This window comes from Streptomyces sp. NRRL WC-3605, from assembly GCF_001509795.1.
Taxonomy (GTDB): domain Bacteria; phylum Actinomycetota; class Actinomycetes; order Streptomycetales; family Streptomycetaceae; genus Streptomyces; species Streptomyces viridochromogenes.
The window spans coordinates 1-111,213 of record NZ_LLZN01000127.1; the positions used below are offsets into that span (position 1 = coordinate 1).

Sequence of the window (111,213 nt, forward strand, 5' to 3'; positions counted from 1 at the left end):
CCCCGGCCGGGCCCCCCCCGCCCGCCCGGCGGGGCTGGGCCGGGGCCGGGGACACGCCGGGGGGGCCCCCGGCCTTCTCGTCCGCGGCGGAGTTGCGGGCCGGCGGCGGGGCGGGCGGCGGGGCGGGCGGCTCCGAGCGCGCGGGTCCGGGCAGGGCGTCGTGATCGCCGAGGCGCTGCCGCAGGTCGGACGCCCGGCGCCGGGCGTCCCGGACCGTCAGCGGGAGCGGGGACCAGCCGGCCAGCCGGCCCAGGGCCACCACCGGCGGATACACCGGGGACATCGCCATGATCTCCGCCGGGTCGCCGAGGACCGGCGGGTCTCCCGGGGCGGGCAGCAGGACGACACGGTCCGCGTACTGCACGACGCGTTCCAGGCGGTGCTCGGCCATCAGCACCGTCGTGCCCAGGTCGTGGACGAGGCGCTGAAGGACGGCCAGGACCTCCTCGGCGGCGGCCGGGTCCAGCGCCGACGTCGGCTCGTCCAGCACCAGCACCCTCGGGTGGGGGGTCAGGACCGAGCCGATCGCGACGCGCTGCCGCTGCCCGCCGGACAGGGTGGCGATCGACCGGTCCCGCAGATCCGCCAGACCCAGCAGGTCCAGCGTCTCCTCGACCCGGCGCCGCATCACGTCCGGGGCCAGGCCCAGCGACTCCATGCCGTAGGCCAGCTCCTCCTCCACCGTGTCGGTCACGAAGTGGGAGAGCGGGTCCTGGCCCACCGTGCCCACCACGTCGGCGAGTTCACGCGGCTTGTGGGTACGGGTGTCCCGCCCGGCCACCGTGACCCGGCCGCGCAGGGTGCCGCCCGTGAAGTGCGGCACGAGTCCGCTGACCGCGTTCAGCACGGTCGACTTGCCGACCCCCGACGGCCCGACGAGCAGCACCAGCTCCCCCTCGGGCACCACGAAGTCCACCCCGTCGACGGTGGGCGCGGCGGCCCCGTCGTAGGTCACGGAGACGTTCTCGAAGCGGATCACGACGGCTCCTCGCGGGCGACGGCACCGCGCGGCGCCGGCTTCCTCGGTGCGGGCTTCCTCGGTGCGGGGCCGACGAACGCCGGGAGCAGCCCGAGCAGGACGGCGGCCGCCGGCCACAGCGGAAGGGTGGGCGCGACCAGCGGCACCACACCCGGGTTCAGGGCCGCCGGCTCACGGCTCGCGGCCAGGGTCAGCAGGGCGGCGACCGCCGCGCCCGACCCGGCGACCAGCCACGCGCGCGGACCCCAGCGGTCGGGCCGGTAGCGGGTGCGCGGGGAGCGGCGCCCGCCCAGGCGCAGCCCCGCCAGCGCCGCCGCGAGACCGGCGAGCAGCACCGGCAGCCCGTAGGTGCCGCCCGCGGCGGTCAGCAGCCCGTACGTGCCCGCGCACACGCCCAGCAGTCCGCCCAGGGTGAGCGCGGCCGTCGTGCGACGGACCCGGTCCGGGACGTCGGCGGTCCGGCCGTAGCCGCGCGCGTCCATCGCGGCGGCCAGCGCGACCGAACGCTCCAGCGCGCCCTCCAGCACCGGCAGGCCGACCTGGACCAGGCCGCGCAACCCCCGGTCCGGCCGTCCGCGCAGCCGGCGGGCGGCCCGCAGGCGCTGCACGTCGGCGATCAGGTGAGGGGCGTACGTCAGGGCCACCACCACCGCGACACCCATCTCGTACAGGGCGCCCGGCAGGGACTTCAGCAGCCGGGCCGGGTTGGCGAGGGAGTTCGCCGCGCCCACGCAGATGAGGAGCGTGGCCAGCTTCAGACCCTCGTACAGCGCCCGCACGAGCGTCTCGGCGGTGACCCGGCCGCCCAGCCGGATGCCCTGCGCCCAGTCGGGCAGGGCCACCTCGGGCAGGGTGACGAGCACATGGGTGCCGGGGATGGGGGAGCCGAGGGCCACCGCGAAGAACAGCCGGATCACGAGGACGGCCAGGGCGAGCTTGACGAAGGCACCGTAGGAGCGGGCCCAGGGGGCGTCCGGGCGGCACGCCGCCACCACGTAGGCGGACGTCGCGGCGAGCAGGGCGAGCAGCAGCGGGTTGGTGGTGCGGGTCGCGGCGGTGCCGAGCGCCAGCGCCCAGACCCACCAGGCGCCGGGGTGGAGGGGGTCGCGAACGGGCCGCTCGGCGTCGGGCACGGCCGGGCCGGGGGCGATCGCTCCCTCCGGGCCGCCCCCGCTCCGTGTGCCGCCGCGCCCCCCTGCCATCAGCCGCGCCGCCGTCGTGCCTGCCAGACGGCCGCGCCCGCCAGGACCACGACGGCCGCGACACCGGCGACCAGACCGACCGAGGCACCGCCCTCCGCGTCGTCCTCCGGCTCGGTGGCCGCGGGCTTCTCGCCCTGGGCGACCTGCTCGCCGCAGCCCTTGCGCGGGTAGCCGTCGATCGCGCACAGCAGGGCGTTGGAGTCGTACCGCAGCGGACCGGCGACGGCCGCCAGAGCGTCCGCGGTCGTGGCGTCCGGGTCGACGCGAGCGCAGACGGTGCGCCGGGCCGGCGGCCTCTCGCCCGAGGGGGCGTCGGCGGCCGTGCCGAAGTCCAGCACCAGCGCGATCCGCTTCTTGCCGTCCCGCGCCGGTGTACGGGCACAGATCACGGAGAACTCGGCCGCGCCCCGGGGCCGCGTGGCGTCCTTCGAGTCCTCGCTCACGGCGAAGCGGAAGCCCTGCACATCGCCGTCGTCGGGACGGGACAGCGAGGGGCCCAGGGAGGCGTACGACCAGGAGCCGCCGTCGCGGTCCCAGAACGACCAGTAGCGGTACCCGGTGGCCTGGGCGGCCTGGGCCGCGCCGGCCGTCAGGACCAGCGCGGCCAGCAGAACCGCGAGGGCGCGCCGGATCACGCCCGGCCGCCCTTGTTGCGGTGGCTCAGCAGGAAGCCGATGCCGATGCCGACGACGAGGAAGACGCCGATGTACCACCAGACGCCGAACGGGCTGTCGTCGTCCTTGTCCTCCTGGGCGTCCGCGCTCTTCCCGGCCGCCTTCTGCGGCGCCGGGCCGGTCGCGTTCAGCTTCGCGACCAGGTCGGTGCCGCCGAAGTCGCGCGGGTCGGTGCCGGTGGCGTGCGCGGCGAAGATCAGCTGGGCGTAGGCGGCGGGGCCGTTCTGCGCGGCCCACTTCGCGGCGTTGCCCTCCAGCCAGCTCAGGGGCTTCGCGGCGGCGCCGGCCCCGCCCTGCGCGGCGAGCGCGACCACCGCGTCGGCCGTGTTGCCGTAGTCCGGCTGGTCGTCGGCGCCGGGCAGCGCGGAGACCAGGTGCCCGTCCTTGCCGAGCACCCGCGTCAGGTAGGCGGCGCCGTTGGCGGCGGCCTGCTCCGGGGAGCCGGCCTTCGCGCAGGTGGCGCCCGCCTTCTCGCCGGCGCTCGCGACGAGCCCCTTGCCGAGTGCGCCGATCACGCCGGCCGCGGTGGCGTCGGCGTTGGCGGCCAGCTCGCCCTTCTTGTCCGGCTGGTAGGCGAAGGCGCCCGCGTCGTCGCCCTCGCAGGGCAGGGCGAGGGAGAGCAGGGCGTCGTAGGGCGACTTGCCGTCCTTGGTGACCTCGGCCGGCTTCTCGCCCGCGGCGGCCAGTGCGCCGACGACGACCGACGTCGAGTTGGTGTCGCTGGCCCCGCCCGGGGTGTAGCCCCAGCCGCCGTCCTTGTTCTGGACGGACTTCAGCCAGGTCACGGCCTTGCCGGTGACGGTGTCGTGGCCGCCGAGCGCCGTCAGGGCCTGCACGGCGGCGGCGGTGCTGTTGCTGTCGACCATCACCTTGGCGTCGCACGCCTTGGCGGTGTCGGCGCGGTACGCGGCGAACGCGCCGTTCGCGCACTGCTGCCCGGTCAGCCAGTCCACGGCCGACGCGGCGGGCCGCACCTTCGCGGTGTGCTGGGCGAGCAGGGCGAGGGACTGCCGCCAGACCCCGTCGTACGTCGGGTCGGTGGTGCCGTACAGCCCCTTGGGGAGGGCCGCAGACGGCGACGGGGACGGTGAGTCGGCGGCCATGGCGGGCGCGGTCGCGCCGAGCACGACGGTGGCGGCCAGGGCCGCGGCGCTGCGGCGGACGTTCATGATCGGCGGGTGCCCTCTCCCTGTGGGGAGCCGGACAGCACGGGAGGACCCCCGGGCGGCTCGGCTCCGTATACCTCGACGGTGCCGTGCTCCGGCAGGCTGCCGGGACACGTGAGCCGGTCACGTCCGTCCAGGGCGGTCCGGCTCACCGGCCTCGGACCGTCCGCCACGGGGGCGGGGACGCGGGGACCGGTTCACGGTTGCGGGTCAGCGCCGGAATTGCACCGGCTTTCCCCTGAACGGGTGAGTGATGACGACCGGGACACTGTACCCGGCCGTAACCCGGGCTCTCCGGGGCACCTCGCACCGGGTACCGTCCTGCCGACGCGAGGGGGCAGGACGATGGGGCGACTGATCGGTTCGGGGCGGACCGCCGACGTGTACGAGGTCGACCGGCACTGGGTGCTGCGCCGGGACCGGGAGGGGTACGGCGACGCACTCGCCGAGGGCGAGGTGATGGCGCACGTGCGCGGCCACGGCTTCCCGGCGCCCCGCGTCCGCCTCGACGGCTCCTCGCGGACCGAGCTGGTGATGGAGCGCCTCACGGGGCCGACGATGCTGGGCGCGCTCGTGGCGGGCACCCTCGGCCCGGACGAGGCGGGTGCGGAACTCGCCCGTCTGCTGCGGCGGCTGCACGGCCTGCCCGGACGCCGCCCCGGGACCCGCGTCCTCCACCTGGACCTGCACCCCGACAACGTGATCCTCACCCCGGACGGGCCGTACGTCATCGACTGGAGCAACGCCCGTGACGGCGACCCCGGTCTCGACTGGGGCGCCTCCGCGGTGATCCTCGCCCAGGTCGCCGTCGGCGACGAGGTCCTGGCGGCGAGTGCCCACGCACTGCTCGCCGCCCTGCTGGCCGACCCCTCGGACCTCACCGACGCCGGGCTGTCCCAGGCCCTGCGCGAACGGGCGGCCAACCCGACGATGACCGAGCGGGAGACCGGCCTCCTGGGCGCCGCCGAGAAGCTGATCCGCACGTTCCTTCCCGGGTAGGTCAGACCGCCACGTACGCCACCGGCTCGCTCCCCGTCACCGCCTCCGCCCGCCCCAGCTTCACCAGGCGGCGCAGGTGGGCCTCCGCCTCCGCGACCGCGATGGTGCGGGAGCCCGGTGGGATCCGGACCCAGGGGCGGTTCCACTCCATGCGTTCGGCGAGCTGCCACGGGGTCAGCGGGGTGGTGAGCAGCGCCAGCAGACCCGTCAGCCGTGCCTCGTGGTGGTCGAGCAACTCCCGTACGCGCGCCGGGGCGTCGGTGAACGCGTGCTGGTGTGCCGGCAGGACCTCGGCGGGGCCGAGGGCGGCGACGCGTTCCAGTGAGGCCAGGTAGTCGCCGAGGGGGTCGGTGGCCGTGGTGTCGTCGGGGTCCTCGTACAGGCCGATGTGCGGGGTGATCCCGGGCAGCAGGTGGTCGCCGGAGAACAGCCGGCCGTGGCCCGGGAGTCCGGCCGGGTGGTCCTCCTCCAGGTGCAGGCAGACGTGGCCCGGGGTGTGGCCCGGCGTCCAGACCGCGCGCAGCCGGCGGCCCGGGAGGTCCAGCAGCTCGCCCGGGACGATCTCCCGGTCGGGGTCGGCGGGGGAGAAGCCCGGCAGGGAGCCGGGGCGGCGGGCGGCGCGCAGCGGGGCCACGTGCTCCTCGGGGGCGCCGGCCGCCGCGAGTTTGCCGGCCATGTACGCGAACCAGGTCTCGGGGCGTGTCGCCCGGGTGCGCCGGACGATCGCCGCGTCCGCCGCGTGCATCGCGATCCAGGCGCCGGACGCCTCACGCACCCGGCCGGACAGGCCGTGGTGGTCGGGGTGGTGGTGGGTGACGACCACGCCGACGACATCCGCGGGCGTGGTGCCGCAGGCCGCGAGGCCGTCGGTGAGGGTGTCCCAGGAGGCCGGGTCGTCCCAGCCGGTGTCGACGAGCACGGGGCCGCGGTCGGTGTCGACGACGTGCACGAGGGTGTGGCCGAGGGGGTTGTCCGGGATCGGGACCCGGAGGGACCGCACCCCGCCGCCGTGGTCGTACACCTGCGTCATGGGCTCCCCCATCGCCGCGACCGTCGCGCGGCACGGACCGGCCGCCCGGCCATAGTAACTAGAACGAGTTTCGATGGGAGCCCGAGTCATCCATCCGCCCGTCGGTCCGGTCGTGCACGGTCCGTGGACTCCTCTGGGTGGAACTGGTATCAGTTCCCCTGTATCTGATGGGTCGTCAGGGTGCCTGGCGCGTTCAGGGTGCGGCTCCGGGGAGGCAGTCGGTCATGACCGAACTCGTGGAACACGGACAGCTGTTCATCGGCGGGCAGTGGGCCGACCCCCTGGGCGGTGACGTCATCGAGGTGGTCTCACCGCACACCGAGGAGGTCATCGGCCGGGTGCCGCACGCCTCCCGGGCCGACGTGGACCGGGCCGTCGGCGCGGCCCGCCGGGCCTTCGACGAGGGGCCCTGGCCCCGCACGAGCCTGGACGAGCGCATCGAGGTCGTCGGCCGGATCAAGGACGGGATCGCCGCCCGGCACGAGGAGATCGCCCGCGTCATCTCCGCCCAGAACGGCTCCCCCTACTCCTGGAGCGTCCTCGCCCAGGCCCTCGGCGCGATGATGGTGTGGGACGCGGCGATCACCGTCGCGCGCGGCTTCCCCTACGAGGAGCCACGCGACGGCGTCCTCGGGCGGATCCTCGTGCGCCGCGAGCCGGTCGGCGTCGTGGCGGCCGTCGTCCCCTGGAACGTCCCGCAGTTCGTCGCCGCCGCCAAGCTCGCGCCCGCCCTGCTCGCCGGATGCACGGTCGTCCTCAAACCGTCCCCCGAGTCGCCGCTCGACGCCTACCTGCTCGCGGAGATCGCGGCCGAGGCCGGGCTGCCCGAGGGCGTGCTGTCGGTCCTGCCCGCCGACCGCGAGGTCAGCGAGTATCTGGTCGGGCACCCCGGCGTCGACAAGGTCTCCTTCACCGGATCCGTCGCCGCCGGCAAGCGCGTCATGGAGGTCGCCGCCCGCAACCTGACCCGCGTCACCCTCGAACTCGGCGGCAAGTCCGCGGCCGTGGTCCTGCCCGACGCGGACGTCGAGGCGACGGTGGCCGGCGTGGTCCCGGCGGCCTGGATGAACAACGGCCAGGCGTGCGTGGCCCAGACCCGCATCCTGCTCCCGCGCTCCCGCTACGACGAGTTCGCCGAGGCGTTCGCCGCCGCGGCCGGCGCCCTCCTGGTCGGCGACCCGCTGGACCCCGCCACCCAGGTCGGCCCGCTCGTGGCGCGGCGCCAGCAGCGGCGCAGCCTCGACTACATACGGATCGGGCAGGAGGAGGGCGCGAAGATCCTCACCGGCGGCGGACGCCCCGCCGGCCTGGAGAAGGGCTGGTACGTAGAGCCGACCCTCTTCGGTGACGTCGACAACGCGATGCGCGTCGCCCGCGAGGAGATCTTCGGCCCGGTCGTCTGCCTGCTGCCGTACGGCGACCAGGACGAGGCCGTGAGGATCGCCGACGACTCGGAGTACGGGCTGTCCGGCAGCGTGTGGACCGGCGACGTCGAGCGCGGCATCGAGGTCGCCCGGCGGGTCCGTACCGGGACCTACTCCGTCAACACCTTCAGCCTCGACATGCTCGGCCCCTTCGGCGGCTACAAGAACTCCGGGCTGGGACGGGAGTTCGGGCCCGAGGGCTTCGGCGAGTACTTCGAGCAGAAGATGATCCATCTGCCCGCCGGCTGGGAGGCGTGACGATGGGCGACCGCTGGCACGTCGAGGTCGACCGGTCGCTGTGCGTCGGCTCGGCCCAGTGCCTCCACCGCGCCCCCGGCGGCTTCCGCCTCGACCGCGCCCGCCAGTCCCATCCGGCCGACCCGGAGACCGACGCCGACGAGTCGGTCCTCGCGGCGGCCGAGAGCTGTCCCGTGGAGGCCATCGCGATCACCCTGCTGGGCACCGGGGAACCCGTCTTCCCGCCCGAGGAGTAACCCCTCAGCGGCGCCGCGGCTCCTCGGGGGCCGTCAGGTCGATCAGCCGGCAGACCGTCTCGATGTCGATCTTCACCTGGGCGATCGAGGCGCGCCCCGACAGCCAGGTGATCAGGGCCGAGTGCCAGGTGTGCTCGATGACGCGGACGGCGGACAGCTGCTGCGGCGTCGGGTCCTCCAGACCCATCGCGTCCAGGATGATCATCGTGGTCTGCCGGGAGACCTGGTCGACCTCCGGGGAGACGCTGCGGTCCGCGAACGTCAGCGCCCGCACCATCGCGTCCGCCAGATGCGGCTCGCGCTGCAGTGCGCGGAACGCCCGCATCAGGGTCTCCGCGACCCGCTCGGCCGCCGTCGCGCCCTGCGGCGGCTTCTTGCGCAGCGTGCCGTGCATGTGCTCCAACTGGGCCTGCATCGTGGCGACCAGCAGATGCACCTTGGACGGGAAGTAGCGGTACAGCGTGCCGAGCGCCACCTGGGAGGACTCCGCGACCTCGCGCATCTGCACGGCGTCGAAGCCGCCCCGGCTCGCGAGCTGCGCGCTGGCGTGCAGGATGCGTCGGCGGCGGGCCTCCTGCCGCTCGGTGAGAGGCGGTGAGGGAGGGCTCGCGCTACTGACTTCCGCAGGCATGGATCCCGTTCCGTGACAGTCGGTGAGGGTGGGTGACCGGACAGAGCATGCCAGGGGTCGGCCGTGGCGTGAATCACCTGATCCATCGCTCACAGCGGCGCTACCTGCCGGTAGATTCAGAGCCTCCTGAACGATCAAGTCTGAAACTTGTTCTAGATTAACGTCCCGGCGTAACCTCGCGGGACAGAGCAGGGAGAGAGGGGCCCGGAGTGACCGCTGAGGCCAGGGAGGCCGGGTCTCCGACGGACCTTGCCGCCGACGGCGGGCGACCGCTCGACATCGCGCTTCTCACCTACAAAGGGAACCCGTTCTGTGGCGGTCAGGGCGTCTACGTACGGCACCTCTCCCGCGAACTCGCCCGCCTCGGCCACCGCGTCGAGGTCATCGGCTCCCAGCCCTATCCGGTGCTCGACGAACACGAGGACTACGCGGGCCGCCTCACCCTCACCGAGCTGCCCAGCCTCGACCTGTACCGCCAGCCCGACCCCTTCCGCACCCCCGGGCGCGACGAGTACCGCGACTGGGTCGACGCGCTGGAAGTGGCGACCATGTGGACCGGCGGCTTCCCCGAGCCGCTGACGTTCTCGCTGCGCGCCCGCCGCCTGCTGCGCGCCCGCCGCGGCGACTTCGACGTCGTGCACGACAACCAGACCCTCGGCTACGGCCTCCTCGGCGACGTCGGCGCCCCCCTCGTCACCACCATCCACCACCCCATCACGGTGGACCGCCGGCTGGAGTTGGACGCCGCCACGACCTGGCAGCGGCGGATGTCGGTCCGCCGGTGGTACGCCTTCACCCGGATGCAGAAGCGGGTCGCGCGCCGCCTGCCGTCCGTCCTCACCGTCTCCGGCACCTCCCGGGGGGAGATCGTCGACGACCTCGGCGTACGGCGGGACCGCATCCACGTCGTCCACATCGGCGCCGACACCGACCTGTTCTCGCCGGATCCGTCGGTCCGGCGGGTGCCCGGCCGGATCGTGACGACGTCCAGCGCCGACGTGCCGCTGAAGGGCCTGGTGTTCCTCGTCGAGGCGCTCGCCAAGGTCCGCACCGAACACCCCGACGCCCATCTCGTCGTCGTCGGCAAGCGCCCCGAGGACGGCCCGGTCGCCCGCGCCGTCGAGCGCTACGGCCTCGAAGGCGCCGTCGACTTCGTCAAGGGCATCTCCGACGCCGAACTCGTCGACCTGGTCCGCTCGGCGGAGGTGGCCTGCGTGCCGTCGCTGTACGAGGGCTTCTCGCTGCCCGCCGCCGAGGCCATGGCCACCGGCACCCCCCTGGTCGCCACGACCGGCGGGGCGATCCCCGAGGTCGCCGGACGCGACGGCGAGACCTGCCTCGCGGTGCCGCCCGGCGACCCCGGTGCGCTGGCCGCCGGGCTGACCCGGCTGCTGGGCGACGCCGGCCTGCGCGACCGGCTCGGAGCGGCCGGACGCGAGCGGGTCCTCCAGCACTTCACCTGGGCCAAGGCCGCCGAGGGCACGGTGGCGCGGTACCGCGAGGCGATCGCCGCCGGCCGGCACCCCCGCGCCACGGCCGCGGACACCGCTCCGGCCACCCCCGTCCGCTCCACGACCCCACCCGTCACCGCCCCGGCCTCCCCCCTCGTCGAGGGCGCCGACACCGAAAGCAGGGCCACGTGCTGACCGTCGACTTCTCCCGGTTCCCGCTCGCCCCGGGCGACCGTGTCCTGGACCTCGGCTGCGGTGCCGGACGGCACGCGTTCGAGTGCTACCGGCGCGGAGCCCAGGTCGTCGCGCTGGACCAGAACGGCGAGGAGATCCGCGAGGTCGCGAAGTGGTTCGCGGCGATGAAGGAGGCCGGCGAGGCCCCCGAGGGCGCCACCGCCACCGCCATGGAGGGCGACGCGCTCGCGCTGCCCTTCCCGGACGAGTCCTTCGACGTCGTGATCATCTCCGAGGTCATGGAGCACATCCCCGACGACAAGGGCGTCCTCGCCGAGATGGTCCGGGTCCTCAAGCCCGGCGGCCGCATCGCCATCACCGTTCCGCGCTACGGCCCCGAGAAGGTCTGCTGGGCGCTGTCCGACGCCTACCACGAGGTCGAGGGCGGCCACATCCGCATCTACAAGGCGGACGAGCTGCTGGGGAAGATCCGCGAGGCGGGCCTGAGGCCGTACGGCACCCACCACGCGCACGCGCTGCACTCGCCGTACTGGTGGCTGAAGTGCGCGTTCGGCGTGGACAACGACAAGGCGCTGCCCGTGAAGGCGTACCACAAGCTCCTCGTCTGGGACATCATGAAGAAGCCGCTGGCCACCCGGGTCGCCGAACAGGCGCTGAACCCGCTGATCGGCAAGAGCTTCGTGGCGTACGCGACCAAGCCGCACCTGCCCCGGGTGGACGCGCGGTGACCACTCCCCGGACAGAACACCTCGTCCTGCCCGGGGTCCTCACCGCCGAGCAGGCCGCCGCGACCGTGGCCGGCATCCTCGCGGTGCAGCGGGAGGACGGGGCGATCCCGTGGTTCCGCGGACACCACCTCGACCCGTGGGACCACGTCGAGGCCGCCATGGCGCTGGACGCCGCCGGTGAACACACCGCCGCCGAGCGGGCGTACACCTGGCTGGCCACCCATCAGAACGACGACGGCTCCTGGTACGCCGCCTACCGCGACGGCGCCCACGACGACGTCACCGACACCGGGCGCGAGACCAACTTCGTCGCCTACATGGCGGTGGGCGTCTGGCACCACTACCTGTCCACGGGCGACGACACGTTCCTGGACCGCATGTGGCCCAGCGTGTACGCCGCGATCGAGTTCGTGCTGCGGCTCCAGCAGCCCGGCGGGCAGATCGGCTGGCGGCGCGACGACGACGGCACCCCCACCGTGGACGCCCTGCTCACCGGCTCCTCGTCGATCCACCACGCACTGCGGTGCGCGCTGGCCATCGCCGAGCAGCGCGAGGAGCCCCAGCCGGACTGGGAGCTCGCGGCGGGCGCGCTGCGCCACGCCATCCGCCGGCACCCCGAGCGGTTCCTCGACAAGGACCGCTACTCGATGGACTGGTACTACCCGGTGCTCGGCGGAGCGCTCACCGGCGCCGAGGCCGAGGCCCGGATGCGCGGGGGCTGGGGCCGGTTCGTCGTGCCCGGCCTCGGCGTGCGGTGCGTCGTGCCCAACCCGTGGGTCACCGGCGGCGAGTCCGCCGAACTCGCCCTCGCGCTGTGGGCGATGGGCGAGTCCGACCGCGCGCTGGAGATCCTCCAGTCCATCCAGCACCTGCGGGACGCCGAGAGCGGGCTGTACTGGACCGGGTACGTCTTCGAGGACGACGCCATCTGGCCGCGCGAACTCACCACGTGGACAGCGGGATCCGTCCTGCTGGCCGTCGCCGCGCTCGGCGGGCACGAGGCCACGTGCGCGGTGTTCGGCGGGGACCGCCTGCCGGCCGGACTGGACCCGGACTGCTGCGCCTGACGGCCGGGGCCGGGTGTCAGTGGCGGTGCACCCGGCCGGCGATGGCGTGGCCGACGAACAGGTAGACCACGGCGGCCAGGCCGTACCCGGCCACCACGCGGGCCCACTCCTCGTCGAAGGTGAACAGGTCGTGCGACCAGCCCGCCAGCCAGCGGGCGGCGTCGTGGACGAACTGCACGAAGTCGTTGCCGGGGTTGGCATCCAGCAGGTACATGAGGATCCACAGGCCCAGGATGAGGGCCATGACATCGGCGACGATCGCGATGACCGTGCCGGCCTGGTTGGCGCCGCGATATCTAGAGGACATGCTCCTCGCTTGACCCCGGAACCCGGCTTGAAACCCGCCCCGCACCTATGAGTTGAGCCCGGCCAGCACCCGCAGGCTGTGGGGGTCCGGGGCCAGCGCCAGCAGATCCGTCACCGGGCCCTCGCGCCACAACTCCAGTCGCTCCCTGATCCGTTCGCGCGGGCCGACCAGGGAGATCTCGTCGGCGAAGGCGTCCGGCACCGCCCGCACGGCCTCCTCCCGGCGCCCCTCCAGGAACAGCCGCTGGACGCGCCGGGCCTCCTCCTCGTACCCCATGCGCGCCATGAGGTCGGCGTGGAAGTTGCGGGCCGCGTGGCCCATGCCGCCGATGTAGAACCCCAGCATGGCCTTCACCGGGAGCAGCCCCTCGGCCACGTCGTCGCAGACCCGCACCTGGGCCAGGGGAGCGACCCGGAACCCGGGCGGGAGGTCGCGCACCGCGTCCCCGTACACCTCGGGCCGGCCAGGCGCCCAGTACAACGGCAGCCACCCGTCGGCCATGTGAACCGTCTGCGCCACGTTCTTCGGCCCCTCGGCGCCCAGCAGGACCGGCAGGTGGCGGCGGAGAGGATGGGTGATGGACTTCAGCGCCCTGCCGAGTCCGGTGGCGTCCGGCCCCCGGTACGGGTGCGCGTGGAACCGCCCGTCGAGCTCCACCGGAGCCTCGCGCCGCAGCACCTGCCGTACGACGTCGACGTACTCGCGGGTCGCGGTGAGCGGCGAGGCGGGGAACGGCCGCCCGTACCACCCTTCCACGACCTGCGGCCCCGACAGCCCGAGCCCCAGCAGCACCCGCCCGCCCGAGAGGTGGTCCAGGGTCAGGGCGTGCATGGCGGTGGCCGTGGGGGAGCGGGCGGCCATCTGCGCGACGGCGGTCCCCAGTCCGATCCTCGACGTGTGCGCGGCGATCCAGGTCAGGGGAGTGAAGGCGTCGGACCCCCAGGACTCCGCCGTCCACACCGTGGCGTACCCCAGCCGCTCGGCCTCCACGGCGAGCGGCACGTGGTCGGCGGAGGGGCCGCGGCCCCAGTATCCGAGAGCGAGCCCGAGTCGCATACCAGCCTCCTGACGCTCCGTCAGTCGAGACGGTGAGGGTACGGCAACGGCCCCCCGCCCGGAAGGGCGAGGGGCCGTCGTACGGCGTGGGGACTCAGCCGCGCTGGATGCCGCTCGTGTCCTGGAGGACACCGCGACGGCCGTCCTGCGTCTGCGCGACCAGGGCCGCGCCGCGCTGCTCGACGGCCAGGTACCAGGTGCCCGGCGCCAGTTCGGCGATCGGGTTGGGCGAGCCGTCCTCCGCGAAGAGGGGACGCGCCACCGGCACGGCGAACCAGAACGGGGAGAAGTCACCGGCCGGCGCGGGCGCGGGCGCCTGCGGCTGACCGCCCCCGAACGGCTGCTGCTGCCCCGGCGCACCCGGGTAGCCGTAACCGCCCTGCGGCTGCCCGCCGTAGGGCTGCGGCGCGGCCGGACGCGGCGCCGGCACGAGCGCGGCCTGCAACGCCGGCACGAGCGGCGTCGCGACGGCGGCGGCGGCGAGGATCAGGGCGGCGAGGAAGCCGAGGATGAAGCCGGCCGCCGCGCTCGCGCGGTCGTCGACGCCCACCAGGGACCAGAACAGGGCCCATGCGGTCAGGATGGCGAAGCCCGTGCCGACGGTGCCGAGGTCGAGACCGGCGACCTTGCGCGGCTGCGGCAGAAGGCGGTTCACGACGATCAGGGCGGCGCCGATGACCCCGCCCATGTACACGCCGAGTCCGAGGCCGAGGGAGTCCCACGCGTTCTGGTCCACGTCGAACCCGGAGACGGTGTAGAGGTCGAGGAACGACGCGATGAAGAGCAACACCGCTGCTCCGATCACCACGCCGTCGCCTCGAGTGAGGGAGCGGATATTCACTTCAGATCCTTCGTCAGTCGTCTCAACATCGGCATCGCTGGAGGCGTCGCTGTCACCATGTCGCCGTCTGGCCCCGGTGTGAAGCGTGGGGGTGGCCCCTCATCGTAAGGACGACCTTATCGTCCGTCCGACACGTCTGTCCGCCGGGATCCACCCGAAGACCACTACCCTCGCAGGAAACTCACGATTCCCTCAGAGATTCCCTGCGCCGCCTTCTGACGCCAGGCGCCGCTGGTGAGCAGTGCCGCGTCCTTGCTATCGCGCATGTTGCCGCACTCGATGAAGACCTTGGGAACCGTTGACAGATTGAGACCGCCCAGATCCTGACGCGTGACGAGACCGGTGCCGTCGCCCACATAGTCGGAGGCCGCGCTTCCGGTCACGCGGACGAACGCGCCCGCGACGCGCTCGCCGAGAGCCCGCGAAGGGGCCACGATCGGGCCGGTGTTCGCGTCGCCCTCGGCCACCTTGCCGGGCAGGATGACGTGGAAGCCGCGCTGTCCGGCGCCCGCGCCGTCCGCGTGGATCGAGACGACGGCGTCCGCGTGCGCCTTGTTGCCGATCCGGGCCCGCTCGTCCACGCACGGGCCCCACGGCCGGTCGCCGTCCTGCGTGAACTCCACGGTGGCGCCCTGCTTCTCCAGCAGCGCGCGCATCCGGCGGGCGACGTCGAGCGTGAACTCGGCCTCCCGGTAACCGGCGTTGGTGGACGTCCCCGTGGTGTCGCACTCCTTGCGGTTGGTGCCGATGTCCACCTGGCGGTTGATCTCGGCCGTGTGCCGGAAGTTGCCGGGGTTGTGGCCCGGGTCGACGACGACGACCTTGCCGGCGAGCGGTGCCGAGTCCGAGGCGGAGGGGGACGGGCTCGGCTTCTCGTCGTCGGTGGGGGGCGCCGCCGGGCGGGTGTTCGCCTGGGACGGCCGTACCGCCGCCTCGCCGGAGCCGCCTCCGTCGTCGCCCACCGTCGCGTACACCAGCCAGCCGAGCAGCGCCCCCGGGACGAGGGCGGCGGTGGCCACGGTCAGGGCGCGGCGACGGCCGCGGCGGGGCTGCGGAGGATCGAGGTCCGGACCTAGGTACGACACGGCTGCCACCTTACGGGCCGGTTCCGGGCCGTGCCCTCGCGGCACATCAGAGGCCGTCACCCGTCCGCCGCAGCACCCGCAGCGAGTCGGTGGCCGACACCTCCGTGAAGGCGCCGGAGGCGAGGGCCCGCAGGTAGACGCGGTACGGCGCCTGGCCGGTGAACTCGTCGACCGGGTCCGGGAACACGTCGTGGATGACGAGCAGACCGCCCTCGGCGACATGCGGAGCCCAGCCCTCGTAGTCGGCGTTGGCGTGCTCGTCGGTGTGACCGCCGTCGACGAAGACCAGCCCGAGAGGCGTGCCCCACACCTTCGCGACCTGCGGGGAGCGGCCCACCAGGGCGACCACGTGCTCCTCCAGACCCGCCCGGTGCAGGGTGCGGCGGAACGTCGGCAGCGTGTCCATCAGGCCCAGCTCGGGGTCGACGGTCTCCGGGTCGTGGTAGTCCCAGCCCGGCTGCTGTTCCTCGCTGCCGCGGTGGTGGTCGACCGTGAGGGCCGTCACCCCGGCCGCGCGGGCCGCGTCGGCGAGCAGGATCGTGGAGCGCCCGCAGTACGTGCCGACCTCCAGCAGGGGGAGCCCCAGCCGTCCGGCCTCCACGGCCGCCGCGTACAGGGCCAGGCCCTCACCCGTCGGCATGAAGCCCTTCGCGGCCTCGAAGGCGGCCAGGATGTCGGGCTCGGGGGCCGGGGCCATGGGGGTCCTCTCCGTCGTACGACCGTATGGGCGCCCATGGTGCACCACACCCCCCGTCACCTGGGCGACGGGGGGTGCGGGCGGGCCGGGGAGGCGGGTGTCAGGCGGTGACGGCCTCGCCCGGCAGCGCGAGGTCGACGTCCACCGCGCCGTCCTCGCCGGGATGCGTGGCCGCCGAGGCGAGCGGCGCGTGCCCCTCGGCGCGGGCGGCCAGGACGTAGGCGCCCTGGGCCGGGACCGCGAGGGCGTAGCTGCCGTCCTGGGCGGACAGGGTGGCGCCGGCCTGCCGGCCGCGGCGGTCGATCAGGGTGACCTTGGCGCGGGCCACCGGGGCGCCGGCGGCGTCCAGGACGCGCCCGCGGAAGCCGTGCAGGGCCTCCGCGGCGCGCTCCAGGTTGGCGTCCTCCTCGCTGCTGGCGCGCAGCTGCGGGTGGGCGGAGGGGCGCTGCCGGGGCAGGAGCAGGGCGAACGCGAGGCCGAGGACGACGGCGCCGGTCGCGATCAGGAAGGAGAGCCGGAAGCCGTGCATGGTGGGGATCGCGACCCCGCCGACGTCGTTCGCCGTGTTGGCCAGCACCATGCCGATGACGGCGCTGGACACGGACGTGCCGATGGACCGCATCAGGGTGTTCAGGCCGTTCGCCGCACCCGTCTCCGAGACCGGCACCGCGCCGACGATCAGAGCGGGCAGCGACGAGTACGCGAGGCCGATGCCCGCGCCGAGGACCACAGCGATCACCAGGCTCTGCCAGGCGGCGCTCATCAGGCCGAGGCCGGCGCCGTAGCCGATCGCGATGACGAGCATGCCGAGGATGAGGGTGGTCTTGGGGCCGTACCGCGCCGACAGCCGGGCGTAGACCGGGGCCGTCACCATCATGGTCAGGCCGAGCGGGGCGACGAGCAGGCCCGCGACGACCATCGACTGGCCGAGGCCGTAGCCGGTCGACGTCGGCAGCTGGAGCAGCTGGGGCAGGACCAGCGAGACGACGTAGAAGCTGACGCCGACCATGATCGACGCGAGGTTGGTGAACAGGACGGCCGGGCGGGCCGTGGTGCGCAGGTCGACCAGTGGCGCCTTGACGCGCAGCTCGTACACGCCCCACAGGAGGAGGACCGCCGCCGCGGCGCCGAACAGCCCGAGCGTCGTGCCGGACGTCCAGCCCCAGTCGCTGCCCTTGGTGATGGGCAGCAGGAACAGCACGAGACCCGCGGAGAGGCCCAGCGCCCCCGGGAGGTCGAAGGTGCCCTGCGCGCGGACCTCGGACTCCGGGACGACGAGGAGGGTCAGCGCGATGGAGAGGACGCCGAGGGCGGCGGCGCCGTAGAAGAGGGCGTGCCAGTTCGCGTGCTGGGCGACCAGGGCCGCGGCCGGCAGGGCGAGACCGCCGCCGACGCCGATCGAGGAGCTCATCAGGGCCATCGCCGAGCCGAGCCGCTCGCGAGGCAGCATGTCCCGCATCAGGCCGATGCCGAGCGGGATGGCGCCCATCGCGAAGCCCTGGAGGGTCCGGCCCACGATCATGGGGAGCAGGGCGCTGGTGACGGCGCTCAGCAGGGCGCCGGCCACCATCACGGAGAGGCTGGCCATGAGCATGCGCCGCTTGCCGAAGAGGTCGCCGAGGCGGCCCATGATGGGGGTGGCGACGGCGCCGGAGAGCAGGGTCGAGGTCAGAACCCAGGTGGCGTTGCTGGGCGTGGTGTCCAGCAGCTGCGGCAGGTCCTTGATGACCGGGACGAGCAGGGTCTGCATCACCGCGACCACGATGCCCGCGAAGGCCAGGACGGGGACCAGGGCCCCGGAGGTCGCTCTGCCGGCGGGCCGGTCGATGGTCGTTCGTGTCATGTGTACGTCGAACTCCGTCTGCCTGGGCAACTATTCCGATGCTTTGGCACACTAACGAAATCTTGACCTTCTCTTGGGGAAGGGGCCGCCGGGGAAGGAGGCCGCCGACGGAGGGCTGCGAAAATCCGTTCCGGCCGGGAGGCAACGGTTCCAGGGGCTCGTGGACTCCTTTGGACATCAAGGAGGTGCCCATGGGGGAACGCAAGGCGGTCCGGGACGCGGAGTTCCAGAGCTTCGTCACCAGCCGCTGGCCGCGCCTGCTGCGGACGGCTTTTCTCCTCACCGGTGAGCAGCACGCCGCGGAGGACCTGACGCAGACGACACTGGAACAGGCCTACGTGGCCTGGCGCAGGGTGGGGACGGCGGACGACCCGGAAGCCTACGTACGGCGCGTGATGATCAACGCGCACGCGCGAAGACACCGGCGGCGGCTCAGGGAGTTCCTGGCGCCGAAGGACGACTCCGGCCTGGCCCGCGAGGTGCCGGACACCGGCGACCGCATCGCCCAGGCCGACGACCGCGGCGCCCTGCTCGCGGCGCTGGCCCAGCTGCCGCCCCGGCAGCGGGAGGCCGTGGTGCTGCGCTACTGGGAGGACCTGACCGAGACGCAGACGGCCGAGGCGATGGGCTGTTCCGTCGGCGCCGTGAAGAGCAACGCGGCCAGGGGCATCGCGAAACTCCGCGCCCTGCCGGGACTGGCGGAGATGGTCACGCAGGGAGGGCGGAGCCGATGAGCGCGAAGCGGGAGACGAACCACCACATGTCGATCGACGGCCTGACCGTCCACGAGCCGGGGGACTCCGAGCGCACCCCCTCCGACATCGCGCTGCTGCTCGCCGACGCCACTGACGGCGTCGAGGTCGGTACGGCCCCGTACGCGGCGGTGCTGCGCGGCGGGCGCCGCCGCAAGGCCCGCCGCTGGGCCGCGGCGTCGGCGACCGCCCTGGCCCTGGTCGCCTCGGCCGGCACCCTCGCGGTGGCGGGGCTGCCCGCCGGGGACGGCTCCGGGGACACCTCGGTCGCCACGAACCCCGCGCCCCCGCCCACACCCCCTGGTCCGGACGTGCGCACGCCCTCGCGGACGCTGCTCGCGAGCGGCACCGACCACGGGCAGCGGTGGCGGGTCCTCGTAGACCTCTGGGACGCCCCGCGCACCGAGCGTCAGGCCGCCACCGAGCTCGCCGCGATGCGCTCCTTCGGGCAGCGGCCGGCGAACGTGGCCGACGCCGCCGACCTCGTCGGCAGGAGCACCTACTTCGTGCTGCGCGAGTACGGCGAGACGGACACGGCACGTGTCGTCAGCGAGGGCGCCTTCACGGACGAGCCGGGTTCGTCCGGCGGGGACATCGAGGCGGTGGCGCTGCCGCTGGTGCCTGGGGCGAAGGACGCCGAGGGCGCGGAACGGCTGGTCGTCGGGAGGGTCGCCCTGGACGCCCGGAAGGTCACCTGCACCTGGAAGGACGGGACGACGACGGAGGTGCCGTCGTTCTTCGAGGCGGCCGGCGGGGCCACCCCCACGAAGTCGGTCGACATGGGCGGCGAGAACCCGCTGATCCGGGTCGTGGACGGCTCACCGGATGCCTGGTTCGCCTGTGTGGCGCCCGAGGGCACGGCGTTCAAATCCGTGGCGGTCACCAAGTAGGGGCGTACGGCGGCGAGGGCGCGGCGGCGGGGGTCACAGCCACCCTTGCTGCCGTGCCTCCCGCAGTGCCTCCGTCCGGTTGCGGGTGCCGGTCTTGCCGATGGCGGAGGACAGGTAGTTGCGGACCGTCGACTCCGACAGATGCAGCCGGGCGGAGACGTCGGCGACCGTCGCGCCGTCCGAGGAGGCGTTCAGCACCTCGCGCTCCCGTGCGGTGAGCGGGTTGGGGCCGGCGCTGAGTGCGGCGGCGGCCAGGGCCGGATCGATCACCGTCTCACCGGTCAGCACCCGGCGGACGGCGACCGCCAGCTCCTCCACGGGGCCGTCCTTCACCAGGAAGCCGGCGGCACCGGCCTCCATGGCCCGCCGCAGATAGCCGGGACGGCCGAAGGTCGTCAGGATCAGCACCCGGCAGTCGGGCACCTGGTCGCGCAGCTCGGCGGCGGCGTCCAGGCCGCTCAGGCCCGGCAGCTCGATGTCGAGGAGGGCCACGTCGGGCCGGTGCGTGAGGGCGGCGTCCACGATGGCGTCACCGGCCGACACCTGCGCCACCACCTCGATGTCCGGCTCCATCCCGAGCAGTAAGGCGAGCGCCCCGCGCATCATGCCCTGATCCTCGGCGAGCAGCACCCGGATGTGTTTCCCGGGCCGGCGATCCGACGGCATCTCGTTCACGGGCCAAGCGTAGGGGGGCGGGGGGAGGAAGGCGCCGGTCGTGACGGGGGCGCGGTTTCAGCGCGCAGGCGGCCCGGCGGTGACGGGAACGGCTTCCGCGCCCGGGCCCACCGGCCGGACCACGTGCCCCGGTCCCTCCGTGACGTCCGCCGGGAGATCCGCCGTCACCGTGAAGCCGCCGCGTTCCGGGCCGGCCGTCAGGGTGCCTCCGGCGGTGGTCAGGCGCTCGGCGAGGCCTCGCAGGCCCGTGCCTCCCGTGGTCCGGGGACGGCCGGTGCCGGTGCCGCGGCCGTCGTCCGTCACCGTCAGCCGGGCGCGCTCGCCGTCACAGGTCACCGTGATCTCGCACCGGTTCGCGTCGCTGTGCCGGACCACGTTCGTGGCCGCCTCCCTTACCACCCAGCCCAGCAGGGCCTCCGTCTGCGGGGCGAGCGGCGGCCCCGAGCGGCGTACGACCGGTTCCACGCCGGCCGCCCGCAGGGCCGAGACCGCGCCGTCGATCTCCCGACTCAGACTGCCCTCCCGGTAGCCGGTCACGGCCTCGCGGATCTCCGTGAGCGCCTGCCGCCCGACCGACTCGATGTCGGCGAGCTGCGCCTGGGCCGCGTCCACGTCCCGGGTGGTCAGGCGCCGGGCCGCCTCCGCCTTCACCACGATCACCGACAGCGTGTGCCCGAGCAGGTCGTGCAGATCGCGGGAGAAGCGCAGCCGCTCCTGCTCGACGGCCCGGTGCGCCAGCTCCTCGCGGGCGGCCCGCAGCTGCCGTACCGCGTCCGAGAGCGACAGGATCGCCGCCGTCACCATCGTCGAGATCCAGGTCGCGTAGGCGATGCCGAGTCCGCCCCAGCCGTCGCGGGAGACGGCCACCGCACCGGCCAGCACGCCCAGGGCCGCCCCGGTCAGCCGCAGGTGCGGGAAGCGCACCGCCGCGCCGGTGGCCAGCCCGAGCAGAGGGAAGAACAGCAGCCAGGTGCCGCCGTAGGCCAGCGCCAGCGCACAGGTCACCCCGGTCATCAGGACCAGGGCCACCCTGGTCGAGGGTGCTTCCCGCGTCTCCTTCGCGAAAGAGCGGAACGCGACGTAGACGTAGAGCGAGTTGAAGGCCAGCAGCCCCAGCCCGCCGATCAAGGGGTCCGCCGTCTCACCGCGGAAGAGGTTGGACAGGGAGCCCAGGCCCAGGAGCAGCCAGGGCAGCAGGCTGTAGCCGTTCGGCGCGCGCGTCTCCTCCCGGGCGCCCGCGCACGAGGTCCCGTGGTGCTTGAACAACCAGGCCATCTCCGTGTCCCCTGCCGCCGACGTCCGATGTGCACGGTGCGATGTGCGATGTCATCGACGGTACGGACCCGGGCGGCGGTCCGGCCAGGGGCGGGTGTCCGTCGTCCGGCAGGACAAATGTCCTGGCCGACTCCTGACTGACACAGCGTCAGGAGTCTTCACAAGTGCCGGGGCCTCGGCTATACAGGGGGCGCCGCACTGGAACGCGTTCTAGAACCGGCTGGTTCCGCGGCCCCGTGACGACCTCGGTGCGGCCGACGGTGCGGACGGCCGTACCGAGGTCTCGACCCACCCCGCCCGACCCCGCACGGTCCCGCGCGCGGTCCGCCGCCCGAGCCGGCCGTCACTGTCAGGAGCCGTATGCCCATCGACGCAGCCAAGGCCCTCGCCGCCGGACCCCGGACCGGCGAGATCTCCTGGAACTCCAAGGACGTCCAGCTCTACCACCTCGGCATCGGCGCCGGCGTCCCCGCCACCGACCCCGGCGAACTGCGCTACACCCTGGAGTCGAGGCTGCACGTGCTGCCCAGCTTCGCCACCGTCGCCGGCTCCGGGGCACCCGGCGTCATCGGCGGACTGTCCATGCCCGGCATCGAGGTCGACCTCGCCCGCGTCCTGCACGGCGGCCAGCACCTCACCGTCCACCGCCCCCTCCCGGCCGAGGGCACGGCCACCGCCGTCCACCGGATCGCCGGTCTCTACGACAAGGGGAAGGCGGCCGTGCTCGTGCTGCGCACCGACGTCGAGGACGCCGACGGGCCGCTGTGGACCAACGACGCCGAGATCTTCATCCGCGGGGAGGGCGGCTTCGGCGGCGACCGCGGCCCCTCGAACCGTCCCGAACCCCCCACCGGGGAGCCGGACCGCGTCCTGGAACGGCCGCTCCGCGAGGACCAGGCGCTGCTCTACCGCCTCTCCGGCGACTGGAACCCGCTGCACGCCGACCCCGACTTCGCCAAGCGCGCCGGGTTCGACCGGCCCATCCTGCACGGGCTGTGCACCTACGGCGTCACGCTCAAGGCCGTCGTCGACACCCTGCTCGACGGCGACGTGACCCGCGTGCGCTCCTACCGCACCCGTTTCGCCGGGGTCGCCTACCCGGGCGAGACCCTGCACGTCCGCGCCTGGTCCGGGGAGGGCTCCGTGCGCGTCGCCGTGACCGCGGCCGACCGCGACGACGCACCCGTCCTCACCGACACGGTCGTGGACCACACCTGACCCGTCCCAGTCCCGCCAGCCCGCCCGAGGGGAGCCGCACCATGCGCGCAGCCGTCCTGCACGAGACCGGCCAGGACAAGCTCGAGGTCCTCGACGACGTCGAGGCGGTGGGCTTCGGCCCCGGCAAGGTGAGGGTCCGGGTCCGGGCCACCGGGCTGTGCCACTCCGACCTGTCCGCGATGTCCGGGGTGCTGCCCCAGCCCGCGCCCTTCGTCCCCGGACACGAGGGCGCCGGCGAGATCGTCGACGTCGGCGAGGGCGTCCGCGGCCTGAAGCCCGGCGACCGGGTCGTCCTGTGCTGGCTCCCCGCCTGCGGCGCCTGCCCGGCGTGCCGGCGCGGCCAGACCGAACTGTGCCTGGCCGGTTTCATGAACGCGGGCACCCCCAACTTCCGGCGCCCCGGCGGCGACGTCTTCGGCTTCGCCGGCACCGGCACCTTCGCCGAGGAGGTCGTCGTCGACGCCGGCTGCGCGGTGCCCATCCCCGACGACGTGCCCTTCGACATCGCCGCGCTGATCGGCTGCGGCGTCACCACCGGGCTCGGCGCCGCCCTCAACACGGCCGACCTGGAGGCCGGTTCGTCGGTCGCCGTCATCGGCTGCGGAGGCGTCGGTGTCTCCGTGATCCAGGGCGCGCGGCTGAAGGGCGCCGCCGAGATCGTCGCCGTGGACCCGGTCGCCGCACGCCGTGAGGCCGCGCTGCGGTTCGGGGCCACCCGGGCCGTCGCCCCGGACCAGCTGGCAGACGCCAAGCAGCAGATCACGGCGGGCGGCGAGGGCTTCGACCACGTCTTCGAGGTCGTCGGGAAGTCGGCCACGGCCCGCACGGCGTACGACGCGACCCGGCGCGGCGGCACCCTCGTGATCGTCGGCGCCGGGGCCATGGACGACGTCCTCCAGCTCAACATGTTCGAGCTGTTCTTCGACGAGAAGCGCATCCTGCCGTCCCTGTACGGCGGCGGTGACGTCCTGCGCTCCTACGAACGGGCCATCGCCCTGTGGCGGGCGGGCCGGATCGACCTCGCGGGTCTGATCACGCACCGGGTGCCGCTCTCCGAGGTCAACGAGGCCCTGGACCAGATGCGCACCGGCAGCGCGCTGCGCACCTGCATAGAGATCTGAACCGGCCGCGGAAGGGGTGCCGATGTCACTGCCACTGGAGGGGCGCACGGCGATCGTCACGGGTGCGGGGCGTGGCCTGGGCCGCGCCGAGGCACGGGAGTTGGCCCGGCTGGGCGCGGCCGTCGTCGTCAACGACCACGGGCAGCCCGGCCGGGACGGCACCGGCGCCGCGTCGGCCGGGCCCGCCGAGGAGGTCGCCGCCGGGATCCGCGCGGCGGGCGGCCGGGCCGTCGCCCACACCGGGGACGTCGCCGACTTCGCGCAGGCGGGCGGACTGGTCGCGACGGCGATCGCCGAGTTCGGGTCGCTGGACGTCCTCGTCAACAACGCGGGCATCCTGCGCGACCGCATGGTCTTCTCCATGGCGGAGGAGGAGTGGGACGCCGTGATCCGGGTCCACCTCAAGGGCCACTTCAACACGGTCCGCCATGCCGCCGCCCACTGGCGGGAGCGGGCCAAGGCGACCGGCGCCCCCGTGTACGGGCGGATCGTGAACACCTCCTCGGAGGCGTTCCTCGCCGGGTCCGCCGGCCAGCCCAACTACGCGGCGGCCAAGGGCGGGATCGTCGGGCTCACCACGTCCAGCGCGCTCGCGCTCCGCAAGTACGGCGTCACCGTCAACGCCATCTGCCCGCGCGCCCGCACCCGGATGACCGAGGACGTCTTCGCCGCGCTGGCCCCGCCCGACGACGTGCTCGACCCGCTCGCGCCCGAGCACGTCGCCCCGCTCGTCGGCTATCTGGCGTCCCCGTCCGCCGCCCATGTCACCGGGCAGCTCCTCGTCGTCCACGGCGGCATGGTGGCGGTCGTGGAACGGCCCAGGGTGGCGGCCACGTTCGAGAGCAAGCAGGAGACGTTCACCCACGACGAGCTGGACGCCCTGCTCACCGGGTGGTTCGCGGACCGGCCGCCCGGCGAGACGTTCGCGGCGGCCGAAGTGCTGGGCCTGCGGCGCGGTTAGCGGACTGTGCGGACAGGGGTACGGCCCCGACCCTCCGGGAGGATCGGGGCCGTACGCCGTGCCCGGTGCGGCCTCAGGCCGCCGTCCCGTTCTCCTCGGCCGGCTTGCGGTGACGGCCGCGGGGGGCCGTCTGGTACTCGCTCGCCGAGACGTCACTGGCCGAGACCGGGCCCCGGTGCCGGCCGTGACCGGCGGCCTCCTGGACCTCGGACGACGGCTCGGTCGTGATGGCGTTGCTCATCGGTAAGGTTCACCCCGTAAACATGATCTTTCCAACAGCCGGGTGAGTCTAACCAACCCCGTGAGGGCCGGATCCACGCGTCGCGCCGACCGGCACTAGTTCGTTACAAGACCGCCCAAGGGTGCTTGCTGCAACGGCACGGGACGCGTCACGACGGGACCCGGAGGCTCCGTTTCCCGGGCCGCCGACGGCGCCGGTTCCGGTTCCGTCCGCGCGTCCACGGGGGCGGCCGGCGCCTCCACGCGGGCCACCCCGCACGGGACGTCCGCGGTGGCGTACGGCAGCCGCAGCTCGCCCTCCCGTGTCCACACCCCGGCGCCCGCCAGCCAGCCCTCCGGCGCCGCGAAGTGACGGACCGTCCGCTCGGCGGGCCGCCACACCCCGACCCAGCCGCCGACCGGCCCGTCGACGCGCAGCGCCACCCCGCAGCTCTCCGGCGTCAGCACCTGGCCCGGCTGGATCGCGAACGGCGTGACCTCGTGGTCCGGCATCCGCAGCGACTCCGGGAAACGCACCGGCAGGGTGCTGCCGAGGACGCCCCAGCCCAGCCGCGGCCGCCCCGGCGACGGGGCGTCCGAGCGGATCAGCAGCAGCCCGCTGTCCGGGTCGGCGAGCAGGACCCGGTCGTCGCTGTCCGCCGTGATCTGCAGCAGCGGCGACACCTCGCCGTCCCGCCCCAGATCCACCACGACCGCCTTCGTCCGCCCGCCGGACTCCCGGTCGAGGGCCAGCATCCGCCCCTCCCGGTCCAGCCACACCCCGCCCGAGCAGCGCCCCGGGATCTGCGCGAGCCGCTCCGGCCCGAAGGCGCCGCCGGCCACCAGCCACACCGTGCTGGAGCGCCGCCCCACCGCCAGCGCGTACGCCCGCTCCCCGCCCGGCGCCGGGGGCAGCATCCGCAGCCGGGTCCCGTCGTCCGGGCACTCGACCGCGCCCAGCAGCAGCTCGCCGGTGCCGGGGCCGGTGGGGTACAGCAGGGAGAAGACATGGCGTCCGTCGGTCGGGCGGCGGACGAGGACCCGCCCGTCGCCCATCGGCTGCACCTGCGTGCCCGGCTCCTCCGGCTGGTGGCCGGGCAGGGGCACGGCGTAGGGCTCGGGGCCGTCCAGGGTCCAGCGCTCCGGGAACCAGCAGTCGCCGTCCAGCGCGAGGCGGGCGGCGTAGGAGCCGTCCGCGGTGATGATGCACTCCGTCCGAGGCGCGTCGCCGCTGTCGGACTCCGCCGCGGACTCGATCGCACAGGCCCTCATGGTCCGGTCACCTCCGGTCACGACGCTAGTTTTCGCCCGCACAGCCGAGGCACGAGCAGGTTCCGCTTCACACAAAGGGGTGGCACAGGAACGATTCGCCTGAGGAAACGGGGACCCGTGTGCTGGACGGCGCCGCACGCGGCGCGGGAGCACCCGGGCGACCGGCGGGAACGGCGGACGCGGACGCCGTACCGGCCGCCCCACAGCCGGTACGGCCCCCGACAACGGCCAGGTAGCCTGTCCCTCGTGCCCCGTCTGTCTGAAGTCATCGCCGCGCTGGAGACCCTGTGGCCCGCCGAGCGGGCCGAGTCCTGGGACGCGGTCGGCACCGTCGTGGGCGACCCCGGCCAGGAGGTCTCCCGGGTCCTGTTCGCCGTCGACCCGGTCCAGGAGATCGTGGACGAGGCGGTCGAACTCGGCGCCGACCTGCTGGTCACCCACCACCCGCTCTATCTGCGCGGGACGACGACCGTCGCGGCCTCCCACTTCAAGGGCCGCGTCGTGCACACCCTGATCAAGAACGACATCGCGCTGCACGTCGCGCACACCAACGCCGACACCGCCGACCCGGGCGTGAGCGACGCCCTCGCCGGCGCCCTGGACCTGCGCGTCGTCCGCCCCCTGGTGCCCGACCCGACGGACCCCGACGGCCGCCGGGGCCTCGGCCGCGTGTGCGAGCTGGACCAGCCGCTCACCGTGCGCGCCCTGGCCGCCCGTGCCGCCGAGCGGCTGCCCGCCACCGCGCAGGGCATCCGCGTCGCCGGCGACCCGGAGGCCGTCGTCCGCACGATCGCCGTCAGCGGCGGCTCCGGCGACAGCCTCTTCGACCAGGTGCGGGCCGCCGGGGTCGACGCCTTCCTCACGGCCGACCTGCGCCACCATCCGGTGTCCGAGGCGGTCGCCCACAGTCCTCTCGCGTTGCTCGACGCGGCGCACTGGGCCACCGAGTGGCCCTGGTGCGAGCTGGCAGCAGCCCAGCTCGACGAGATCTCCGACCGTCACGGATGGGACCTGCGCGTCCACGTCTCCGCGACGGTCACCGACCCCTGGACCGCCCACGCGGCGTCCACCACCACCGATTCCACGGGAGCCCCCAACTGAACGCCGCGCCCGCCGACCAGATCCGCCTCCTGGACGTCCAGGATCTCGACGTCCGCCTCCAGCAGCTCGCGCACAGGCGGAAGTCGCTTCCCGAGCACGCCGAGATCGAGTCCCTCAGCAAGGACCACACCCAGCTGCGCGACCTGCTCGTCGCCGCGCAGACCGAGGAGAGCGACTGCGCCCGCGAGCAGACCAAGGCCGAGCAGGACGTGGACCAGGTGCGCCAGCGCGCCGCCCGCGACCAGCAGCGCCTGGACTCCGGTGCCGTCACCTCCCCGAAGGACCTGGAGAACCTCCAGCGCGAGATCGTCTCCCTCGCCAAGCGCCAGGGCGACCTCGAGGACGTCGTCCTGGAGGTCATGGAGCGCCGCGAGTCCGCCCAGGAGCGCGTCGCCGAGCTGACCGAGCGCGTCGGCTCCGTGCAGGGCAAGGTCGACGACGCCGTCGCCCGCCGGGACGCCGCGTTCGAGGAGATCGACGCCGAGGTGGCCACGGTGACGAAGGAGCGCGAGGTCGTCGCCGCCGCCGTCCCGGCCGACCTGCTGAAGCTGTACGAGAAGCTGCGCGAGCAGCAGGGCGGCGTCGGCGCGGCCAAGCTGTACCAGCGCACCTGCCAGGGCTGCCGACAGGAGCTCGCCATCACCGAGCTCAACGAGATCCGCGCGGCCGCCCCCGACACCGTGGTGCGCTGCGAGAACTGCCGCCGCATCCTGGTCCGCACGGCCGAGTCCGGCCTCTAGGAGCCGGTGCCGTGCGGGAGTTCATCGTCGAGGCCGACGGCGGGTCACGGGGCAATCCGGGGCCCGCGGGCTACGGCGCGGTCGTGATCGACGCGGCCACGGGCCAGACCCTGGCCGAGCGGGCCGAGTACCTCGGCGTCGCCACCAACAACGTCGCCGAGTACCGGGGCCTCGTGGCCGGGCTGCGCGCCGCGCACGAACTGGACCCGTCGGCCACGGTGCACGTCCGCATGGACTCCAAGCTCGTCATCGAGCAGATGTCGGGCCGCTGGAAGATCAAGCACCCGGACATGAAGCCGCTGGCGTTCGAGGCGGCACGGATCTTCCCGCCCGCCCAGGTGACGTACGAGTGGATCCCGCGCGAGCGGAACAAGCACGCGGACCGCCTCGCCAACGAGGCCATGGACGCGGGCAGGCGCGGGGAGCGGTGGAGCCCGCAGGACTCCACGGCGGAGCTGGAGGCGGCCGACGCGAGGGCTGCCGCCGGTACGGCCTCCGGGGGAGCCGTGGATGCAGGTACGGCCTCCGGGGGTGCCCGGGATACCGATACGGCCTCCGGGGGTGCCCGGGATACCGATACGGCCTCCGGGGGTGCCCGGGACGCCGGTACGGCCGCGCCCCCCTCGGCCGGCTGGGCCCCCGCCGACATGGGCGCACCCGCCACCTTCGTCCTGCTGCGGCACGGCGAGACCCCCCTCACCCCGCAGAAGCGTTTCTCGGGCAGCGGCGGCACCGACCCGGCGCTGTCCGCCGCCGGCCGGGAGCAGGCCGAGCGCGTGGGCGCCGCCCTCGCCCGGCGCGGCACGATCCAGGCGGTCGTGGCCTCGCCGCTCGCCCGCACCCGGGAGACCGCCGCCATCGTCGCCGGCCGCCTCGGCCTGGACGTCACCGTCGAAGAGGACCTGCGCGAGACCGGCTTCGGCGCCTGGGAGGGCCTCACCTTCGGCGAGGTCCGCGAGCGGTACCCCGACGACCTGACCGCCTGGCTGGCCGACCCCGAGGCCCGCCCCACCGGCGGCGGCGAGAGCTTCGTGGCGACGGCGGAACGGGTCGCCGCCGCCCGAGACAAGCTGATCGCGGCCTACGCGGGCCGCACGGTCCTGCTCGTCACGCACGTCACGCCGATCAAGACGCTCGTCCGCCTGGCCCTGGGTGCGCCGCCGGAGTCCCTGTTCCGCATGGAGCTGTCGGCGGCCTCGCTGTCCGCGATCGCGTACTACGCGGACGGCAATGCGAGCGTGCGGCTCTTCAACGACACCTCACACCTGCGCGGCTGACCGGCCGAGACCAGCCGCCTCGCGGGCCAGCGCCTCCACCCGCCCCCAGTCCCGGGCCGCCACCGCGTCCGCCGGGAGCATCCAGCTGCCGCCCACACAGGCCACGTTGGGCAGGGCGAGGTAGTCCGGAGCCGACGCGGGACCGATGCCGCCCGTCGGGCAGAACCGCACCTGGGGCAGCGGCCCGTACAGCGACCTGAGGTACGCCGTGCCGCCCGCCGCCTCCGCCGGGAAGAACTTCAGCTCCCGCACCCCGCGCTCCAGCAGCGCCACCACCTCCGACGCCGTCGACACCCCCGGCAGATACGGCACCCCGGACGCCCGCATGGCGTCGAGCAGGGCGTCCGTCCAGCCGGGGCTGACCAGGAACCGCGCCCCCGCCTCCGCCGACCGCGTCACCTGCTCGGGCGTGAGCACGGTGCCGGCCCCGACCACGGCGTCCGGCACGGCGTCCGCGACGGCCCGGATCGCGTCGAGCGCGGCCGGGGTCCGCAGGGTCACCTCGATCGCGCGCAGCCCGCCGGCGACCAGCGCCCGGGCCAGCGGTACGGCGTCGGAGGGGTTGTCGACCACGACCACGGGGACGACGGGTGCGAGATCCAGGACCGATGTCATGGCGCACATCCTGCCGACGGGAAGCAGTCTGCGCAAAGCCCGTTGCATAGACTGCAATGCGACGGTGCGACATGCAGGTGCGCGCTAGTGAACCTCGTCCACGAGCACGTCCAGCGCCCACGGCTTTCCAGCCCCGGCCGGTGCCTCGGCCTCCACCTCGTACCCGAGGTCCCGCAGCGCCTCGACCAGCTCGGCCGGGCCCTTCGGCGCCGCCCCCTCCGTCAGCAGGCTCCGCACGATCCGGCCCTTCGTCGCCTTGTTGAAGTGGCTGACGACCTTCCGGGTCGGCGCGTGCAGCACCCGGACCGTCGCCGTCCGCCCGGCCACCTCGCCCTTCGGCTTCCACGCCGCCGCGTACGCAGCCGACCGCAGGTCCAGCACCAGCCCGTTCCCGGCGGCCTCCGGCAGCACCTCGGCCATCGGCGCCCGCCAGTGCCCCGCGAGCGCGCCCAGCCCGGGCAGCTTCACGCCCATCGAGCAGCGGTAGGAGGGAATGCGGTCGGTGACCCGCACAGCACCCCACAGCCCCGAGAACACCAGCAGCGACCGGGCCGCCCGCCGCTTCGCCGCCGCGTCCAGGGAGGCGAGGCCGAGCGCGTCGTAGAGCACCCCGGTGTAGATCTCCCCGGCCGGCCGGGCACCCGCCATGAGCAGACCGGCGTTCTTCGCGACCTCGCCGCGCAGCCCCTCGCTGAGCCCGAGCACGTCCCGCGCCTTGTCCTCGTCACCCGCGCACAGGTCGACCAGCTCGGTCAGCACGGCCTCCCGTGCCCCGGCCAGCCCCGGCAGGGACAGCGACTCCGGCTTCAGCGGCGCACCCCGGCCGGACGCGGCCTTGCCTTCGGACGGCGGCAGCAGGACAAGCACAGACACTCCTTCGATCGAACCCCGCTCAGGGTACGGCGTGCCCGCCGGGCCCCCTCGCCCTACGCTCGACTCATGCCCCGCCGCCACATCCGCGTGACCGGCGCCCCCGAGGCCCCCCTGCGCGCCGCCCTCACGGCGTTGCGCACCCGGCTCGACATCCCCGCGAGCTTCCCGCCCGAGGTCCTGGCCGAGGCCGAACGCGCCGCGAAGGCCCCCGTCCTCCCCGCACGCGACGCCACCGACGTCCCCTTCCTCACCATCGACCCGCCCGGCTCCACCGACCTCGACCAGGCCCTGCACCTGTCCCGGCGGGACACCGGCTACCGCGTCCGGTACGCCATCGCCGACGTCGCCGCCTTCGTCGTACCGTCGGGCGCGCTCGACCGGGAGGCGCACCGGCGGGTGACGACCCTCTACTTCCCCGACACCCGCGTCCCGCTGCACCCCGCCCAGCTCGGCGAGGACGCCGCGAGCCTGCTACCGGACCGGGACCGCCCCGCCGTCCTCTGGACGATCGACCTGGACGCGGAGGGCCGTACGGTCGCCGTCGACGTCCACCGCGCCCTGGTGCGCAGCCGGGCCCAGTTGGACTACGCGGGTGTGCAACGGCAGATCGACACGGGGACCGCCGAGGAACCCCTGGCCCTGCTCAAGGAGATCGGCGAACTGCGCGAGCGCCTGGAGCTGGAACGCGGCGGAATCTCCCTGAACGTCCCCGAACAGGAGATCGTCGAGCACGACCACACCTACGAGCTCGCCTACCGCGCACCCCACCCCGCCGACGCCTGGAACGCTCAGCTCTCCCTGCTCACCGGCATGGCCGCCGCGGAGCTGATGCTGGCCCACGGCACCGGCGTCCTGCGCACCCTGCCCACCGCCCCCGACGGCGCGGTGGGCCGGCTGCGCCGCACCGCCCGCGCCCTGCACATCGAGTGGCCGCACCACGTGTCGTACGCGGCGCTCGTCCGCTCGCTCGACCCGCACCGGCCGCACCACGCGGCCTTCCTCCAGGAGTGCACGACCCTGCTGCGCGGCGCCGGCTACACCCCGTTCCGCGACGGAGAGCTGCCCGCCCTCACCACCCATGCCGCGGTGGCCGCCCCCTACGCCCACTGCACGGCGCCCCTGCGCCGCCTGGTCGACCGCTACGCCTCGGAGATCTGCCTCGCGGCCACCGCGAGGGACCCCGTCCCCGACTGGGTCCTGGAGGCCCTCGACACCCTCCCCTCCCGTATGACCGAAGGCGCCCGGCGCGCGGGCACGGTCGAGCGGGAGTGCGTCGACCTGGTGGAGGCGGCACTGCTGAAGGACCGGGTGGGGGAGGAGTTCGACGCCTGCGTGATCGAGGTGGACGACCACCGCCCCACCACCGGCGTGGTCCAGCTCCACACCCCCGCGGTCATCGGCCGCGTCGACGGCCCATCCCCCCTCCCTCTCGGCGACCCTCTCCGCGTCCGCCTCACCCAGGCCGACCCGACGACGGCGAAGGTGCGCTTCGAGCCGGTGTGAGGCCGCTGACGAGCCCGGCGGCGTCCTCGGCGTACAGCCGGACCAGCCCCACCTCCCGCCGCCGCCCGAGGAGACCGGTGTGGACGACGGGCTCCGCGAGCTCCAGTGTCACGTTGGTCTGCGAGCCGACGGCCAGATTCAGCTCGCCCTCGGCGGCCGCGTGGGTGGTCCGCAGCTCACGCCGCACCCGCGCGACACGGTCCACCGGTATCCGCAGATCGACATGCCCGGCCTGCCGGACCCGCAGTACGCCGGGGAGGAGCACATGGGGCCGTACGACGGAAGCGGCATGCATCCCGAGCACGAGCACCAGCGTGTAGACGTCGACCGCGAACCACACCCCCCGCACGACCGGATGGCCGCGCAGCAGCACGGACATCATCACCGACTCGATCACGACCACGAACCCGAAGCCGAGCAGCATCACCCCCTGCCCCCGCGCGTAGGGGAACGCGACCCCGCCCCGCACCCCGTGCCGCCGACGGGCCACCCACAACCCGATGCTGACCAGCAGCCGCAGCTCATGCCGCATCAAGGCGGCGACGGCCCTCACCCCTGCTCCATGACCAGCGCCAGCGCACGACGGACAGCCTCGGCCTGGGCGGGCGGGAAATCGGCGTAGAAGGCCCGCAGAAAACCGTCGTCGGAGTCGATCTCGAGCGTCTCCGGCAGCACCCCACGGGGCAGACAGTCCACGAGGGCACGGGCCGCCTCGTCCACCCGGGGATCGGCCGGATCGGCGTCGGCGAGGTCGTCGAGCAGGGCGTAGGCGGCGAGGGCCCGCTCCTGCCCACCCGGCACGGCGAGCGCGTCGCCCAGCGCGGCCATGACGGCCTCGCCGGTCTCGTCCCCCGCCGCGGTCTCGATGAGAGCGAGCAGCTCACGGTCCTTGGCGGCCATCGGGGAGTCGGTGACCTGGGACATGTCCCGGAACAGCGCCGCCAGCCGGGGCGACACGGGCCCCTCGGCGGGCAGCCCGCCCTCCGTGTCCAGCAGGGCCTTCAGCCGCGCCCGCCGCTCCCGTATGGCGGCCTCCTGCCGGGCGAGGTCCGCGTCGAGCTCGCCCAGCACCTCGGCGAGGTCCTTCCCGGCATCCTCGGCCAGCACGTCCCGCACCTCCGCGAGCCCCAGCCCCAACTCCGTCAGCCGCCGGATCCGCGCCAGCACGACGGCGTGCCGCAGGGTGTAGTCCCGATACCCGTTGGCCAGCCGCTCCGGCTCGGGCAACAGCCCCTGATGGTGGTAGTGCCGCACGGCCCGCGTGGTGACGCCGACCGCGGCGGCGAGTTCTCCGATCCGCATGGGACCAGTAGAGACGTTGACGTCGCGGCAGGGTCAAGGGACGGCGGGGCGGGCGCTGTGCCACGATCGAGGGAACGGTTTCCGATCTCCCGGACAGGTGATCTTCCGATGTCCCAGTCTGACGGGCGACAGAAGGAGGGGCGTGACATGACCGCCATGGCCCACGAGCCGCTCACACAGGAAGACGTCCTGCTGGAGGGCTTTCTCGCCCTGGACACTCCGGAGGGTTTCCGGGCCGAGCTGGTCGAGGGGGAGATTGTTGTGACGCCGCCGCCGGACGGGGATCACGAGGACTGCATCGGGTTGATCGTGGAGCAGGTGATACTGCACTCCCGTACGAAGATGCAGTTCGCCGGGACCAAAGGGTTGGTGCTGCGGAGCGGAGAGGGTTCCCCGAGGGACCGGGTAATCCCCGACGCCACATTCGCCCCCAGGGAAAGGCGCCTGTACCGAGGTGCGGACCCATGGATGCCGGGCGACGGCGTGAGCATGGTGCTCGAGGTGACATCGACCAAACCCAGAGCCGATCGGGAAGCCAAGCGGCGCTCTTACGCCCGTGGCGGTATCCCGCTCTATCTGCTCGTCGATCGTGAAGCGGGCTCGATCACGCTGTTCAGCGATCCGGTGCAGGACGATTACCGAGGGCACTGCACCCGCCCGCTCGGCAAACCCCTCGCCCTCCCCGCCCCGTTTGCATTCGAACTGGAGACGACGGACCTGCTCTGACGCCGCACGGCGACGGCGGCCCCGACCGCCCGGTACCATAGTCGACACGGCAGACGAGCCGGGCGGGCGGCCGCGTGGAGTCCCTCAGGGGGCTTCCCGAGGAACGTCCGGGCTCCACAGGGCAGGGTGGTGGCTAACGGCCACCCGGGGTGACCCGCGGGACAGTGCCACAGAAAGCAGACCGCCCGGCACTCAGGTGCCGGGTAAGGGTGAAACGGTGGTGTAAGAGACCACCAGTGCCTGGGGTGACTCAGGCAGCTAGGTAAACCCCACCCGGAGCAAGGTCAAGAGGAGCGCTGTAAAAGGCGCTCTGCGCGGACGATCGAGGGCTGCCCGCCCGAGTCCGCGGGTAGACCGCACGAGGCCGGTGGCAACACCGGCCCTAGATGGATGGCCGTCGCCGACGGGCCCGCGAGGACCCGTCGGAACAGAACCCGGCGTACAGCCCGACTCGTCTGCCGCCCCCGTTCCCCGGGCTCAGCCGCCCAGCGCCGCGATCGTGTTCGGCTCCTTCTCCAGGAGGGCGGAGATTCCCGCCTGTTCGGCCAGGGCCCGGCGCCCGGGGTCGGCCTCGTCGCGCTCGGTCTCGTACTTCCGCCACTCGGCGGGCTGAAGGAACAGCATGTCCCCCGTGTCGGGGACGACCATGACGCCGCCGAACGCCGGGTCTCCCGCGAACCAGGCGCCGCTCGCGGCACCTTCGGGCCAGCGCCGGGTCAGGGAGGCGTTCAGCGCGCGCATCGTGTGGGCGCCGTGCCCGCCGCGGACCGGCAGCTTCAGCGTGTGGACCGTACCCAGCAGCAGCCAGTCGGAGCCGCGCCGGTCCACCCGGTCCCGGTACTCCAGGGGGTACGTCCGCAGCACCCGCTCGCAGACGTCGAGGCGCCGGCCGTGGCGGACCTGGAGGAGAAGGAGGAGCAGGATGAACAGGCCGGGCACGATCGGCAGGACCGTCAGGAACGTGTTCGGTACGCCCGCCCCGGTCAGGGCGAAGGGCAGTGCGATCAGGACCGAGCCCAGGGCGGCTCGAAGAAGCACGTGCCGGGATCGGGCCGATCTGTTGTGCGCGACGATCTCCGTCACCTCGGGCGTCCGGCGCGGCGGCTGTGGCATGGGGTGTCTCCTCGGGTGGGGGCAGCCGTCAGGGTAGGGCGGGTTCACCCTCGCGGGTGTCCCCGCGGGCGCCCGGGCCCCGCTTCGGCTAGGCAGGAGACGTGACCCGTCCCCTGGAGGTTGCCGTGGACGACCCCCGCCGTCTTCCCCTCGTCTACGTCCGCGGCTTCGCCGGAGGGACGTCCGGGATCGACAAGGCCGTCGGTGATCCCTTCTACGGGTTCAACGAGGGGTCCACCCATGTGCGGGTCGGCGCGCACGATCAGCCGTTGTTCCATCAGTTCGAGAGCCCTCTGCTGCGGCTCATCCGCGAGGAGGGGTACGAGCTGCTCGTCGAGGGGAGCCAGGAGACCTACCTCGACCAGCACACGCAGGTCCCCGCCAACTCCGTGTGGGTGCACCGCTTCTACGACCGGTCGTCCACCACCTGGGGCGGGCAGCCCGGCGAGTACCGGCTGGAGCGGGCCGCCGCCGATCTGCTCGACCTCGTCGACCGGCTGCGGGAGAAGACCGGCGCCCCCGCCGTCCACCTCGTGGCCCACTCCATGGGCGGGCTGATCTGCCGGTGCCTGCTGCAGAAGGTGCTGCCGGACCGCGGGCGCGACGCCGCCGAGTGCATCGGCAAACTCTTCACCTACGGCACCCCGCACGGCGGCATCTCCTTCGACGTCGGCGGTGGATGGCTGGAACGGATCCGCGACGCCGTCGGGATCCAGGGCGCCGACATCTTCGGGCCCCGGCGGATGTACGAGTATCTGACCCCGCAGGCCGAGTTCGACCCTGACGGCCCGCCCGAGGGGTGGGACGCCCGCCGGATGCCCCCGGAGCCCGGGGCGCTGCCACTGGAGCGGGTCTTCTGCCTCGTGGGCACCGACCCCGGCGACTACGACGTCGCCTTCGGGCTGTCCTCCGCCGCCGTCGGGCCGCACAGTGACGGGCTCGTGCAGATCGATCGGGCCTACGTGCCCGGCGCGCACCGGGCGTATGTGCACCGCAGCCACAGCGGGCGGTACGGGATGGTCAACTCGGAGGAGGGGTACCAGAACCTGCGGCGGTTCCTGTTCGGGGACACCCGGATCGAGGCGTCGCTGGTCGGGCACCGGCTGCCCGATGACGACGACCTCGTGTGGCAGGCCGAGACGCGGCTGTCGGTGCGCGGGCTGCCCGTCGTCATGCACGAGCGGCTGGCCGCCCATTGGTGCCCCGTCCAGCTCGACCCGCCCGCGGACGGCACGGAGGCCGCCGTCCCGCTCGCCACCACCTTCCTCAACAGCGGGCTGCGGCCGGCGGCCGGCGGGCCGATGAGGTTCATCCTCATGCTGCGGCTTCTCTCGCTGCGCGAGCACCGGGGCATCCTCAGCCTCGGTGACCACATCGAGCGCACCGCCGACTTCTCCGACACCCTCGTCATCGACGTGGGCACCCCGGACGCCGGGCCCGGTATCTGGGCCGCCTGGAACTCGGAGATCGAGGGCGCCATCCGCGACCACCAGGTCGCCGGTGCGCCACGGTCGGACGAGGACCCCGCCCCCGGGCGGTGGGTCGCGCACATCCCGTTGCCCGAGAGCGCCCTCCCGCTGGTCGGCCACGACGCCCGCATCCGGCTCGTCGCCACGCCGTGGAGCTGAGGGGCCCCGAGTTCAGCCCTCGAGTTCTTACGCCCCCGCCCCCAGCGACCGTTCCGTCACCCGCGCCACGTGGCGTGTGAAGACCTCCCGCGCGTCAGGGGTCAGAGTGCGCAGGGCCACCAGGGCCGTGATCACCACGTCGCACAGTTCGGACTGCACGTCGTCCCACGTGTGGGTGACGCCCTTGCGCGGGTTCTGGCCGGTCGCCCCGATGACGGCCTGGGCGACCTCGCCGACCTCCTCCGACAGCTTCAGCATCCGCAGGAGCAGGCCCTCCGTGCCGCCATGCGGTTGCCCGGCCTCCAGCCACGCCCACAGGGCGTCGACGTCGTTCCACAGGTCGGCGGTGGCCTCGTCAGTCGTCATGCGGGCAGCTTAGGCACCGCACCCGTGCGGTACCGGCGCCCGGTTCACTCCTCGAACAGCGTCTCCTGGTCCGCGAACTCGCCGTCCTTGTCCGGGCGGTCGAGGCGCCGGTTGCGGGCGCCCACCACCAGCGCGGTCGCCGCCGCCGTCACACCGAGGGCCGTCGGGACCATCCAGCCCCGGTCCAGGACGTGACCCAGCGCGTGGTCCAGGGAGAGCCGGCCGGGGCCCGTGATCGCGAGGCTGGTCGCGGCGAGGCCGAGGATGGCGGCGTGCTCGTAGCCGCCCTCCTGGTTGAAGAAGCCGTTCGGGGCGTGCACGGCCGCCGCGCCCGCCATACCGCCGGCGGCCGCCGCGCCCGCGGCGGGAGTCGCGAGGCCCAGCGCCAGCAGGGCGCCGCCGCCCGTCTCCGCCAGGCCCGACGCCGTCGCGCTGGCCTTGCCCGGCTTGTAGCCGATCGACTCCATGAACTGGCCGGTGCCCTCGATGCCGTGGCCGCCGAACCAGCCGAACAACTTCTGTGCTCCGTGCGCCATCAGGACGCCGCCGGCTCCCAGCCGGAGCAGGAGCAGACCCACGTCGTGTCGGTTGAAAGCAGTCACAGCGACTCCCGGAAACAGGTCGGCGGGGACAGGCCCGGCGGGGAGCTCCCGCCCTTCCACCGTGACACCGGGGGCCCCCGTCCGCCCCGCCGCGGCGCCGTTCGGGTGGCGGGCCGGTGGGGCCGGTGTGACGCTGCCGGTATGACCATTCAGACGTCCAAGCTCAGCGACCCCACGGTCCGTGCCTTCGTCACGGCGGTCAACGCCCATGACCGCGACGCCTTCATGGGCGTCCTCGCGCCGGGCGCGACCATGGCCGACGACGGCACCGACCGCGATCTGACCGACTGGGTGGACCGGGAGATCTTCTCGTCCAACGGGCACCTGGAGGTGGACAACGAGTCCAACCGGGGCCGCGACCTCATCGCCTCGTACCGCAACGACACGTATGGCGAGATGCGGACCCGCTGGCACTTCGAGGTCGAGGACGACGGCCGGATCTCCCGCTTCGAGACGGGTCAGGCCTGAGCGCCCTCGGCGTACGCACGACAGCCGTCCCACCCACCGGTGCGTCCCTCGCGGTCCCACGCGAGGTCCACCCCCACCCGGTGCGGTGGAACGGCTGCCGCGTCCCCCCTCGGTATGGCATGCGAACCCTGCTGCTCCGAATGTGAAGCTCTCGTGCAGAGTGATCTGAGCATAAGCCGCCTACCGGGGGCGATGTAGCGGAATCACAGATTCCAGTTGTGCACATCGTGAAGACGCGCGCACCCTCGGGATCGCCCCGGCCCGTCCCGGCTCCCCTCAGCCCCGCCCGACGTACGGCATCGCCGTCGCCAGCACCGTCGCGAACTGGACGTTCGCCGCCAGCGGCAGCTCCGCCATGTGCCGCACCGTGCGGGCCACGTCCGCAACGTCCATCACCGGCTCCGGCACCACCGAGCCGTCCGCCTGGAGCGCGCCCTGCCGCATACGGGCGGTCATGTCGGTCGCCGCGTTGCCGATGTCGATCTGCCCCACCGCGATGCCGTACGGCCGCCCGTCCAGCGACAGCGACTTCGTCAGCCCGGTCAGCGCGTGCTTCGTCGCCGTGTACGCCACCGAGTGCGGGCGGGGCGTGTGCGCCGAGATCGAGCCGTTGTTGATGATCCGGCCGCCCTGCGGATCCTGCTCCTTCATCTGCCGGTACGCCGCCTGCGCGCACAGGAACGCCCCGTTGAGGTTGGTGTCCACCACGTGCCGCCATGCGTCGTACGGCAGCTCCTCGACCGGCACCCCGCCGGGGCCGAACGTGCCGGCGTTGTTGAACAGCAGGTCCACCCGGCCGAACCGCTCCACCGTGGCCGCGAACAGCGCGGTGACGTCCTCCTGCCGCGCCACGTCCGTCCGTACGGCGAGCGAGGCGGCCTCCGGCGCCAGGTCCGCCGTCGCCTCCAGAGTCTCCACGCGCCGGCCGGCCAGCGCCACGGACCAGCCCGCGCGCAGCAGTTCCACGGCGACCGCGCGGCCGATGCCCGAGCCTGCACCGGTCACCACGGCGATCCTCGTCCCCGTCTGCTTGTCGTCCATGGAGCGGCAGCGTAGGGGACGGTCCGCCATTCGGAACCCGCCTGTCCGCCATCCGGGTGTTGTGTACGCGCCAAGCTCGTGTCGTCCCGGCCCGTCCCGGCGCCCCGTGCCTCCATCGGGCAGGGGAGGACCGGATGACCACCACGAACGACCTGACCCAGCACAGCCCCGAACTGCGCGCGGCGGCCCGGCACATCGGCCGCCGCCGCTTTCTGACCCTCACCGGCGCGGCCGCCGCGCTGGCCTTCTCCGTGCAGCTGCCCGCCCCGGTCGCCGCGAGCGCGGCCGCGCGCGGCGCCCGCCGGATCGCCGAGAACCCCTTCACCCTCGGCGTCGCCTCCGGCGACCCGCTGCCCGACTCCGTGGTCCTGTGGACCCGCCTCGCGCCCGTGCCGTTCCAGGCGGACGGCGGGATGACCGCGGAACCGGTCGCCGTGCGATGGGAGGTGGCACACGACGAGGCGTTCACACAGGTCGCCGCGAGCGGCGAGACCGTCGCCCACCCCGAGTACCACCACTCCGTCCACGTCGACGTCCCCGGCCTGGAGGCCGGCCGCGTCTACCACTACCGCTTCCGCACCGGCACCTGGATCAGCGAGACCGGTCGCACCCGCACCGCCCCGGCGGCCTCGGCGACGACCCCGCTGACCTTCGCCGCCGTCTCCTGCCAGGCGTACGCCGACGGCTACTACACGGCGTACCGGCATCTCGCGCAGGACGACGTGGACGTCGTGCTCCACCTGGGCGACTACCTGTACGAGTACGCCGTCAACTCCGTCGGCGGCTACCGCAACTACACCGACCGCACGCTGCCCGCCGTGTTCAACCGGGAGACCGTGACCCTGGAGGACTACCGGCTGCGCTACGCCCTGTTCAAGTCCGACCCGGACCTCAGGGCCGCGCACGCCGCGCACCCCTTCGTCGTCACCTGGGACGACCACGAGACCGAGAACAACTACGCCGGCGACACCCCGGAGAACAGCGTCCCGCCCGCCGAGTTCCTGCTGCGCCGGGCATCCGCCTACCGCGCCTACTGGGAGAACCAGCCGCTGCGCCTGCCGCAGCGGCCCACCGGCCCCGACATGCGGCTGTACCGGCGGCTGCACTGGGGCCGAATGGCCCAGCTCGACGTCCTCGACACCCGCCAGTACCGCTCCAACCAGGCGTACGGCGACGGCGCCCAGGTCCCCGGACCGGAGATCGACGACCCCGCGCGCACGATCACCGGCGCCACGCAGGAGCGGTGGCTGCTCGACGGCTGGCGCTCCTCCACCGCCCTGTGGAACGTCGTCCCGCAGCAGGTGACGTTCTCCCAGCGCAGGTTCGACCCGACCGAGCCGTCACGGGTGTCCATGGACGCCTGGGACGGCTACCGCGCCTCGCGGCGCCGGGTGCTGGACGGCGCGAAGGCCGCCGGCGTCGAGAACCTCATGGTGCTCACCGGGGACGTCCACGTCGGCTACGCCTTCGACATCAAGGACGACTTCGACGACGCCACGTCCGCCACCCTGGGCACGGAGATCGTGGCGACGTCGATCGCCAGCGGCCGGGACGGCACCGACAGGCCCGCCAACTGGGACACGTACATGAAGGCCAACCCGCACCTGCGGTTCTACAACGGCCGGCGCGGCTATGCGCGGGTGGCGCTGGGGGAGCGGCTGGCGCGGGCCGACTTCCGGACCGTGCCGTACGTGACCACGCCGGGGGCGCCGGTCACGACGGCCGCGTCCTTCGTCACCCAGGTCGGCGGCCAGGGGCTCACGCCGGCGTGAGCGCGGACGTCCGGTCCTCCTCGGGGGCCTCGCCCGGGTAGCGGACGCCCACGCGGTCCCGGATCGCGTCGAGCGTCCGCATCACGGCGAGGGTGCCCTCCAACGGGACCAGCGGGGACTCCGTCTCCCCGGCGCGCAGGGCCCGCATCACCTCGATCGCCTCGTGCCGCATGCTGGTGCGGGGCCCGTCCGCCGGGTCGGCCGTGAACTCCTCGGGGTCACGGCCGTCGCGGTGCAGCACGAACCGCTCCGGGTGGAAGAAGCCCTCCGGCACGTCGATACGGCCCGCGGAACCGGTCACGGACGCTACGGTCGGCGTACCGCCCGAGATCGAGCAGTGCAGGGAGGCGAGCGCGCCGCCGTCCCACGACAGCAGGGCGCCGGTCTGCAGGTCGACGCCCTCCGGGGACAGCGTCGCGCGGGCCGTCACGTCCGACGGCTCCCCGAGCAGCAGCTGTGCGAAGGCCACCGGGTACACGCCGAGGTCCAGCAGGGCGCCGCCGCCCTGCGCCGGGTCGCGCAGCCGGTGCGCGGGCGGGAAGGGACCGGCCAGCCCGAAGTCGGCCTGGACGTGCCGGACCTCGCCGATGGCCCCGTCGTCTACGAGGGCCTTGAGGCGCCGCACCAGCGGGTTGCAGTACATCCACATGGCCTCCATGAGGAAGCCGCCGTGCTTCCTGGCCAGCGCGACCAGTTCCCCGGCCTCGCGGACGTTCAGCGTGAACGGCTTCTCGCAGAGGACGTTGCGGCCGGCCTCCAGGCACAGCCCGGCGGCCTCGCGGTGCGCGGCGTGCGGGGTCGCGACGTAGACGACATCGATGTCCTCGTCCCGCGCGAGGGACGCCCAGTCGCCGTAGGCGCGCGGGATGCCGAACCGCTCGGCGAACGCGTCCGCCGAGGCCCGGGTCCGCGACGCGACCGCGACCACCTCGGCGTCCGGCAGATCCACCAGGTCCGCCGTGAAGGCGGCCGCGATCCCGCCGGTCGCCAGAATCCCCCACCGCACGCTCTGTTCCGCCACTGCGGCCCCGCCCCTCGCTCATGTCGCACTCGGCACTCTGTTCGAGCTGAGAGCATAGAGGGCGGATCACTCGGAGAGGGAGGGGCTCATGAGCGACGGTGGGGGACCGGCACGGGACACGGCACGGCCGCCGGCGCCGCCCGCGCGGCGACCGGCCGTCGCGGCACAGCGCCGCACCGGACTGCTCGTCACGTTCGTCCTGGGCGGGCTGACGGCGACGCCCCCGCTGGCGATGGACATGTACCTCCCCGCGCTGCCGGAGGTCACCCGCTCGCTGCACGCGCCCGCCGCCACCGTCCAGCTCACGCTCACCGCGTGCCTGGCCGGCATGGCGTTCGGGCAGCTGCTGGTCGGCCCGATGAGCGACCGCTGGGGCCGCCGGCGCCCGCTGCTCGCAGGGCTCGCCGTGTACGTCGTCGCCACCGCGCTCTGCGCGTTCGCGCCCACCGTCGAGGCGCTGATCGCCTGCCGGATCGCCCAGGGCCTCGCCGGGGCGGCGGGCATCGTCATCGCGCGGGCGGTCGTCCGCGACCTGCACGACGGCGTGGCCATGGCCCGCTTCTTCTCCACCCTCATGCTGATCTCCGGGGTCGCCCCGATCGTGGCCCCGCTCATCGGCGGGCAGATCCTGCGGGTGACGGACTGGCGGGGCGTGTTCGTCGTCCTGACCGTCGTCGGGGTGCTGCTGGGCGCCCTCGTTTTTCTCCGGCTCCCCGAGACCCTGCCCGAGCGGGACCGGCACGCCGGAGGCATGGGCGAGACCCTGCACGCGATGCGCGGGCTGCTCGCCGACCGCGCCTTCACCGGGTACGCGCTCACCGGCGGCTTCGCCTTCGCCGCGCTCTTCGCCTACATCTCCGCCTCGCCCTTCGTGATCCAGGAGATATACGGCGCCTCGCCCCAGACGTTCAGCCTGCTGTTCGGGCTCAACTCGGTCGGCCTGGTGATCGTCGGCCAGATCAACGGCAAGGTGCTGGTGGGCCGGGTCAGCCTGGACCGGGTGCTCGGCATCGGCCTCGTGGTCGTCGTCCTCGCCGCCACCGCGTTGCTGCTGATGTCCCTGGGCGTCTTCGGCGAGACCGGGCTCGCCCCCGTGGCCGCCGCGCTGTTCGTCCTGATGTCCGCGATGGGTGTCACGATGCCCAACACCCAGGCGCTCGCGCTGCAGCGCACCAGGCGCGCCGCCGGCTCCGCCTCCGCGCTCCTCGGCACCTCCTCCTTCCTCATCGGCGCGATCGCCTCGCCCCTGGTGGGCGTCGCCGGCGAGGACACCGCCGTCCCGATGGCCGTCGTCCAACTGGCCGCGGGCCTGGTGGCGCTCGCCTGCTTCATGGGAATGTGCCGTCCCTGGAGGACACCACCAGGTCCGGCCGCACGGGACGGGGCCACCCCCGCCTCCGGCACGGCCGCGAGCACGGGGGAGGACAGCTGAGCGCGCCGAGACTGCGCGGGGACGCACCGGAGAAGGCCGGACTCGACCCCGAGGAGATCCGCCTGCTCGTCGGCGAGGTCCGCGACCTCAGCACCGGCCCGCGCCCCTGGGCCGCCGGGACGGTGCTGGTCGTCGGGCGGGGCCCCTACCTGGCCGTCGAGGAGGCGGCCGGCTGGGCGGTGCGGTACGCGTCCTACGACGAGCGCACGGACTCCGGTGTCGAACTGCCCCCCGGGGCCCGCGTGCCGATGACCACCGCCACCCCGTTCGACCTGGCCTCCCTCACCAAGCTGTTCACCTCGGTGGCCGCCGTGCAGCAGATCGAGCGCGGCACGCTCGGCATCGACGCGCGCGTCGGGGCGTACCTGCCGGACTTCCGGGCCGCCGCACGGCACGACGTCACCGTGCGGCAGCTGCTCACCCACACCTCCGGGCTGCGCCCCGAACTGCCGCTGTACGACTGCGCGGACGACGCCGAGCGCCTGGACCGGCTGCGCGCCGAGGCGCCCATCGGGGTGCCCGGCACGTACTGCTACTCCGACCTGAACATGCTGCTGCTCCAACACGTCCTGGAACGCATCACGGGCCGCCCGCTGGACGTCCTGGTCCACGACGGCATCACCCGCCCCCTGGGGATGACCGCGACCCGGTTCGGCCCCTGCCCGGGCGCCGCCGCGACCGAGGACCAGCGGCGGCCCTGGGCGAAGGCCGACCGCGGGATGCTGCGGGGCGTCGTCCACGACGAGAACGCCTGGGCGCTGGGCGGGGTGGCCGGGCACGCCGGCCTGTTCTCCACGGGCCGCGACCTCGCCGTCCTCTGCCGCGCCCTGCTGTCCGGCGGCGCCTACGGGCCCGCCCGCATCCTCGGCCCGGACTTCGTGGAGCTGCTGCTGACGCCGCCCGGCCTGGGCTTCGCGGTCGACCAGCCGTGGTTCATGGGGGAGCTGGCGGGGCGGGGCGCGGCCGGCCACACCGGCTTCACGGGCACGTCGCTGGTGCTCGACCCGGCGCGGGACACCTTCCTGGTCCTGCTGGCGAACACCGTCCACCCGCGCCGCCGGCGCCCCGACAGCGGACCGAGGGCGGCGGCCGGGACCCGCGTGGCGCGGGCCCTGCGGGGGCGGTAGGGAGCCCGTCCGGGGCCTCGTAGAATCTCCGGGTGAACGCCCCAGCCCCGCCGTCCGCCGAGACCCTGCGCGCGGCCCTCGCCGCCCTGCTCGACGGGCTTCCGCCGCGCCGGGCCGCGCAGGCCGTCGAGCGGCTGATCGCCGCGTACCGGGGCGCCACCCCGACCGACAGCCCCATCCTGCGGGACCGCGCCGACGTGGCCGCCTACGCCGCGTACCGGATGCCCGCCACCTACGCGGCCGTCCGCTCCGCCCTGGAGGCGTTCGCGCGGACCGTGCCCGGCTGGGCGCCGGAGCGGCACATCGACGTCGGCGGCGGCACCGGCGCGGCGACCTGGGCGGTCGGCGCGACCTGGCCGGGCCGGCGCGAGGTCACGGTGCTGGACTGGGCCGAGCCCGCCCTGGCCGTCGGCCGGGAGATCGCCCAGGCCGACCCGGCGCTGCGCGAAGCCCGCTGGCAGCGCGCCCGGATCGGCGCGGGACTCACCCTCGACGCCGCCGACCTCGTCACCGTCTCCTACGTCCTCAACGAGCTCACCGCCGCCGACCGGGGCACCCTCGTGGACACCGTCGCGGACGCCGCGCAGACGGTCGTGATCGTCGAGCCCGGCACCCCGGACGGCTACGCCCGCGTCATCGAGGCCCGCGACCGGCTGATCGCCGCCGGGTTCCGCGTCGCCGCGCCCTGCCCGCACAGCGCCGCGTGCCCCATCGTGCCCGGCACGGACTGGTGCCACTTCTCGGCGCGGGTGAGCCGCTCCTCGCTGCACCGCCAGATCAAGGGCGGCTCCCTCGCCTACGAGGACGAGAAGTTCAGCTACGTCGCCGCCACCCGGCTGCCCGCCGGCCCGGCCCCCGCCCGGGTCGTGCGCAGGCCCCAGATCCGCAAGGGGCAGGTCCTGCTCGACCTGTGCGAGAGCGAGCCGGCGCTGCGCCGGGCCACGGTCACCAAGCGCCACGGCGACCTCTACCGTGCGGCCCGCGACACGGACTGGGGCGACGCCTGGCCGCCGGCCCCCGACGAGACGGCCTCCTGAGCCCTTCCCTCCGTCAGGTCTCCTCCGTCGGTTCTCCTCCGTCAATTCCCTTCCGTACGGGCCTCCTCGGCCCGCCGCTCCCGCAGCCGGCGCAACAGCTCCCGCTTCTGCGCCGCCGGGTCGGTCCCGCCGCCGACGCGGCCGTTCCGCGCGCCGCCGCGCAGCGCCGTACGGCCGAGGCGGCGACGGGTCCCGCCGACGCCCAGCATGTCTCCTGCTCCACCGCGGGTCATGTGAGGTTCCCTTCGTCCTGGCCGTCGAACCGAATGAGGAACGAGACGTATCGTCTCGCTTCCTGACCGCCTCAGGATCTGGCGAGACGCAGCGTCTTGTCAACTGATAAGTTCAGGCCATGCCAGCACGTGAAACCCCCCCGCCCGCGCCCAACGCCGGCCGCCGCAGCGAACGGTCCCGGCGGGCCATCTACGACGCCGCCCTCGCCCTGGTCGTGGAGGTCGGCTACCCCCGCACCACCATCGAGGGCATCGCCGCCCGCGCCGGCGTCGGCAAGCAGACGATCTACCGCTGGTGGCCCTCCAAGGCGGAGGTGCTGATGGAGGCGTTCCTCGACCTCGCCGAGCGCTCCGCGCGGGAGGCGGGGGAGCAGCCCTACACCTTCCCCGACACCGGCGACCTCGCCGCCGATCTGAAGGCCGTCCTGCGCGCCACCGTCGACGAGCTCCAGGACCCCCGCTTCGACGCACCCTCCCGAGCCCTCGCCGCCGAGGGCCTGGTCAACGAGGAGCTGGGCCGGCAGTACGTGGCCAAGCTGCTGGAACCCTCGCTCCAGCTCTACGTCGAGCGGCTGCGCTCCGCCCAGGACGCCGGCCAGGTGCGCCCCGACGTCGACCCGCGCATCGCGCTGGAGCTGTTCGTCTCCCCGCTGGCCCAGCGCTGGCTCCAGTACACCGGACCGATCTCCCACGACTACACGGACACCCTGGTCGAGTACGCGCTGTACGGCATCGCCCCCCGCCCGAAGGCGTGACGAAAAACGCGTCCGCGACCTCATTACCCCTGATCACGGCGTTGTGCGCGGCTCGCCCCACCTGGCCTTCTTGTCCGCTACGGCCCCCCGGGGCGCACGATGGTGGGACCATAGGGCATGCTGTTCCGCACGACGGCGAGGCAAGGGGATAGATGAGCGCGGAGTTGGGCGGCCGGTCCGGCCTTCGGGGCAAGATCTCCCAGTGGCTGCGAGGCCGCCCCTTGGAGGACACCGCCGGTGACGGCGGCCGGGAGGCCCTGCTGCTCGCCGCCGCCGAGGCGGGACTGCCCCTCGCGCCCGCCGCGCACCCGGCCGGATACCGCTGTTCCTGCGACCGCGTCGGCTGCCCCACCCCCGCCCGGCACCCGGTGTCGTTCGCCTGGCAGACGCAGTCCACCACCGACCGCGGTCAGATCGAGCGCTGGGCCCGCCACCACCCGCAGGCCAACTTCATCACCGCGACCGGCATGATCCACGACGTCCTCGACGTGCCCCTCGAACCCGGGCGCGAGGCGCTGGAGCGGCTGCTCGCCGCCGGCATCGAGGTCGGGCCGGTCGCCGAGAGCGACGACGGACGCCTGCTGTTCTTCACCCTCACCCGGGGCACCCCCGAGGACGAGGACGAGTGGTGGCCCTGCGAGCTGGACTGCCACCCCGAGACCATGGACGAGCACCCGGGACTGCGCTGGCACTGCCGCGGCTCCTACGTCCTGATGCCGCCCTCCCGGCTGCCCGGCGAGGGCCGGTCCGTTCACTGGGTGCGCGGCCCCGAGCACCCGCTGCCCGACCCGCTCAGCATCCTCGAGGTCCTCACCGACGCCTGCGCCCGCCATGTCGGCGAGGAGCCCGACCACGCCTCCGCGTCCTGGCCCCTGCGCCGCTGACCGCGCCGCGCGCTACTCGCCCTTCGCGGACGTCATGCCCTGGATACGGCCCAGGACGTCCACCTTGCCCGAGCCCTTCGGGACCAGCGCCACCTCGTTGGAGACGAACTCCAGCGTCAGCGACTGCTTGATCTCGCCCTCCGTCAGGGCCTGCACCGACTTGCCCGGCACCGGCACGGACGCGCCCGGCGCCGCGGTCTGCTTCTCGAAGTGCCGCGAGGCGAAGAACGCCAGCGCGCCGCCGTCGGCCGTCCGCAGCGCGAGCGGGGCGAAGTCGCCGCCGGTCATCGGCTCGTCGATGAACTGCCGGACCAGACCCGGGCGTTCGGCCTGCTTCTTGCGAGTCTGCCGCCACTTACTGGTCTGGCCGCCGGCCGCGAAGGCGTCCCCGCCGTCCTTGAGGTAGGACACGTACCGCTCGCTCAGATCCCCGGGCGGCACGGCCAGTTGACGCGAGTCCGCCGGGACGTCCTCGGCGTAGCCGTCCGCGTCCGTCTTGAACTCGGGCACGTCCGCCGGGGCCATCAGCGTCAGATACGCGGCCTTCCACGGCTTGTCCAGGTCGTGGCGGGTGAACACGAAGACCCAGCGCGCCCGGCCGCCCTTGTTCGCGGCCGCGTCGGCGACGAACCAGCGGGGCCAGCCCGCCTTCTTGGGAATGGCGAACTTGGTGTCCGACAGCTCCAGCGGGCTGTGCGCCGGGTTGCCGCCGGGGTTCGTCGCCCGGCCCGCCTTCAGCCGTGCCGCGTCGATCGCGCCCAGGGCGCCCGTGACCCGGCCGGCGTCCAGCGCGCTGTCGTAGGCCTTGTCCGCCGCGTTGTACGCGGTGGTGAACTCCTTCAGCGCCTTCGCGGCCTCCGCCCTGGTCGCCGAGGGAAGGACCTCCTTCTCCCCGTGGACCACCACACATCCGCTCGCCGTCAACGACAAAGCGGTCAAGGAGGCCGCAATCAGCGCGCTCCGGTCAAGCCTGCGGAGCCTTCGAGGGCCGCGATCCCTGCTCATCCGGTTCCTTCACCTTCCCCTTCCCGGAGGCGAACCCTACCGGGGCGAGGAACAGCGCGAGCGTCGGGATCAGGTACAGCAGCCACACCGTGACCTGGAGGACGGTCGGGTCGGGCTGGAAGTTGAACACGCCCTTCAGCAGGGTGCCGTACCAGCTGGCCGGATCGACGGTGTCACTGATGTCGAACGCCTTGTTCCCGAGCCCCGGCAGCCAGCGCGCCTCCTGCAGGTCGTGCAGGCCGTAGGCGAGCACGCCCGCGGCGACGACCACCAGCATGCCGCCGGTCCAGGTGAAGAACTTGGCGAGGTTGATGCGCAGGGCCCCGCGGTAGAACAGCCAGCCCAGCACGACGGCCGTGGCGATGCCGAGCGCGACTCCTACCAGCGGGCGCGGGGTGCCGTCCCCGGCCGCCCGCACCGACGCCCACACGAACAGGGCCGTCTCCAGGCCCTCCCGGCCGACGGCCAGGAACGCGGTGGCGACCAGGGCGCCCGTGCCCATCCGCAGGGCCGCGTCCAGCTTGCCGTGCAGCTCGCTGCGCAGATTCCGGGCGGTGCGCCGCATCCAGAAGACCATCCACGTCACCAGGCCGACCGCGAGGATCGACAGGGAGCCGCCGAGCGCCTCCTGCGCCTCGAACGTCAGCTCCTGCGAGCCGAACTCGAGCGCGCAGCCGAAGCCCAGCGCGAGGGCGACCGCGACGCCGATGCCGGCCCAGACCGGCCGCAGGGCGTCCCGGCGGCCGGTCTTCACCAGGTAGGCGATGAGGATGCAGACGACGAGGCTGGCCTCCAGCCCCTCGCGCAGACCGATCAGGTAGTTGGAGAACACGCCTCACGCCTCCTTGCCGAACAGCGTGCTGCCCCACCAGTCGTCCTTGTCGCGGACGCCCGGCGGGACGGCGAACAGCGCCGAACCCACATGCTGGATGTACTCGTTGAGCGCGTCCTTCGCCAGGTTGCGCTGGATCCGGATGAACCCGGTGCGCGGGTCGCGCTGGTAGGCGAGGAAGAACAGGCCCGCGTCCAGGCGGCCGAGGCCGTCGGTGCCGTCCGTGAAGGAGTAGCCGCGGCGCAGGATCGTCGCGCCGCCGTTGGAGTCGGGGTGCGCGAGCCGGACGTGCGCGTCGGGCATCATCGCCTTCAGGAACGGCTTGTCGCGCTCCTTCGCCCTGCCGACCGGCGCGCCCTCGCCCTTGCTGCGGCCGAAGATGTCCTCCTGCTCCTGCAGGGAGGTGCGGTCCCAGGTCTCGATGTGCATGCGGATGCGCCGGGCGACGAGGTAGGAGCCGCCGGCCATCCACTGCGGCCCGTCCTTCTCGCCGACCCACACGAACTCGTCCAGGCGGTCGGTCTCGGTCCCCGCGATGTTGCGGGTGCCGTCCTTGAAGCCGAACAGGTTGCGCGGGGTCTGCGCGTCGGGCGTCGTCGACGAGGTCTTGCCGAAGCCGAGCTGCGACCAGCGCACCACGACCTTGCCGAACCCGATGCGGGCCAGGTTGCGGATGGCGTGCACGGCGACCTGCGGGTCGTCGGCGCACGCCTGGACGCACAGGTCTCCACCGCTGCGGCCGCGGTCCAGGTTGTCGCCGGCGAACTGCGGCAGCTCGGTGAGGGCCTCCGGGCGCGCGTCCGCGATGCCGAACCGCTCCCCGAACTTGTCGAAGAACGACGGCCCGAAGCCGATCGTCAGGGTGAGCCGGGAGGGCTTCAGGCCCAGCGCCTCACCGGTGTCGTCCGGCGGGGCCTCGGCGAGACCGCCGTACGCGCCGTCGCCGACCGCGTGCCCCGCGGTCATCCGGCGCGCGGCCTCCGTCCACTCCTTCAGCATCTCGACGAACGCGTCCCGGTCCTCGGTCCGCACGTCGAACGCGGCGAAGTGCAGCCGGTCCTGGACCGGGGTGGCGACACCGGCCTGCCGCTCCCCGTGGAAGGGGATCGCGGCGCCGGTGCCGGCGCCGGCCGGCTCGGCGTCGTCGCCCGCCCGGGTCGCCGCGACGGCCCCGCCGGCCGCGACGGCACCGAGCGCCAGCCCGGCGCCGCCCCAGCCGAGCAGCGCACGCCGGGAGGTGGTCTTCTCGGACGGTTCCGTCATGACGGCGTCCCTACTTGACGACGACGGCGGCGGCGAGCTTGGACAGCGGCTCCGCCAGGGCGTTGACCCCGTCCGAGAGCTGCTTGCGGTCGGCGTCGCCGACCTTGTCGTACGAGGTGAACGCGTACGAGTCCTTGTCGGCGCGGTACTTGTCCAGCAGGCCGTCCAGCGCGGCGAACTGCCGGTCGAGTTCGGTGACGAGCTCCGGCTCGTTGGCCTGGGCGACGGGCTTCAGCAGCTCGTACGCCTTCTCCGCGCCCTCGACGTTGGCCTTGAAGTCGACCAGGTCGGTGTGGGAGTAGCGCTCCTCCTCGCCGGTGACCTTGCCGGTGGCGACCTCGTCGAGGAGTTCCTTCGCGCCGTTGGCCATGGAGGTCGGGGTGATCTCGGCCTTGCCGACCCGGTTCTGCCAGTCCTTCAGGTCCTTGATCAGCAGGTCGGCGAGCTCCTTCTCCCGGTCGCCGATCTTCTTGTCCTTCCACAGCGACTTCTCCAGCCGGTGCCAGCCGGTCCAGTCGGTCGCCGGGTCCTGGCCGTCCTCCAGGCCGTCCTCGCGGACGTCGACCTTCGGGTCGATGTCGCCGAAGGACTCCGCGACCGGCTCGGTGCGCTCCCAGCCGAGGCGGGACGGGGCGTACGCCTTCTTCGCGGCCTCGACGTCCCCGGACCTGACGGCCGCGGCGAACTTCTCGGCGAGCGGCAGCGTCTCGTCGGCCTGCTGCTGGACGTACTCGCGGTAGGCGGCCACGGCCTTGTCCAGCCGGGGGTCGCGCTTGGCGGCCGAGCCGCCGGTGGCCTTGACGGACTGGCGGATGCCGTCGCCCTTCATACCGGGCTTGCAGGCGATGGTGTAGTCGCCGGCCTTCACCTCGGCGGTGACGGTCTGCTTGGTGCCGGGGCCTATGTTCTCGCGCTCGGTGACGATGCGGTCGTCGGGGAAGAGGACGTAGACCTCGGTCACCTTCGAGCCCTTGTTCTCCACGGCGAGCTCGATGTGCCCGGCCGGGAACTCCTTCTTCGACACCTCGCACTTGTCGTCCGTCGCGGTCACCCGGACGACCCGGTCCGATCCGGCCGAACTGCCCTTCTCGGTGCAACCGGTGACGGCGGTCAGGGCGGCCACGGTGGTGGCGGCGGCCACGGACAGTCTGACGGGTCGCATGAAGGCTCCAAATCGAGGGTGGCCGGAAAGGACGCATGACGTGCCTCACAGGCCAGCAAGGTGAGGCTCACCTAACGAAGCTAAGGATGGCCTAAGTGGCCAAAAACGTCCCCATGGGGAGGTCAAAGGAAAGTCAAAGGTTCGGGCGGGGCGCCACCAGGACGGCTCCCGCGGGGGTGAGGTCGCGGCGCGCGACGCAGGGCGGCCCCCTCCGGCAGGCGCCCGGCGTCCGGCGTGGGCGGCGGTGCTTCAATGCCCTCGTGACTGACTACGACGTCCTCCGCGTGTTCTGCGGGCCCAGGGGCGGATACGGCAACGAACTCGGCGTCGTGCGCGACGGCTCGGTGCTCCCGGACGGCCGGGACCGGCAGGCGCTGGCCGCGAAACTCGGGTTCAGCGAGACGGTGTTCGTGGACGACCCCGAGCGCGGGGTCGTCGACATCTACACGCCGTCCAACCGGCTGCCCTTCGCCGGACACCCCTGCGTCGGCGCCGCCTGGCTGCTGGACGTGCCCGAACTGGTCACGCCCGCCGGGGTCGTGGGCACCCGGATCGACGGGGAGTTCTGCTGGATCGAGGCCCGCCCCGAGTGGGCCCCGCCGCGCACGCTGCGGCAGTACGCCTCCGCCGCCGAGGTCGACGACCTGGAGGTGCCGCCGCCGGGGGAGTGGATCTACGCCTGGGCCTGGGAGGACGAGGCCGCCGGGCGGATCCGTGCCCGAGGCTTCCCCGGCCGGGGCGACGGGATCGAGGAGGACGAGGCGACGGGCGCGGCGGCCATGCAGCTCACCCATCGCCTCGGCCGCGCCCTCAACATCACCCAGGGCGCCGGCTCCCAGCTGCTGACCGCACCCCAGCCGGGGGACTGGGTGGAGCTGGGGGGCCGGGTCGTCCTGGAGCGCTGAGCCGGCTCAGGCGCTCAGCGGGAACTCGTCGCCGAGCGCCCGGAACATCGCGGTGTTCAGCGCGAACGCCTTCTTGCACTCGGCGACGATCCGCTGCTTCTCCAGGTCGTCCACCGGGACGCCGTCCAGCAGCGCGCGGTACTCCCGCTTGAACGCGGCGGGGTTCGGGATCCCCTCGAAGACGTAGAACCGGACCCCGTCGCCCTTGCGTGCGAAGCCCCAGGTCCGCTCCGCACGGTCGCGGATGATCTGGCCGCCGGAGAGGTCGCCGAGGTAGCGGGTGTAGTGGTGGGCGAGATAGCCGCCCGGCCACCTCTCCACGCAGGAGCGCACCCGGTCCGCGTACGCCCGCGTCGCGGGCAGGGCCGTCAGACCGGCCCGCCACTCGGGCCCCCGCAGATGGGCCAGGTCCCGTTCGAGCGCCGGGAGCCGGAACAGCTCCGGGCGGACGAAGGGGCCGGCCACCGGGTCCGCCGCGATGCTGCCGGCGTCCGTCTCCAGCGCCTCGTAGACGAACCACAGCTGTTCCGTGTAGCGCGCGTACGCGTCCACGCCGAGTTTCCCGCCCAGCAGGTCGCTCATGAACGTCGAGGTCTCGGCCTCGGTGTGCTGCTCCTGGGACGCGGTGCGGATGACGCTGGAGAAGGATTCCATGGTGGCATTTTCTGAAGTTAGGCTTACCTAAGTCAATAGGTTTGCCGACGCCATGTCGGTAAAAGCGTACAGAGAAAACCCGCCCTCCGCAGAGGACGGGTCGTGGACGGACGCGCGGCGCCGGGCCGGGTCAGGGCAGGGTGAGGATCTCCGTGCCCGTCTCCGTCACCACCAGCGTGTGCTCGAACTGCGCGGTGCGCTTGCGGTCCTTCGTGACGACGGTCCAGCCGTCGTCCCACATGTCGTACTCGTGGGTGCCCAGCGTCAGCATCGGCTCGATCGTGAAGGTCATCCCGGGCTGGATCACCGTCGTCGCGTGCGGGCTGTCGTAGTGCGGGATGATCAGGCCCGAGTGGAACGACGAGTTGATGCCGTGACCCGTGAAGTCCCGCACCACGCCGTAGCCGAAGCGCTTGGCGTACGACTCGATGACCCGGCCGATGACGTTGATCTGCCGGCCCGGCCTGACCGCCTTGATGGCGCGGTTCAGCGACTCGCGGGTGCGCTCGACCAGCAGCCGGCTCTCCTCGTCGACGTCGCCGACCAGGTACGTGGCGTTGTTGTCGCCGTGCACACCGCCGATGTACGCCGTCACGTCGAGGTTGACGATGTCGCCGTCGCGCAGCACCGTCGAGTCCGGGATGCCGTGGCAGATGACCTCGTTGACGCTGGTGCACAGCGACTTGGGGAAACCGCGGTAGCCGAGCGTGGAGGGGTAGGCGCCGTGGTCGCACATGTACTCGTGCGCCACCTTGTCCAACTCGTCCGTCGTCACGCCGGGCGCGATCAGTTTCGCCGCCTCGGCCATCGCGCGGGCGGCGATGCGGCCGGCGACCCGCATCGCCTCGATGGTCTCCGGCGTCTGCACCTCCGGCCCCGTGTACGGGGTCGGCGCGGGCTTGCCGACGTACTCGGGGCGGCGGATGTTGCCGGGTACGGAACGGGTGGGGGACAGCTCCCCGGGAACGAGCAGCGACTGGCCAGACATGCCAGCGAGTCTAACCAGCGGCCATGGGGGAACATGTCGGTGGCGAGAGGAGCTGGTCATGGCCTTGTTCAAGAAGCGCACGGTCGGCAAGCCCGGCGAGTGGTACTACTGCCTGGTCCACAAGAAGGTCGAGGAGGGGCCGGACTGCCCGGCCAAGGACCGTTTCGGGCCCTACACCTCGCGTGAGGAGGCCCAGCACGCCATGGACCTCGCCCGCGAGCGCAACCTGGAGTGGGAGAACGACCCCCGCTGGCACGACTCCCGGTCGGGTCAGGCGGACGGCGGCTGACCGGCCGCCCGGCGAAGGGTTCTCACCAGCGCGGGGGCGGCGGCGCCGTCAGGGCGTCCGCGAGGCGCGACAGGCGGTCCCGCAGGCGGCGCCGCCCCCGGCGGGACGGCAGCGGGTTCTCGCCGGCCGCCGCGCTCACCAGGTGCTGCACGGTGTCCAGGTCCAACTCGGCGCCCTCCGGCACGATGAGCCGCTCGTGGGACATCGCCGTCAGCTCGCCCTCACCGGTGCCGAGCACCAGTACCGTCGCGCCCGCCCGCCGGGCGTCGTACACCCGCTCGAGCAGCGGCGCCCCCGGCCCGGGACGCGGCCCCGGCACCTGCCCGGACCCGTCCGGGCGGGGCGCCGCCGAGGGCGCCACCACCAGCAGCGTCTCCCCGCGCCGGGCCGCCGCCAGCCGGCCGAGCCCGACCGCCAGATGCGCCGGGTCCGAGGCGCGCGCGTCGTGCCGCACCAGGGTCGGCGCCAGCTCGGGCGTCCCCGACCACGCGGCCTCGTCCACCAGGTGCGCGGCCAGGTGCCACGGTTCGTACTCCCGCGTCCCGACCAGCAGCAGCCCGCCGCCGTGCGCCACCGCGGACGTCCGCAGCGTCCCGGCGAACCGCCGCGTCGCCCCCAACCACTCGGTCCCGGCGAGCACTTCCCGCAGCAACGCGACCCGTACGGCATCCATGGGGCCGCATCCTGCCCCAGCGGCCCCCGCGTGACCCGCCGTTCACCCCGAATTCGCCCGACCCGGGGGCATCCGCCCGCACACGTGCCCGACCCCGCCTCGCCGCCCTCGCCCGTCGCGGCGCGCGTGGCGGACGTAAAGTCGGCCCATGACCTCTAGCGACAGCGCACAGCAGTCCGCCGGGACCCCCGCCAAGGCACCGGCCAAGGACCCCTGGGACCTCCCCGACGTCTCCGGACTCGTCGTCGGTGTGCTCGGCGGCACCGGACCGCAGGGCAAGGGCCTCGCGTACCGGCTCGCCCTGGCCGGCCAGAAGGTGATCATCGGCTCCCGGGCCGCCGAGCGCGCCCAGGCCGCCGCCGGGGAACTGGGACACGGCGTCGAGGGCGCCGACAACGCCGAGACAGCGCGCCGCAGCGACATCGTGATCGTCGCCGTGCCGTGGGAGGGACACGGCAAGACGCTGGAGTCCCTGCGCGAGGAGCTGGCCGGCAAGCTCGTCGTCGACTGCGTCAACCCGCTCGGCTTCGACAAGAAGGGCGCCTACGCCCTCAAGCCCGAGGAGGGCAGCGCCGCCGAGCAGGCCGCCGCCCTGCTCCCGGACTCCCGGGTCGCCGCGGCCTTCCACCACCTGTCGGCCGTCCTCCTGCAGGACCCGGAGATCGACCGCATCGACACCGACGTGATGGTCCTCGGCGAGGAGCGCGCCGACGTCGAGATCGTCCAGGCGCTGGCGGGCCGTATCGCCGGCATGCGGGGCGTCTTCGCGGGGCGGCTGCGCAACGCCCACCAGGTGGAGTCGCTGGTCGCCAACCTGATCTCGGTGAACCGCCGCTACAAGGCGCACGCGGGACTCCGCGTCACGGACGTATGAGGAGATGGGGGACACTGGGCACAGCAGTGTCCCCCGACCAGGAGCCGACCCCATGCCCCGCCTCGCCTACTACACCCTCGTCGTCTGCGTGCTCGCCGTGGCCGCGGCGGTCGTCTCCTTCGTCCAGGGCAGCTGGCTCGGGATCGTGTGGATCCTGCTGGCGGGGCTCTCGTCGAACATGACCTGGTACTACGGGAAGCGCGCCCGGGACGCCCGGCGGGACTCCGTCACCGGATGACCGAGCACAGCTCGTTCCCGTCCCGCCAGAAGCGGAACAGGTCGTAGCCGCAGTAGGTGTCGATCTCGCCGATGCCCAGGCCGCGCAGCACCGCGTCGACCATGTCGAAGAACCCGCTGTTGATCTCCGGCACCCACAGCAGCGCGAAGACGAACAGCAGGCCGAACGGGGCGAACGGCTCCACCTGGCGCCGGACGTCCCGCGACAGCCAGGGCTCGATCACGCCGTACCCGTCCAGCCCCGGCACCGGCAGGAAGTTCAGGATCGCCGCCGTCACCTGGAGCAGGGCGAGGAACGCCAGCGCGTACCGGAAGTCCCGGGGGACGCCGTCGAGCGCGCCCAGCCAGAACGGGGCCGTGCACACGACGGCGAACAGCACGTTGGTCAGCGGCCCGGCCGCCGAGATCAGGCTGTGCCGCCAGCGGCCCCTGATCCGCCCGCGCTCGATGAACACCGCGCCACCGGGCAGACCGATGCCGCCCATGATCACGAAGACGACCGGCAGGACGATGCTGAGCAGCGCGTGCGTGTACTTCAGCGGGTTCAGCGTGAGGTAGCCCTTCGCGCCGACCGAGATGTCACCGCTGTGCAGGGCGGTGCGCGCGTGCGCGTACTCGTGCAGGCACAGCGACACGATCCAGGCGGCCGTCACGAACAGGAACACCGCGAGGCCCGGCTGCTCCGCGAAGCCGGTCCAGGTGGCCCACCCCGTCACCGCGGTGACCGCGACGATCCCGAGGAACACGGGGCTGATCCGCCGTTCGCTGTGGCGGCTGAGGGCGGTGGTCAAGGCGGCTCCCTGGATGGTCGTGCGCGCAGGCCCGCGCGGCGATCTGCCCGACCGTACCGGGCGCGGGCCGTGTCTGTCGGAAAACGTCTCGCGGTGGGGCGGTGGTTCCAGGGAGGCTGGGCCCCGGCCCCCGCACCCCGGGGCCGCCACGCCTCGTCCGACGGCCCCGTGACCGCCCCCGAGCCCACCAGAGACAATGGACCCCGTGCGCTATCGCATTCTCGGCACCACCCAGGCACTCCGCCCCGACGGCCGGGCCGTCCCGCTCGGCGGGGCCCGGCTGCGGGCCCTGCTCACCGTGCTCGCGCTCCGCGCCGGCCGGACCGTGCCCGTGGGGCTGCTCGTCGACGAGGTGTGGGGCGCCGAACCGCCCGCCGACGCCACCGGGGCGCTCCAGGCCCTCGTGGGCCGGCTGCGGCGGGCCCTGGGCGCCGACGCCGTACGGTCCGAGGACGGCGGGTACCGGCTCGCCGCCGCGCCCGACGACGTCGACCTGCACCGGTTCGAACGGCTCACCGGCGAGGGCCTGCGCGCCCTCGCCGACGACGACCCCGCCAAGGCGGCCGGCGTCCTCGACGACGCCCTCGCCCTGTGGCACGGCCCCGCCCTCGCCGACCTGCCCGACCGCACCGCCGAGGCGGCCCGCGTACGGACCCGGCACCTCGACGCGCTGCGCGCCCGGCACACGGCGGCCCTGGCCCTCGGCCGCGCCGAGCAGGCGCTGCCCGAGCTGACCGCCCTGTGCGACGCCCACCCCCTCGACGAGCCCCTCCAGGCGCTGCGGCTGCGCGCCCTGCGCGACACCGGCCGCCCCGCCGAGGCCCTGGCCGCCTACGACGACGTACGCCGGCTGCTGGCCACCCGCCTCGGCTCCGACCCCGGACCCGAACTGCGCTCCCTGCACGCCGAGTTGCTGCGCCCCGAAGAGGACACCCGGCCCGCCGCGCCGCTCGGCGGCGCCCCGCGTCCGCCGGCCGCCCCGGCCGGCAACCTCCGGGCCCGGCTCACCTCCTTCGTCGGACGCGAGCCGGACATCGCGGCCATCCGCGGGGACCTGGCCGGTGCCCGGCTCGTCACCCTGCTCGGCCCCGGCGGCGCCGGGAAGACCCGGCTGTCCCAGGAGGCCGCCGAGAGCGTGCGCGGCGCCGCCCCGGACGGGGTGTGGCTGGCCGAGCTCGCCCCGGTCGACGACCCCCGGGCCGTCCCCGAGGCCGTCCTCACCGCGCTCGGCGCCCGCGAGACCGTCCTGTACGGCGCCGGCGCCGAGGCCATGCGGGCCGGCACCGAACGGCACGACGACCCCCTCGACCGGCTCTCCGAGTACTGCGCCCCCCGCCGCATGCTGCTCATCCTCGACAACTGCGAGCACGTCGTCGACGCCGCCGCCCGCCTCGTGGAACGGCTGCTGGAGCACTGTCCCGGACTGACCGTGATCGCCACCAGCCGTGAACCCCTGGGCGTCCCCGGCGAGTTGCTGCGCCCCGTCGAACCGCTGCCCGAGCCGTTCGCGCTGCGCCTGCTTGCCGACCGGGGAGCCTCCGCACACCCCGGCTTCAGCGTCGACGCCGACGAGGAGACCGCCGCGGCCTGCGCCGAGATCTGCCGGCGCCTGGACGGCCTGCCCCTCGCGATCGAACTCGCCGCCGCCCGGCTGCGAATGCTCACCCCCCGCCAGATCGCCGACCGGCTCGACGACCGCTTCCGGCTGCTCACCTCCGGCAGCCGTACCGTGCTGCCCCGCCAGCAGACCCTGCGGGCCGTCGTCGACTGGTCCTGGGAGCTTCTGGACGACGACGAACGCGAGGTACTGGGCCGCCTGTCGGTCTTCGCGGGCGGCTGCGACCTCGCCGCCGCCGAGGCCGTGTGCGGTCCCGTGGCACTGGAGGCACTGGGCTCGCTCGTCGACAAGTCCCTCGTGGTGGCGTCCGCCACGGACGACGGGGAGATGCGGTACCGGCTGCTGGAGACCGTCGCCGAGTACGCCGCCGAACGGCTCGACGAGACCGGCCGGCGGGCCGAGGCCGAACGCGCGCACCTGACGTACTTCCGGGAGCTGGCCCGCACCACCGAGACGTCGCTGCGCGGCCACGGCCAGCTCGCCGCCATCGCCCGGCTGGAACGCGAGAGCGAGAACATCCGGGCCGCCCTCCACCACGCGGTCGCCGCGCGGGACGAACAGGAGGCGCTGTGCCTGGTGCTGGCCATGTCCTGGTACTGGCAGATGCGCGACCTGCGGATCGTCGCCCGCAACTGGTCGCGCGAGGTGCAGGACCTCGGGCCCGACCCGTTCACCGAACCGGTCCGCCGCGCCGAGCCCCTGTGGGAGCGCTGCGTCGACACCCCGCCGCCCTGGACGGACCAGGTCCGCGACGAGGCGCGGCGCGAGGTGCACCTGATCCACCTCGCCTGCATGGACACCGAGCTGGACGCCTGGCAGACCCCCGAGGCGCAGGCCAAGCTGCGGATCATCGCCCGGACCTACGAGCCGGGCCTCCCGCAGGTCTGCCGCTCCCCGGGCTCCCTGTGGTTCTTCGCCGTCATGCTCACCGGCGACATGGCCCGCCTGCGGACCGTCGTCGACGCCGCGATCCGCACCTGCCGTGAGCACCCCGGCTACCGGTGGGACCTCGCCGCGGGCCTCACGATGCGGGCCAACCTGCTGGCCAACCGCGCCGACTGGGCGGGCGACGCCATCGCCGACGCCGACGAGGCGCTGGAGATCGTCGAGGACCTCGGCGACCTGTGGGGGACCGCCGAGGCGTACTCGGCGCGGGCCGAGGCCCACGAGCGCCAGGGTGCCTACCTGCGGGCCGCCGCCGACTACGAGGCGGGCATCGACCACGCCGAGCGGCTCGGCGCCCACGCCCAGGTGGGCGTGCTCAGGGCCCGGCTCGCCAGCGCCCTGATCGAGGCGGGGCAGGGCGAGCGGGGGGAGAGCCTGCTGCGCCGGGTCATCGCGCAGGGGAGCGGGGTGGGCGAGCACGCCATGCCGTTCGCCCGGCTCATCCTGGCCGGGCGGCTCAGCCTCACCGACCGGGTCCCCGAGGCCCGGGAGGAGCTGCGGCTGCTGCGCGAGGAGTTCAAGATCGCACACTTCGTCGTCTTCGACGCGTTCATCCTCGGTTCCGAGGCCTGGCTGGACGCCCTCGAAGGGCGGACCGAGGAGGCCCTGGAGACGGTCAGGAAGGCGCTGGAACGCGCCGAGGACCCACTCGCCCAGGCCATCGCGCCCCAGATGCGGGCCGCCTACCTGACCACCGCCGCGTTCGCCCTGGCCCGCGCCGACGGCGGACGCCGGGCCGGGGACGCCGCCCGCTGCCTCGGCGCCGCCGACCGGCTCCAGCCGGACCGGCACGTCCCGAGCCACCAGGAGCGGGAGGTGCGGGGAAGAGCGACGGCGCAAGCGCGTGCCGTGCTCGGCGACGCCGCCTACGAGGAGGCGTACGCCGAGGGCGGCCGCCTCTCCCCGCGGGAGGCCGCCGCCCTCGTGTGACGTGTTCCGCCGCGGCGTCAGGTCTTGGTGCGGAACTTGTGGATCGCGACCGGCGCCATCACCGCCGTGATGAGCGCCGACCAGCCGAGCGTCACCCACAGGTCGTGGGCGACCGGCCCGCCCACCATGAGTCCGCGCGCCGCGTCGGCGAGCGTGGACAGCGGGTTGTAGTCGGTGAACGTCTGGAGCCAGCCCGGCATCGACGTGGGCGGCGCGAAGATCGACGAGCCGAACTGGAGCGGGAACAGCACCAGGAAGCCCATCGCCTGCACGGACTGCGCGCTCTTCATCACCACGCCCAGGGTGAGGAACACCCACATGATGGACGAGGCGAACACGGTGGACAGGGCGACCGCCGCGAACAGCCCGGCCCAGTGGTTGATCTCGAAGCCGACCAGGACCGACACGACCATCAGCACGGCCGTCGCGAACAGCATCCGCAGCAGCTCCACGGAGATCTTCGCGAACAGCACCGAGCCGCGCCCGATCGGCAGCGACCGGAAGCGGTCCATGACACCGGAGTTGAAGTCCTGGCTGAACCCGGTGCCTACGCCCTGCGACAGCGTCATGCTCATCATCGCGATCATGCCCGGGATGACGTACTGGACGTACCTGTCCTGCCCGCCGCCCAGGGCCTGCCCGATCGAGCCGCCGAAGACGAACACGAACAGCAGGGTGAAGATGACCGGCATCAGCAGCGCGTCGGCCATCGACTCCGGGTCCTGCCGGATCCACAGCAGGTTGCGGCGGACGAGCGCGCCGGTGTGCCGCAGATGCCCGCGCAGCGGGATCCGCGCGTCGTCGCCGGCGGGACGGGTCTCGGGGGTGACGGTGGCGGCGCTCATACGGCGACCTCCTCGCGGTCGTCGGCGGGCACGGCGTCCTGCGGCGCACTGGCACGGTGGCCGGTGAGCGAGAGGAACACCTCGTCCAGGCTGGGCAGTTCGGTGGTGATGGAGGCGAGGGTGACCCCGCGCGCGGTGACGGCGCCGACGATCGCGGTCAGCTGCTCGTCGCTGAGGACGGGGACGAGCAGCGTGCCCGCCTCGGCGTCGACGGTGGTGCTGGCGAGCCCGGTGATGCCGAGGTCGTCCAGATACCCGGCCAGCGGCCGCAGTTCGAGGGCGTCGGCCGGCCGGATCCGCAGGGTGCGGCCCCCCACCCTCGCCTTGAGCTCGTCGATCCCGCCGCCCGCGATGACCTTGCCGCGGTCCACGACCGTCAGCTCCGAGGCGAGCTGCTCCGCCTCCTCCATGTACTGGGTGGTCAGCAGAACGGTCACGCCGTCCCCGACCATCGCCTTGACCTCGTCCCACACCTCGTTGCGGGTGCGCGGGTCGAGGCCCGTCGTCGGCTCGTCGAGGAACAGCACGGCCGGCCGGCCGATCATGGAGGCCGCCAGGTCGAGCCGGCGGCGCATACCGCCCGAGTAGGTGGAGGCGGGCCGCTTGGCCGCCTCCGTCAGCGAGAAGCGCTCCAGGAGCTCGTCGGCGCGCCTGCGGGCCTCCTTGCGGGGCAGGTCCAGCAGCCGTCCGATGAGGTACAGGTTCTCCCAGCCGGGGAGCTTCTCGTCCACGGAGGCGTACTGCCCGGTCAGGCCGATGACCCGGCGCAGCTGCCGGGGCTGGCGTACGACGTCGTAGCCCGCCACGGTGGCCTGCCCGGAGTCCGGGGTCAGCAGCGTGGACAGGATGCGTACGAGGGTCGTCTTGCCGGCGCCGTTCGGCCCCAGCACGCCCATGACGGTGCCCTCGCGGACCTCCAGGTCCACACCGTCCAGTGCCTTGGTCTCGCCGTAGTGCTTGACCATCCCCCGTACGGAGACGGCGCCGCTCGCGCCGCCCGGCGTGTTGTCGTTTCGCTTCATGGCACCGACAGTGGCAGACCCCACCGACAAACCGCCGACAGCCCGCCTACACCCCGCCCGCAGCGCTGCCGGCGGTGCGGGCCCCGCTCAGGAGGCGGACGGGCCGACCTCGACGCGCGCCGCGACCGGCAGGTGGTCGCTCCCGGTCCTGGGCAGCGTCCACGAGCTCGACGGCTCCACGCCCTTGACCATGATCTGGTCGATCCGGGCCATCGGGAACCGCGCCGGCCAGCTGAACCCCATCCCGGTGCCGGACGCGCCCTGCGTCGAGCGCATCTGGGCGGTGACCGCGTTGAGCGCGCGGTCGTTCATCGTGCCGTTCAGATCGCCGAGCAGAACGATCTTGTCCACCCGCTCGTCGGCGATGGCCTCGCCCAGCGCGTCGGCGCTCTTGTCGCGCTGCCGGGCGGTGAACCCGGCCTCCATCTTCACGCGCACCGAGGGCAGATGGGCGACGTACACGGCGACCTGGCCGGACGGCGTGTCCACCACCCCGCGCATGGCGCGGGTCCAGCCCAGCCGGATGTCGACGGGCCGCACCCCGGTCAGCGGGTATTTGCTCCACAGCCCGACCGTGCCCTGCACCGAGTGGTACGGGTAGGTCGAGGCGAGCGCCTTCTCGTACGTCGGCACCGCCGAGGCCGTCAGCTCCTCCAGGGCCACCACGTCCGCGCCGGACGCGGCGACGTCCCGGGCGGTGCCGGACGGGTCGGGGTTCTCGGCGTTGACGTTGTGCGTGGCGACCGTCAGATCGCCGCCGGTGCCGGTCTTGTCGGTGAGCTGGCCGCCGAAGAGGTTCAGCCAGACGATCGCCGGGACCAGCACGGCGATCAGCGCGGTCGCCGACCGGCGCACCACGCCCAGCACCAGCAGCAGCGGGACGAACACGCCGAGCCAGGGCAGGAACGTCTCGGTGAGACTGCCGAGGTTCCCGATCGCGTTGGGGATCTGCGCGTGCAGCACCATGACCAGGGCCAGCGCGAGCGCCAGGACGGCCGGCACCAGCCCGCGGCGCCACACGCCCGGGTCGCGCCACCAGCCGGAGGCCAGGCGGTGGATCAGGCGTCGAAGCCCGGGCCTGCGGCGCTCGGACCCCGGGCCGCCGTTGTCCGTCTCCGTCACGTACGCCTGTTGCGCCATACCGTCGCCTCACTACCTGCCGTGCAACACCGTCGTCCCCCCGCGCCCAGAGAAAACCCTAGGGGATGATCGGCTCCGTTCCCGCCGTCCTGAAGACGGCCGTACGGGGGCGAGGACGTGGAAGCGGGCCCGGACAGTTCCGCCGCCGCGCGAGGAATGCGCGTTCTGTGACGGAAGGCGCATACGAGCCTAGGGCGTGTCCGCAAAGTCCCGCCTGCCGCCCGGCACGTACTCTCGGAAACGCCCTAGGACCTGGGCGGCCTGACGGGCCGTAGGCCGTTGAGCACGGCGTCGGCCATCTGTTCGGCGAGGCCCTCCGGGAGGTCGGCGTCCGGGCGCATCACGGCACGCACCAGCATCGGGCCGAACACCATGTCGTTCATCACGTCGATCCCGAGGTCCGCGCGCAGTTCGCCGGTCTCCTGGCCGTGCCGCAGGATCGCGTGCTGCCTGCGGCGCCGCGGCTCGATCACGTTCGCCTGGTAGGCGTCCCACAGCTTAGGGCTGCTCTTCATCTGGGCGATGACGTTGTGCAGCAGCACCGACGAGCGGGTCATCAGGCCGCGCTGCCTGGTCTGTTCGAGGAGCGCCACCACGTCGTCGCGCACCGAGGTGCCGGGCAGTTCGGGGTCCGGCGGCTCGGCGGCCCGCACGATGTCGACGAACAGCTCCTCCTTGCCGCTCCAGCGCCGGTAGATGGCGGCCTTGCCGACGCCCGCGGTGCGCGCGATGCGCTCGATGGACAGCTCCGCGAGGGGCACACCGTCCTCCAGGAGCTTCAGCACGCCCTCGGTGATGGCCCGCTCCACGGCCTCGCTGCGGGGCCGGCCCCGGGTGGGGCCGTCCTGCCGGGGACGACTGTCGGCGAGGCTCACTGGGTCGCTCCTTTCCGTGGGCGCTGTGCCGATTCTCCCCCCGGTGCGGACGCCGCCGGAACGACGGCGTCCGCGTGTGCGCGCTATTCGGACGCCACGAGCTCCTTCTCCTCCTCGCCCTCGCGCGGGCCGGCGGGCCGCCCCGGGAGGAACAGGGCCACGACGACCGCCCCGAGCACGGCGATGCCCGCTCCCCACAGCGCGGTGACGTGCATGGCGTGCAGGAACGCGTCGTGGGCCGGCCCCACGAGGGCCTCCCCGCGCGGGCCGAGCTTCTCGGCGACCCCGAGGGTGGCCTCGATGGACTCGCCCGCGGTGTGCCGCACGCCGGCCGGGAGCGCGGTGAGGTGGTCCTCGATGCCGCCCCGGTAGGCGGTGGAGAGCACCGAGCCGAGCACCGCGATGCCCAGCGCGCCGCCGACCTGCCGGAACGTGTTGCTGAGCGCGGACGCGGAACCGGCCTTCTCGCGCGGCAGGGCCTGCATGATGACGACGCTGATCGGCGTCATGATGTGCGCCATCGCGGCACCCATGAGGAAGAAGATGACCTCCAGGAGCCAGATCGGGGTGTCCGCCTCGAAGGTGGCGAAGGAGGCCAGCGTGGCGGCGATGAGGACCATGGCGCCGGTGGTGGTCGCCCGGTTGCCGAACCGGTCGACGAGCAGCCGGGCCCGCGGGGCGAAGATCATCTGGGCGGCGGCGAGCGGCAGCATCAGCAGGCCGGTCTCCAGCGGCGAGTAGCCGCGCACGCTCTGGGTGTAGAAGACGGAGAAGAACGTCACGCCCATGAGGGCGAAGAAGACCAGCGCGATGACGCCGATCGCGGCCGAGAAGACCTTGTTGCGGAAGTACCCGATGTCGATCGACGGGTGGGTGCTGCGCTTCTCGAAGATCACGAAGGCGGCGAGGACCGCGAGGCCGGCGGCGATCGTCACCAGGACCGCAGGATCGGTGAAGTCGGCGAGCTGGCCGCCCTTGATGATGCCGTAGACCAGCAGGACCAGGCCGACCACGGAGAGCACCACGCCGATGGGGTCGATCCGGCCGGGCCGCGGGTCGCGCGAGTCCGGGACGAGCCACAGCATCAGCGCGAGCGCGAGCAGCACGATCGGCACGTTGATCAGGAAGACCGATCCCCACCAGAAGTGGTCGAGGAGCAGACCGCCGGTGATCGGCCCGATGGCGATGGCGAGGCCGACGCCGCCGGCCCAGATGCCGATGGCCTTGGGCTGCTCGTCCCGCTCGAAGACGTTCATCAGCACCGCGAGCGTGGCCGGCATGACGAACGCGGCGCCGAGCCCCATGACGGCGCGGAAGGCGATCAGCTCGCCCGGTGAGCCGGAGAACGCGGCGAGCGCCGAGCCGATGCCGAACACGGCGAGCCCGCCGAGCAGCACCTTCTTGCGGCCGAGCCGGTCCCCGAGGATGCCCGCGCTGAACAGCAGCCCGGCGAAGACGAGGGTGTAGGCGTTGATCGCCCACTCCAGCTCGCTCTGCGTGGCGCCGAGGCCGGTCGGCGCGGGCGTCGAGATGGTCTTGATGGCGACGTTGAGGATGGAGTTGTCCAGCACGACGATCAGGAGGCTGAGCATCAGCACACCGAGGATCGCCCAGCGGCGCCGGTGCACCGCCTCCGGTATGCGGGTGGCTGGGGCGGGAGAAGTCATGGGCCGACCGTACCGTCATAACGATACGGGACCGTCTCGTATCGTAAGTTCTTACCGGAACCTTACGTCACGAAACGGCCACGGGCGCGGGGCGGAACTCACATACGGCGGTCTGGCCCCGCCCGGCACGAAGTGCCACCATGGACCTGATCCGGGGACGCCGTCAGGGCGCCTCGAGATGACATGAAGGAGCCGTTGCCATGACGCAGCTCTCGGCTGCCCAGACGCCTCAGGCGAAGCCCTCCGACGCCGGAAAGGCGCTGTACGGAGGCAAGAGCACCCGCCGCATCACGGTCCGCGACATCGCCCTCGCCAAGGAGCGGGGCGAGAAGTGGCCCATGCTCACCGCGTACGACGCGATGACCGCGTCCGTGTTCGACGAGGCCGGCATCCCGGTCATGCTCGTCGGCGACTCAGCGGGCAACTGCCACCTCGGCTACGAGACCACCGTGCCCGTCACCCTCGACGAGATGACCGTGCTGTCGGCGGCCGTCGTCCGCGGCACCTCCCGCGCGCTGATCGTCGGCGACCTGCCCTTCGGCTCCTACCAGGAGGGCCCGGTGCAGGCGCTGCGCTCGGCGACCCGGCTGGTCAAGGAGGCCGGCGTCGGCGCCGTCAAGCTGGAGGGCGGCGAGCGCTCGCACCGCCAGATCGAGCTGCTGGTCGAGTCCGGCATCCCGGTGATGGCCCACATCGGCCTGACCCCGCAGTCCGTCAACGCCATGGGCTACCGGGTCCAGGGCCGCGGCGAGGAGGCCGCCGCGCAGCTCCTGCGGGACGCCAAGGCCGTCCAGGACGCCGGCGCCTTCGCGGTCGTCCTGGAGCTGGTACCGGCCGAGCTGGCCGCCGAGGTCACCCGCGTCCTGCACATCCCGACCGTCGGCATCGGCGCCGGCCCCGAGACGGACGCCCAGGTCCTCGTGTGGACCGACATGATGGGCCTGACCGGCGGCCGCGTCCCGAAGTTCGTCCAGCAGTACGCCGACCTGCGCCGGGTCATGGGCGACGCGGCGAAGGCCTTCGCCGAGGACGTCGTCGGCGGGACCTTCCCGAGCGAGGCGCACTCCGTCCACTGACGCCCCGCCCCCCGAACCACTGCGGCACCGAGCGCCCCGCCGATCTTCCCCCGTCGGCGGGGCGCTTTTTTGTGCCCGGACCCTCAGGGCCGGGGCTTCGCGCCCCGTTCGCGCAGCATGTCGGCCATCAGGTCGATCTCGGCCTGCTGCCCGTTGACCATCGTCCGCGCCAGTCTCTTCTCCACGCCGACCGCGCACTTGTCCAGGCAGCCCTCGGCCATGTGGATGCCGCCCTTGTGATGGGCCGTCATCAGCTGCAGGAAGAAGACCTCCGCCTGCCTGCCGTTCAGCGTGCCGAGCTTCTTCATCTCCGCGGTCGTCGCCATGCCCGGCATCAGCGAGCCCTCGCCGGCGGAGGGCGCGTCGCCCATGCCCATCCAGGTCATCGGGGCGTCCGCCGACACCTTCGGCAGCTCCCACAGGTCCAGCCAGCCCAGCAGCATGCCGCGCTGGTTGGCCTGCGTCTGCGCGATGTCGTACGCGAGCCGGCGCACGTCCTCGTCGTCCGTGCGGTCGCGCACGGTGTACGCCATCTCCACGGCCTGCTGGTGGTGCACGGCCATGTCCCGCGCGAACCCCGCGTCCGCCGAGCCGGCGTCCGGGACCGAGCCGTCCGAGCCGTCCCCGGCGGCCGCGTACGTGATCGCGCCCGCGGCGACGAGGACGGCCGCCGCCGTCCCCGCCGTCCAGCCGATGTGCCGGCTCACTCCGACAGACCGCCCGTGCACGCCGCACCCGGTTCGGGCGTCTGCTTGCCCTGGACGTAGGTCTCGAAGAACTTCCCGACGGCCGGGTCGTCCGCGCTCTTCACCGTGCGCTGGTGCCCCCACGCGCTCAGCATGATCGGGTCCTTCTGCCGGTCGTCCGGGCTCATCAGCGTGTACGGCGTCTGCTTCACCTTCGCCGCCAGCGCGTCCACGTCGGACTTGGACGCCTTGGACGTGTACGTCACCCACACCGCGCCGTGCTCCAGCGAGTGCACGGCGTTCTCCCGCCGCAGCTCCTTGGTGTAGACGTCGCCGTTGCAGTTCATCCAGGCCCGGTGGTGGTTGCCGCCGACCGGGGGCTCCATCGGGTACGTCACGCTGGTCTCCACGTGCGTGCTGGCCAGCTTCCCCTTCCAGGTGTTCACGCCGTCGTCGCCCGCCACGAACTTCCCGGAGGTCTTGTCGGGCTTCGCGGCCTCGTCGTCGCCGCTCTGGGAGCGGACGAGGACGACCCCGCCGACGACGAGGGCGGCGACGATCACCGCGGAGACGCTGATCGTGATGACGCGGCCGCGGCGCTCGCGGGCCCGCTCGGCCCGCCGCATCTCCTCTATCCGCGCCTTGCGCTCGGCGCTGTTCCTGTTCTTGGCGGAGCCCATGAGGTCATGTCCTTCGGGGGAAAGGGGGCGGTCGGGTCCGCTGATCGTAATGGGGAAGGGGTGGCCGGACGTAGGGAGGTGACGACAACGGCCGGATCACGGGCGGCCGCCACTGTTCCGCCGTTCTCCCGGCAGACGTTTTCCGGCAGATATTTGGAACGCGGGATGCGCATTATCTACGCTGGCCGGCATGCGGCTGTTGCGCTCCACCGATCTGGCCCTGCGCCTGCTGATGCGGCTCGCCGTCCTCGGGGACGCCACGCCGACGACCCGCGAGGTCGCGGCCGACATGGAGGTGCCCTACACGCACGCCGCCAAGGTGGTCGCCGAGCTCCAGCACCAGGGCCTCGTCGACGCCCGCCGGGGACGCGGCGGCGGGCTCACCCTCAGCGAGCGGGGCCGCACCGCGTCCGTCGGCGCGGTCGTCCGCGCCTTCGAGGGCGACGGCGACGTCGTGGAGTGCGAGGGCGAGAACCCCTGCCCGCTCAGCCCCGGATGCCGGCTGCGCGGGGCGCTGCGGCGGGCCCAGGAGGCGTTCTACGCCTCGCTGGACCCGCTCACCCTGGCCGACGTCACGGCGGACCCCACCGGACCGCTGCTGCTCCAGATCGGCACCGGCCGGCCGGCCTGACGCCCGGGCGGCTCAGCCCGCCTGCGCCAGCCACAGGTCGGGGCCGAACACCTCGTAGTGGATGTCCGCCGCCGCCACGCCCTTGCCGAGGAGCTGCGCCCGCACCGCCCGCATGAACGGCAGCGGGCCGCAGAGGTAGGCGTGGGTGCCCTCGGGGACGTCCACCTCGGCCAGGTCGACCAGACCCGTGCGGTGGGACCCGTCGGCGGGGTCGGCGCCTGTCTCGTACCAGAAGCGGACCGTGGCGTCCGCCAGCTTCCCGGCGTACCCCTCGTGGTCGGCGCGCAGGGCGTGCGCGGCGGGGGAGCGGTCGCCGTGCACGACCAGTACCGGGCCCTCGTGCCCGGCGTCCACGAGCTCGCCGAGTATGGCGGTCATCGGGGTCACGCCGATGCCGGCGGACGCCAGCAGCAGCGGCGCGTCCGTGCCGGCCAGCACGAGATCGCCGTACGGCGCCGAGAGGTCCAGCCGGTCGCCGGGACGCACGTGCGCGTGCAGGTGCCCCGAGACCTCGCCGTCCGGTCCGGCCTCGCCCCGCACCCGCTTGACGCTGAACTGGCGCAGCGCTGAGCCGGGAGTCCCCGAGAGGCTGTACTGGCGGATCTGCCGGGCCCCGTCCGCCAGCTCCACCTGCACGGAGACGTACTGGCCCGCCCGGAAGTCCGGCACCGGGCGGCCGTCGGCCGGGCGCACCCGGAAGGTGGCCACGTCCTCGGTCTCCTCGACGCGCTCCACGACCTCCCAGGAACGCCAGGCGGATCCGCCGCGCTCCTCGTACAGCCGCCTCTCGATCGCGGTCAGGGCGTTCGCCATCAGCCAGTACACCTCGTCCCAGGCGGCCGCGACCTCCGGGGTGACGGCCTCGCCGAGCACCTCGGCGATCGCGGCGAAGAGGTGCTCGTGGACGAGCGCGTACTGATCGGGCGCCACCCCGAGCGAGGCGTGCTTGTGCGCGATACGGCTCAGCATCGCGTCCGGCCGCTCGTCGGGGTGGTCCACCATGTGCGTCGCGAAGGCGGCGATCGATCCCGCCAGGGCCTGCCGTTGGGTGCCGGCCGCCTGGTTGCCGCGGTTGAACAGGTCGCGCAGCAGCTCGGGACGGGCGGCGAAGAGGCGGGCGTAGAAGCGCTCGGTGATCTCACCGATGGCCCCGCCGACGACGGGGAGGGTGGCGCGCACGGTGGCGGCGGACTGCTCGGACAGCATCGGGTCTCCTCAGGCTCGACCGGGCGGTGCGGAGGTGACCGCCCGCCCCTATTAAAACTTGCATCTGAGATGCAAATTAAAGCGGGGTCGGTCCGGCGGGGGCGGCCATTACGGATGTCGGGCCGAGCAGGCAATATGGGCGGCAGAGCGGTTCACCCGGCACCGTGGCGGCACCCCTGCCGGCCGCCGGGCGTTCAGCCCGGATCTGGTTCGACGATCAAGGTCCGCAACGCGCCGGAAACGGTGGTGTGGTGGGATGCTCAGGTGCCCGACCGCCTCCCGCAGCACCGGGGACAGGCGGCCTGACCAGCAAGGATGGGGAAGCGGAAGATGGACAAGCAGCAGGAGTTCGTGCTCCGGACGTTGGAGGAGCGCGACATCCGGTTCGTACGGCTGTGGTTCACGGACGTGCTGGGCTTCCTCAAGTCCGTGGCCGTGGCCCCCGCCGAGCTGGAGCAGGCCTTCGACGAGGGCATCGGCTTCGACGGCTCCGCGATCGAGGGCTTCGCCCGCGTCTACGAGTCCGACATGATCGCCAAGCCCGACCCGTCGACGTTCCAGATCCTCCCCTGGCGCGCCGAGGCCCCCGGCACGGCCCGGATGTTCTGCGACATCCTCATGCCCGACGGCTCCCCGTCCTTCGCGGACCCGCGCTACGTCCTCAAGCGCGCCCTCGCCCGCACCTCCGACCTGGGCTTCACGTTCTACACGCACCCGGAGATCGAGTTCTTCCTGCTGAAGGACAAGCCGGTCGACGGCAGCCGCCCCACCCCGGCCGACAACTCCGGCTACTTCGACCACACCCCGCAGAACATCGGCATGGACTTCCGCCGCCAGGCGATCACCATGCTCGAGTCCATGGGCATCTCGGTCGAGTTCTCCCACCACGAGGGCGCCCCCGGCCAGCAGGAGATCGACCTCCGCTACGCCGACGCGCTCTCCACCGCCGACAACATCATGACGTTCCGCCTGGTCATGAAGCAGGTGGCGCTGGAGCAGGGCGTCCAGGCGACCTTCATGCCGAAGCCGTTCTCCGAGCACCCGGGCTCCGGCATGCACACCCACCTCTCGCTCTTCGAGGGCGACCGCAACGCGTTCTACGAGTCGGGCGCCGAGTACCAGCTCTCCAAGGTCGGCCGCTCCTTCATCGCGGGCCTGCTGCGGCACGCCGCCGAGATCTCCGCGGTCACCAACCAGTGGGTGAACTCCTACAAGCGCATCTGGGGCGGCTCCGAGCGCACCGCGGGCGCCGGTGGCGAGGCCCCCTCGTACATCTGCTGGGGCCACAACAACCGCTCGGCCCTGGTCCGCGTCCCGATGTACAAGCCCGGCAAGACCGGCTCGGCCCGTGTCGAGGTCCGCTCCCTGGACGCCGGCACCAACCCGTACCTCGCCTACGCGGTCCTGCTCGCCGCCGGCCTCAAGGGCATCGAGGAGGGCTACGAACTCCCGCCCGGCGCCGAGGACGACGTGTGGGCCCTCTCCAACGCCGAGCGCCGCGCGATGGGCATCGAGCCCCTCCCGCAGAACCTCGGCGAGGCCCTGACCCTCATGGAGAACAGCGACCTCGTCGCCGAGACCCTCGGCGAGCACGTCTTCGACTTCTTCCTGCGCAACAAGAAGTCGGAGTGGGAGGAGTACCGCTCCGAGGTCACGGCCTTCGAGCTGCGGAAGAACCTGCCGGTGCTGTAGGGGCGCGTCAGGGCGGTTCTTCTGCAGTTTCGGCGAGTGGGGCCGACGGTCGCAGACCGTCTGCCCCACTCCGTCGAGCGAGCCCCGGGCCGTCCCTGGGCCGTGGCGTCCATGTCCGCCGCGCCACTGTACGAACGACCTGGACGCCATGGTCCACGTCTGATCGGCTCTGCCCGGGGCGACGGTGGACGGGAGCTGGGGGAGTGGTGGGTGAGGCGAGCGTGAGGGTCCACGTCGCGTTTCATGGCCACGCTGCGTTCACCAGGCACGCTCCCGCCCCGCCAAGGCCGGGCCGAGGCGCACCCTGTGCTCGAACTCGCCGAGGTTCTCGCGGGCGGCGCGTGAGCGTCCGGGAGCGGGTGGGCGCAACAGTCCTTGCCCTGCCGGGTGTCGCGGCCTTCCACGATGGCGATGGCGGCGAGGGAGCAGCCCAGGACCAGCCGAAGGTGGCGTTGAGGGGGCCGAACAGGAGCAAGGCCCCCGTTGACGCCCCGCGAGTGGTTCCGGATGTCTCACCGGCTACGCATCGGTGACGTCGGTCGCCGCCGGGTGGAGGGAGTCGATGTCCTTCATGAAGCTCAGCATCCGGGCGTTGACGAGGTCGGGGTGGTCGATCTGCGGCCCGTGTCCGGTTGCGGCGACGATCTCGGCTCGGGCGCCGGGAATCACCCGAGGGACGCGTTCGAGCTGCCGCTTCGGGTGCACCAGCAGGCTGCGCTTACCCATGATCAGGTGGAACGGCGTCCGGATGGAGCCCAGCTCGGCGTCGGACAACGGCAGTGGAGCGGGACGGCGTATCCGGAAGGCCTTCACGCCGGCCTGGATCCAGGCGCGCAGGTCCGGGTCGGATATGACCGGCTGTTCCAGCCACTTGGCCAGGGGTGGACGCAGCCGCTTGGGGGCGAAGGTGGCGAAGAGGCTGGCGAAGATCCAGACGAAGAAGCGAAGCCCGACCTTCTCCAGCCCGCCCGGGTCGAGGGCGGTGACCGAGGCGAGCCGTTCGGGTCGGCGGTGGGCCTGGTTGATGACGAGCCAGCCGCCGTAGGAGGAGCCGACGAGGTGGACCTTGCCGAGGCCGAGGGCGTCGAGGGCCTCGTCCATCCACTGGGCGGCCCGCTCGGGTTGCCACATCGGCTCGCGGTGGACGCTGCGGCCCGGGTCGCCAGGGGTGTCAAGGGCGTAGACAGGGCGGTCGGCGCTGAGCGCGGCCGTGTTGGGGTACCACATCGCGGAGCAGCCGCCCGAGCCATGGACCAGGACGACCGGCGTGCGGGACTCGGCCACCGGGTCGGCGGGGCCGTACCTGTAGACGTGAGTCGTCCCAAAGGTCGTCTCCACGTCGGTCTCGGAGTGGATCGGTGCGCCCTTGGCGTAGAGCACCTCGCAGGCGGCGAAGTAGCGGTCGCGCAGCTGGTCGTTGACATAGCGGCCGATGTCGTGGCGGGTTCGGGGCGTTTTCTCGGGCATGGGGTACCTCCGTGAGATCCACTTTTCGTAATACGAACGTACCATAATGATGGTACAGCGGTACCATGAAAAGGTGCCGTCGAGCTGAACCGGACGGCGAACAGCAGCCATCACCCCGATCACGGCCGGAGACACCACGGATGCCCAAGCGCGTGGACCACGATGAACGACGCACTCAGATCGCTGAAGCACTCATTCAGGTCGCAGGGCGCCAAGGCCTGCACGCGGTCGGCATGCGCGACGTCGCCGCCGAGGCGGGCGTCTCACTGCGCCTGGTGCAGTACTACTTCGAGACCAAGGAGAAGCTGCTCTTCCATGGCCTCCAGCACCTGACCGACCGCTTCACCGCACGCGTTGACGCCCGCCTCGCCGCTGCCGGCCGGGACCCGGGCCCCCGCGCGACCATCGAGGCACTGCTGCTGGCCTCACTGCCAACCGATGCCGAGAGCCGCATCTTCCACCTTCTCTACAGCTCCTACTCGATCCTGTCCGTGACCGACGAGGCCCTCGCCGCCCAGCCGTTCATCGACAAACCTGACGCCGCCGAGAACGCCCTCACCAGACTGATCCAACAGGCACAGGAGACGGGCCAAGCCGATGCTGGAGCCGACGCCCGCACGGAGGCGATCAGCCTGCTTGCCATGACGGCAACCATGGGCACCAGCATCCTCGTAGGGCAGCGGACGCCGGAGTCTGCCATCGCAGCGCTCCAGTACCACCTCGACAGGATCTTCAACAGCAGCCGGACCGCGCCTACGGCCCGGTGACACACGCGGGCCGTACCCAGCATCAATGCCCTCGACCAGCAAGACGTCCCCGTCGATGTGGTCGGCCCGAAGCCGCCTGCTTCCTTCGTTCGCCCCAGTACGACGACTCGAACGTAGCCACCCGCCTTGCGGCGGCCAAGAACTCGGCGCTCGGTGCCCTTCAGCGCGGCAGCCCTGCGGCGTAGATCCAGTCGAAACCGTCGTACCCCGCTCCGTCGAGGTGCTCCGCCCGGGTCAGTCCAGCGCGAACAGCCACGCGTTGAGAGGCGATGTTGTCGGGCCTCACCCGGGCGATCAGAGGGAGGCCGGGAACGTGGCGGAGCGCCCAGGCGGCGACGGTCGTTGCGGCCTCACTGGCGAAGCCCTGGCCCCAGGCCGAAGGGGCGAAGCGGTAGAAAAGATTGAGGACCTTCATGCCTTGCAGTTCCATGGGCTTGATCCCGCAGAAGCCCAACTGCAAGGCGGAGCCGTGGCGCCGGACGACCCAGTACCCGTACCCGCACTGCTGCCACTGATCATTCCAGCGGCGATACAGTTCCCCGGCTTCGTCGAGCCCAGTGAGAGCGTCGGAGGGGTTGTGTAGACAGGCCTCAGGGTCACGGTGGATGGCCAAGATTGCGTCGATGTCGGCTTCGGTCGGACGCTGCAACGACAATCGGGACGTGTGCAGATGCTCGCTCGCAAGGCTCTGGTCACTCATGTGAAGATCGTAGAGCTGCGTCACACGGCCCTCCCCAGGTCCCGAGTGGCAAACATGCGGCGTAGCCGCCTGGGAGGCCGTGTGAGGGTCTCCCATGCCGTCGTCTCTGACGGCCGTTCGATCTCAGGCCAGCGCTGCGTCAACGACGATCGCGTGAGGTCGCTCCGGGCCGCCGTCACTTCCTGCGCAACAAGAAGGCGGAGTGGGAGGAGTACCGCTCCGAGGTCACGGCCTTCGAGCTGCGGAAGAACCTGCCGGTGCTGTAGGGCGGGTCAGGTCGTTCTGCGATCGGCGGGGGTGCCTCCGCCGGTCGGTCTCTCGCCGGCCGCCGGTTTCGTGCTGCGCGTTCTGTCAGGGGTTCTAAGGGCCGTCTAAGGCTCGCTCATTAGGAAGGAGGCGTCAGATGAGCGATGTAACCCCTATGCAGGAGGCCAGAGATGGCAGTCGACGCAGCGCCGTCCGGGGAAGTGCCGGCCGGTCGGTTGGCGGGCCGGTGGGTGCCGTGGTTGGTGATCGGCCTGTGGCTGGTGCTGGCGGTGGGCATGGTGCCGTTGAGCGGGAAGTTGAGTTCGGTCACGACCGACAGCGCCGCCGACACCCTGCCGGCCGGCGCCGAGTCCACCAAGGTCGCGGTACTGGAGGACAGTCTCCCCGACGGTGACGACAACGTGTTCGTCTTCGTGTACCACCGCGCCGGCGGAATGACCGACGCCGACCGTGCGACGGTCGAGCGGCACTACGACACCCTCGCCGAGCGGTACCCGCCGAAGGAGGCGGCCCAGGTCGGCGACGACGAGGGCCCACCGACGAGCCCTTCCGCCGACGGCGAGGCGATGATGTTCACCCTCGACGTGAGCACGGACTACGGCCCACCGGAGGAGATCGTCGGCCCGTTGCGGGACGCCGCGAAGGACCGCCCCTCCGGTCTGGAACTCGACGTGACGGGCCCGGGCGCGATCGACGGCGACATGGACGCCGTCTTCGACGGCATCGACGTGCAGGTCCTCCTGACCACCATCGTCGTCGTCACGCTCCTGCTCATCCTCACCTACCGCAGCCCGGTGCTGTGGATCATCCCGCTGGTGGCCGTCGGCGCGGCCGCGCTGACCTCGATGGGGACCGTCTACCTGCTCGTCAAGGGCTTCGGCATCGTGGTCGACGACCAGAACTCGGCGCTGCTGACGATCCTGGTGTTCGGCGTCGGCACGGACTACGCGCTGTTGCTCATCGCCCGATACCGGGAGGCGCTGCACCACCACGAGAACGTCCGGGTCGCGATGGTCCACGCGCTGCGCTCCGCGGCGCCGGCCATCGTCGCGTCCGCGGCCACCGTGGTCGCCGGCCTGCTCTGCCTGCTCGTCGCGGACCTGAACAGCACCAGCGGGCTGGGTCCGATCGGTGCGGCCGGCATCCTGTGCGCGCTGGTGGCCATGCTGACGCTGTTCCCTGCGCTGCTCGTCGTGCTCGGCAGGCGGATCTTCTGGCCGGCCGTCCCGCGGTTCAGCACGACCGTGGAGGAGAAGCCGGGGCCATGGGGACGGCTCGGCACCGCCATCGGCCGACGCCGGTGGACGGCGACGCTCGGCTCGCTCGGAGTCCTCGGCGTGCTCGCCCTCGGGCTGGCGGCCAACACCGGTGTCCTGCGGGAGCAGGACCAGTTCCTGTCCGCGCCGGAGTCGGTCACCGGCTTCACCGTCCTCCGCGAGCACTTCCCGGAACTCGGCGGCCAGCCGATGACGGTCTTCACGCGGCCGTCGCACCAGGAGCGGGTGCTCGACGTCGTCAAGGACACCCCCGGTGTGGCCCTGGCCGTCCCGGAGCAGACCAGCGGTGACTGGGCCGGCATCTCCGTGTTCCCGAAGGACGCGCCGGACACCGTCGCGGAGTACGACACGATCAAGCGGGTGCGCACCGCCGTGCACGCGGTGAGCGGGGCGGAGGCGATCGTCGGCGGGCCGAGTGCCGAGAACCTCGACACCGAGGTGACCACCGAGCGCGACGAGAGGCTGGTGATCCCGCTGGTGCTCGCCGTCGTCCTGATCGTCCTCGGGCTGCTGCTGCGTGCGATCCTGGCCCCGCTGGTCCTGATGGCCACCGTGATCGTCTCGTTCGCCGCGGCCTTCGGCGGCAGCGTGTTCGTCTTCGACACGATCCTCGGGTTCAAGGGCGTCGACTCCTCGGTGCCGCTGCTGGCCTTCCTGTTCCTCGTCGCGCTCGGCGTCGACTACAACATCTTCCTGGCCAGCCGGGCCCGGGAGGAGACCGTGCGCCTCGGCACCGCAGGGGGCATGCTCAGAGCCCTCTCCGCCACCGGTGGCGTCATCACCTCGGCGGGCCTCGTCCTGGCGGCGACGTTCGCGGTCCTCGTCACCCTTCCGCTGGTGATGCTGGTCGAGGTCGGGTTCCTGGTCGCCTTCGGCGTGCTGCTCGACGCCCTGCTGGTGCGGTCGGTCCTCGTACCCGCGCTCACCCTGCTGATCGGCCGGCGGTTCTGGTGGCCGAGCCGCCTGTCCCGTCCGGCGGCGGAGCGGCCGGACGTCCGGCGGTCGCCCGCCGACGAGGAGGAGGCCGCGCTGCAGCGGTGAGCGCGGCGGCCGTGGCGAGATCCGGGAGGGGGTTCCAGGCCCGTCCCGGATCTTCGCGGATCAGCGCACCTCGGTGTCCTCCCCGGCGGTGCGCCGCGCGATCGGGGCGGGCGGGGCCGTGGCCGGAAGGTCGATCCGGAGCAGCGCGCCACCCCGTGCGGAGCGGGCGACGCCGGCCCGGCCGCCGTGGGCGTCGACGACCCGCTGCACGATCGACAGCCCCAGACCGGATCCCGGCAACGCCCGTGCGCTGTCGGCACGGTAGAACCGGTCGAAAACCCGCGGTACGTCGGCGGCGTCGATGCCCGGCCCGGCGTCGTCGACCTCGAGCACCGCCGACGCGCCCTCGGCACGGAGCCGGACCCGGACCGGCTGGTCCGCGGGGGACCACTTGCCGGCGTTGTCGACGAGGTTGAGCACCGCCCGCTCGAGCGCGGCGGGGCGCCCGCTCACCCACACGGAGGTCACGTCGAGCGCGACCTCGACGTCGGGCACGCGGGAACGCGCCCGGGCCACCGCGGCCACCACCACGTCCGCGAGGTCGAGCACCTCGGTGTTCTCGTCGCTGACGTCGCCGCGCGCCAGGTCCGTCAGCTCGGCGGCGAGGGTGCCCAACTCGGCCACCTGGGCGCCGAGATCGTTGAGCAGCCGGGTCCGGCTCTCCGCCGGCAGCGCGCTGTCCAGGGTGCCGCGCCGGTCGAGCCGGATCAGCAGCTCGACGTTGAGGCGCAGGCTGGTCAGCGGGGTCTTGAGCTCGTGGGCGGCGTCCTCGGCGAGCAGCCGCTGGGCCCGCCGGGAGTCCCGGAGCGCGGCGAGCATGTCGTTGATCGACCGGATCAGCCGCCGGATCTCCCCACCGCCCTCGTCCGGGATGCCGGCGTCGAGGTCCCGGGTGTCCGCGACACGTACCGCGGCGGCGGTCAACCGGTCGATCGGTGCCAGCGCGGTCCGCGCCACGGTCCGCCCGACGATCGTGCCGACGGCCATGCAGAGCAGTCCGATCAGCAGCATGCCGAACCCGAACCGGTTGACCGGGCTGTCGTCGAGGGGGCGGGCCACCTGGACCGCGCCGTCGCCCGCCCGCAGCGTGTAGACGAGGTAGCCGTCCTCGTCACCGTCGTCCGCCTCCATCAGGTCGGCCGACGCGCCCCGCGCCACGCGCCCGGCCCGCTCGCTGACGGGGGGCAGCGTGGGTTGGCGGGCCGGCGTGCGGACCGAGCCGTCGGGCAGGACGACCCGCACCAGCCGACCGGATCCGGGATACGGCGGTAGCGGGACCCGGGCGAGGCCGGCGCGCTCCGAGTCGGTCGCCAGGACGCGGGAGTCGGCGCGCAGCTGATCCCCGACGCTGTCCCGCAGCTCCCGGTCCAGTAGCTCGCTGGCCACCTGGAAGGCCAGGAACACGCTGACCGCGATGGCCGTCGCCGCGATCACCGTCAGCCTGGTCCGCAGGGACCGCAGGCGCCACCATCGGGTGAGCCGGCGCGGTTCCCGGCCGTTGGGCCCGCTCATGGCGGAGTCTCCCGCATCGTGTATCCCAGGCCGCGCAGCGTGTGGATCAGTCGCGGCTCACCCTCGGCCTCCATCTTGCGGCGCAGGTAACTCACGTACACCTGGAGGTTGTTGGCGGTGGCGCTCATGTCGAAGCCCCAGATCGCCTCGAACAGCGCGTCGCGGGTCAGGACCCGGGTCGCGTTGCGCATGAGGACCTGCAGGAGCGAGAACTCGGTCCGGGTCAGGCGCAGCGCCCGCCCGCCGCGCCACGCCTCGAACCTGTCGGGATCGAGCTGGACGTCGGCGAACGACAGGATCTGCGACTCCCCGTCGGCCGGCGAGCGCCGGCGCAGCAGGGCCCGCACCCGGGCCAGCAGCTCCTCGGTGGCGAACGGCTTGGGCAGGTAGTCGTCGGCGCCCGCGTCCAGCCCCGTGACCCGGTCGGAGACCTGGTCACGGGCGGTCAGCATCAGCACCGGCAGGTCCCGGCCCGCCGCCCGCAACCGCCGGCAGGTCTCCAGCCCGCCGAGGCGGGGCATCATCACGTCGAGGATCAGCAGATCCAGGGTGTCACCGTCGGCCCCGCCCACCCCGTCGAGCACGGCGAGACCGTTGGCGACGGTGCGGGTGTCGTAGCCCTCGACCTGGAGCACCCGCTCCAGGGACTCACGGATGGCCGCTTCATCATCGGCGATCATGATCCGCACGCCGGCCCGCCCCCCTTCCGGTCGGTGTTTTTGCGGCTCATTGTCGCCGCTCGACCTGAGACGAGGCTTAGAGCCCGGCAATCGCCGGGTGGTGGGGACCGAGGCCCCTCGGGCGGTCCCGAGGGGCCGGCGATCGCGGACCGCCGGCCCCGGCGTGCTACTCCGACTCGGCCGCCAGTTCCGACAGCACCGCGTGCAGCGGCTGGGTCGCGCGGCGGCGGTACTCCTGGACGGACCAGCCGTTGCCGTCGGGGTCCTTGAAGTACATGAAGGTGGCGCCGTCGTCGGGGGAGTACTGCACCGGTTCGGACACGTCCAGGCCCCGCTCGCGCAGCTCCGCGTATGCCGCCTTGATGTCGGCCACGCAGAGCTGGAGGCCCTGGTAGGAGCCGGGCTGGGGGACGGTCTCGCCCTTGGTCAGGTCCCAGATGCTGTCGCCCAGGGCGATCGAGCAGCCGGACCCGGGCGGGGTCAGCTGCACGATGCGCATGCCCGGCATGACCTCCTGGTCGATGTCCACGTGGAAGCCGACCTTGTCGCGGTAGAAGTCACGGGCGCGGTCGATGTCGGTCACGGGCAGCGGGATCACTTCGAGGGTGAAGTCCATCAGCGGTCCTCCGGGGTCGACGGCGGCGGGTCTGCCTGAACGGCTCACCCTTACCGAAGCCGAAATCCGCACGGGGCGCCACCGAAACGCCCGGACCGGACACACCCGCCCGCCGGCCATCGCGCGGACCGGACACCCCCGCCCGCCGGCCATGGCGCGGGACGCGTCGGCGCCGACGGCCGGGACTGCGGCTAGGCTCGATCACGTGCGGCCTTGATCGGACGCGTCGACCCCTCAGACGCGTCCACCCCGAGACGCGTCCACCCCAAAGACGCGTCCACCCTGAGACGCGTACACCCCTGATCGGAACGGGAGGGCGAGCATGACGGCGCCGGGACGCAGGAGCAGTACGTTCACTCGGCTGCTGCGGCACGGTTTCACCGACCCGTCGGCCGCCGAACGCCTCCTGGACAGCCCCGACCTCACCCCCCTCAGGAACGACCCCGTCCTCCTGGAGGCCCTGGGCGCCACCGCCGACCCCGACCTGGCGCTGAACGGCCTCGTCCGGCTCACCGAGGCCCAGCCGACCCCCGCCGACCGGCGCGAGCTGCTCGACACCCTGATAGCGGCCAAGCCGCTGCGCGACCGGCTGCTCGGCGTGCTCGGCGCCTCCGCCGCCCTCGCCGACCACCTCGCCCGGCACCCCGGCGACTGGCAGGTCCTGGTCACCTACGAGCCCCGCGACCTGCACCCCGACGTGGAGGAGTTCGAACGGGCCCTCGCCGAGGCCGGCGACCCCGTCGCCCTGCGCGTCGCCTACCGGCGCTGCCTGCTCTCCATCGCCGCCCGGGACGTGTGCGGCACCACCGACCTCGCCCAGACCGCCGCCGAGCTCGCCGACCTCGCCACCGCCACCCTGCGCGCAGCCCTCGCCCTCGCCACCGCCGACGCCCCGCAGGACGCCGAGCAGTGCCGGCTCGCGGTGATCGCGATGGGCAAGTGCGGCGGCCACGAGCTCAACTACGTCTCCGACGTCGACGTCATCTTCGTGGGCGAGAGCGCCGACGGCGCCGACGAGGGCAAGGCCCTGCAGGCCGCCACCCGGCTCGCCTCGCACATGATGCGGATCTGCTCCGAGACCACCGTCGAGGGCTCCATCTGGCCCGTCGACGCCAACCTGCGCCCCGAGGGCCGCAACGGCCCCCTGGTGCGCACCCTCAGCAGCCACCTCGCCTACTACCAGCGCTGGGCCAAGACCTGGGAGTTCCAGGCGCTGCTCAAGGCCCGCCCGGTCGCGGGCGACCTGGAGCTGGGCGCCGAGTACGTCGCCGCGCTGCGGCCCCTGGTGTGGAAGGCCGCCGAGCGCGACAACTTCGTCGCGGACGTGCAGAAGATGCGCCGCCGCGTCGTCGAGAACATCCCGGTGTCCGAGGTCGACCGGCAGCTCAAGCTCGGCCCCGGCGGCCTGCGGGACGTCGAGTTCGCCGTGCAGCTGCTCCAGCTGGTGCACGGCCGCGACGACGCCGCCCTGCGCAGCGGCACCACCCTGGACGCCCTCCAGGCCCTCGCCGCCGGCGGCTACGTCGGCCGGGCGGACGCCGCGCAGCTCGACGCCGCCTACCGCTTCCTGCGTTCCATGGAGCACCGCATCCAGCTGCACCGGCTGCGACGCACCCACCTGGTCCCCGAGGACGACGCCGACCTGCGCCGCATCGGCCGCTCCCTCGGTCTGCGCGCCGACCCGGTCGCCGAGCTGACCCGCGAGTGGAAACGGCACAGCAGCGTCGTACGGCGGCTGCACGAGAAGCTCTTCTACCGGCCGCTGCTGGACGCCGTCGCCCAGCTCGCCCCCGGCGAGGCCCGGCTCAGCGCGGGCGCGGCCCGGGAACGGCTCATCGCCCTCGGCTACGCCGATCCCGCCTCGGCGCTGCGGCACCTGGAGGCGCTGGCCTCCGGGGTGACCCGCGCGGCGGCGATCCAGCGCACCCTGCTGCCCGTCCTGCTGGGCTGGTTCGCGGACTCCGCCGACCCGGACTCCGGGCTGCTGAACTTCCGCAAGGTCTCCGACGCGCTCGGCAAGACCCCCTGGTACCTGCGGCTGCTGCGCGACGAGGGCGCCGCCGCCGAGAACCTCGCCCGGGTCCTGTCGGCGGGCCGGCTCGCCCCCGACCTGCTGATGCGTGCACCGGAGGCCGTCGCGCTGCTCGGCGACGGCGACGGCGGCACGGGTCTGGAGCCCCGCACGCGGGCCCATCTGGACCAGGAGGTCCTGGCGGCGGTGCGCCGCGCCGACAACGCCGCCCAGGCCGTCACGGCGGCCCGTGGCGTCCGGCGCCGCGAGCTGTTCCGCACGGCGGCCGCGGACATCGTGGACTCCTACGGCACCGAGACCAAACCGGCCGAGGCCGACCAGGGCGCCCTCGTGGACCGGGTCGGCGCAGCGGTCTCCGACCTCACGGCGGCGACGCTGGCCGGCACCCTGCGCGCAGTCGTCCGCGAGGGCTGGGGCGACACCCTGCCCACCCGCTTCGCGATCATCGGCATGGGCCGCTTCGGCGGGCACGAGCTGGGCTACGGCAGCGACGCGGACGTCCTGTTCGTGCACGAGCCGCGCGACGGAGTCGACGACCAGGAGGCCGGCGCCGCGGCCAACCGCGTCGTGGCGGAGATGCGGCGGCTGCTCCAGATCCCCAGCGCCGACCCGCCGCTGCTGATCGACGCCGATCTGCGCCCCGAGGGCAAGTCCGGGCCGCTGGTGCGCACCCTGAATTCGTACGCGGCCTACTACCGGCGCTGGTCGCTCGGGTGGGAGTCGCAGGCGCTGCTGCGGGCCGAGCCGGTCGCGGGCGACGACGATCTCGCCGGACGGTTCGTCGAGCTGATCGACCCGCTGCGCTATCCCGCGCGAGGGCTCGACGAGGAGGCCGTACGGGAGATCCGGCGGCTGAAGGCGCGCATGGAGTCCGAGCGCCTGCCGCGCGGCGCCGACCCGAAGCTGCACACCAAGCTGGGCCCCGGCGGGCTCTCGGACGTCGAGTGGACCGTCCAGCTGCTTCAGCTGCGGCACGGCGCCGAGGAGCCCGGACTGCGCACCACCCGCACCCGCGAGGCCCTGTCCGCGGCCCGTGCGGCCGGGCTCATCGGCGAGGAGGACGCCGGGATCCTGGACGAGGCGTGGGTGCTGGCGACCCGCGTGCGCAACGCCGTGATGCTGGTGCGCGGACGCGCCGGCGACACCTTCCCGTCGGACCCGCGCGAGCTGGCGGCGGTCGGCCGGTACCTGGGGTACGAGCCCGGTCACGTGGGCGACATGCTGGACGACTACCGCCGTACGGCCCGGCGGGCACGCGGCGTGGTGGACGAGCTGTTCTACGGCGGGTGAGCGCCGGCTAGGGGGTGTCAGACACCCCCTAGGGGCCCGACCGCGTGCGGGCCGGCACCGGGGGGTCCGCCTCGGCCGCCGCGGGGACGGGCTCCGCGCCGGGGGCCCGCGACGGTCGTGCCGGCGTCCCGGTGCGTCCGGGGACGGGAACCGCCTGGGGCAGCCGGTAGGGGAGCGCCCCGTACCAGAGGCGGGCCACCGTGAACCCGAAGGCCAGGCAGATCAGGCCGCCGACCGCGTCGAGCCAGAAGTGGTTGGCCGTCGCGACGATCACGACGAGGGTCGCCACGGGATAGAGCAGCCCGAGGATCCGGACCCACGGGGTCCGCGCCAGGATGAAGATCGTCAGTCCGCTCCACACCGACCAGCCGATGTGCATGGACGGCATCGCGGCGTACTGGTTCGACATGTTCTTCAGGTCGCCGGAGGCCATCGAGCCCCACGTGTCGTGAGCGAGGACCGTGTCGATGAAGCCGGTGTTCGTCATCAGCCGCGGGGGAGCGAGCGGATACAGGTAGTAACCGACCAGGGCCACACCGGTGGTGGCGAAGAGGACCAGGCGGGTCGCCGCGTAGCGGCCGGGGTGCCGACGGTACAGCCAGACCAGCACCGCGAGCGTCACCACGAAGTGCAGCGTGGCGTAGTAGTAGTTCATCCCGACGATCAGCCAAGTCACGCCGTTGACCGTGTGGTTGACGGACTCCTCGACGGCGATGCCGAGGCTGTGCTCGAGCCGCCACAGCCAGTCGGCGTTGCTCAGCGCCTCGGCGCGCTGCTCCGGGACGGCGTTGCGGATCAGGGAGTACGTCCAGTAACTCACCGCGATCAGCAGGATCTCGAACCACAGACGTGGTCGTCGGGGAGCGCGCAGACGTCGCAGGAGTCCCGGTCCCGTCCTCTCCGCGACGGGGTGCGGGACGGCTTCTTCAGGGCCTTCGCGTGTCGTCACGGTAGCGTCACCCATAGGCACAGAGTCTGCCAGAAAAGACTTCTCCGACCGATCATCCTCCGGTCGGGTCCGTGACGCACGTTCTGCCGCTTTTCTCCTCCCGGGGGAGTAGGCCGCAGGTCCCGGTGACCCCTAGGTGCGCACTCGGTCGCCGGGCGCGGAGGCCGTCGAGCCGCGGACGACCAGCTCCGGCATGAACACGAACTCGCTGTGCGGTGCCGGGGTTCCGCCGATCTCCTCGAGCAGCGTGCGCACGGCGGCCTGGCCCATGGCCGGGACCGGCTTGCGGACCGTGGTGAGGGGCGGGTCGGTGAAGGCGATCAGCGGGGAGTCGTCGAAACCGACGACCGAGATGTCGGTGGGGACCTCGAGGCCCTGCTGGCGGGCCGCGCGTATCGCGCCCAGCGCCATCATGTCGCTGGCGCAGACCACGGCCGTGCAGTCGCGGGCGATGAGGGCGGTGGCGGCGGCCTGCCCGCCCTCCAGGGTGTACAGGGAGTGCTGCACCAGGTCCCGCTCGACGACGTCCGGCGCCAGGTTCAGCTGGTCCTGCACGGTCCGGACGAACCCCTCGATCTTGCGCTGCACCGGCACGAACCGCTTCGGGCCGAGGGCCAGACCGATCCGGGTGTGCCCGAGGGAGACGAGGTGGGTCACCGCCAGCGACATCGCCGCCCGGTCGTCGGGGGAGATGAAGGGCGCCTGGACCTTGGGGGAGAAGCCGTCGACCAGGACGAAGGGCACGCCCTGGGCGCGCAGCCGCTCGTAGCGCTGCATGTCCGCGGTGGTGTCCGCGTGCAGACCGGAGACATAGATGATGCCCGCGACCCCCCGGTCCACGAGCATCTCGGTGAGCTCGTCCTCCGTGGACCCGCCGGGCGTCTGGGTGGCCAGCACGGGCGTGTAGCCCTGTCGGGTCAGCGCCTGGCCGATGACCTGGGCGAGCGCCGGGAATATCGGGTTCTCCAGCTCGGGTGTGATCAGCCCAACCAGGCCCTCACTGCGCTGTCGGAGCCGCACCGGACGCTCGTAGCCGAGCACGTCGAGTGCGGCCAGCACGGACTGGCGGGTGGTGGCGGCGACGCCCGGCTTCCCGTTGAGGACGCGGCTGACGGTCGCTTCGCTGACCCCCGCCTGAGCAGCGATGTCGGCAAGCCGTGTGGTCACGGCACCGGACTGTACCTGTCGTATGCCGCCTTGCACACCAATCGGACGCCGAGGGCGACCCGTTGGCCGGCTCGTACGGGGCTGCTGCGTCATCGCGCTCCCTCGTGGAAGTCATAGCAAGAGCTTGCAGAGTCTTGCACAAGTGGACCGCGTACCGCTCCACCCCTGTAAGGAAGCGTCTCACAGCGGTCGCCGGACGGTCACGCCGGGATAACTTCCGTGTTCCCTTGCACTTTTTTGCTGCAAGGTCTTTCGCAAGGATTGCATCGCTGTTACGTTCACGTCGCCCGGCGGCCGCAAAGGCGCAGTCGGCACGACAGCAGGGGCAGGCAGACGGGGCCGCCCCCGCATCACACGGGCTTTCACCCTCAAGGAGAACTCATGCGGCGTGGCATAGCGGCCAGCGCGCTGGTGGCGTCCCTCGCCCTCGCGGCGACGGCCTGCGGCGGGGACGACAGTGGCAGCGACTCGAGCGGTCCGGTGACCATCACCTGGTGGGACACCTCCAACGCGACCAACGAGGCGCCGACGTACAAGGCCCTGGTCAAGGAGTTCGAGGCCGCCAACAAGGACATCAAGGTCAAGTACGTCAACGTCCCCTTCGACCAGGCGCAGAACAAGTTCGACACCGCCGCCGGTTCCAAGGGTGCCCCCGACATCCTGCGCTCCGAGGTCGGCTGGACCCCGGCCTTCGCGAAGAAGGGCTTCTTCCTGCCGCTGGACGGCACCGACGCCCTCGCCGAGCAGGACAAGTTCAAGTCCAACCTGCTGGAGCAGGCCAAGTACGAGGGCAAGACGTACGGCGTCCCGCTCGTCACGGACACGCTCGCGCTCGTCTACAACAAGCAGCTCTTCGAGAAGGCCGGCATCACCGAGGCCCCCAAGACCTGGGAGGACCTCAAGAAGGCGGCCGCCACGATCAAGGGCAAGACCGGCGTCGACGGCTACTGGGGCTCCACCCAGGCCTACTACGCCCAGTCCTTCCTCTACGGCGAGGGCACCGACACGGTCGACGCCGACGCCAAGAAGATCACCGTCAACTCGGCGGAGGCGAAGAAGGCGTACGGCACCTGGCTCGACCTGTTCGACGGCAAGGGCCTGCACAAGGCAGACACGACCGCCGACGCGTACGCCCACATCCAGGACGCGTTCGTCAACGGCAAGGTCGCCGCGATCGTCCAGGGCCCCTGGGAGATCACGAACTTCTACAAGGGCTCCGCGTTCAAGGACAAGGCCAACCTGGGCATCGCCACCGTCCCGGCCGGCTCCAGCGGCAAGGCGGGCGCCCCGACCGGCGGCCACAACCTGTCCGTCTACGCCGGCTCCGACGAGGCCCACCAGAAGGCCGCGCTGAAGTTCGTGAACTTCATGACGAGCGCGAAGTCCCAGGAGGCCATCGCGCTGAAGAACAGCACGCTGCCCACCCGTGACGACGCGTACACCGACAAGGTCAAGGCCGACCCGGGCATCGCCGGCTACCAGGGTGTCCTCGCCGCCGCCCAGCCGCGCCCGGCGCTGCCGGAGTACAGCTCCCTGTGGGGCCCGCTCGACACCGAGCTGCCCAAGATCGCGGGTGGCAAGGAGTCCCTGGACAAGGGCCTGAGCACCGCCGAGACGGCCATCGCCAAGCTGGTGCCCGACTTCAGCAAGTGAGCCCCGCGTGGCCGCCGGACCGCCCTGTTGGGGCTGGGCAGTCCGGCGGCCGCCCGGCCGTCCCACCGGCCCTCTCCCCGGACTCCCCGGACTTCCTGAACTCCCAGAAGGTGTCGAACCATGACAGTCGCCATCGACCGCGCGACCGGCAAGCGCCGCGGTGACCGTGCGCCCCGGCCAGGGCTCGGGCAGCGCCTGAAGAACAGCTACCAGAAGCACTGGTACGCGTACGCGATGATCGCCCCGGTGATCGTCGTGCTCGGCATCCTCGTGCTGTACCCGCTGGCCTACGGTCTGTACCTCACGCTGACCGACGCGAACAGCCTCAACACCGCGCGCACGATCGGCGTCAACGAGATCGAGGCGACGTACAAGTTCATCGGCTTCGACAACTACGCCGACATCCTCTGGGGCGACACCTCCTACGACCGCTTCTGGTCGCACTTCATCTGGACGATCGTGTGGACGGCCGCCTGTGTGGTCCTGCACTACTCGATCGGCCTCGGCCTGGCGCTGCTGCTCAACCAGAAGCTGCGCGGCCGCACCCTCTACCGCCTCGTCCTCGTCCTGCCGTGGGCCGTCCCCACCTTCGTCACCGTGTTCGGCTGGCGGTTCATGCTCGCGGACGGCGGGATCATCAACTCCGCGCTGGAGACCCTGCATCTGCCGGCCCCGCTGTGGCTGGAGGACACCTTCTGGCAGCGGTTCGCGGCGATCATGGTCAACACCTGGTGCGGTGTCCCCTTCATGATGGTCTCCCTGCTCGGCGGCCTGCAGTCCATCGACGCCTCCCTCTACGAGGCCGCGGAGATGGACGGCGCCAGTGCCTGGCAGCGCTTCCGGTACGTCACCCTGCCGGGCCTGCGGACGGTCAGCTCCACCGTGGTCCTGCTCGGCATCATCTGGACCTTCAACCAGTTCGCCGTGATCTTCCTGCTCTTCGGCAACACCGCCCCGGACGCGCAGATCCTCGTCACCTGGGCCTACTACCTCGGCTTCGGACAGCAACCGCGTGACTTCGCCCAGTCCGCCGCCTACGGCATCCTGCTGCTGGGCATCCTGATCGTCTTCACCTCGTTCTACCGCCGCTGGCTGAACCGCAACGAGCAGCAGCTCGCGATCTGAGGCAGGAGTTCTTCATGAGTACCACCACGGCCCAGACCTCCGCCGCGGCGACCGAACCGGAGACCACGGAGAAGAAGCCCCGCCGCACCCGGCGACGCGGTGAGACGAGCCTCGCCGGCGCCTTCGTCTCCCACGGCGTGCTCACGGTCGCGAGCCTGATCGCCCTGTTCCCCGTCCTGTGGCTGGTGTACCTGTCCCTGGGACCGGACAAGGACGACTACCTGCACCCCGGGCGCATCTGGTCGAAGATGACGTTCGACAACTACGCGTTCGTCCTCTCGGACACGAACTTCTTCGACTGGCTGAAGAGTTCCCTGATCGTGTCGCTGGGCACCACCGTGATCGGCGTCCTGATCGCCGCCACCACCGGCTACGCGGTCTCCCGTATGCGCTTCCCCGGCTACCGGAAGTTCATGTGGGTCCTGCTGGTCACCCAGATGTTCCCGATCGCGGTCCTGATCGTGCCGATGTACCAGATCCTCTCGGATCTGGGCCTCATCGACACCTACCTCGGCCTGATCCTCGTCTACTGCTCGACCGCGGTGCCGTACTGCGCCTGGCTGCTCAAGGGTTACTTCGACACCATCCCGTTCGAGATCGACGAGGCCGGGCGCGTCGACGGCCTCACCCCGTTCGGCACCTTCGCGCGGCTGATCCTGCCGCTCGCCAAGCCGGGCCTCGCGGTCGCCGCCTTCTACAGCTTCATCACCGCCTTCGGCGAGGTGGCCTTCGCCACCACCTTCCTGCTCGACGACGAGAAGTACACGCTGGCCGTCGGCCTGCAGAGCTTCGTCAGCGAGCACGACGCCCAGCGCAACCTCATGGCGGCCACGGCCGTGCTGATCGCGATACCGGTCTCCCTCTTCTTCTACCTCGTGCAGAAGAACCTGGTCACCGGCCTCACCGCGGGCGGCACGAAGGGCTGAGCCGGCCCCCGAGAACCCGAGGCGGCCGCCGTGTCCATCCGACCCCGCTGTCACTGCGGCCGCCTCGTCGTCCGCCGCCCGCACGCGCACGACGCAGACCCGACGACTCCTTCTCCGCCCGTGACACCGTCCGGGCGGGAGACCCCCACCGCATCAAGGAAGCCATGAGCCAGTACCCCGCCGCCCCGGCCGAGACCGCTGCCGTCGCCACCGTCGCCAAGCGCCGCGACTGGTGGCGCGACGCGGTGATCTACCAGGTCTACCCGCGCAGCTTCGCCGACAGCAACGGCGACGGCATGGGCGACCTGGAAGGCATCCGTTCCCGCCTGCCGTACCTGCGCGACCTCGGTGTCGACGCCGTGTGGCTGAGCCCCTTCTACGCCTCCCCGCAGGCCGACGCCGGCTACGACGTCGCCGACTACCGGGCCGTCGACCCGATGTTCGGCAACCTGCTGGACGCCGACGCGCTGATCCGCGACGCCCGCGGACTGGGCCTGCGCGTCATCGTCGACCTGGTCCCCAACCACTCCTCGGACCAGCACGAGTGGTTCAAGCGCGCCCTCGCCGAGGGCCCCGGCTCGCCGCTGCGCGACCGCTACCACTTCCGCCCCGGCAAGGGCGCGAACGGCGAACTCCCGCCGAACGACTGGGAGTCCATCTTCGGCGGCCCCGCGTGGACCCGGGTCACCGAGCCCGACGGCACCCCCGGCGAGTGGTACCTGCACCTGTTCGCGCCCGAGCAGCCCGACTTCAACTGGGAGCACCCGGCGGTCGGCGACGAGTTCCGCTCCATCCTGCGGTTCTGGCTGGACATGGGCGTGGACGGCTTCCGTATCGACGTCGCCCACGGCATGGTCAAGGCCGAGGGCCTGCCCGACCTGGGCTCCCACGACGAGATGCGTCTGCTGGGCAACGATGTCACCCCGTTCTTCGACCAGGACGGCGTCCACGACATCTACCGGCAGTGGCGTCTGATCCTCGACGAGTACAGCGGCGAGCGCATCTTCGTCGCCGAGGCGTGGACCCCGACCGTCGAGCGCACCGCCAACTACGTCCGCCCGGACGAGCTGCACCAGGCGTTCAACTTCCAGTACCTGGCGACCGCCTGGGACGCCGCCGAGCTGCGCGAGGTCGTCGACCGCACCCTGGAGGCCATGCGCCCCGTCGGCGCCCCCGCCACCTGGGTGCTGTCCAACCACGACGTCACCCGGCACGCCACCCGCTTCGCCAACCCGCCCGGCCTCGGCACCCAGATCCGCGAGGCGGGCGACCGCGCCCTCGGCCTGCGCCGCGCCCGCGCCGCCACCCTGCTGATGCTGGCCCTGCCCGGCTCGGCGTACGTCTACCAGGGCGAGGAGCTGGGCCTGCCGGACGTCGTCGACCTGCCCGACGAGGTGCGCCAGGACCCGGCGTACTTCCGCGGCGAGGGCCAGGACGGCTTCCGGGACGGCTGCCGGGTGCCGATCCCGTGGACGCGCGCCGGATCGTCGTACGGCTTCGGCGCGGGCGGCAGCTGGCTGCCGCAGCCGGAGGGCTGGGGCGAGCTGAGCGTCGAGGCCCAGACCGGCGACCCGGGCTCCACCCTGGAGCTGTACCGCGCCGCGCTGGCCGCCCGCCGCGCGCACCCCGACCTCGGTGCCGGGGACGCGGTGGAGTGGCTGCGGGCCCCCGAGGGCGTCCTCGCCTTCCGGCGCGGGGAGTTCGTGTGCGTGGCGAACACCGGCACCGACTCGGTGACGGTCCCGGCGTACGGGCGGCTGCTGCTCGCCAGCGGTGAGGTCACCGAGACGGACGGCGAGGCGAAGCTGCCGGGCGACACCACGGTGTGGTGGACGACGGCCTCCTGACGGCCGTTCTGCAAGAATTTTCATCCAACTTCGGACGGCCCGCTGCCTTTTCAGGCGGCGGGCCTTTAACATCTCCGTCACCGCAAGGTAGTTGAAAGTTTTCAGCAAGAACCTTCAACGGTGAAGGAAACCCCACATGCAACGCAGAACCCTCCCCTGGGCGGCCGCCCTCGCGACGGCCCTCGCGACCTCCTCCCTTGTCATGCTCCCGACCGAGGCGGCGGCCTCTCCCCCCGGCACCAAGGACGTCACCGCCGTCCTCTTCGAGTGGAAGTTCGCCTCCGTCGCCAAGGAGTGCAGCACAACCCTCGGCCCGGCCGGCTACGGCTACGTGCAGGTCTCCCCGCCCGCCGAGCACATACAGGGCTCCCAGTGGTGGACGTCGTACCAGCCCGTGAGCTACAAGATCGCCGGCCGGCTCGGCGACCGCGCCGCCTTCCAGAACATGGTGAACACCTGCCACGCGGCCGGAGTGAAGGTCGTCGTCGACACGGTCGTCAACCACATGGCGGCCGGCAGCGGCACCGGCACCGGCGGCTCGTCGTACACGAAGTACGACTACCCCGGCCTGTACTCGTCGTACGACTTCGACGACTGCACCTCCCAGGTGGGCAACTACCAGGACCGCTGGAACGTCCAGCACTGCGAGCTCGTCGGCCTCGCCGACCTCGACACCGGCGAGGACTACGTCCGCAAGGCCATCGCCGGGTACATGAACGACCTGCTCACGCTCGGCGTCGACGGCTTCCGCATCGACGCGGCCAAGCACATCGACACCGCCGACCTGGCGAACATCAAGTCCCGCCTGACCAACCCGAACGCCTACTGGAAGCAGGAGGTCATCTACGGCTCCGGCGAGGCCGTCCAGCCCACCGAGTACACCCGCAACGGCGACGTCCAGGAGTTCCGCTACGCCTACGACCTGAAGCGGGTCTTCAACAACGAGAACCTCGCCTACCTCAAGAACTACGGCGAGGGCTGGGGCTACCTGAGCAGCTCGAGCGCCGGTGTCTTCGTCGACAACCACGACACCGAGCGCAACGGCTCCACCCTCAGCTACAAGGACAACGCCAACTACACGCTGGCCAACGTCTTCATGCTGGCCTGGCCCTACGGCGCGCCGGACATCAACTCCGGCTACGAGTTCTCCGACCAGGACGCCGGTCCGCCCAACGGCGGCTCGGTGACGGCCTGCTGGCAGAACGGCTGGAAGTGCCAGCACAACTGGCCGGAGATCAGGTCCATGGTCGCCTTCCGCAACGCCACGCGCGGCCAGGCCGTCACCAACTGGTGGGACAACGGCGGCGACGCCGTCGCGTTCGGCCGGGGCTCCAAGGGCTTCGTGGCCATCAACCACGAGTCCGGTTCGCTGAGCCGCACGTACCAGACGTCGCTGCCCGCCGGCACGTACTGCAACGTGCAGAACAACACGACCGTCACGGTGAACTCCGCCGGTCAGCTCACCGCGACCCTCGGCGCGAACACGGCCCTGGCCGTATACACCGGCAAGTCGGGCTGCTGACCGCCAACTGAAAATTTTTACCGGTGGTTTCAAGCCTCTTGCTGTAAGCGTTGCGACGGCGATACGGTCGCGCGGGGTCGGACCCGAAGAGCCGCAATCGCAAGGAGCCCCTCTGTGATACCGAGATGGCCGTCGCCGTCGAGGCGCCGAACCACCCATGCCGGACGGGTCGCTGCGGTCACCGTGACCGCGCTGGCCGCAGCGCTCGTCCAGCCCCTCGCCGCGCGGGCGGCGACTCCGCCGGCGCCGCCGTCCGACGCGAAGCTCGCCGCCGAGCCCGCCCGGCACGACGCGACCCGCGAGCAGTTCTACTTCGTCCTGCCGGACCGTTTCGCCAACGGGGACACCGGCAACGACAAGGGCGGCCTGACCGGCTCCCGCCTGTCCACCGGGTACGACCCCACCGACAAGGGCTTCTACCAGGGCGGCGACCTCAAGGGTCTGACCAAGCGCCTGGACTACATCAAGGGCCTGGGCACCACCGCCATCTGGATGGCGCCCATCTTCAAGAACCGGCCCGTGCAGGGGACCGGCAAGGACGCCTCCGCCGGCTACCACGGCTACTGGATCACCGACTTCACCCAGGTCGACCCGCACTTCGGCACCAACAAGGACCTCGAGACCCTCATCTCCAAGGCCCACGCCAAGGGCATGAAGGTCTTCTTCGACGTCATCACCAACCACACGGCCGACGTCGTGGACTACGAGGAGAAGTCCTACGAGTACCTCTCCAAGGGCGCCTTCCCCTACCTGACGAAGGACGGGCGGCCCTTCGACGACTCCGACTACGCGGACGGCACCCGGCGCTTCCCCGCCGTGGACGCCGACTCCTTCCCGCGCACCCCCGTCACCGGCCCGACGAAGAAGGTCCCGTCGTGGCTCAACGACCCGACGATGTACCACAACCGGGGCGACTCCACCTTCGCCGGGGAGAGCTCCGAGCACGGTGACTTCTCCGGCCTGGACGACCTGTGGACCGAACGTCCCGAGGTCGTCGGCGGCATGGAGAAGATCTACCAGCGCTGGGTGCGCGACTTCGACATCGACGGCTTCCGCATCGACACGGTCAAGCACGTCGACATGGACTTCTGGACCCAGTGGGCGACCGCCCTCGACGCCTACGCCGCCAAGCGCGGCCGCGACGACTTCTTCATGTTCGGCGAGGTGTACACCTCCGACACGGACATCACCGCGCCCTACGTCACCCAGGGCCGCCTCGACGCCACGCTCGACTTCCCCTTCCAGGAGGCGGCACGCCAGTACGCCTCCCAGGGAGGCAACGCACAGAAGCTCGCGTCCGTCTTCGGCGACGACTACAAGTACACGACCGACAAGGCCAACGCCTACGAACAGGTCACCTTCCTCGGCAACCACGACATGGGCCGCATCGGCACCTTCCTGAAGCAGGACAACCCGAAGGCCACCGACGCCGAACTGCTGAAGAAGGACCGGCTCGCCAACGAGCTGATGTTCCTCAGCCGCGGCAACCCCGTCGTCTACTACGGCGACGAGCAGGGCTTCACCGGCGCCGGCGGCGACAAGGACGCCCGCCAGACCCTGTTCGCCTCGAAGACCGCCGACTACCTCGACGACGACCAGATCGGCACCGACCGCACCCACGCCGACGACGCCTACGACACCAAGGCCCCGCTGTACCGGCAGATCAGCACCCTCGCCCAGCTGCGCAAGGCGAACCCCGCCCTCGCCGACGGAGTCCAGACGGAGCGGTACGCCGCCGACGGCGCCGGCGTCTACGCCTTCTCCCGCACCGACGCCCGCAAGGGCACCGAGTATGTCGTCGCCTTCAACAACGCGGACGACGCCCGCACCGCGTCCTTCGCCGTCGGCTCGGCGAACACCACCTACAGCGCCCTCTACGGCACGAAGACCGCCGCGCGCTCCGGCGCCGACAAGAAGCTCACCGTCACCGTCCCGGCGGGCGCGGCGATCGTCCTGAAGGCCGCCGGACGTCCCGCGAAGCCCGCGGCCAAGCCGTCCCTCACCCTGAAGGCCCCCGCCGCGGGCGCCACCGGAACCGTGGAGATCTCCGCCGACGTCGACGGCGGGCAGCTCGACCGCGTCGTCTTCGCCGCCCAGACCGGCAACGGCAAGTGGCGGGTCCTCGGCTCCGCCGACCACGCCCCCTACAAGGTCCGCCAGGTCGTCGGCGCGGACGTGGCGCCCGGCACCGCCCTGCGCTACAAGGCCGTCGTCGTCGACTCCGCCGGCCGTACGGCCTCCGCCACCGCGACCTCCACGACCGGTACCCCGCCGGCCCCGGAGACCCCCACCGCCGCCTCCCGTGACTATGCGGTCGTCCACTACAAGCGCACCGACGGCGACTACGCCGACTGGGGCCTGTACGCCTGGGGCGACCTCGCCGACGGCGAGGCCACCGAGTGGCCCGCCGGCCACCCCTTCACCGGCCGGGACGCCTACGGCGCCTTCGCCTACGTCAAGCTGAAGCCGGGCGCCTCCAGCGTCGGCTTCCTGGTCGTCGACAAGGACGGCACCAAGGACGTCTCCGCCGACCGCACCATCGACGTCACCAGGACCGGCGAGATCTGGATCGAGCAGGGCAAGGACACCGTCCGCACCGAGCGGCCCGCGGACGACTACCCGGCCCCGGACAAGAGCAAGGCCGTCCTGCACTACCACCGCGCCGACGGGAACTACGACGGCTGGGGCCTGCACACCTGGACCGGTGCCGCGAACCCCACCGACTGGTCGAACCCCCTGAAGCCGGTCAAGACTGATACCTATGGTGCGGTCTTCGAGGTACCGCTCAGCGACGGTGCCACCAGCCTCAGCTACATCCTCCACAAGGGCGACGAGAAGGACCTGCCCACCGACCAGTCCCTCGACCTCACGGCGAACGGCCACGAGGTGTGGCTGGTGAGCGGCCAGGAGAAGTACCTGCTCCCGCAGCCCGCGGGCTCGGCCGCCGCGGTCGACCTGAGCACCTCCAAGGCCGTATGGATCGACCGGAACACCGTCGCCTGGAACGGCTCCGAGGGCGCCGCCTCCACCCAGCTGCTCTACAGCCGCGACGGCGGCATCGAGGCCCAGGACGGCGCGCTGACCGGCGACGCCAAGTGGCTGCGCCTGAGGAAGACGTCGCTCACCGACGCCCAGAAGGCGAAGTTCCCGCACCTGAAGGACCAGACCGCCTGGTCCGTCGACCCGCGTGACCGCGACCGCGTCCGCGAGTCCCTGCGCGGCCAGGTCGTCGCCTCCCAGCGCGCCGCCAACGGCGCCGTGCTCGCCGCGACCGGTGTGCAGCTCGCCGGTGTCCTCGACGACCTCTACGGCACCGCGACCAAGGCCCACCTCGGCCCGGTCTTCGCCAAGGGCCGTCCGACGCTGTCCGTGTGGGCGCCCACCGCCCAGTCGGTGAAGCTGGAGATCGGCGGCTCCACGGTCGCCATGCACCGCGCCGACAGCACCGGCGTCTGGTCCGTCACCGGACCCGCGTCCTGGAAGAACAAGCCGTACCGGTACGTGGTGAAGGTCTGGGCGCCCAGCGTCCGCGAGGTCGTCACCAACAAGGTCACCGACCCCTACTCGGTGGCGCTCACCACCAACTCCCAGCGCAGCCTCCTCGTCGACCTCGGCGACCGCTCGCTGGCGCCGCGCGGCTGGGCCACCTACACCAAGCCCAGGGCGGTGCCGCTGAAGGACGCCCAGATCCAGGAGCTGCACGTCCGGGACTTCTCGGTCGCCGACACGACCGTCCCCGCGAAGGACCGCGGCACCTACCGCGCGTTCGGCGACAAGCTCAGCGACGGCTCCCGGCACCTGCGGAAGCTGGCCGAGGCGGGCACGTCGTACGTCCACCTGCTGCCCGTCTTCGACATCGCCACCATCCCCGAGCGCAAGGAGGACCAGGCGAGCCCCGACTGCGACCTGGCCTCGTTCGCGGCCGACTCCGACAAGCAGCAGGAGTGCGTGGCGAAGGCCGCCGCGAAGGACGCCTACAACTGGGGCTACGACCCGTACCACTACACGGTCCCGGAGGGCTCCTACTCCTCCGACCCCTACGGCACCACCCGCACCGTCGAGTTCCGCCAGATGGTCAAGGCGCTCAACGAGGACGGCCTGCGCGTCGTCATGGACGTCGTCTACAACCACACCGCGGCCGCCGGTCAGGCGGACACCAGCGTCCTGGACCGGATCGTGCCCGGCTACTACCAGCGGCTCCTCGCCGACGGCTCGGTCGCCAACAGCACCTGCTGCGCCAACACGGCCACCGAGAACGCCATGATGGGCAAGCTCGTCGTGGACTCGATCGTCACCTGGGCCAAGGAGTACAAGGTCGACGGCTTCCGCTTCGACCTCATGGGCCACCACCCGAAGGAGAACATCCTCGCGGTCCGCAAGGCCCTCGACGCCCTGACGCTCGCCAAGGACGGCGTCGACGGCAAGAAGATCATCCTGTACGGCGAGGGCTGGAACTTCGGCGAGGTCGCCGACGACGCCCGGTTCGTCCAGGCCACGCAGAAGAACATGGCCGGCACCGGCGTCGCCACCTTCTCCGACCGCGCCCGTGACGCCGTGCGCGGCGGCGGCCCCTTCGACGAGGACCCCGGCGTCCAGGGCTTCGCGTCCGGGCTCTACACCGAGCCCAACACGTCGAAGGACAACGGCACCGAGGCCGAGCAGAAGGCCCGTCTGCTGCACTACCAGGACCTGATCAAGGTGGGCCTGTCCGGCAATCTCGCCGCCTACCGCTTCACCGACACCGGCGGCAAGGAGGTCACGGGCGCCGAGGTCGACTACAACGGTCAGCCGGCCGGCTACGCGGCCGCCCCCGGCGACGCCCTCGCGTACGCGGACGCCCACGACAACGAGTCGCTGTTCGACGCGCTGACGTACAAGCTGCCCGCCGGGACGAGCGCGGCCGACCGCGCCCGGATGCAGGTCCTCGCCATGGCCACCGCCACCCTGTCGCAGGGCCCGGCGCTCTCCCAGGCCGGCACCGACCTGCTGCGCTCCAAGTCGCTGGACCGCAACTCCTACGACAGCGGCGACTGGTTCAACGCCATCCACTGGGACTGCGCCGACGGCAACGGCTTCGGCAAGGGCCTGCCGCCCGCCGCGGACAACGCCTCGAAGTGGCCGTACGCCAAGCCGCTGCTGGGCAGCGTCCAGGTCGGCTGCCCGCAGATCGAGGGCGCCTCGGCGGCCTACCGCGACCTGCTGCGGATCCGCTCGACGGAGAACGCCTTCTCCCTCGGCACCGCCGCACAGGTCCAGGCGAAGCTGTCCTTCCCGCTCTCCGGCAAGGACGAGACGCCCGGCGTGATCACCATGCGCCTCGGTGACCTCGTCGTCGTCTTCAACGCCACGCCCGAGCGGCAGAAGCAGAAGGTCGCCCCGCTCGCGGGCACCGGCTACCGGCTCCACCCCGTCCAGGCCGGGGGCGGCGACCCGGTCGTCAGGTCCGCGTCCTACACGGCGGGCTCCGGCACGTTCGACGTCCCGGCCCGCACGGTCGCGGTGTTCACCCGCACCAGGTGACACCGGGCTGAACGGCTGAACGAAGGGGCGGTCCGGTCACCGGGCCGCCCCTTCGCACGCCGAGGTTAGGGTGGGGGCGCCGACCCGGAACAGGAGCGCCCATGCCGCAGATCACCGTCGACTACTCGCAGGAACTGGCCGACGACTTCGACCGCCCCGCGTTCGCGCGAGCGCTGCACACCGCCGTGGTCGACATCGCGGCCGCAAAGCCGCCCGCCTGCAAGACGCAGTTCCGCCGCACCGAGGACACCGCGGTCGGCGACGACACCGCCGGGCACGCCGTCGTGCACGTCACCGTGGGCCTGCTCTCGGGCCGCACCGAGGAGACCAAGGCCCGGCTCACCGAGGCCGTGCTCGACCTGCTGCGCACGCATGTGAAGCCCGCCGGGGACCTCGCCCTGCACGCCTCCGCCGAGGTCCGCGAACTCGACCCGTCCTACCGCAAGTACGAGAGCTGACCGTTCCACCGCAGGTACGAGAGCCGACCGTCGTACCGCAAGGACGAGAGCCGGCCGCGGCTACGACGCCAGCGCGACCAGGCGGCCGACCAGGTCGCTGAAGGGACCCTCGGTCGGCTCGTCCGCCAGCACACCGCGCAGCAGCGCGCCCATCTCGGCGTCGTGGGCCGCGCTCACCGCCGCCAGCGCGGCGAAGTCGTGCACCAGCTGGACCTCCAGCTCACGGCGCGGGATGCGCCGGCCGTCCAGCCAGATCAGGGCCGTGGACTCGGCGAGCGAGATCCACGAGCGGACCACCAGCTCCAGCCGCGCGGGCGGGTCCGTCACGCCCAGGTGCGAAAGGATCTGGACATACGCGGCCTGCCGCACCGAGTCGATGAGCGCGTTCGTCGCCGTCGAGCCGACGGCCGGGCCGCCGCGCATGAGAGCCGAGAAACCGGGCCCGTGCTCGTCGACGAAGTCGAAGAAGCGGCGCATCACCCGCAGCAGCCGGGCGCCCAGCGGACCCTCCGGCGGCTCCACGAACCGGCCCGCCAGATCCTCCGCCGCACGCTTCAACGCGGCCTCGTACAGGCTGAGTTTGCCGGGAAAGTAGTGATAGACCAGCGGCCGGGAGATCCCGGCCGCCGACGCTATCTCGTCGATGGAGACCTCGTCGGGCGAGCGCTGGCTGAACAGTTCGAGGGCGACGCCGATCAACTGCTGGCGCCGCTCGTCGACTCCCATTCTTCGGCGTACCCCGGTAGTCATACGAACACCTTACCGATCGATTCCGGCCCTGAACGGACCGGACCGACCGCGGGTGTTCACGTCAGGACGCCGAAGCGCCCCCGGCGCCCGTCACTTGAGGCCGCCGATCGTCCGCCCGTCCTCCAGCGTCCCCTTCAGCTCCGCCCGCGCACCCTGCCGTGCCGGAACGGCCAGCAGGCTCCCCGTGGCGGAGCCGCGCACCCCGCCCGACGCCCGTACGGCCTCCGTGTCCCGGTCACCGGCCGCCAGCAGGTACCAGCCGCCCGACTGGGCCTTCCACAGCACCCCGGCCAGCACATGCGGATCGCGCTGCCCGCACGCCGCCACGTTCTGCGCCTTCGCCACCACCGCCGCCTGCGCGGTGCCCGGCGTACGGAACTGTGCCAGCACCCGCTCGCCGCCACCCCGCCAGGTCTCGGCCCGCGTGCACACCCAGTCCCCGGCACCGCTGCCGTCCGGCAGCGGCTGGCGCGCGTACGGCCAGGCGTTCACCGACCGCACGCCCGCCGAGCCCAGGGCGCCCAGCCAGCACGCGTTCGGCGCCCACACGCGCAGCGCCCGCGCCCCGGCGGCGTCCCCCGCCTGCCCGGGACGTCCGGCGGTGAGCCGCGCCGGCACCAGCTCGGCGAGGTCGGTCAGCAGCCGGGTGCCCGTACCGTCCGTCACCTGCAGCACGTTCCACGAGGTGCAGGAACCACCACCCTGCCGGGCCGCCGGGCTCGCCATCGGCGAGGTCACCCCGCCGGTCACCGTGAGGTCCATCGCCCCGGAGCCCGGCTTCACCAGATCCCGCTCGGCCGCCTTCCGCACCCAGGGCGCCAGCAGGTAGCGGACGTTGCCGTCGGCGCGGCTCAGCACCACCGCGCTCGCCTCCGCCCGGGTCGCGCCGTCCACCCGGGAGAAGTCCAGGGCGGCGCCCGCCGTGCCGTCCGTCGGCTCGGCGTACCGGGCCACGCGCAGACCGTCGTACAGCAGCACCACGCGCACCGAGTCGACGGTGCCCGCGTACAGCAGCTGCGGCGCCCCGGGCGGGCCGCCCGCCGGGGTGCCCGGTGTCGCCGACACCGCGACCGTCTCACCGGGGCGGGCCCACACCGCGAGGGCGCGGCGCAGCAGCGCCGAGTCTCCGGTGAGGTCGCCGCGCGCGGGCCACACCGAGAAGTCGGTGCGGGCGGACGACTGCCAGGCCGCCACCGGCACCTTCGTCAGCTGGGCGGGGTCGAGGGCCGCCTCCGCCGACGGGTTGCGCGCGTACGGGGGAGCGGCCGGGCCGTCGGGCGCCCAGCCCTCGCCCGGCAGGCCGAGCAGCGCCCCGCACACCAGCAGGGCCGCTCCCGCGGCGAGCACGGCCCGCAGATGCTGGCGGCGCCGCATCAGATCGGTCGGCCGGGCCTGCAGCGAGCAGGGGTCGAACTCCGGGGACTCCAGCAGCGCGTACCGCGCCTCCACGCCGTCGGCCTCGTCGAGCGCGTCGTCCGGGTCCTCGACCCCGGCCGCCTCCAGGACGTCCCGTACCGCGCCGTCCGGCAGCTTCTCCAGGCCCCGGAGCACATAGGCGGCGCGGGCCGGGCCGGACAGCGCCGACAGCTGCTGGTCGAGGGCCAGTTCGTCGGCGCCGCCCGACCGGGGGAACAGCCGCAGGCCCCAGACCTGGGGCAGCAGGGGCGGCAGCTGGGAGCGGCGGGGCCAGGCGGCCCGCCGCAGCGGACGGCCCGCCTCCAGCGCGGCCCGCAGCAGCCGCGCGCGCAGGAACGCGTACCCGGGGTCGCCGTCCCGGCCGCTCGACTGGGCCGGGATCGCGGGCGTCGGCGCCGAGCGGCCGCGGGGCAGCGCCCGCTGGGTGAGGGAGTGCGCGGTCAGGACGCGCCGGTTGCGCCCGAGACCCGGTGGCAGCACCAGGTAGGCGAGACGGACCAGACGCGGGTAGTGCTCGACGAGCGCGGCCTCGGCCCGCTCGACGTCCACGACCGGGCCGGCCGAGCTGGCTGCGGGGCGCGAGGCGACATCCTGTGACTGCACGTTCAGCAGAACGAGCGAATCGGCGGTTGGTCACCGTGACCGGGACGCCCCCGCCCACCGAGGGCGCCCGGACGGCCTCCGTCAGACCTCCTGCGGCTCCGGCTCCGTCAGCGCACGCGCGTAGTTCGCCATCGACCGCTGGTAGCGCGGCAGATGCGGGGCGAGCGCGCCCAGCACCAGCGCCAGCCCCTCCCGGTCCCGGCCGAGGCTCGACAGGCACAGCGCCAGCGTCGCGCGCACGGCGTCGTCCAGCTCGTCGGACGGCCCGTCCAGCTCCGGCGTCAACAGCGCGACGCCCTCCTCCGCCCGCCCCACGTTCCTGAGCGAGCTCGACATCTGGATCTTGGCCCGTCGCCCCTTGTATCCGCTCAGTCCGCGCGCCAGCGCCTCCCGGTACAGCGGCACGGCGCGGTCCGAGTGCCCCGTCGAGTCCCAGGCGCACGCCTGCTCGAAGGGGCCGAGCGGGCTGTTGTCCGGCAGTTCGGCCACCAGCCCGTCGATGAGGGCGCGGAACTCGGCCGCCCTCTCCTCCGGGTAGTCGTCGAAGCTCGCCCATGCCGCGCTGACGCGGTTCTCCCAGTCCTGATCCATCGGATCACCCTCGCACACCGGTTCCGTGAGAGCCTCCCCTTTGAGCGCATCGCACACCACAGCCGTATGGGAGACGAGGGCCCGGCCGGGCTCCGTGCGGCATGGACCGGAGGACGAGATGAGACTGACCCGACCGATGCTGGCGCTCACCGGCGCGGTGGCGGTGCTCGCGCTGGCCGGGTGCGGCGCCGGCGGCGACGACGAGGCGAAGGCGCCGAAGACGGCGACCGGCAGTCTGGAGCAGCTGGCCGCCAAGGCGAAGTGCGACCCGAACATGCAGACCGACGCCGACGAGATCCGGCAGGCGATCTGCACGGCGGGCAAGGACAAGTACATCCTCGCCACCTTCGCCACGGACCGCGGCCAGGCCGAGTGGCTGAGCGGCGCCAAGGACTACGGCGGCTACTACCTCGTCGGCCGCAAATGGGTCGCCGTCGGCCAGGAGAAGACGGTCACGGCCCTCCAGGGCGAGCTCGGCGGGACGATGGAAGAGGGTTCCGCGCACATGAATCCCGGAGGCAGCCACAACAAGGGCGGCCATCACGGCTGAACCTCACCGGAACCGAAGACCGGAACCGGAGACGGGACACGGAAGGGCCGGCGGCGGGAATTCCCGCCGCCGGCCTTTTCCTACGGGCCTGGGACTAGTCGCAGTCCTGGCCGCTGTTGATGCACTGGACCATCTGGTTCATCAGGTCCTCGTCGAAGAAGTTGATGAAGTCGTTGTGGTCGGTGATCGGCTTGTGCAGCTGGTCCGGGAAGGAGTCGACCGCGAAGGCGTTCTGCACCTGCCCGTTCTGGATCTGCGGGGCCTGGATGTCGTACACCAGGCGGACCTGGAGCTGCGGGATGGCCTTGAACCCGTTGGCGCAGGTGCCGTCCGCCTGCACGAAGGCGACGTGCGTGCGGTGGTTGGCGCTGTCGATGTTCTGCCCGTCCCAGCAGCTCTGGAAGGCGGACGTGCGCACCACGCTGCTGCCGTCCGGGCAGATCGGGTACTTGTCCGTGACCTGGCGGTCCTCGAAGCCGGTGCAGCTCCACGCGGTGTTGGCGTTGTTCAGGCCGTTCACGAAGGACTTCGCGTCACCGGTGATGATGCGCAGCGCCTTCGGCATCGCGACGACGTCGCTCGTCCGGTTGCCCACGAACTTCAGCTGGGCCTCGTTGGGCGCGACGATCTTGCCGACGTTGCCGTCCTGACCGCCGCCGGGCTGGCCGGCGTCGATGTCCTGCGACCCGTCCTGGATGCGGATGACCGGCCAGAAGTACGACGACTTGTCGCCCTGGTTCTGGCAGGTGGTGTCCGCGTCGGCCAGGTCCTGGTCGCTGGCGAAGGCGTTGTTGCTCTGGTTGCCGACGTAGTCGTGCTGGTGCTGGGCGCCGTTGCTGACACCGGGCGCCACGATCACGTTGTCCGAGTTGCGGTTCGCGTTCTCGTTGGTGCCGCACCGCGTGGTGAAGCTGCCGGTGGAGCCGCTGTCACCGTTCGCCGGGAGACCGTTGGGCAGGTTGCGGGAGTTCGGCTGGACGTCCTCGATCTTGATGAAGTCGTCCGCCACGGGGCCGTTGCCGGCCTGCCCGCCGTTGTTCTGCTGCCCGCCGTCCTGTCCGCCGCCGTTCTGGCCGCCGTCCTGCTGCCCGCCGTCCTGCTGGCCACCGTCCTGCTGGCCACCGTCGTTCTGCCCGCCGCCGTCCTGCTGCCCGCCATCGGTCGGCTGCTCCGCCGGGACGCCCTGGCACTGCGCCCACCGGCTCAGATCGCGCGGGGCCTTGCCGCCACCGCGGTTGATGCTGATGCGGATGCGGTCGAGCGTGGCGACACGCTTGGACTTCAGCGGGCTGAGGATGGCGTTGCCGACGTAGTTCGGGTCACCCGCCTGCGCCTGCCGCGTCTGCGCGAGCCGGGTGTACGCCGCCGTGATCTGCCGGTCGAGCAGCGCCAGCTCCTTGGCGACGGTCCTGCGCGAGCTTCTCGGCACCTTCGTCAGCCGCTGGCCGACGTCCGGGCAGTTGATCGTCGCGACACGTGCGGACGTGGACTTGGTCCGGTTCCACCCGGAGTTGTCGTCCTCGTGCGCCGATGCATAGAAGTTGGCCCAGACAAGCCCGCCCCCACCGAGCGCTAGGGCCGCCGATGCGGCAATGGCCTTGGTGGCCAGTGGCGTACGGCGTTTTCTTGTGTTGCGTCCCATGGAACTCCTCTGACTTCCTTTTTCGGGGGCATCGAGGCGCCCGACAGGAGTGAAGCGGCGCCCTCTCATACGGAGGGCGCCCCACGGGTGTTCAGCCGTCCCGGAAATCCTTGAGAGATTCATGTTTACGGCTTGTGGTCAACAGCCCCTGCAACACCGGGAGTTGTTGATCCCGCACGACGGGTGAAGGGGCCGGTCAGACGGCGCGGCCGCCGCCGGCGGCCGCGAGGGTCTTCGCCTCCACCTCCGGATCCAGGCCCTTCATGGTGCGGTCGGGACGCTGGGGCGCGGTGCCGCCGAGGCCCTGGAGCCACCGCCAGGTGTCGGCCACCGTCTCGGCGACGGGACGGCACACGAGCCCGCTCGCCACGGCCCGCGAGACGTCCGCCGCGTGCAGGGCGTCGTGCAGGTCGCTGCCCGGCGGCACCCACACCGGGAGCTGGGTCCAGGGCTCGATGCCCGCGCCCAGGACGACGTCCGGATCGACCCAGCGCAGCTCGGCGTCCGGCCCGGCCACCGCCGCACACGCGTCGAGGAGATCGCCCATCGTGCTGTGGCCTTGAGGACTCATCAGGTTGTACGGCCCGCTCAGCCCGGCCTCCACCGCGCCGAGGATCCACTCCGCGAGGTCCCGGACGTCGACGTACTGGAGCGGCAGGTCCCGCGGACCGGGCGCCAGGACCGGGCCGCCGCGCGCCATCCGGTTCAGCCACCACGGCAGCCGCCCGACGTTCTCGTGCGGCCCGAGGATCAGCCCCGCCCGCACCAGCAGCGAGCGGTCGGCCCCGAAGCCCTCGACGGCGGCCAGTTCGCCGCCCCGCTTGTCCCGGGCGTAGTCGGTCTGCCCGGCGCCCGCCTCGGCACCCTCGACCACCGGCGCGTCCTCGCCGTACCCGGCGGGCGGGGCCCACGCGTACACCGAGCAGCTCGACACGTACACGTACCGTCCGGCGCGGTCCCGCAGCAGCCGCGCCGCGTCCCGGACCGGGCGCGGTGCCGCCGACCAGGTGTCGACCACCGCGTCCCACGTTCCGTCCCCGGCGAGGGCGGCGAGCCCGTCGGGCGCGGTGCGGTCACCGTGCAGCGACCGCACCCCGGCCGGGGGGTCGTGCCGCCCCCGGTGGAGGACGGTCACCTCCCAGCCACGCCCGAGCGCCGCCTCCACGACCGCCCGTCCCGCGAACTCCGTACCACCCAGCACCAGAAGTCTCATACCGCCGACTCTGCACGCCGGGGGTCCGGGACGGAACGGCGTTCTGCCGACGGCAGAGGACGCGGCGGGCGGTCAGCGCCCGGCCGGCGGGGCGTACTTGTAGCCGACGCGGCGGATCGTGCGGATGGTGTCCCGGTGCTCGGCGCCCAGCTTCCGGCGCAGCCGGGCGATGTGCACGTCGACGGTCCGGCCGTCGCCGACATGCCCGTACCCCCACACCGTGGTGACCAGCTGGTCGCGGGTGTGCACCCGGTGCGGGTGCGCCACCAGATGGGCGAGCAGCTCGAACTCCAAGTACGTCAGGTCGAGTTCCCGGCCGTCGACGGCGGCGGTGCGCCGTACCGGGTCGATGGCGACCAGCGGGTCGCCGGCGGGCTCAGCGGCCGGCCCGAGCGCCGGCTGCCGGTCGGCCGGGACGAGCACCAGGTAGCCGACCATCGGCGGCTGCCCCGGCAGGGCGGGCAGGGAGTGCTGGGGGGCGGGCAGCCAGGTGGCGCCCGGCGGCAGGAGGGCCGCGACGTCGATCACCTCGTCCCGGTCGACGGCACGCAGATGCTGCCGGACACCGGTCGACGAGGGGGAGGCGAGCGTGGGGGCGGAGGACAGGGAACGGGTGGTCGCCATGGGAGGTCAGCTCTTTCGCGCGAGAGGTCCGTGGGAAGACGTACGTCGTGTCGCGCTGGCCGAAGGCCGGGGGAACGGCTCTACCGGGCCCGCGCGGTCAGCGCGCGGCAACACACCCGGTCGAAGTCGTGATGCTGACGGGAAGGCCAGAACGGCTCGAGGTCGAGACGACCTGTCGCGGAGTGGTTCTGGAAGCCGGCCATGGAGCCATTGAACCAGACGCCCGACCCCGAGGGGAGCCTTCGTCCGGTTGGTGGACCGCGGGCGCGGGAGCGGACGTCCGGGCACGCGAGAGGGGCGCCCACCGGTGACGGCGGACGCCCCTTCGCACAGCCGGGCGGCGGCGGATCAGACCTGGCCGGCCTTCTCCAGCGCGGAGCAGCAGGTGTCGACCAGCAGACGGGTCACCGTGTAGGGGTCGACGTTGGCGTTCGGGCGGCGGTCCTCGATGTAGCCCTTGCCGTCCTTCTCGACCTGCCACGGGATACGGACCGAGGCGCCGCGGTTGGAGACACCGTAGGAGTACTCGTTCCACGGGGCGGTCTCGTGCAGACCGGTGAGGCGGTCGTCGATGCCGGCGCCGTAGTTCTTGACGTGGTCGAGCGGCTTAGAGCCCTCGCCGAGGGACTCGCAGGCGGTGATGATGGCGTCGTAGCCCTCACGCATGGCCTTGGTGGAGAAGTTGGTGTGCGCGCCGGCGCCGTTCCAGTCGCCCTTCACCGGCTTGGGGTCCAGGGTCGCGGCGACACCGAAGTCCTCGGCCGTGCGGTACAGCAGCCAGCGGGCCACCCACAGCTGGTCGGAGACCTCCAGCGGGGACAGCGGACCGACCTGGAACTCCCACTGGCCGGGCATGACCTCTGCGTTGATGCCGGAGATGCCCAGGCCCGCCTCGAGGCAGTTGTCGAGGTGGGCCTCGACGACGTCACGGCCGAAGATCTCGTCGGCGCCGACACCGCAGTAGTAGCCGCCCTGGGGGGCCGGGAAGCCGCCCTTGGGGAAGCCGAGCGGGTAGCCGTCCTTGAAGAACGTGTACTCCTGCTCGATGCCGAAGATGGGCTCCTGCGCGGCGAACTTCTCCGCGACCTCGGCGAGCGCGGCACGGGTGTTGGACTCGTGCGGCGTCATGTCGATGTTCAGGACCTCGCACAGCACGAGGACGTCGTCGCCGCCCCGGATCGGGTCGGGACAGGTGAAGACCGGCTTCAGCACGCGGTCCGAGGCGTGCCCCTCGGCCTGGTTGGTGGAGGACCCGTCGAAGCCCCAGATCGGCAGCTCGGCACCCTTGGCGTCGTCCGCCAGGATCTTCGTCTTGGAACGGAGCTTGGCCGTCGGCTCGGTGCCGTCGATCCAGATGTACTCAGCCTTGAAGGTCACGGGCCACTTCCTTCGGGGTGGGTCAGGGCGCGTACCGCGGGTGCTGCGGCGCTGCGGCACTGGGGCGCCGCTCTCTCGATGTCCGGGAGCTTGTCAACAGGCGATTTCCCGGCCATTGCCCATGTGTGAACCCCGTGTTACCGGGTGCCCGTGTGGCCCGATTCACGCGGTGAGCGGCCGCGCGAAGCACACCGGGCGGGGTCCGGCGCCGGGGGAGGGGCGCCGGACCCGCACTCGTATGCGATGCCGCGGGGCCCCGCCGCTCGTGGCCGCGAGCGGCGGGGCCCCTGACGCGTACGGCGTCGTGGTGGTCGCCCGGTCGTCACCCCACCTTCTCGATCACGGCCCGGCGGATGAGGAACTTGCCGGGCTCACGGACCTGCTCGAAGGCCGCGTTGTTCAGCAGCACACAGCTGCCGGAGACCGAGGTGACCTCCACCGTCGTGGACTTGTTGTTGTCCAGGTTGGTGACCTTCAGCTTGGTGCCCGCCGGGAACTGGCTGCTGGACGCGGCGGGTGCCCCGCCCTCGCCGGACAGGGTGACGGTCGAGCCGTTGCAGACCTGCTGGCCCGCCGCGGCACCGCCACCGGCGTTCCCGTTCCCCGCGTTCTGGCCGCCGCCCCCGCCGGCGTTCTGACCGGAGCCCGCGTTCCCGGCCGCTTGGCCCTCGTTCCCGGCCGCCTGGCCCCCGTTTCCGGCCGCGCCGCCCGCCGGAGCGCTGGGCTGTGCCGCCTGGGAGCCCTGAGCCGACTCCCCGACGGCGCACCCGGACGCCTCCTGCTGGACCTTGATCTGCTTGATGACGGCCTCGCGGTTGGCGATGCGGGCCTCCGACTGCGCGTCCGGGGCGGCCCGCTGCCCGTCGATGAACCGCTGGTTGTTGCCGAGCGCCGTGGCGAGGCCCTGGCACACCGTCGAGTCCGCGGCGGACTTGACGGTCGCCGTGGGCGTCTGGGAGGCGTTCGAGGTGCTCGCCATGACGAAGGCACCGCCGCCCGCCACCGTCGCCGCACTCACCAGCAGGGCGAGCTTCTTCTTCGTGCTGACAGTTCTCCTGCGCGACATCCGCGACTCCTGGGGGGTAGGGGAGCGTACGCCGCTATGTACGAGATGCCGAACGCCGTTACTCAGCGGTCACCGGAGGAGTCCGAGTAACGTAGGTCACACCCAAGGGAGTTGGGCGTCCGGCGAGGGGTCAGCCCTCGCGGGTCAGCGCGTCCCGCACGGCCTCCTCGGACCGCCCGACCACGGCCGTGCCGTCCTGCGCGGTGATGATGGGGCGCTGGATCAGCCGGGGATGTCCGGCGAGGGCCGTGACCCACCGGTCCCGGGCGTCCGAGTCCCGCGGCCAGTCCTTGAGCCCGAGCTCCTCGGCGTCGGCCTCCTGGGTACGGGTGATGTCCCAGGGCTCCAGTCCGAGCCGGTCCAGGACGTCCCGGATCTCGTCCTCGGTCGGGACGTCCTCCAGGTAGCGGCGGACCGTGTAGTCGGCGCCCTCGGCGTCCAGCAGGGTCAGCGCGCTGCGGCACTTGGAACAGGCCGGGTTGATCCAGATCTCCATGCCGCACAGGGTATCCCCACACCCCCTCTGTTCGATTTCTTGGTCCAGGTGTGCAGATCGCTCGCCAGACGGCTGACGGATCGACAACTTCCGCTCTGACCAGGCTATTTCCTGGACGTCTGGAACCCCCGCCTGTCAGTGGCGGGCAGTAGACTGGAGTCAGTGTTCGAGAGCGTCACCGGACCCGTCCCGGAGGCGCTCGTCCGCGACAGGAGGATGCCTGTGCCCGCTGCCGCACTGAAGCCGAAGCCCGCCCGCAAACCGACGCGCACCCAGTCCACCGCCCAGCACCCCGTGCTGCTCGACCTGCCGTACGCGCCCGTGCCGAAGCGGGCGCTGCCGCCGGGCCGGCCCCGCGAGTGGTACATCACGCACAACCGCCGTCTCAAGGCCATGCGCCTCGCGATAGCGCTCCTCGACTCGGGCGTCTACCTGCCCGACCAGGCCCGCAACGAGCGGATCCGCAGCGCCGCGGAGACGATCGGCGTGCACCCGCCGTCCGAGACGACCTGCCACATGGTCCGGGCGCTGATGAGGTACGCCCGGTAGGCGGTGTCCGCCGGGTGCTTCCGCCGACGGGAGCACCCGGCGTACGTCACCCGTTCGCCGTATCCGGCATGCGTACGCCCCCCGGCCCGCCTTCACTGCCAGACAGGGGACACGACCGCGTTCGGCACCGAGGGCGGCACCGGGAGGCGCGATGGACAAGGACGGCACACGGCGGCTGACCGGCCCGGGCGCATCCCGCACGAGGGTGGCCGCGCGGCCCTCACCGCCCCGGACCGCTCCCCTCGGCAGCCGGAGCCCCGCATGACCGCCGCCGGCAGCCCCGCCGAGCGTGCCGAGCGGGGGCGGGCCGCCCGGCAGCACGTACGCCGCTCCGGCCACGCCGGCTGGGCCCCGCCCTTCGGCCGGCCCGACCCGGTCGCCGTACTGGAGCGCCAGGGGCGGGACCGGCTGGCCGAGCTGCTGCCCGTCCGGTACGGGCGGATGGCGTCCTCGCCCTTCGCCTTCCTGCGCGGCGCCGCCGCCGTGATGGCCGCCGACCTCGCCGCGCTCCCGCACACCGGCCTGACCGTGCAGCTGTGCGGCGACGCCCATCTGCTCAACTTCGGCCTGTACGCCTCACCGGAAGGCTCCCTGCTCTTCGACATCGACGACTTCGACGAGACGTTCCCCGGCCCGTTCGAATGGGATGTCAAACGGCTCGCCGCCTCGATCGTGGTGGCCGCCCGCGAGAACGGCCACCCGGACGCCAAGGCCGGGCGCGCGGCCCACGAGGCCGTCACCGCGTACCGCACCGCCATGCGTCGGCTCGCCCCGCTCGGCGAACTCGACGTCTGGTTCACGCGCATCGGCACCGACCAGCTGCTGCCGCTGGCCCGCTCCGCGCGCGACCGGCGCCGCGTCGAGGCCACCCTCGGCCGGGCCCGCCGGCGCACCAGCCTGCGGGCCTACGGCAAGCTGACCGAGCTCGTGGACGGCCGCCGGCGCATCATCCACGACCCGCCCCTC

103 protein-coding genes, 1 other RNA gene, 1 pseudogene and 1 riboswitch (1 of these 106 only partly in view) are annotated in these 111,213 nt (G+C 72.6%); of the genes and pseudogenes, 47 read left to right on the forward strand and 58 right to left on the reverse strand.

Annotation, left to right across the window (positions count from 1 at the left end; genetic code table 11):
* The 4 genes from ADL34_RS33605 to ADL34_RS33620 all read right to left on the reverse strand — a co-directional run.
* The coding region (locus tag ADL34_RS33605; RefSeq protein WP_234375170.1) for an ABC transporter ATP-binding protein at positions 1–979 on the reverse strand (979 nt) is incomplete at its 3' end.
* Positions 976–2,181 (reverse strand): energy-coupling factor transporter transmembrane component T, encoded by a 1,206-nt coding sequence (locus tag ADL34_RS33610; RefSeq protein ID WP_079034112.1) that lies wholly within the window; start codon positions 2,179–2,181, stop codon positions 976–978. The genes ADL34_RS33610 and ADL34_RS33605, both read right to left, overlap by 4 nt.
* On the reverse strand, positions 2,181–2,816 hold the full coding sequence (locus ADL34_RS33615) for an SCO2322 family protein (protein WP_062667363.1): 636 nt from the start codon (positions 2,814–2,816) through the stop codon (positions 2,181–2,183). Before ADL34_RS33615 ends, ADL34_RS33610 begins: the two co-directional genes overlap by 1 nt.
* The gene (locus tag ADL34_RS33620) at positions 2,813–4,024 is read right to left on the reverse strand and encodes a prenyltransferase/squalene oxidase repeat-containing protein (protein ID WP_062667364.1); all 1,212 of its coding nucleotides are present in this window, start codon (positions 4,022–4,024) and stop codon (positions 2,813–2,815) included. The genes ADL34_RS33615 and ADL34_RS33620 overlap by 4 nt, the downstream gene beginning before the upstream one ends.
* 115 nt (positions 4,025–4,139) lie before the next feature.
* Positions 4,140–4,301: riboswitch (cobalamin riboswitch) on the reverse strand.
* Positions 4,302–4,366: 65 nt separating this feature from the next.
* Between ADL34_RS33620 and ADL34_RS33625 the strand changes: the two genes are divergently transcribed.
* The gene (locus tag ADL34_RS33625; protein ID WP_062667365.1) at positions 4,367–5,020 is read left to right on the forward strand and encodes a phosphotransferase; all 654 of its coding nucleotides are present in this window, start codon (positions 4,367–4,369) and stop codon (positions 5,018–5,020) included.
* 1 nt (position 5,021) lies between these two features.
* On the opposite strand, the gene ADL34_RS33630 is transcribed toward ADL34_RS33625, so the two are convergent.
* On the reverse strand, positions 5,022–6,050 hold the full coding sequence (locus ADL34_RS33630; RefSeq protein WP_062667366.1) for an MBL fold metallo-hydrolase: 1,029 nt from the start codon (positions 6,048–6,050) through the stop codon (positions 5,022–5,024).
* Between the two features lie 224 nt (positions 6,051–6,274).
* On the opposite strand from ADL34_RS33630, the gene ADL34_RS33635 reads away from it, so the two are divergent.
* Both ADL34_RS33635 and ADL34_RS33640 read left to right on the forward strand, forming a co-directional pair.
* Positions 6,275–7,732 (forward strand): aldehyde dehydrogenase, encoded by a 1,458-nt coding sequence (locus ADL34_RS33635; RefSeq protein ID WP_062667367.1) that lies wholly within the window; start codon positions 6,275–6,277, stop codon positions 7,730–7,732.
* A 2-nt stretch (positions 7,733–7,734) separates the two neighbouring features.
* Positions 7,735–7,968: a ferredoxin gene (locus ADL34_RS33640; RefSeq protein WP_062667369.1), complete on the forward strand. Its 234-nt coding sequence runs from the start codon at positions 7,735–7,737 to the stop codon at positions 7,966–7,968.
* A gap of 4 nt (positions 7,969–7,972) precedes the next feature.
* Here the strand turns inward: ADL34_RS33640 and ADL34_RS33645 are convergent, their stop codons facing one another.
* Positions 7,973–8,599 (reverse strand): TetR family transcriptional regulator, encoded by a 627-nt coding sequence (locus ADL34_RS33645; protein ID WP_062667371.1) that lies wholly within the window; start codon positions 8,597–8,599, stop codon positions 7,973–7,975.
* Positions 8,600–8,808: 209 nt separating this feature from the next.
* On the opposite strand from ADL34_RS33645, the gene ADL34_RS33650 reads away from it, so the two are divergent.
* The 3 genes from ADL34_RS33650 to ADL34_RS33660 are packed head-to-tail and all read left to right on the forward strand — an operon-like array spanning position 8,809 to position 12,040.
* Positions 8,809–10,245: a glycosyltransferase family 4 protein gene (locus ADL34_RS33650; RefSeq protein ID WP_062667373.1), complete on the forward strand. Its 1,437-nt coding sequence runs from the start codon at positions 8,809–8,811 to the stop codon at positions 10,243–10,245.
* A complete protein-coding gene (locus tag ADL34_RS33655; protein ID WP_062667375.1) occupies positions 10,239–10,973 on the forward strand; it encodes a class I SAM-dependent methyltransferase in 735 nt (244 codons plus the stop codon). The genes ADL34_RS33650 and ADL34_RS33655 overlap by 7 nt, the downstream gene beginning before the upstream one ends.
* Entirely contained in the window at positions 10,970–12,040 is a 1,071-nt protein-coding gene (locus ADL34_RS33660) for a prenyltransferase/squalene oxidase repeat-containing protein (protein WP_062667377.1), read from the forward strand. Before ADL34_RS33655 ends, ADL34_RS33660 begins: the two co-directional genes overlap by 4 nt.
* Positions 12,041–12,056: 16 nt before the next feature.
* Here ADL34_RS33660 and ADL34_RS33665 read toward each other — a convergent pair whose 3' ends face one another.
* The 6 genes from ADL34_RS33665 to ADL34_RS33690 form a co-directional block, all read right to left on the reverse strand.
* The gene (locus ADL34_RS33665) at positions 12,057–12,347 is read right to left on the reverse strand and encodes a hypothetical protein (protein WP_062667379.1); all 291 of its coding nucleotides are present in this window, start codon (positions 12,345–12,347) and stop codon (positions 12,057–12,059) included.
* Positions 12,348–12,392: 45 nt separating this feature from the next.
* Entirely contained in the window at positions 12,393–13,403 is a 1,011-nt protein-coding gene (locus ADL34_RS33670) for an LLM class F420-dependent oxidoreductase (RefSeq protein WP_062667381.1), read from the reverse strand.
* A 94-nt stretch (positions 13,404–13,497) separates the two neighbouring features.
* Positions 13,498–14,211 carry a hypothetical protein gene (locus tag ADL34_RS33675; RefSeq protein WP_062667383.1) on the reverse strand — a complete coding sequence of 238 codons (714 nt, stop codon included), beginning with the start codon at positions 14,209–14,211 and terminating at the stop codon, positions 13,498–13,500.
* A 197-nt stretch (positions 14,212–14,408) separates the two neighbouring features.
* Positions 14,409–15,329 (reverse strand): N-acetylmuramoyl-L-alanine amidase, encoded by a 921-nt coding sequence (locus tag ADL34_RS33680; protein WP_062667385.1) that lies wholly within the window; start codon positions 15,327–15,329, stop codon positions 14,409–14,411.
* A 46-nt stretch (positions 15,330–15,375) separates the two neighbouring features.
* On the reverse strand, positions 15,376–16,026 hold the full coding sequence (locus tag ADL34_RS33685; protein ID WP_062667386.1) for a class I SAM-dependent methyltransferase: 651 nt from the start codon (positions 16,024–16,026) through the stop codon (positions 15,376–15,378).
* A 100-nt stretch (positions 16,027–16,126) separates the two neighbouring features.
* Positions 16,127–17,869, reverse strand: a complete 1,743-nt coding sequence (locus tag ADL34_RS33690; protein WP_062667388.1) for an MFS transporter — start codon at positions 17,867–17,869, stop codon at positions 16,127–16,129.
* Between the two features lie 191 nt (positions 17,870–18,060).
* On the opposite strand from ADL34_RS33690, the gene ADL34_RS33695 reads away from it, so the two are divergent.
* Positions 18,061–18,603 carry a SigE family RNA polymerase sigma factor gene (locus ADL34_RS33695; RefSeq protein WP_062667390.1) on the forward strand — a complete coding sequence of 181 codons (543 nt, stop codon included), beginning with the start codon at positions 18,061–18,063 and terminating at the stop codon, positions 18,601–18,603.
* The gene (locus tag ADL34_RS33700; RefSeq protein WP_062667392.1) at positions 18,600–19,511 is read left to right on the forward strand and encodes a hypothetical protein; all 912 of its coding nucleotides are present in this window, start codon (positions 18,600–18,602) and stop codon (positions 19,509–19,511) included. The genes ADL34_RS33695 and ADL34_RS33700 overlap by 4 nt, the downstream gene beginning before the upstream one ends.
* A 33-nt stretch (positions 19,512–19,544) precedes the next feature.
* On the opposite strand, the gene ADL34_RS33705 is transcribed toward ADL34_RS33700, so the two are convergent.
* Together ADL34_RS33705 and ADL34_RS33710 are read right to left on the reverse strand one after the other, a co-directional pair.
* Positions 19,545–20,177 (reverse strand): response regulator transcription factor, encoded by a 633-nt coding sequence (locus ADL34_RS33705; protein ID WP_062667393.1) that lies wholly within the window; start codon positions 20,175–20,177, stop codon positions 19,545–19,547.
* A 66-nt stretch (positions 20,178–20,243) separates the two neighbouring features.
* Positions 20,244–21,461: a sensor histidine kinase gene (locus ADL34_RS33710; protein ID WP_079034113.1), complete on the reverse strand. Its 1,218-nt coding sequence runs from the start codon at positions 21,459–21,461 to the stop codon at positions 20,244–20,246.
* 360 nt (positions 21,462–21,821) lie between these two features.
* Here ADL34_RS33710 and ADL34_RS33715 point away from each other — a divergent pair, with 360 nt between their 5' ends.
* From ADL34_RS33715 to ADL34_RS33725, 3 genes are read left to right on the forward strand one after another with little or no spacing between them, the layout of a single operon-like run.
* Complete coding sequence (locus ADL34_RS33715) at positions 21,822–22,679, forward strand: MaoC/PaaZ C-terminal domain-containing protein (protein WP_062667395.1); 858 nt, start codon at positions 21,822–21,824, stop codon at positions 22,677–22,679.
* Between the two features lie 41 nt (positions 22,680–22,720).
* Positions 22,721–23,800: a Zn-dependent alcohol dehydrogenase gene (locus tag ADL34_RS33720; protein ID WP_062667397.1), complete on the forward strand. Its 1,080-nt coding sequence runs from the start codon at positions 22,721–22,723 to the stop codon at positions 23,798–23,800.
* 22 nt (positions 23,801–23,822) lie between these two features.
* Positions 23,823–24,761: a 3-oxoacyl-ACP reductase gene (locus ADL34_RS33725; RefSeq protein WP_062667399.1), complete on the forward strand. Its 939-nt coding sequence runs from the start codon at positions 23,823–23,825 to the stop codon at positions 24,759–24,761.
* Between the two features lie 73 nt (positions 24,762–24,834).
* Here the strand turns inward: ADL34_RS33725 and ADL34_RS36505 are convergent, their stop codons facing one another.
* On the reverse strand, positions 24,835–25,002 hold the full coding sequence (locus tag ADL34_RS36505; protein WP_086870911.1) for a hypothetical protein: 168 nt from the start codon (positions 25,000–25,002) through the stop codon (positions 24,835–24,837).
* A gap of 95 nt (positions 25,003–25,097) precedes the next feature.
* Complete coding sequence (locus ADL34_RS33730; RefSeq protein WP_062667401.1) at positions 25,098–26,252, reverse strand: hypothetical protein; 1,155 nt, start codon at positions 26,250–26,252, stop codon at positions 25,098–25,100.
* Between the two features lie 246 nt (positions 26,253–26,498).
* Here ADL34_RS33730 and ADL34_RS33735 point away from each other — a divergent pair, with 246 nt between their 5' ends.
* From ADL34_RS33735 to ADL34_RS33745, 3 genes are read left to right on the forward strand one after another with little or no spacing between them, the layout of a single operon-like run.
* On the forward strand, positions 26,499–27,353 hold the full coding sequence (locus tag ADL34_RS33735; RefSeq protein WP_062667403.1) for a Nif3-like dinuclear metal center hexameric protein: 855 nt from the start codon (positions 26,499–26,501) through the stop codon (positions 27,351–27,353).
* On the forward strand, positions 27,350–28,093 hold the full coding sequence (locus ADL34_RS33740; RefSeq protein WP_062667630.1) for a zinc ribbon domain-containing protein: 744 nt from the start codon (positions 27,350–27,352) through the stop codon (positions 28,091–28,093). The genes ADL34_RS33735 and ADL34_RS33740 overlap by 4 nt, the downstream gene beginning before the upstream one ends.
* A gap of 11 nt (positions 28,094–28,104) precedes the next feature.
* Positions 28,105–29,370: a bifunctional RNase H/acid phosphatase gene (locus tag ADL34_RS33745; RefSeq protein ID WP_062667405.1), complete on the forward strand. Its 1,266-nt coding sequence runs from the start codon at positions 28,105–28,107 to the stop codon at positions 29,368–29,370.
* Here the strand turns inward: ADL34_RS33745 and ADL34_RS33750 are convergent.
* Together ADL34_RS33750 and yaaA are read right to left on the reverse strand one after the other, a co-directional pair.
* Positions 29,353–29,985, reverse strand: coding sequence for a bifunctional 4-hydroxy-2-oxoglutarate aldolase/2-dehydro-3-deoxy-phosphogluconate aldolase (locus tag ADL34_RS33750; RefSeq protein WP_062667407.1), 633 nt, complete (start codon positions 29,983–29,985; stop codon positions 29,353–29,355). The two genes, ADL34_RS33745 and ADL34_RS33750, sit on opposite strands and share 18 nt — an antisense overlap.
* 84 nt (positions 29,986–30,069) lie before the next feature.
* On the reverse strand, positions 30,070–30,852 hold the full coding sequence (gene yaaA / locus ADL34_RS33755; RefSeq protein WP_062667410.1) for a peroxide stress protein YaaA: 783 nt from the start codon (positions 30,850–30,852) through the stop codon (positions 30,070–30,072).
* 72 nt (positions 30,853–30,924) lie between these two features.
* Here yaaA and ADL34_RS33760 point away from each other — a divergent pair, with 72 nt between their 5' ends.
* Positions 30,925–32,361, forward strand: a complete 1,437-nt coding sequence (locus tag ADL34_RS33760) for an RNB domain-containing ribonuclease (protein WP_062667412.1) — start codon at positions 30,925–30,927, stop codon at positions 32,359–32,361.
* Here the strand turns inward: ADL34_RS33760 and ADL34_RS33765 are convergent.
* Positions 32,312–32,914: a hypothetical protein gene (locus ADL34_RS33765; RefSeq protein WP_234375171.1), complete on the reverse strand. Its 603-nt coding sequence runs from the start codon at positions 32,912–32,914 to the stop codon at positions 32,312–32,314. The two genes, ADL34_RS33760 and ADL34_RS33765, sit on opposite strands and share 50 nt — an antisense overlap.
* On the reverse strand, positions 32,911–33,663 hold the full coding sequence (locus ADL34_RS33770; protein WP_062667414.1) for a MerR family transcriptional regulator: 753 nt from the start codon (positions 33,661–33,663) through the stop codon (positions 32,911–32,913). The genes ADL34_RS33765 and ADL34_RS33770 overlap by 4 nt, the downstream gene beginning before the upstream one ends.
* Positions 33,664–33,810: 147 nt before the next feature.
* Here ADL34_RS33770 and ADL34_RS33775 point away from each other — a divergent pair, with 147 nt between their 5' ends.
* Together ADL34_RS33775 and rnpB are read left to right on the forward strand one after the other, a co-directional pair.
* The gene (locus ADL34_RS33775) at positions 33,811–34,389 is read left to right on the forward strand and encodes a Uma2 family endonuclease (RefSeq protein WP_062667416.1); all 579 of its coding nucleotides are present in this window, start codon (positions 33,811–33,813) and stop codon (positions 34,387–34,389) included.
* A 54-nt stretch (positions 34,390–34,443) separates the two neighbouring features.
* Positions 34,444–34,847, forward strand: an RNA gene (gene rnpB, locus ADL34_RS33780) — RNase P RNA component class A.
* 19 nt (positions 34,848–34,866) lie between these two features.
* Here the strand turns inward: rnpB and ADL34_RS33785 are convergent.
* Positions 34,867–35,502: a hypothetical protein gene (locus ADL34_RS33785; protein ID WP_062667423.1), complete on the reverse strand. Its 636-nt coding sequence runs from the start codon at positions 35,500–35,502 to the stop codon at positions 34,867–34,869.
* Between the two features lie 101 nt (positions 35,503–35,603).
* On the opposite strand from ADL34_RS33785, the gene ADL34_RS33790 reads away from it, so the two are divergent.
* A complete protein-coding gene (locus ADL34_RS33790) occupies positions 35,604–37,130 on the forward strand; it encodes an esterase/lipase family protein (protein ID WP_234375172.1) in 1,527 nt (508 codons plus the stop codon).
* Between the two features lie 27 nt (positions 37,131–37,157).
* Here the strand turns inward: ADL34_RS33790 and ADL34_RS33795 are convergent, their stop codons facing one another.
* Positions 37,158–37,496: a MazG-like family protein gene (locus ADL34_RS33795; protein ID WP_062667427.1), complete on the reverse strand. Its 339-nt coding sequence runs from the start codon at positions 37,494–37,496 to the stop codon at positions 37,158–37,160.
* Positions 37,497–37,540: 44 nt separating this feature from the next.
* A complete protein-coding gene (locus ADL34_RS33800; RefSeq protein ID WP_062667429.1) occupies positions 37,541–38,098 on the reverse strand; it encodes a DoxX family protein in 558 nt (185 codons plus the stop codon).
* A 141-nt stretch (positions 38,099–38,239) separates the two neighbouring features.
* Here ADL34_RS33800 and ADL34_RS33805 point away from each other — a divergent pair, with 141 nt between their 5' ends.
* Positions 38,240–38,566 (forward strand): hypothetical protein, encoded by a 327-nt coding sequence (locus ADL34_RS33805; RefSeq protein ID WP_062667431.1) that lies wholly within the window; start codon positions 38,240–38,242, stop codon positions 38,564–38,566.
* A gap of 276 nt (positions 38,567–38,842) precedes the next feature.
* Here the strand turns inward: ADL34_RS33805 and ADL34_RS33810 are convergent, their stop codons facing one another.
* The gene (locus ADL34_RS33810) at positions 38,843–39,607 is read right to left on the reverse strand and encodes an SDR family oxidoreductase (protein ID WP_062667433.1); all 765 of its coding nucleotides are present in this window, start codon (positions 39,605–39,607) and stop codon (positions 38,843–38,845) included.
* 134 nt (positions 39,608–39,741) lie between these two features.
* Here ADL34_RS33810 and ADL34_RS33815 point away from each other — a divergent pair, with 134 nt between their 5' ends.
* Complete coding sequence (locus ADL34_RS33815; RefSeq protein WP_062667435.1) at positions 39,742–41,379, forward strand: alkaline phosphatase D family protein; 1,638 nt, start codon at positions 39,742–39,744, stop codon at positions 41,377–41,379.
* On the opposite strand, the gene ADL34_RS33820 is transcribed toward ADL34_RS33815, so the two are convergent.
* Complete coding sequence (locus ADL34_RS33820) at positions 41,366–42,400, reverse strand: Gfo/Idh/MocA family protein (RefSeq protein ID WP_062667437.1); 1,035 nt, start codon at positions 42,398–42,400, stop codon at positions 41,366–41,368. The genes ADL34_RS33815 and ADL34_RS33820 overlap by 14 nt on opposite strands.
* Positions 42,401–42,488: 88 nt before the next feature.
* On the opposite strand from ADL34_RS33820, the gene ADL34_RS33825 reads away from it, so the two are divergent.
* The 3 genes from ADL34_RS33825 to ADL34_RS33835 are packed head-to-tail and all read left to right on the forward strand — an operon-like array spanning position 42,489 to position 45,996.
* Positions 42,489–43,832, forward strand: a complete 1,344-nt coding sequence (locus ADL34_RS33825; protein ID WP_062667439.1) for a multidrug effflux MFS transporter — start codon at positions 42,489–42,491, stop codon at positions 43,830–43,832.
* A gap of 11 nt (positions 43,833–43,843) precedes the next feature.
* Complete coding sequence (locus ADL34_RS33830; RefSeq protein ID WP_062667634.1) at positions 43,844–44,959, forward strand: serine hydrolase domain-containing protein; 1,116 nt, start codon at positions 43,844–43,846, stop codon at positions 44,957–44,959.
* Positions 44,960–44,991: 32 nt separating this feature from the next.
* Positions 44,992–45,996 carry a small ribosomal subunit Rsm22 family protein gene (locus tag ADL34_RS33835; RefSeq protein ID WP_062667441.1) on the forward strand — a complete coding sequence of 335 codons (1,005 nt, stop codon included), beginning with the start codon at positions 44,992–44,994 and terminating at the stop codon, positions 45,994–45,996.
* 41 nt (positions 45,997–46,037) lie between these two features.
* Here ADL34_RS33835 and ADL34_RS36305 read toward each other — a convergent pair whose 3' ends face one another.
* A complete protein-coding gene (locus tag ADL34_RS36305) occupies positions 46,038–46,229 on the reverse strand; it encodes a DUF6243 family protein (RefSeq protein WP_143642008.1) in 192 nt (63 codons plus the stop codon).
* 119 nt (positions 46,230–46,348) lie between these two features.
* Between ADL34_RS36305 and ADL34_RS33840 the strand changes: the two genes are divergently transcribed.
* Entirely contained in the window at positions 46,349–46,984 is a 636-nt protein-coding gene (locus ADL34_RS33840) for a TetR/AcrR family transcriptional regulator (protein ID WP_062667443.1), read from the forward strand.
* 152 nt (positions 46,985–47,136) lie between these two features.
* Positions 47,137–47,868: a bifunctional DNA primase/polymerase gene (locus ADL34_RS33845; protein WP_062667445.1), complete on the forward strand. Its 732-nt coding sequence runs from the start codon at positions 47,137–47,139 to the stop codon at positions 47,866–47,868.
* 12 nt (positions 47,869–47,880) lie between these two features.
* On the opposite strand, the gene ADL34_RS33850 is transcribed toward ADL34_RS33845, so the two are convergent.
* Genes ADL34_RS33850 through efeO form a run of 4 tightly spaced genes read right to left on the reverse strand, consistent with a single transcriptional unit; the run spans position 47,881 to position 52,130 of the window.
* Entirely contained in the window at positions 47,881–48,873 is a 993-nt protein-coding gene (locus ADL34_RS33850; protein WP_079034114.1) for a hypothetical protein, read from the reverse strand.
* Positions 48,833–49,705: an iron uptake transporter permease EfeU gene (gene efeU, locus ADL34_RS33855; protein ID WP_062667448.1), complete on the reverse strand. Its 873-nt coding sequence runs from the start codon at positions 49,703–49,705 to the stop codon at positions 48,833–48,835. Before efeU ends, ADL34_RS33850 begins: the two co-directional genes overlap by 41 nt.
* A gap of 3 nt (positions 49,706–49,708) precedes the next feature.
* Positions 49,709–50,968: an iron uptake transporter deferrochelatase/peroxidase subunit gene (gene efeB / locus ADL34_RS33860; protein ID WP_062667450.1), complete on the reverse strand. Its 1,260-nt coding sequence runs from the start codon at positions 50,966–50,968 to the stop codon at positions 49,709–49,711.
* A gap of 10 nt (positions 50,969–50,978) precedes the next feature.
* The gene (gene efeO, locus ADL34_RS33865; protein WP_062667452.1) at positions 50,979–52,130 is read right to left on the reverse strand and encodes an iron uptake system protein EfeO; all 1,152 of its coding nucleotides are present in this window, start codon (positions 52,128–52,130) and stop codon (positions 50,979–50,981) included.
* A 260-nt stretch (positions 52,131–52,390) separates the two neighbouring features.
* Here efeO and ADL34_RS33870 point away from each other — a divergent pair, with 260 nt between their 5' ends.
* Complete coding sequence (locus tag ADL34_RS33870) at positions 52,391–53,035, forward strand: PhzF family phenazine biosynthesis protein (protein WP_062667454.1); 645 nt, start codon at positions 52,391–52,393, stop codon at positions 53,033–53,035.
* A 6-nt stretch (positions 53,036–53,041) separates the two neighbouring features.
* On the opposite strand, the gene ADL34_RS33875 is transcribed toward ADL34_RS33870, so the two are convergent.
* Both ADL34_RS33875 and map read right to left on the reverse strand, forming a co-directional pair.
* Positions 53,042–53,689 (reverse strand): heme oxygenase (biliverdin-producing), encoded by a 648-nt coding sequence (locus tag ADL34_RS33875; RefSeq protein ID WP_062667461.1) that lies wholly within the window; start codon positions 53,687–53,689, stop codon positions 53,042–53,044.
* 130 nt (positions 53,690–53,819) lie between these two features.
* Complete coding sequence (gene map, locus ADL34_RS33880) at positions 53,820–54,677, reverse strand: type I methionyl aminopeptidase (RefSeq protein WP_062667463.1); 858 nt, start codon at positions 54,675–54,677, stop codon at positions 53,820–53,822.
* 58 nt (positions 54,678–54,735) lie between these two features.
* Here map and ADL34_RS33885 point away from each other — a divergent pair, with 58 nt between their 5' ends.
* Complete coding sequence (locus ADL34_RS33885) at positions 54,736–54,966, forward strand: hypothetical protein (RefSeq protein WP_062667465.1); 231 nt, start codon at positions 54,736–54,738, stop codon at positions 54,964–54,966.
* A gap of 22 nt (positions 54,967–54,988) precedes the next feature.
* Here ADL34_RS33885 and ADL34_RS33890 read toward each other — a convergent pair whose 3' ends face one another.
* Positions 54,989–55,639, reverse strand: a complete 651-nt coding sequence (locus tag ADL34_RS33890; protein WP_062667467.1) for a hypothetical protein — start codon at positions 55,637–55,639, stop codon at positions 54,989–54,991.
* Positions 55,640–55,787: 148 nt separating this feature from the next.
* Between ADL34_RS33890 and npdG the strand changes: the two genes are divergently transcribed.
* Both npdG and ADL34_RS33900 read left to right on the forward strand, forming a co-directional pair.
* Positions 55,788–56,513 (forward strand): NADPH-dependent F420 reductase, encoded by a 726-nt coding sequence (gene npdG / locus ADL34_RS33895; RefSeq protein WP_062667469.1) that lies wholly within the window; start codon positions 55,788–55,790, stop codon positions 56,511–56,513.
* A gap of 52 nt (positions 56,514–56,565) precedes the next feature.
* Positions 56,566–56,751, forward strand: a complete 186-nt coding sequence (locus ADL34_RS33900; RefSeq protein ID WP_062667471.1) for a hypothetical protein — start codon at positions 56,566–56,568, stop codon at positions 56,749–56,751.
* Here ADL34_RS33900 and ADL34_RS33905 read toward each other — a convergent pair.
* The gene (locus tag ADL34_RS33905) at positions 56,741–57,541 is read right to left on the reverse strand and encodes a site-2 protease family protein (RefSeq protein WP_062667473.1); all 801 of its coding nucleotides are present in this window, start codon (positions 57,539–57,541) and stop codon (positions 56,741–56,743) included. The genes ADL34_RS33900 and ADL34_RS33905 overlap by 11 nt on opposite strands.
* Before the next feature lie 196 nt (positions 57,542–57,737).
* On the opposite strand from ADL34_RS33905, the gene ADL34_RS33910 reads away from it, so the two are divergent.
* Positions 57,738–61,034 carry a BTAD domain-containing putative transcriptional regulator gene (locus ADL34_RS33910; protein WP_062667475.1) on the forward strand — a complete coding sequence of 1,099 codons (3,297 nt, stop codon included), beginning with the start codon at positions 57,738–57,740 and terminating at the stop codon, positions 61,032–61,034.
* Between the two features lie 17 nt (positions 61,035–61,051).
* Here the strand turns inward: ADL34_RS33910 and ADL34_RS33915 are convergent, their stop codons facing one another.
* The 5 genes from ADL34_RS33915 to ADL34_RS33935 form a co-directional block, all read right to left on the reverse strand.
* Complete coding sequence (locus tag ADL34_RS33915) at positions 61,052–61,879, reverse strand: ABC transporter permease (protein WP_062667477.1); 828 nt, start codon at positions 61,877–61,879, stop codon at positions 61,052–61,054.
* On the reverse strand, positions 61,876–62,901 hold the full coding sequence (locus ADL34_RS33920) for an ATP-binding cassette domain-containing protein (RefSeq protein ID WP_062667479.1): 1,026 nt from the start codon (positions 62,899–62,901) through the stop codon (positions 61,876–61,878). The genes ADL34_RS33915 and ADL34_RS33920 overlap by 4 nt, the downstream gene beginning before the upstream one ends.
* A gap of 87 nt (positions 62,902–62,988) precedes the next feature.
* Complete coding sequence (locus ADL34_RS33925; protein ID WP_062667481.1) at positions 62,989–64,041, reverse strand: endonuclease/exonuclease/phosphatase family protein; 1,053 nt, start codon at positions 64,039–64,041, stop codon at positions 62,989–62,991.
* A 245-nt stretch (positions 64,042–64,286) separates the two neighbouring features.
* The gene (locus tag ADL34_RS33930) at positions 64,287–64,916 is read right to left on the reverse strand and encodes a TetR/AcrR family transcriptional regulator (protein ID WP_062667483.1); all 630 of its coding nucleotides are present in this window, start codon (positions 64,914–64,916) and stop codon (positions 64,287–64,289) included.
* Between the two features lie 83 nt (positions 64,917–64,999).
* Positions 65,000–66,583, reverse strand: a complete 1,584-nt coding sequence (locus ADL34_RS33935) for an MFS transporter (RefSeq protein WP_062667485.1) — start codon at positions 66,581–66,583, stop codon at positions 65,000–65,002.
* A 200-nt stretch (positions 66,584–66,783) separates the two neighbouring features.
* Between ADL34_RS33935 and panB the strand changes: the two genes are divergently transcribed.
* The gene (panB, locus tag ADL34_RS33940; protein ID WP_062667487.1) at positions 66,784–67,659 is read left to right on the forward strand and encodes a 3-methyl-2-oxobutanoate hydroxymethyltransferase; all 876 of its coding nucleotides are present in this window, start codon (positions 66,784–66,786) and stop codon (positions 67,657–67,659) included.
* An 83-nt stretch (positions 67,660–67,742) separates the two neighbouring features.
* Here the strand turns inward: panB and ADL34_RS33945 are convergent, their stop codons facing one another.
* A complete protein-coding gene (locus ADL34_RS33945) occupies positions 67,743–68,366 on the reverse strand; it encodes a DUF305 domain-containing protein (RefSeq protein WP_062667489.1) in 624 nt (207 codons plus the stop codon).
* Positions 68,363–69,025: a DUF3105 domain-containing protein gene (locus tag ADL34_RS33950; RefSeq protein WP_062667490.1), complete on the reverse strand. Its 663-nt coding sequence runs from the start codon at positions 69,023–69,025 to the stop codon at positions 68,363–68,365. The genes ADL34_RS33945 and ADL34_RS33950 overlap by 4 nt, the downstream gene beginning before the upstream one ends.
* Positions 69,026–69,215: 190 nt before the next feature.
* On the opposite strand from ADL34_RS33950, the gene ADL34_RS33955 reads away from it, so the two are divergent.
* Entirely contained in the window at positions 69,216–69,656 is a 441-nt protein-coding gene (locus tag ADL34_RS33955; RefSeq protein ID WP_062667492.1) for an RrF2 family transcriptional regulator, read from the forward strand.
* A 12-nt stretch (positions 69,657–69,668) separates the two neighbouring features.
* On the opposite strand, the gene ADL34_RS33960 is transcribed toward ADL34_RS33955, so the two are convergent.
* On the reverse strand, positions 69,669–70,862 hold the full coding sequence (locus ADL34_RS33960; protein WP_062667494.1) for a globin domain-containing protein: 1,194 nt from the start codon (positions 70,860–70,862) through the stop codon (positions 69,669–69,671).
* Between the two features lie 330 nt (positions 70,863–71,192).
* Here ADL34_RS33960 and glnA point away from each other — a divergent pair, with 330 nt between their 5' ends.
* Positions 71,193–72,554, forward strand: coding sequence for a type I glutamate--ammonia ligase (gene glnA, locus ADL34_RS33965; protein ID WP_062667496.1), 1,362 nt, complete (start codon positions 71,193–71,195; stop codon positions 72,552–72,554).
* A gap of 519 nt (positions 72,555–73,073) precedes the next feature.
* Here the strand turns inward: glnA and ADL34_RS33970 are convergent.
* Positions 73,074–74,021 carry an alpha/beta fold hydrolase gene (locus ADL34_RS33970; protein ID WP_062667498.1) on the reverse strand — a complete coding sequence of 316 codons (948 nt, stop codon included), beginning with the start codon at positions 74,019–74,021 and terminating at the stop codon, positions 73,074–73,076.
* Positions 74,022–74,161: 140 nt separating this feature from the next.
* Between ADL34_RS33970 and ADL34_RS33975 the strand changes: the two genes are divergently transcribed.
* The gene (locus ADL34_RS33975; RefSeq protein ID WP_062667499.1) at positions 74,162–74,788 is read left to right on the forward strand and encodes a TetR/AcrR family transcriptional regulator; all 627 of its coding nucleotides are present in this window, start codon (positions 74,162–74,164) and stop codon (positions 74,786–74,788) included.
* A 160-nt stretch (positions 74,789–74,948) separates the two neighbouring features.
* Here the strand turns inward: ADL34_RS33975 and ADL34_RS33980 are convergent, their stop codons facing one another.
* Positions 74,949–75,512, reverse strand: a complete 564-nt coding sequence (locus tag ADL34_RS33980) for a GNAT family N-acetyltransferase (RefSeq protein WP_234375173.1) — start codon at positions 75,510–75,512, stop codon at positions 74,949–74,951.
* Between the two features lie 155 nt (positions 75,513–75,667).
* On the opposite strand from ADL34_RS33980, the pseudogene ADL34_RS37320 reads away from it, so the two are divergent.
* Both ADL34_RS37320 and ADL34_RS33985 read left to right on the forward strand, forming a co-directional pair.
* A pseudogene (locus ADL34_RS37320) lies at positions 75,668–75,754 on the forward strand (glutamine synthetase); the annotation flags it as partial.
* Positions 75,755–75,925: 171 nt separating this feature from the next.
* Positions 75,926–78,073 carry an MMPL family transporter gene (locus ADL34_RS33985; RefSeq protein WP_062667501.1) on the forward strand — a complete coding sequence of 716 codons (2,148 nt, stop codon included), beginning with the start codon at positions 75,926–75,928 and terminating at the stop codon, positions 78,071–78,073.
* A 60-nt stretch (positions 78,074–78,133) separates the two neighbouring features.
* Here ADL34_RS33985 and ADL34_RS33990 read toward each other — a convergent pair whose 3' ends face one another.
* The 3 genes from ADL34_RS33990 to ADL34_RS34000 all read right to left on the reverse strand — a co-directional run bounded on the left by ADL34_RS33990 (position 78,134) and on the right by ADL34_RS34000 (position 80,881).
* Positions 78,134–79,585 carry a sensor histidine kinase gene (locus ADL34_RS33990; protein WP_062667503.1) on the reverse strand — a complete coding sequence of 484 codons (1,452 nt, stop codon included), beginning with the start codon at positions 79,583–79,585 and terminating at the stop codon, positions 78,134–78,136.
* The gene (locus ADL34_RS33995; RefSeq protein ID WP_062667505.1) at positions 79,582–80,274 is read right to left on the reverse strand and encodes a response regulator transcription factor; all 693 of its coding nucleotides are present in this window, start codon (positions 80,272–80,274) and stop codon (positions 79,582–79,584) included. Before ADL34_RS33995 ends, ADL34_RS33990 begins: the two co-directional genes overlap by 4 nt.
* A gap of 157 nt (positions 80,275–80,431) precedes the next feature.
* Positions 80,432–80,881, reverse strand: coding sequence for a VOC family protein (locus ADL34_RS34000; RefSeq protein ID WP_062667507.1), 450 nt, complete (start codon positions 80,879–80,881; stop codon positions 80,432–80,434).
* A 322-nt stretch (positions 80,882–81,203) separates the two neighbouring features.
* Here ADL34_RS34000 and ADL34_RS34005 point away from each other — a divergent pair, with 322 nt between their 5' ends.
* Positions 81,204–84,203 carry a bifunctional [glutamine synthetase] adenylyltransferase/[glutamine synthetase]-adenylyl-L-tyrosine phosphorylase gene (locus tag ADL34_RS34005; protein ID WP_062667509.1) on the forward strand — a complete coding sequence of 1,000 codons (3,000 nt, stop codon included), beginning with the start codon at positions 81,204–81,206 and terminating at the stop codon, positions 84,201–84,203.
* Positions 84,204–84,231: 28 nt separating this feature from the next.
* Here the strand turns inward: ADL34_RS34005 and ADL34_RS34010 are convergent, their stop codons facing one another.
* Both ADL34_RS34010 and ADL34_RS34015 read right to left on the reverse strand, forming a co-directional pair.
* Positions 84,232–85,167, reverse strand: coding sequence for a phosphatase PAP2 family protein (locus ADL34_RS34010; RefSeq protein ID WP_079034115.1), 936 nt, complete (start codon positions 85,165–85,167; stop codon positions 84,232–84,234).
* Between the two features lie 117 nt (positions 85,168–85,284).
* Positions 85,285–86,319, reverse strand: a complete 1,035-nt coding sequence (locus ADL34_RS34015; protein ID WP_062667511.1) for a LacI family DNA-binding transcriptional regulator — start codon at positions 86,317–86,319, stop codon at positions 85,285–85,287.
* A 381-nt stretch (positions 86,320–86,700) separates the two neighbouring features.
* Between ADL34_RS34015 and ADL34_RS34020 the strand changes: the two genes are divergently transcribed.
* The 7 genes from ADL34_RS34020 (at position 86,701) to ADL34_RS34050 (ending at position 99,370) form a co-directional block, all read left to right on the forward strand.
* A complete protein-coding gene (locus ADL34_RS34020; RefSeq protein ID WP_062667513.1) occupies positions 86,701–87,972 on the forward strand; it encodes an extracellular solute-binding protein in 1,272 nt (423 codons plus the stop codon).
* A 120-nt stretch (positions 87,973–88,092) separates the two neighbouring features.
* A complete protein-coding gene (locus ADL34_RS34025; RefSeq protein ID WP_062667515.1) occupies positions 88,093–89,097 on the forward strand; it encodes a carbohydrate ABC transporter permease in 1,005 nt (334 codons plus the stop codon).
* 14 nt (positions 89,098–89,111) lie between these two features.
* Positions 89,112–90,023 carry a sugar ABC transporter permease gene (locus ADL34_RS34030; RefSeq protein ID WP_062667517.1) on the forward strand — a complete coding sequence of 304 codons (912 nt, stop codon included), beginning with the start codon at positions 89,112–89,114 and terminating at the stop codon, positions 90,021–90,023.
* Positions 90,024–90,187: 164 nt separating this feature from the next.
* Positions 90,188–91,870, forward strand: a complete 1,683-nt coding sequence (locus tag ADL34_RS34035) for a glycoside hydrolase family 13 protein (protein ID WP_062667519.1) — start codon at positions 90,188–90,190, stop codon at positions 91,868–91,870.
* 136 nt (positions 91,871–92,006) lie between these two features.
* The gene (locus tag ADL34_RS34040; RefSeq protein WP_062667521.1) at positions 92,007–93,392 is read left to right on the forward strand and encodes an alpha-amylase; all 1,386 of its coding nucleotides are present in this window, start codon (positions 92,007–92,009) and stop codon (positions 93,390–93,392) included.
* Positions 93,393–93,506: 114 nt separating this feature from the next.
* Positions 93,507–98,912, forward strand: coding sequence for a pullulanase-type alpha-1,6-glucosidase (gene pulA, locus ADL34_RS34045; protein ID WP_062667522.1), 5,406 nt, complete (start codon positions 93,507–93,509; stop codon positions 98,910–98,912).
* 101 nt (positions 98,913–99,013) lie between these two features.
* A complete protein-coding gene (locus tag ADL34_RS34050; protein ID WP_062667524.1) occupies positions 99,014–99,370 on the forward strand; it encodes a 5-carboxymethyl-2-hydroxymuconate Delta-isomerase in 357 nt (118 codons plus the stop codon).
* 60 nt (positions 99,371–99,430) lie between these two features.
* Here the strand turns inward: ADL34_RS34050 and ADL34_RS34055 are convergent, their stop codons facing one another.
* The 3 genes from ADL34_RS34055 to ADL34_RS34065 form a co-directional block, all read right to left on the reverse strand.
* Entirely contained in the window at positions 99,431–100,120 is a 690-nt protein-coding gene (locus ADL34_RS34055; protein WP_086867671.1) for a TetR/AcrR family transcriptional regulator, read from the reverse strand.
* A 90-nt stretch (positions 100,121–100,210) separates the two neighbouring features.
* Complete coding sequence (locus tag ADL34_RS34060; protein WP_062667528.1) at positions 100,211–102,139, reverse strand: hypothetical protein; 1,929 nt, start codon at positions 102,137–102,139, stop codon at positions 100,211–100,213.
* An 81-nt stretch (positions 102,140–102,220) separates the two neighbouring features.
* Positions 102,221–102,730: a tetratricopeptide repeat protein gene (locus tag ADL34_RS34065; protein WP_107115608.1), complete on the reverse strand. Its 510-nt coding sequence runs from the start codon at positions 102,728–102,730 to the stop codon at positions 102,221–102,223.
* A 118-nt stretch (positions 102,731–102,848) separates the two neighbouring features.
* Here ADL34_RS34065 and ADL34_RS34070 point away from each other — a divergent pair, with 118 nt between their 5' ends.
* On the forward strand, positions 102,849–103,280 hold the full coding sequence (locus ADL34_RS34070; protein ID WP_107115609.1) for a hypothetical protein: 432 nt from the start codon (positions 102,849–102,851) through the stop codon (positions 103,278–103,280).
* Positions 103,281–103,374: 94 nt separating this feature from the next.
* Here the strand turns inward: ADL34_RS34070 and ADL34_RS34075 are convergent, their stop codons facing one another.
* The 6 genes from ADL34_RS34075 to ADL34_RS34100 all read right to left on the reverse strand — a co-directional run bounded on the left by ADL34_RS34075 (position 103,375) and on the right by ADL34_RS34100 (position 109,698).
* Positions 103,375–104,922 (reverse strand): DUF1996 domain-containing protein, encoded by a 1,548-nt coding sequence (locus ADL34_RS34075; protein ID WP_062667533.1) that lies wholly within the window; start codon positions 104,920–104,922, stop codon positions 103,375–103,377.
* A 196-nt stretch (positions 104,923–105,118) separates the two neighbouring features.
* Positions 105,119–106,135, reverse strand: coding sequence for an SDR family oxidoreductase (locus ADL34_RS34080; RefSeq protein ID WP_062667535.1), 1,017 nt, complete (start codon positions 106,133–106,135; stop codon positions 105,119–105,121).
* Between the two features lie 72 nt (positions 106,136–106,207).
* A complete protein-coding gene (locus ADL34_RS34085) occupies positions 106,208–106,759 on the reverse strand; it encodes a winged helix-turn-helix domain-containing protein (protein WP_062667537.1) in 552 nt (183 codons plus the stop codon).
* Between the two features lie 348 nt (positions 106,760–107,107).
* Positions 107,108–108,136 carry a glutamine synthetase gene (gene glnII, locus ADL34_RS34090; protein ID WP_062667539.1) on the reverse strand — a complete coding sequence of 343 codons (1,029 nt, stop codon included), beginning with the start codon at positions 108,134–108,136 and terminating at the stop codon, positions 107,108–107,110.
* Between the two features lie 322 nt (positions 108,137–108,458).
* Complete coding sequence (locus ADL34_RS34095) at positions 108,459–109,202, reverse strand: hypothetical protein (protein ID WP_062667541.1); 744 nt, start codon at positions 109,200–109,202, stop codon at positions 108,459–108,461.
* A 130-nt stretch (positions 109,203–109,332) separates the two neighbouring features.
* Positions 109,333–109,698 (reverse strand): arsenate reductase family protein, encoded by a 366-nt coding sequence (locus ADL34_RS34100; RefSeq protein ID WP_062667542.1) that lies wholly within the window; start codon positions 109,696–109,698, stop codon positions 109,333–109,335.
* A 222-nt stretch (positions 109,699–109,920) separates the two neighbouring features.
* Between ADL34_RS34100 and ADL34_RS34105 the strand changes: the two genes are divergently transcribed.
* Together ADL34_RS34105 and ADL34_RS34110 are read left to right on the forward strand one after the other, a co-directional pair.
* Entirely contained in the window at positions 109,921–110,247 is a 327-nt protein-coding gene (locus tag ADL34_RS34105) for a hypothetical protein (RefSeq protein WP_062667640.1), read from the forward strand.
* A 261-nt stretch (positions 110,248–110,508) separates the two neighbouring features.
* Positions 110,509–111,213, forward strand: the 5' portion of a protein-coding gene (locus ADL34_RS34110) for a DUF2252 domain-containing protein (RefSeq protein WP_062667543.1). Its footprint extends 645 nt past the window's final position; 705 of the gene's 1,350 nt are visible here — the first part of the coding sequence; its start codon is at positions 110,509–110,511; its stop codon lies off the right edge, out of view.

What these genes read in the sequence shown, in the direction of transcription:
- ADL34_RS33610 (WP_079034112.1), bottom strand. Translation starts at nt 2,181, where the DNA reads ATGGCAGGGGGGCGCGGCGGCACACGGAGCGGGGGCGGCCCGGAGGGA.
- ADL34_RS33620 (WP_062667364.1), bottom strand. Translation starts at nt 4,024, where the DNA reads ATGAACGTCCGCCGCAGCGCCGCGGCCCTGGCCGCCACCGTCGTGCTC.
- ADL34_RS33625 (WP_062667365.1), top strand. Translation starts at nt 4,367, where the DNA reads ATGGGGCGACTGATCGGTTCGGGGCGGACCGCCGACGTGTACGAGGTC.
- ADL34_RS33630 (WP_062667366.1), bottom strand. Translation starts at nt 6,050, where the DNA reads ATGACGCAGGTGTACGACCACGGCGGCGGGGTGCGGTCCCTCCGGGTC.
- ADL34_RS33635 (WP_062667367.1), top strand. Translation starts at nt 6,275, where the DNA reads ATGACCGAACTCGTGGAACACGGACAGCTGTTCATCGGCGGGCAGTGG.
- ADL34_RS33640 (WP_062667369.1), top strand. Translation starts at nt 7,735, where the DNA reads ATGGGCGACCGCTGGCACGTCGAGGTCGACCGGTCGCTGTGCGTCGGC.
- ADL34_RS33645 (WP_062667371.1), bottom strand. Translation starts at nt 8,599, where the DNA reads ATGCCTGCGGAAGTCAGTAGCGCGAGCCCTCCCTCACCGCCTCTCACC.
- ADL34_RS33665 (WP_062667379.1), bottom strand. Translation starts at nt 12,347, where the DNA reads ATGTCCTCTAGATATCGCGGCGCCAACCAGGCCGGCACGGTCATCGCG.
- ADL34_RS33670 (WP_062667381.1), bottom strand. Translation starts at nt 13,403, where the DNA reads ATGCGACTCGGGCTCGCTCTCGGATACTGGGGCCGCGGCCCCTCCGCC.
- ADL34_RS33685 (WP_062667386.1), bottom strand. Translation starts at nt 16,026, where the DNA reads ATGGCCCCGGCCCCCGAGCCCGACATCCTGGCCGCCTTCGAGGCCGCG.
- ADL34_RS33690 (WP_062667388.1), bottom strand. Translation starts at nt 17,869, where the DNA reads ATGACACGAACGACCATCGACCGGCCCGCCGGCAGAGCGACCTCCGGG.
- ADL34_RS33695 (WP_062667390.1), top strand. Translation starts at nt 18,061, where the DNA reads ATGGGGGAACGCAAGGCGGTCCGGGACGCGGAGTTCCAGAGCTTCGTC.
- ADL34_RS33700 (WP_062667392.1), top strand. Translation starts at nt 18,600, where the DNA reads ATGAGCGCGAAGCGGGAGACGAACCACCACATGTCGATCGACGGCCTG.
- ADL34_RS33705 (WP_062667393.1), bottom strand. Translation starts at nt 20,177, where the DNA reads ATGCCGTCGGATCGCCGGCCCGGGAAACACATCCGGGTGCTGCTCGCC.
- ADL34_RS33710 (WP_079034113.1), bottom strand. Translation starts at nt 21,461, where the DNA reads ATGGCCTGGTTGTTCAAGCACCACGGGACCTCGTGCGCGGGCGCCCGG.
- ADL34_RS33715 (WP_062667395.1), top strand. Translation starts at nt 21,822, where the DNA reads ATGCCCATCGACGCAGCCAAGGCCCTCGCCGCCGGACCCCGGACCGGC.
- ADL34_RS33720 (WP_062667397.1), top strand. Translation starts at nt 22,721, where the DNA reads ATGCGCGCAGCCGTCCTGCACGAGACCGGCCAGGACAAGCTCGAGGTC.
- ADL34_RS33725 (WP_062667399.1), top strand. Translation starts at nt 23,823, where the DNA reads ATGTCACTGCCACTGGAGGGGCGCACGGCGATCGTCACGGGTGCGGGG.
- ADL34_RS36505 (WP_086870911.1), bottom strand. Translation starts at nt 25,002, where the DNA reads ATGAGCAACGCCATCACGACCGAGCCGTCGTCCGAGGTCCAGGAGGCC.
- ADL34_RS33730 (WP_062667401.1), bottom strand. Translation starts at nt 26,252, where the DNA reads ATGAGGGCCTGTGCGATCGAGTCCGCGGCGGAGTCCGACAGCGGCGAC.
- ADL34_RS33750 (WP_062667407.1), bottom strand. Translation starts at nt 29,985, where the DNA reads ATGACATCGGTCCTGGATCTCGCACCCGTCGTCCCCGTGGTCGTGGTC.
- ADL34_RS33760 (WP_062667412.1), top strand. Translation starts at nt 30,925, where the DNA reads ATGCCCCGCCGCCACATCCGCGTGACCGGCGCCCCCGAGGCCCCCCTG.
- ADL34_RS33770 (WP_062667414.1), bottom strand. Translation starts at nt 33,663, where the DNA reads ATGCGGATCGGAGAACTCGCCGCCGCGGTCGGCGTCACCACGCGGGCC.
- ADL34_RS33775 (WP_062667416.1), top strand. Translation starts at nt 33,811, where the DNA reads ATGACCGCCATGGCCCACGAGCCGCTCACACAGGAAGACGTCCTGCTG.
- ADL34_RS33785 (WP_062667423.1), bottom strand. Translation starts at nt 35,502, where the DNA reads ATGCCACAGCCGCCGCGCCGGACGCCCGAGGTGACGGAGATCGTCGCG.
- ADL34_RS33795 (WP_062667427.1), bottom strand. Translation starts at nt 37,496, where the DNA reads ATGACGACTGACGAGGCCACCGCCGACCTGTGGAACGACGTCGACGCC.
- ADL34_RS33805 (WP_062667431.1), top strand. Translation starts at nt 38,240, where the DNA reads ATGACCATTCAGACGTCCAAGCTCAGCGACCCCACGGTCCGTGCCTTC.
- ADL34_RS33810 (WP_062667433.1), bottom strand. Translation starts at nt 39,607, where the DNA reads ATGGACGACAAGCAGACGGGGACGAGGATCGCCGTGGTGACCGGTGCA.
- ADL34_RS33815 (WP_062667435.1), top strand. Translation starts at nt 39,742, where the DNA reads ATGACCACCACGAACGACCTGACCCAGCACAGCCCCGAACTGCGCGCG.
- ADL34_RS33825 (WP_062667439.1), top strand. Translation starts at nt 42,489, where the DNA reads ATGAGCGACGGTGGGGGACCGGCACGGGACACGGCACGGCCGCCGGCG.
- ADL34_RS36305 (WP_143642008.1), bottom strand. Translation starts at nt 46,229, where the DNA reads ATGACCCGCGGTGGAGCAGGAGACATGCTGGGCGTCGGCGGGACCCGT.
- ADL34_RS33840 (WP_062667443.1), top strand. Translation starts at nt 46,349, where the DNA reads ATGCCAGCACGTGAAACCCCCCCGCCCGCGCCCAACGCCGGCCGCCGC.
- ADL34_RS33845 (WP_062667445.1), top strand. Translation starts at nt 47,137, where the DNA reads ATGAGCGCGGAGTTGGGCGGCCGGTCCGGCCTTCGGGGCAAGATCTCC.
- ADL34_RS33850 (WP_079034114.1), bottom strand. Translation starts at nt 48,873, where the DNA reads ATGAGCAGGGATCGCGGCCCTCGAAGGCTCCGCAGGCTTGACCGGAGC.
- efeB (WP_062667450.1), bottom strand. Translation starts at nt 50,968, where the DNA reads ATGACGGAACCGTCCGAGAAGACCACCTCCCGGCGTGCGCTGCTCGGC.
- efeO (WP_062667452.1), bottom strand. Translation starts at nt 52,130, where the DNA reads ATGCGACCCGTCAGACTGTCCGTGGCCGCCGCCACCACCGTGGCCGCC.
- ADL34_RS33875 (WP_062667461.1), bottom strand. Translation starts at nt 53,689, where the DNA reads ATGGAATCCTTCTCCAGCGTCATCCGCACCGCGTCCCAGGAGCAGCAC.
- map (WP_062667463.1), bottom strand. Translation starts at nt 54,677, where the DNA reads ATGTCTGGCCAGTCGCTGCTCGTTCCCGGGGAGCTGTCCCCCACCCGT.
- ADL34_RS33885 (WP_062667465.1), top strand. Translation starts at nt 54,736, where the DNA reads ATGGCCTTGTTCAAGAAGCGCACGGTCGGCAAGCCCGGCGAGTGGTAC.
- ADL34_RS33890 (WP_062667467.1), bottom strand. Translation starts at nt 55,639, where the DNA reads ATGGATGCCGTACGGGTCGCGTTGCTGCGGGAAGTGCTCGCCGGGACC.
- npdG (WP_062667469.1), top strand. Translation starts at nt 55,788, where the DNA reads ATGACCTCTAGCGACAGCGCACAGCAGTCCGCCGGGACCCCCGCCAAG.
- ADL34_RS33900 (WP_062667471.1), top strand. Translation starts at nt 56,566, where the DNA reads ATGCCCCGCCTCGCCTACTACACCCTCGTCGTCTGCGTGCTCGCCGTG.
- ADL34_RS33910 (WP_062667475.1), top strand. Translation starts at nt 57,738, where the DNA reads ATGGACCCCGTGCGCTATCGCATTCTCGGCACCACCCAGGCACTCCGC.
- ADL34_RS33915 (WP_062667477.1), bottom strand. Translation starts at nt 61,879, where the DNA reads ATGAGCGCCGCCACCGTCACCCCCGAGACCCGTCCCGCCGGCGACGAC.
- ADL34_RS33920 (WP_062667479.1), bottom strand. Translation starts at nt 62,901, where the DNA reads ATGAAGCGAAACGACAACACGCCGGGCGGCGCGAGCGGCGCCGTCTCC.
- ADL34_RS33925 (WP_062667481.1), bottom strand. Translation starts at nt 64,041, where the DNA reads ATGGCGCAACAGGCGTACGTGACGGAGACGGACAACGGCGGCCCGGGG.
- ADL34_RS33935 (WP_062667485.1), bottom strand. Translation starts at nt 66,583, where the DNA reads ATGACTTCTCCCGCCCCAGCCACCCGCATACCGGAGGCGGTGCACCGG.
- panB (WP_062667487.1), top strand. Translation starts at nt 66,784, where the DNA reads ATGACGCAGCTCTCGGCTGCCCAGACGCCTCAGGCGAAGCCCTCCGAC.
- ADL34_RS33950 (WP_062667490.1), bottom strand. Translation starts at nt 69,025, where the DNA reads ATGGGCTCCGCCAAGAACAGGAACAGCGCCGAGCGCAAGGCGCGGATA.
- ADL34_RS33955 (WP_062667492.1), top strand. Translation starts at nt 69,216, where the DNA reads ATGCGGCTGTTGCGCTCCACCGATCTGGCCCTGCGCCTGCTGATGCGG.
- ADL34_RS33960 (WP_062667494.1), bottom strand. Translation starts at nt 70,862, where the DNA reads ATGCTGTCCGAGCAGTCCGCCGCCACCGTGCGCGCCACCCTCCCCGTC.
- glnA (WP_062667496.1), top strand. Translation starts at nt 71,193, where the DNA reads ATGGACAAGCAGCAGGAGTTCGTGCTCCGGACGTTGGAGGAGCGCGAC.
- ADL34_RS33970 (WP_062667498.1), bottom strand. Translation starts at nt 74,021, where the DNA reads ATGCCCGAGAAAACGCCCCGAACCCGCCACGACATCGGCCGCTATGTC.
- ADL34_RS33975 (WP_062667499.1), top strand. Translation starts at nt 74,162, where the DNA reads ATGCCCAAGCGCGTGGACCACGATGAACGACGCACTCAGATCGCTGAA.
- ADL34_RS33985 (WP_062667501.1), top strand. Translation starts at nt 75,926, where the DNA reads ATGGCAGTCGACGCAGCGCCGTCCGGGGAAGTGCCGGCCGGTCGGTTG.
- ADL34_RS33990 (WP_062667503.1), bottom strand. Translation starts at nt 79,585, where the DNA reads ATGAGCGGGCCCAACGGCCGGGAACCGCGCCGGCTCACCCGATGGTGG.
- ADL34_RS34000 (WP_062667507.1), bottom strand. Translation starts at nt 80,881, where the DNA reads ATGGACTTCACCCTCGAAGTGATCCCGCTGCCCGTGACCGACATCGAC.
- ADL34_RS34005 (WP_062667509.1), top strand. Translation starts at nt 81,204, where the DNA reads ATGACGGCGCCGGGACGCAGGAGCAGTACGTTCACTCGGCTGCTGCGG.
- ADL34_RS34010 (WP_079034115.1), bottom strand. Translation starts at nt 85,167, where the DNA reads ATGGGTGACGCTACCGTGACGACACGCGAAGGCCCTGAAGAAGCCGTC.
- ADL34_RS34020 (WP_062667513.1), top strand. Translation starts at nt 86,701, where the DNA reads ATGCGGCGTGGCATAGCGGCCAGCGCGCTGGTGGCGTCCCTCGCCCTC.
- ADL34_RS34025 (WP_062667515.1), top strand. Translation starts at nt 88,093, where the DNA reads ATGACAGTCGCCATCGACCGCGCGACCGGCAAGCGCCGCGGTGACCGT.
- ADL34_RS34030 (WP_062667517.1), top strand. Translation starts at nt 89,112, where the DNA reads ATGAGTACCACCACGGCCCAGACCTCCGCCGCGGCGACCGAACCGGAG.
- ADL34_RS34035 (WP_062667519.1), top strand. Translation starts at nt 90,188, where the DNA reads ATGAGCCAGTACCCCGCCGCCCCGGCCGAGACCGCTGCCGTCGCCACC.
- ADL34_RS34040 (WP_062667521.1), top strand. Translation starts at nt 92,007, where the DNA reads ATGCAACGCAGAACCCTCCCCTGGGCGGCCGCCCTCGCGACGGCCCTC.
- ADL34_RS34050 (WP_062667524.1), top strand. Translation starts at nt 99,014, where the DNA reads ATGCCGCAGATCACCGTCGACTACTCGCAGGAACTGGCCGACGACTTC.
- ADL34_RS34055 (WP_086867671.1), bottom strand. Translation starts at nt 100,120, where the DNA reads ATGACTACCGGGGTACGCCGAAGAATGGGAGTCGACGAGCGGCGCCAG.
- ADL34_RS34065 (WP_107115608.1), bottom strand. Translation starts at nt 102,730, where the DNA reads ATGGATCAGGACTGGGAGAACCGCGTCAGCGCGGCATGGGCGAGCTTC.
- ADL34_RS34070 (WP_107115609.1), top strand. Translation starts at nt 102,849, where the DNA reads ATGAGACTGACCCGACCGATGCTGGCGCTCACCGGCGCGGTGGCGGTG.
- ADL34_RS34075 (WP_062667533.1), bottom strand. Translation starts at nt 104,922, where the DNA reads ATGGGACGCAACACAAGAAAACGCCGTACGCCACTGGCCACCAAGGCC.
- ADL34_RS34080 (WP_062667535.1), bottom strand. Translation starts at nt 106,135, where the DNA reads ATGAGACTTCTGGTGCTGGGTGGTACGGAGTTCGCGGGACGGGCGGTC.
- ADL34_RS34085 (WP_062667537.1), bottom strand. Translation starts at nt 106,759, where the DNA reads ATGGCGACCACCCGTTCCCTGTCCTCCGCCCCCACGCTCGCCTCCCCC.
- ADL34_RS34095 (WP_062667541.1), bottom strand. Translation starts at nt 109,202, where the DNA reads ATGTCGCGCAGGAGAACTGTCAGCACGAAGAAGAAGCTCGCCCTGCTG.
- ADL34_RS34100 (WP_062667542.1), bottom strand. Translation starts at nt 109,698, where the DNA reads ATGGAGATCTGGATCAACCCGGCCTGTTCCAAGTGCCGCAGCGCGCTG.